The following is a 94,121-nucleotide window of genomic DNA, read 5'->3' as shown; positions in this document are numbered from 1 at the left end:
TGGATTTTGGTCACAGAATCAGCGCTGTTACCTTTAATCCAAAAGGAGCATTTTTTAAATACTCAGCATAGCTTTTGCCATTCTCCCCAGCTTAGCTGGGGGTTTAGCTCTGTAATTATAAATATCGGGTCACTCCACACAGTATAGCTTGATATCGGCTGGAGAAAAAATTTTTAAGCCTCGGAGCGACTACAAAAGTGACAATATTTCCAAATGCGGTCATCATGTTGTCTACGCTTTTGTTCTGTATAATGCATCGACCACATTGCGAACATACTGTTCATCGGAAATTCCGTCAGTGGCTTCTTGGGGAAATTCAACAACGGTTCTGAAATGATATACGATATCACCAAAAAGTTCAATACGCGCAACAGGTTCCAGTTCATCACGCCGCATGATTGCCTGGAGTGCAATGCCGGCCTCCTGGGGAGATACCCGCTGGCGCAACCGTGCTTCCAAATGCGGATACTCACGAAAAGAATTATATTTTCCTTCAAGGAGTTGATCCAGGTCCGGTTTTGACACCGACGGGTTCCAAACCACAATCGTATTGGCAGCAAAATCTCCCAACCTCTGGGCTCTCTGGCTTATCAGACACGCCATTCCACCTACCAGGTAAAAAACCGGCAGGCTGTCCACAAAACGAAGGAGGTTTCGAATCACAACCTGGCTGAATTGAAGACTCAATCCCTGCTCATCCATTACCCTAAGCTTAAGAAGTCGTTTCCCCAATGTCTGCCCCTGCCAGTGCCATTCGGTGACAATACCATACCCGATGGAAACGACGAAATAAGATAGCATACTGGCTGCCATGGCAATATCTCTGCTGATAATACCAATCATTCCCAGAATCACATTTAACATCGAGGAGATCACGGAAATGGCGGCAAGATCGATTGCCCATCCCATAAAACGGGTCACCGGTCCGGCAAGTTGCAGGGAAAACACCACGCCCTCAGGTGTTCTTATGTTTAACGTGTTCGCCTTGTGATGGCTCATAATGTCTTTTCTTTCCTCTTCTCACCTGATTTTGCTAAAAACAGTGCCAACATCAATAGTTCAATTGCCCCGAACCCAATTTTAACCGTATAAGGAATGACCGGCTCGTGATACTGGGAAAAAAAGGCTTCAACGATTCCTGCCCAAACCAGCAGAATGGCTACTCCGAAAATAAGAGTCACCAAATCGTTGGATACTTCTCTTAGACGGTTTCTCAGCGTTAAAGGTTTTCCCCACCCGATAAGCGATCCGGCAAGTACCAGGCCTGCCTGACCGGCAAGAAGAATTGCCGGTATTTCGACTGAGCCATGAGGCAGCAACCAACCGAACAGAAACCAGGTTTCCCCTGCCATGATATAGTCAATTGCAATGGCTCCAAGGATCACTCCATTATAAAACAGCATGATGATCGTGCCTATTCCGTAAGTCATTCCCAGTGCCAGTGTGAAGATTGAAACTTTGGTGTTATGCGTCATAAGAAAGGATGAAAATGATGTTTTTCTTCCTTGAAGCCGGTCATTATCGGCGTTTTCTTCTTTTGCCACTCTCTCGGAAGGGTCGCCCTTAAGGTGGGAAAACCCGATCAGCGCTTCTTTGGCATCCGAATCTATTAAGATGGCAAAACCACCAAGAGTAAGACCAATGAGCATTGCCAACAGAGAAATCCCAAACGCCCGGATGTGTCTGCGAAAAGTCCGTGGAAAAGAAGTAAAAAACCAGTGTAAGGGATTCAGACGATGGGGTTTTTCACGCGTCTCATGTATTTCTCCGTAAGCCCTCCCCACCAGTGATTCAACATACCTGCGCATATTCGGTTCTGAAGAAAAAGTTGCCAGCTTTGCCAGGTCGGCTGATGCTCGTTGATACAGATAATGAAACCGTTTAAGTCTGGCAAGATCCAGCTTGATTCCCGGGCCTTTTTCGACCTCGTTTAAAAAACCCTCGAGTTCATCCCAGTATGGTTTTTCTTCTTTAATAAATTTTCTTAAATCGATTATCATGCGAACTCACAAAATCTGCCTTTTCTTGACGGATAGATATTTGGCTATCAGTTCTGCACACATGGCTTCATCTTCCAGCATGGAAAAATCTGCTCCCAGCCGTCGGAAAACCTTCCCTGTTTGCTGCAGATTTTGCCATAATATGTGCCCGCCGAGTTTTTGGTATAGTTCATCGACGGATTTTATCGGGGAATCAGAAAATAAAGGCTTTGCACCGGCAGGCCTCATCATATTCACTAAAACCAGATGCCTGCGGCTGATAATATCAATGTTTTTGGAAAAACTTTGTGCCAGAACAGGATCGTCCAGATTGGTTAAAAAAAGAAGTAAGGATCGACGCCTGATCCTGGTGCCGATAAAGGTAAAAAGTTCACTGAATTCAGGTGATACACTTTTGGGCTGCAAAGTGTATAACATGTCCCGGCAGGTATTAAAATGCGCTCTGCCGTTTTTCGCTCCGGCGAATCCTCGTACCCTGTCATCAAACAGTAAAATGCCGAATAAATCGCCCTGTCTTTCCGCAGCCAGTCCCAGGACAAGGGCGGCGGTGACGTAACGTTCCAAAATAGTAGTAAAAAACAAACCATCCTCTTGGCCGGATGCGTTTGTATCTCTGGGGGAATATGCCTGTCGTGCACTCAATCGTGATGCATCAATAATTACATACACCATCCGAGTTCGTTCTAGCTGGAAAACCTTGGTAATGGGTTGGCCCCTCTTTGCCGTTGCCTTCCAGTGTATATCTTCATAACTGTCCCCCGGAATGTACTCTCTTAATTGTTCAAAATCCCGTCCTTTTCCCACCTGCCGCTGGGAATGAACCCCGAGTCCTTTGTTGAGAAAAAATGCGCTTAAGTTTTTCCTTTCAACAAGCAGGTTGGGGTAAACGCGAATCTCTGCACTTATGGATGATATTCCGCGAATCGCCCAGAAACCAAAGTTGGACCGTGTTTCCAGATAACACTTGTCCAGATTGTATTTCCCCTGCTTCAAACCTTTGCATGGCCACTGAATGGTTGAATAAAGAGTTTGTTTGGGTAAATGGGTGATAAGTTCCTGGTGCCGGGAGTAAATCTCTGCAGGAAATCCCAGAGACAGTCTTAGGGGTCTGGACTGCATCCTCTCATTTTTAATATGCAGCACAAGCTCTCCTTCTTTCCCGGTGGAAAGCCTCACCAGGTCAGGAAGCTCAACCTGAATGCCCGAAAGATTACCAAAAGACAAAGCGCCATCTGCCGCTGCAATCACCACCAGTATTAAAGCGGCGCCTATGGAAAGAAATATGCTCGAAGGTACCACCGCGGCAAGAATTGAAAACGGCAAAAAGACCGCTGCAATCCAAAAAAGAAGTCTGAATGTTGGAACCATCATCTGGGCACCGCAATATCTTTTAAAATGGCTTCAATCACTTCCCTTACCGTCAGTCCCTCAATTTCATATTCCGGCCTGAGAATCAGGCGATGCTCCAACACCGGCACCGCCATCGATTTAATATCATCGGGAGTTACAAAATCACGCCCTCCAATTGCAGCCAAAGTACGACTGGCCAGGAGCAAAGACTGCGTGGCACGGGGGCCTGCGCCCACCATGACACTCTGGTACTTTCTGGTCTTTCTGATGATATCAACGATATAGGTAATCAGCTCCTCCTTTACCAGAATGCCTTCGAGAGATGACCGCAGTTTCAATAATACTTCCGGGGTTAATATTTGGTTTACCGTTCCACCGGACAGAATTGCTTCAGGAGAATCCTTGCCAAGCATCCGTTTGGCCAGTGTAAGCTCATCTTCCCGCTTTGGATGATTCATGGTAATTTTAAGCATGAATCTGTCCTTTTGTGCCTCCGGCAAGGGGTAGGTTCCCTCGTATTCAATCGGATTTTGAGTGGCAAAAACAGTAAAATTTTCCGGCAGTCGATGGGTCTTTCTGTCAATGGTAACTGTGCGCTCCTGCATGGCCTGAAGCAATGCGGACTGGGTTTTTGCCGGCGCGCGATTTATTTCGTCTGCCAGCAGAAAAGTCGTAAAAACAGGACCCTTGACTAGGGAAAACATATCTTTTTGCAGGTTAAAAACATGGGTGCCGGTAATATCCGTAGGCATCAGATCGGGGGTAAACTGTATTCTGGCAAAATCGCATTTCATCACGTGTGCCAGTGTTCTTACCAGAAGTGTTTTTGCCACGCCGGGAACGCCTTCTATCAGGGCATGTGTGCCGGAAAATATGGCAATCAAGCTCTGGTCCACAATGTCTTCGTAACCGATGATCACTTTGGCGACCTGGGCTTTTATGCCTATCAATGCTTTCTTCAAAACTTCAGTATTTTCCTTCATAATTATTTTCCTTGTGATAGTATCTCGATGATTGTTTTATACCCCTTTACAGGATGTTGATTTTTTTTCGCCCTTTGCTCTCTTGTTTCGACAATCGCTCTGATTCGCTCTAGTTTATCAGAATTAACCATTGCTCCCTGCGATATCGACTTTTCCCATTCCTCAACACAGACCTTTAGAATATTTCTTTTGGGGATATTTTTTCGCAACAGACTCACCAGCCCCTGAGTATAATCTCTATCTGAAGCAAAGCTTTCCTGGTTTTCCTTATTTTTATCCTCAGGCGGTTGCACAAAGCTAACCGAATTTTTCCAAACAAACAAAATGGCCAACAAAACGATTCCGGCTACAAACCAGTGAAACCTGTATTTTCTGACAAAATAAACAACGCCATAACTCTGTTGAATCCCCAAATGGGTCTCATCAAAAACGGCTTTTGAATTTATCCCCATAAAGTAGGCCAGCAGTTCAGGATGCCTCTGGTCACGAAGCGCTTCATTGCTGAAGAAATATGAGTCTGCAGAAAGCACAATGGTTCCTTTGCCGAACTTTCTTTCAATAAGGACAGCATGGTCGCCTGTAGCATAAACCACTTTCCAGGAATCGGAAAGGTCGGTGAAATACTTGATGGTATGCATGACGGCAGGAGTCTGTAAGGCTAAAACATTTGATTCGGCTTTAAAGATCTTGTTATTATTTTTTTCTTCCGCTATATCATATCCGATAGTTACGCCCCAGCGCTCGGCCAGGGAAACAAACTGGTCCTCTGTTGGCCGACACTTATCTTTCTCTTCTGTTAAACTGTCTTTTGGTGTATTTGCTGAAGTATTCTCTTTGCCTAAAGGCTTTAGCGGATTTTTCATGGTGGGGAAAAAGGCAATGACCAGACGCCCACCACTTCTTGCTATACGTTCAAAGGATTTAAGCAGTTCTTGTTGAACCGAATCTGAATCGAATATCTTTGCTCCCAGATAGAAAAAAGTCACCCTCTGGCTTGTTTCCAGCTTTGACACAGGACGGTAATTACGTTCAGCAGTGATATGATTAATATTATTCAGACTCTGGTAAAATGCTTTTGCTCCTAAAGGATCGCTGCGTAAAGAGGAATAAGGAGGATAAACATCACCTGCTTCAAAACGAAGCAGGAAAAGATGAATCACCCCCATTAAGAACATCGCCATTAACAAGACTGAGCATACAAACTGTAATTTCTTATTTTTCCGCAAGGGCCATTATCCTTTCCAACGTTGCCGCAAAGCTGTTTAGATCAGATGTGGTTATATGATACATGCCGTACCAGACCCTGTCAAAAAAGGATACTAGTGTAGAAAATGCCGCCAAAATTTCTTTTTTTTCATAGGCACGTCTTTTAAGCTCTGTTTCATAATCCAAGTTCGATTTATAAATTTCTATGGTGATCATCTCCTTATCGGCCAGATACGAGAGTGCCGCCAGATAAAAAGCGCGCATGGCCAGACGCAGGGACCCTTTAGCGGCAAATTCCCCGGCCAGGTTCAACCACCGGTTTGCCGGAAGATCATCCGCCCTTATGCCTTCATCTTCAAGATCCGGAGTCGGGGCCACAGGTTCTATGACTGATTCAACCACAGGGGAATGATGTTTTTTCAAAATCCTAAAGAATAAATACCCAAGAATCATACCCAAAACAGCAAGGAGAATAATAAGGAATAAGCGTGTGGAGTAAATCCAGTCTTTGGTTGACGGATCTGTGCCGGGCTTCCTGTCCGGCAACAGTTTGGCTAACCAGTCTGCAATTCTCTTTACCAAGCCCTTTACAGCCTTAAACCCTTTTCCGAGCAGGTCACCCACCCATTTAAAAACCACTGATAGAGGGCCCGACCCATCTTCCTCTTTTTCTTTAAGATTTTCATGGGGCATTCTCCAGGAAAATTCCCGTTTGTTCATCACCTCGTCAATGGAACGGTTCAATTCATCCGGGGATAGCGAAATGGAAGCACTCGGATCATCCATATAATGGGGTGGTACCTGTCGGGCTTCGGCAACATTAAAATATGTTGCAAAAATAATGAAGGTCAAGATCGCCACCAGGCCCTTTCCTGGAACTGTAAATTTATTCAATTCAAGGCGAATATCTTCCCCGGTTGTCAAAGACTCACCATAAAAGCATCTGAGCATATAAGCCGCCTTAACAAGCGGATCCATACATAAGTAGGTAATCCCAATTGTTGCCACCAGAAAGGTTGAATTAAAAAAGTTCATCCCACTTAAGGTAAATATGGTCTCAAAACCGACAAATTTTTTTAAAATATACGGAAGAATAAAAATGGTTGCTGCCAGATTTATAAACAGTATTAAAGCAAAGGCTAAAAAAACGAGTAGTAAAATGTGATTTTGCTTTGGCCACAGATTGGCAAGCTTCAAGGATTTTTTGCATATTGTTTTTATATCATTTTCTGGGGAAAATGCCTGTGCGGTGGCATTCTGATAAAACGCAAAACACCAGGCAAAAGGAATTGCCATAATTAAGGCAAGCGGAAGTATTAAAAAGGAGGAAGAATGAATAAATGTCTGGGTTGCTACAAGATTAACCATACGGCCAAGAGACCACGAACCTGATCGTGCACCTAAAATTTGCGCTCGCATTTTTGCTGCAAAAACAGCGTGCCAGCATTTCATCCAGATAAAAAGAAAAGCAAGTCCAAGCGCGGACACGGCACAATACTCCGGGGCAAAAGCGCTGTTGCTCATATCCCCCCAGAAGTAAAGAAAGCCTAAAACAAACGGCATGCTTCCGATGTAATAGCTGGAAAGAAGACCGGCCGGTGAAAGTCTCAGCAGATGGACCGACTCCTCCAAAATCCTGATTGCGCTTTTGCGTTGTTTTCCCGTTGGCCGTTTCATGTTTAACGTTCGCTCAGTTACGCCTAGACTGAAAGATTAAATTTACATTTAATCCCACCACCCGGTTTGCCATATCGTTCCCTCGTGAAAAGAAGACGGAAGTCCAAGAAGGGCCTGGCCAAGGTAATAAAAAAACATCCATATAACCATCCCACCTGCCAGAAACTGTATCATCCTGACCAATCGGTAAAATCTAAACGGCCGGACTAAATCCTGGTGATGTAATTTTGTAAGGCACGAAGCACAAAGCACACGGTCTTCGTGCTCGGTAATACATTCCCTGCAGAAATAACGCCGGCATTGAGGACACCGGGCCACAGCTTCCCGATCCCGGTGATTATTACATCGCTGATGAGCCAGGTTCTCCATCATTGGATTTATCCCCTCCTTGAAATAATCAGGCCTGATAAACCAAGAATTAAAGAGCTGCATATGGAAAATATATAAAAAGCCATCAGCATAAAACTATCTCCGGGTGACATCCGCGACATGGCTTTAATCAGTTCCCACTGACTATGTGACATTTCCGGGTGACGAAAAATAACCACAAAGTAAAAAATATATCCGATAACAATATTTAAGCATAAATAGGAAAATGCTGCCCAGGTGATCATACGCATAGAACTTTTCAGATTGCTTCTGTGCTGTCTGACAAGTGCCATAATCACCATGATACAGGCCGCCATGGCGATGATGGTTTCCATCAGGGTTATGGTGACATGATTATAAAAGAAATCCAAATAAGTCACCAGACCATCTAAAATCAGTATCGCAAATAAGATCCGATGCACCTTCATTCCGATCTGGCGGGTGGAGAGGTCTATGGTGTCATTACCGACTGAAGGTCTAATGGCTGTTGAAGTTTTTAGTTCCTCTTCTCCGATGTCCCCCCTGGCAAGTTTCCCCTGGGACTTTTCAACAACTTGCCTTAACCTGCTCATTATTTTTTTTGCGGTTTTTAGTCGATATAAAGAATGCAGTTTCTCGGTCTGTACGGCTGTTTGCAAATGGGAGACGCAAGTGGGGCCCCTTATCCAGTTAATTACCAGAAAAATGGCCATTAAACCGGCTATACCCCAGTTTAGGACCGGCCAATCCCCTTTTAAGTACAGTGCCAAAAAAGAAAAAAGAATACAGAAAATAGATAAAATCAGGTTCTGAATTATCCCGGTAACTGTTTTTCGTGTAATAACCGCCTGAATATCTTTATAGTAAAATCGCTTATAGTCTTCGATGCCGAACCGGGAAAAAATATACAGCAAATGATCATGCCCCATCCAGAGTTCATAATAACCGATAAGAAAATTTTTTTTCTTTCCTGGTAGCCTTGTGTATTCTTTTGAAGCGTTCGGCATGTGTTTATCCAGTAATAATTACCTTTTGCTTTTATCCATTTACCTAAATTTTACCACGGAGTTTCACGGAGACCCACTGAACTTTGGTTTTTTAGTATCTGTGAAATTTCCGTGAAAATCGGTGGTAAACATTTTCATGAACCACAACATCACAAAACCAGGCTGGCAAAAAAGAAAGTCCAGCCTACTATTTGAAGACCTGCAATGAGAAATGCCGCTATAAAACGAATCTTGGTTTTTCTTACGATGCTGCCGGGAGTTTTCCAATACCGGATTGTAATGAAAAGAGAGATGGGAGCCGTCAATATGGTAAGCCAAAATCCCAGCATGGGGACAACGGCTATCAGGAGCGCAATTTTGTCGTAACAGGTCCTTTGGTCTTCAAGGCTTTTTATTTTGCGTTTTGCCCTTCCTTTTTCCAGGCATGAAGGGCAAAGGTGTTTTTCATTTAGCTCGACATCACACAGATCGCATAAAAATCGCCCGCACAGGGAGCAGACAGTCACCGCTTTTTTTTGAGGATGATAAAAACAACTCGCCTCACTTTTCTCCAGCAGCACATCCCCGGATTTACCGGTGGGTATTGTCCTGAACATGGCAGGGAAAACATCAACACGCAAAAGTGATTTGCATGACGGACAGAGCACCAGTTCGTATCTGTTTAACATTTCCCTGCCCAATGAAGCGTTGCATTGTGTACATGAAATCACAGCCACCCCTTAACGCTATTTTCTTATCACCCGGGTTTCGCAAATCCGGTCATGAAGGGTCCGTTTCTCATCATCAAAAGCAGCCATCAGAAAACCGATTCCCAGAATCATTGAACTGATCCACTTGGCAAAATATCGTCCAAGTGCCCGGGAATAACTCACTTTCCCGCCATCAGGGGTAACTATCTTAATTTTACATGCCATTTTCCCGGGAGTTGCCCCAAACCTTCCCACAAACCAGATGTCGTAGGCCGCACTTATCACAAAAGAAAGAAGGGTTATAATCACCTGGCTAAAAATAAAAAAAGACATATCGGTAGAGTTTCCTGACATTGATGGCACTACTGCTGCAGTTATACCGCCAAATATGCCATAAACAAGCATTTGGACGACCCACAAAATAATTCCATCAATAAATATCGCTCCGAATCGAATCCAGAACCCAGCATAGTCCATAATACCGGCAACACTCATCCCTTCCTTGATCTTTTGAACAAACACCGGCTTGCAGCCCGCACACACTTTTGCGTTCTCAAAACTGATCATCTCATCTTCCGGGAATGTTTTGCCGCACTCAGAGCATACCGCCTGGCCTGCAGTCGCAGTATTCTGCAATGGCTGAGCACTGTTTTCTTTGTGCTTTACAATATTACCCAGCTCATCCCAGTCTTTCATCCCCTGCCGCCAAACCAGAGTTTGCATGTTAATTTTTTTATTTTTATACAACGATTTAAGTTCTTCTTGGCTGATCGGACCCATTTTGCGTTTGCCTTCTGCGTAATACCAATTCATGATACCATCCTTACTTATGAGATTTGATGATCTGGCAAAAAAATTGACTATATTGCATTCAAGTTCCTGCCTAATCCGATTGAGGCAGGCTCATCCACTCTGACAGTTTCTTCATCTAAAATAGAGCATATTTATAGAATATTACTATAAAATATTAAACCATATCTCATTGATATGATAGAAAATATAATTCATCGGCAGTACCGCTAATCAACATCCCATCGCTTTTTATGCAACGATTAATATTAAACCAACGAAGTTGTATGCAGGAGTCTTGAAGGTTTTTATGAAAAACACAGTCCAAAGGCCCCTTTATGCTGTATCGGCCTTTTTACAAAAAACCTAAATCGTTTTAATGAAGTATCTGGCTTAGGAAAAGCTTGGTTCGATCTTGCTGGGGGTTATCAAAAAATTCGTTCGGCGTATTTCCTTCTACGATTTTACCAAAATCCATGAACAGCACCCGGTGGGCAACGCTCTTGGCAAACCCCATTTCGTGAGTCACCACAATCATGGTCATTCCTTCTTGTGCCAGTTCAATCATAACGTCCAGCACTTCAGAAATCATTTCGGGATCAAGAGCAGAAGTCGGTTCATCAAATAACATGACTTTCGGATTCATGCAAAGGCTGCGCGCAATGGCTACGCGTTGCTGCTGACCGCCTGAAAGTTGGCCCGGATATTTCTTTGCCTGTTCGGCAATGTGCACCTTTTCCAGATAATGCATGGCTTCTTCTTCTGCCTCGGCTCTAGGTATTTTTCTAACCCAGATGGGGCCCAGGGTCAGGTTGTCAACGATGGTAAGGTGGGGAAAAAGATTGAAATGCTGAAAAACCATGCCGACTTCTGTTCGTATCTTTTCAATATTTTTTATATTGTTGGTCAGCTCCACGCCATCAACAATAATACGCCCTTTTTGATGCTCCTCTATGCGATTGATACAACGGATCAGAGTCGATTTCCCCGACCCCGACGGCCCGCATATCACGATTCGCTCCCCTTTACCCACGTCTAAATCAATGCCTTGAAGCACATGGAAATCGCCGTACCACTTGTGCATCTTGATGATTTCTATGATTTTTTCATCAAATAATTGGGGTTCTGCAGTTGTTGATAATGTTTCGTTCATGTAATTTTCTCCAGATGTTATCAAACCTTATACGCCAATTTCATGCTCTCTTAGGTGGACAGGTCTCTTTCCAGCTTGCGACTGTAATTTGACATGAAAAAACAACATATAAAATAAATCAGGGCAATAAAAATATAAGCTTCTGAGGAAAATCCCATCCATTCCGGATCAGAGAGGCGGGATTGTGTGGTCTTCAGCAGGTCATACAATCCAATAATGACCACCAGGGATGTGTCCTTGAAAGCGGAGATCAGCTGACTGACCGTAGGCGGGATGACTATTTTCAACGCCTGGGGAAGTATCACCAACCGCATGGTCTGGTAATAATTCAGCCCGATAGACTCTGCAGCCTCGTACTGCCCTTTGCTCATCCCCTGAAGTCCGCCCCGAACCACTTCAGCAATATAAGCCGCGGTAAATAAAATGATGGCCACCTGCGCCCGGACAATCATATTGATTGTCATACCTTCGGGTAAAAACAGCGGGAATACCACCGAGGACATAAACAGCAGGGTTATCAACGGCACTCCACGGATGAGTTCGATATAAACGATACAAATCGTCCTGATGGCAGGCATCTTGGATTGGCGACCCAGGGCAAATAAGACACCTAAAGGATATGCGGCTGTCAGTCCGAAAACAGAAAAAAGAAGTGTGAGCGGCAATCCCCCCCATTGATCGCTTTCTACCGATGTCAGTCCAAACAGCCCACCTTTCATCAACAGTCCCATGATTAAAAGACCGATAATCCACGCGTAAGCCAGGGGTTTTTTCCAGTGGTTTCGGTTCTGGCTGTAATACAGAAGCCCCACCAGTAGAATCATGGCCACTAAAGGGCGCCACTGCAACTCATAGGGAAAGAACCCGAATATAATGAACCGAATGTTTGCAGGGATGATAGACCAGCATGCCCCACTTGCCTCATGACATTCCGCTCCGGTGGTCGTCCATACACTGTCGATAAATGCCCATTGGATAAAAGACGGTACAACTTTCCAGAGAAAATACAGGGTCACAATGGTTAAGATTGAGTTGAACCAGCCATGGAAAAGATTTGCCTTTATCCATCCCAGGACTCCCACGCTGGTGACCGGTGGTTTTAAATCTTCCGTCTCTATATTATTAACTGTTTCTTCCATTGTCTAACCGTGATGCGACTTGCCCCTATCTTTCCACAAGTGCCACTTTTTTATTATACCAGTTCATAAATGCGGAGGTGCTCAGGCTGAAAAAAAGATACACCACCATCATCATTGCAATACCTTCTATGGCCTGGCCGGTCTGGTTGATGGTGGTCCCGGCCACAGAAACAAAATCCGGATACCCGATGGCAACTGCCAGGGAACTGTTTTTAGTGAGATTCAACATCTGACTGGTCAGAGGCGGAATGATCACCCGCAGAGCCTGGGGTAATATGACCAGGTTTAAGATTTGACCGGGTTTAAGGCCCATGGACATGGCGGCTTCCGTTTGCCCGTGACTGACCGATTGTATTCCGGCACGAACCGCTTCCGCTACAAACGCGGCAGTATAAAAAACCAAGCCCAGCAATAGCGCGGTAAATTCCGGGCTGATGTTCACGCCGCCTTTGAAATTAAATCCCGCAAGTACAGGAACATTCATCGCCGTTGGTGCGCCGGCCAGCCACCACACAATCACCGGAAGTCCGATAAGAATTCCTATGGATACACGTAATACAGGAAAAAGCTTCCCGGTTTTTTCCTGCCTTTTGCTTGCCCACCGGCGCAGCAGATAAACCAGGACACAACCGGCTAAAAAAGCCAGCGCTATGTATTTGTAGGCCGGATGCGACTGCGGAACGGCAAAAACCATTCCGCGGTTACTTAGAAAAAGGCCGGTAACCGGGCTCAAAGCCTGCCGCGGGGAGGGAAGGATTTCATAAAAAAATGCATACCAGAAAAAGAGTTGCAACAACACCGGTATATTCTGGAAAACCTCTATGTAAATGATGGCCAGTCTGGATACCAGCCAGTTGGTGGACAGACGGGCCACCCCAATGAACGTACCGAGTATAACGGTGAGAATGATCCCGATAAATGAAACAATTAGGGTGTTTATAAACCCCACGATAAGAGCGCGGGCATAGGTATCTGCCGCCGAATAGGATATTAACGACTCACCGATTTCAAAAGAGGATTCCTTTTCCAGAAAACCCAGGCCGGTTGCAATCGCCTGTCTTTCAAGGTTTGCCATTGTGTTTGATAACAGATAATACCCAATAAACACCAGTATGAACATCATGCTCAACTGAAATACAATGGAACGCTTGGCAGGATCATTGAAAAATGGGACTTTTTCCGGTATGTTGTCTGCTGTGGTGCGGGTATCGATTTCTTGCATCGTTTATCTCTGATTAAAATTGCAATACCGATAAGTCATTTGCGGATTGTAAAACAGATGGTGACATTACTAAGCCGATAAGCTCGAATGTTGGGGAGCTTATCGGCTTTATCAGGTCGATTACTTAAACGGAGGAGAATACATTAAACCACCGTTTGTCCACAGGGCGTTCAGACCACGCTCAATACCCAGCTTTGTTTTTACACCCACATTCCGCTCAAATATCTCACCGTAATTACCCACCTGCTTAATGATATTATAAGCGTATTTTTCATCAAGCCCCAGGGCCTTTCCGTTTCCGGGGGAAACGCCCAAAAAGCGCTGAATCTTCGGGTCTTTGCTTTTGAGCATTTTCTTCACGTTTTTGGATGTAATGCCCATTTCCTCAGCATTGATCATGGCAAGTACAGAGTAGTTGACAATATCTTTCCACTGGTTGTCACCATGGCGAACAGCAGGAGCAAGGGGCTCCTTGGAAATAATCTCAGGCAAAATAATATAGGCTTTGGGGTTGGGGGCCACTGCCCGGGTACCAGCCAATTGAGAAGCATCAGATGTCAGGCAGTCACAACGTCCGGCAAAAAAAGCTTTGGCGAGCTCAGCCGTGTTTTCAATCACCACCGGTTTCATCTTCATTCCGTTTGCACGGAAGTAATCCGCCACATTCAGCTCGGTGGTTGTTCCCGGCAGAACGCATACTGTCGCGCCATCAAGCTCCTTGGCACTTTTTACACCCAGTTTCTTGGGGACAAGAAAGCCCTGACCGTCGTAATAGTTGACCTGGCAAAAATCGAGACCCAACGCAGTATCGCGTCCCAGAGTCTGGGTACAATTACGGGTCAACACGTCAATCTCACCGGACTGCAAAGCGGTAAAACGTGTTTTGGCTGTCAGCGGAGTGTATCTTACCTTATTCGCATCACCAAATACCGCAGCAGCAATGGCACGGGCCGTGTCCACATCAAGACCCCGCCATACTCCTTTTTCATCCGGTTTCCCAAAACCGAACAGATCACCGTTTACTCCGGCCTGGATAAACCCTTTTGCCCGGACATCAGCAAGGGTTCCTGCCATAGCCGTTCCTGCTCCAACAAGAACCAGAGCAACAGCTATCACCACACACAATCTAAACATTTTCATGCTCTCTCCTCCTTTTGCTTAATGTTTTGTTCGTAAAGATTGCACAGTTGCAATCTTCCATTACTCCATCCCCCAATGTAAAACGATTTTTATTAAAACAATCCATAAAAGATAAGGACTCAAGTTTGCAAAAAAGAGTATTTATGACCTGATTCGATAAAAAGGAAACTCCGTCTTTTCGGTTCTGCCTTGTTAATTATTTATAATTTTTTTTCTATTTTTAGCTCTACTCCAATGCCCTCTGTATTTTTCCAGACAACCGCACCTAAACACTTTGAGTTTTTTTCTGTTGAAAACGGAAGGGCCAAATTAAGCCATTGCCCAACAAAAAAATTATCATTGGTTTTTACAAAAACACCCGATATACTGTAATTTTTTACTTCCCCCTCGTAAAGCTGATCTTCAGTGGCATAAAAAATAGGCCCTTCAAAAAGTTTTCTTGGCTCCTTTCTTAATTCTTTTTTTATTTTCACAGCGTTCTCCCTTATTTTCTTTTTTGAAGGTATAGAAATTGAAACTTCATATGGAAAATTTAAGAAAGGTATGTTTGATATTACGATTAGCAAAAATCATCCTTCAGGTCAATAAAAGATATAAATAAAAATCCCAATCTTTTGTTATCATATTTCAGGTGATGTTAAACCGAATATATTGCATAGAGAAAAATCTCTGTTTTCATTCAACAATTGGAAAGCCGAATCACACTCATTTTTAAGGTGAGTCAAAACAATAAGTTTCCCCTGTGCCGAAATTTGAATTTAAAAATGTATTTATCCTGGCCCGTTTATTTGAAGGACTTTCAATTTTTTATTATATATGCTAAATTAATTGTTTATTTAAGCGGATTTATTTTCCCACTCTTTTAGATTTGAACGCCCATGCACTTTGCCTCAATCGCATATGTTCTGGGAACCTTATTGATGGTTACCGGCAGCTCAATGTCTCTGCCGGTAATATGTTCCCTGTATTATAATGATGGCGATCTCTTTTCTATTTTGATTTCCGCAATAATCATCTTTGCAATAGGACTTCCTTTTTGGTGGTTTTTCCGCAAAAATCACGATTTAAATACAAAAGACGGTATTTTCATTGTTGCCTTTGGATGGATTTTGATTTCAGCTGTTTCCGGCCTGCCTTTTATGATCTACGGAGCGATTCCTTCCTTTACCGATGCTTTTTTTGAAATGATGTCCGGGTACACCACCAGCGGCGCAACCATACTCACTGATATAGAAGCGGTCCCCCACGGACTTTTGTTTTGGCGAAGCGAGACCCATTTGCTGGGCGGTATGGGATTTTTAACCTTAACGGTCATATTTCTTCCTCACGGGATGGGGGGACTTCGTATATTTCGTGCAGAATCGAGTCCCGGTCAGGTGATTACCAAGGAAAAATTCATTCCCCGCAACAAAGATACCATGATCTGGCTGTGGGGCATATATCTGGCGTTGAACCTGTTAGAGACACTCTTATTATGTCTGGGCGGAATGTCTCTTTTTGATTCCCTGTGTCATTCTTTCGGAACGGTTTCCACTTCAGGATATTCACCCTATAATGCCAGTGTTGGGTTTTATAACAATGCTTATTTTGACTGGATAATTATTCTATTTATGTTTTTAGGCGGTATGACCTTTGTACTTTTTTATCAAATGTTGAAAGGAGACTGGCACGCATTCAAAATTAACACCGAATTTCGCTGGTATGTCGGTTTTTTGTTGTTTTTTTGCGGCATGGTTTCATGGATTTTATTCAAAGATCAAACTTACAGCAGCTTAGCGGATTCCATCAGATATGGAACATTCCAGGTGATGTCTATTTTAACCACCACCGGATTCACCACTGCCGATTACGAAAAATGGCCCCAGGCCGCGCAGATGTTTCTTTACGCGGTGTGTTTTATCGGAGCCTGCGCCGGTTCAACCACCAGCGGCATCAAGGTCGTCCATTACGTCATCATATGCAAATACATGGTTGCCTCGGTAAAGAAAATATTTTTGCAGCCCATGTCCGTGATGTCCATCCGTCTTAACCGGCGCCCCGTTGATTCTTCAATCGTCGACCTTGCCATCTGTTATTTTATCGTCAACATATTCATGGTGCTGGCTGGGGGTTGTTTTATGGTACTGGTAGATCATATGGACTATCTTACCGGCATGAGTTCCGTCATTGCCACACTGATGAATATCGGGCCGGGATTCGGGGCAGTGGGACCATCGGAAAATTACGCCCACATTTCTGATGTGGGGAAGTGGTTCCTATCCTGGAATATGCTGGTCGGCAGGGTGGAAATGTTTTCCGCGCTGGTAATATTCTACCCCTCATTTTGGAAGAAATAACATCTTAGGCTAAGAATAATTTACGCACGTCTTTTAAATGAAGCGACGTGCAGACAGCAATCACCCGTTCACCCCCATGGATATGGGTATCTCCCACCGCGGTTTGCCATTTGCCATCACGAAAGACACTTCCCACGATAATTTTTCCATAGAATGAAGGCGCCACTTTGGAAAGGGGCTTGCGCGTAATCGGAGAGTGTTGTGCAGCAACAATTTCAACCACTTCCGCATCAAATCCATGCAGGTGGGCCACGGAAAGCATTTCTCCTCTGCGAATGAATTTTAGAATTTCGTTTCCCGCCAGTATTTTTTTGTTCAAAGCGATATCCGATCCGGTAGTGGCGGCCAGTACCAGATAAGCCTCTTTATTAACCAATGAAATTGTTTTCCCCTGCTTTTCCTGCGAATCGGAATTCTGGGTATTCATCAGATGTTTCGCCAGCAGGCAACTCATAATATTGGTTTCATTTTCTCCAGTTGCGGTAATAAAAGTATCCATATCCAAAAGCCCTGCCGCTTCCAAGACACCGGCATCCGACCCATCGCCATGCAGCACCTCTGTGGCTTTTAGCATGAAGGATAATTCTTCGGCACGTTTTTCATCTTTTTCGATCAGTTTCACCTCAACGGTTTTCCCCAACAGCTCAGCCACACGGCTTCCCACCAAACCGCCTCCTAAAATCATCACCCGGTGACGACGGTGCTGTTTGACCCCTGTCATTTCCATTAACCGGGGCAGATCTTCGCTGGCGGCCATAATAAAAACCTGATCTTGAGGCAAAATCTCATGCTCGCCGCCCGGGATAATGGTGGTGATTCCTCGAGCAACGGCAACTAGCCTGAAAGGCAAATCATGATATATCTGAGAAATTTCTTTGAGTTTTTTATAAGCCAAAGGAGATTTTTCCTGAATACGGGTCGCCATGACCTGCATTTGCCCCTCGGCAATATCTATGATTTCATTTCCTGCGGTGCGCTTGATCATCCTCACAATCTCTTGAGCGGCCAACTCTTCCGGATGAATAAGCAAATCAATCTTTAAATCCCGGGCAGTTAAAATAGAATTTTCTTTACCAAACTCCATGGAACGAACCCTGGCAATCTTGCGCTGAATTCCAAAGCGATCGGCAATCATTGAAGATAACATATTCACCGCGTCATTATCCGTAACCGCAATGAGAAAATCCATACTTTCCGCACCGACTTCTTTCCAGCATTGGATGCTCATGGCATTCCCCTGAATCAACCTGGCATCCACATTGCCATCTGCATAGCGAATCAGCTTGCCATCCGACTCTATCACCGTAATCGCGTATCCTTCATGCACCAGTCGTTTGGCCAGATAAAACCCGACTCCGCCCAGTCCTAAAATCAAAATATTTTCAGATGATGTATTTTTTTTCCCAAACATAGATACAAACCAAAAAGTATTTATTACGCCCTTTGAAAAGCAGCCAAAAATAACATTCAAACAGGATTCGCCCTAAAACCGGATGATCAGAACGTAATTTTTCAAAACCTCATAATATTACACTAAAAAAATAATTAAAAAGCAATATTTTTCATAAAAACCGGCGTCCCAACAATCATATCATGGGTCATCTTTAACAAAAATGGTTACACATCCGTTTTTTCTCTAAAAGATTTGATGATATGCCCGGCAAAACAGTCGATAATTTCCGATGACATTTTTTTTGTTTTATGAAGGACAATATTTGAGACCGGCATCACCGGCAGGCCATCCTGTATGCCAACAATTTTCAAATCAGCGGGAACATTGCTGCGGATTAAGGGAGCAATGGCAAACCCCGCCCTAACCGCATCCAGCAATCCCGATATACTGCGGCTGACATATACAATTCTGTAATTTAACCCGGCTTTCTCCAACGCCTCTATTGCCCAGGTTCGAAATATACAATCGTCTTCAAACACGGCTAAGGAAATAATTTTATGCTTTTGCAGAATAAACCCTGGGTCAGCCACCCATACCACCGGATCATGGCAGATAACCATTCCACCATCACTGATCTGAGTGCAAATTCCAATATCAAGATCACCTGTGTCAATGGCTTCCTTAATCTTATCGCTGTTTTCACATCTCATTTCTACCACCACGTCAGGATAGAATGAGGCAAAACTGGCTAACAATCGAGGCAGTACCCCAGTCGTATAATGTTCAGGTGAACCAAACCTGATAAAACCCTCTAAATTGGGTTTTGACAAAGCACGAACCGCCTCATCATGCTCTTTTACAATTCGCATCGCATAGTCGATCAAAATTTTTCCTTTTCCGGTCAATTTGACTGTCTTGCCCATTCTATCAAACAGTTTTTCCCCAACTTCATCTTCAAGCCGCTTGATTTGCATACTTACAGCGGATTGCGAAAGATTGACTTGAGTTCCTGTTTTAGTGAAATTTTTTGCTTCGGCCAATGCAATAAAAGTTCTCAAATAATCGATTTGCAAATTCATGATCATCACAAATATTAATTGTTAATATAAAAATTATTCATTGGACAAATAGATTAAGCGTATATAATTTAACAGTCAAGGGCAAAATACTTCAGGGGCTCGGATTTTAATAATTCCCCAATCTTGCTTGTCCTTCAGTTCGTCTCCTGCGTTCGGGAAAAGGGTACATATTTCAATATGCTCCCTTTATCCTGCCTTGAACACGAGCTGAAAGTAAGCCCCATATTTGTGGAATTATTAAAATCCGAGACTATCATCCAAAAAAGAAGGAGATAAAAAATGACTATTAGAATCTGTATCGCTGGGGCCACGGGTTGGGTGGGTTCCGCTTTAACAAAAGCTGTTCACCAGGCAGAAGATCTGGTACTTTCAGGTGCTGTTTCCAGGTCAAACAAAGGAAAAACAATAGAAAAAGTTCTTAATCTTAAGGGTGCTGATGTCCTAATTTCCGGTTCTGTAAATGAGGCCTTACAAACAGGTTGCGATGTCATGGTGGAGTTTACCAAACCGGATGTTGCAAAACAAAATATATTTTCAGCTCTCGATTCAGGGGTTCATGTTGTGGTGGGAACCTCCGGGATAAGCGATGAAGATTACGCACAAATCCACAAAAAAGCCAAAAAGAAAAAACTGGGTGTACTTGCGGCAGGAAATTTTGCCCTAACCGCAGTGCTCCTGCAGAAGTTTGCCAAGATGGCAGCCGCTTGCATACCCCATTGGGAAATCATTGATTATGCGGGTTCCGGTAAAGTGGATGTACCAAGCGGCACAGCACTGGAACTAGCGAACCATCTCGGAAGCATAAGGGAATCCAGCCTGGATATCCCGACGGATCAACTCCATGGTCCTAAAGAGACCCGAGGCGCAAGATTAAACGGCTCCCAGGTTCATTCCATACGCCTACCCGGCTATGTCCTTTCAGCGGAAACCATCTTCGGAATGGAAGATCAGAAGCTTGTTATACGTCATGAAGCCGGTTCAAGTGCAATGCCTTACGTTGACGGGGCCATTCTTGCCATTAGGAAAGTCAATACATTCACAGGGCTTCAACGTGGTCTGGACACCATCATGGATATCTAAGCTAACCGTATTTTAGGTTTTTTCAAAGATACCAATTTATCGTGTTGATACTCCTAACTTATCAAAGAGATGATTAAGCTTGAAAAGGCCTCGATATATTGAGGTAAAACAGTTCTACAGCATGTTGTAGTATCAGATTGATATATATCATCTACTTACTCAATAAGTTCAAGGCAGTCTACTTGCTTTCATTCAGCCTTAATGATAATTGGTGTTATACATCTGCTTTTTGAAAAGAGAATCATCACCCAAACAAAATATACTGTTACATCGAATCAGGCCAGACAGAGTATTTGAGTAAAAAGAATAATAAGGAAATCATATCCGATGAAAAGGTGCTAAAATGAAAAGCGTTCCAATACTATCTTGCGTTTTAGCTTTGTTCACTATGGCCTGCGTAGGCCCCACAGGCTTTTTAATCGACGAATCTCGAAAAAGCACCCTGAGGGACATCGACAAACTGTTTTTGGTTATTGAATTAGAATCAAGCTATGAATCGATGGCCAGAAAAGCTCACTATAAAAAGTTGGATCTTCCTTTCGTTACGAGTTATGCAAAAAATATTTTGCAGAGAGCCTCCGGTTTAGAAGTGGTGTACACGGATAATAAAAATATTGATAAGGGCTTGGTGTTAATAAAAATAGAATCAACACCCTATTGCGACAGCCATAATTTTGCTGGTTATAGATGTCCAGGTGGTCAGGTTGATGGAAACATCGCACTATATCAAAAAGGAGAAAAAATATTTGATGATTGGTTCTTCCACAAAGAACCTATCAAAGATCGTTACTATGGTTTCCCTCCCAATTCGGGTGAAGAATATGCCCTGCGCAGATCAAAAGGCTTTATAACTATTTTAAATGAAATTGGATCTGAAATAAAAAAATACTCTTTAAAGCAGGAATAGGTTATATAGAGTAATCATCATCCATTTGCGGCAACTGTGATATGAAGTGCTGGGTAAAAAGCTGCCGAATTAACAAATATTTCATTTATTTGTAAGAAAACGAACTTGACTTGACACCTTGATAAAAAAAGGGTGGTCAGATACCTTCAAAATAATCACCACATTATTTATAGGAGGTAACAAAAATGACCACCCAAGACAAGCTCGTAAGACGAAAACTCAGCATACTCGAATTAGCAGAATATCTCAAGAACGTTTCTCAAGCCTGCAAGATTAACGGTGTCTCACGTCAACACTTCTATGACATCAAAAAAGCCTTTGATGAGAATGGCATTGAAGGACTCAAGGAAAAAACCAGAAGGAAGCCCTGTATTAAAAACAGAGTAGCCCCAGAAGTTGAAGATGCTGTTGTCAAAATGGCAGTTGAATATCCAGCCTATGGCCAGGCCCGTGCATCCAATGAATTACGTAAAATCGGTATCCTGGTGTCTGGGGGTGGTGTTCGAAGCATCTGGCTAAGGCATGGCCTTGAAACGTTTAAAAAACGTCTGCTAATACTTGAGGAGAAGGCCGCAAAAGAAGGCATTGTTTTTACAGAAGCTCAACTTGCGGCATTAGAAACGGCTAAAAGATCAAAAGAATCTCACCCGGACGAGATCCAAACAGAGCATCCGGGCTATCTGATCAGCCAAGATACTTTTTATGTGGGATATTTGAAAGGAGTCGGCCGTATATATCAGCAGACAGTGATTGACACTTATTCATCTGTAGCATTTGCAAAGCTGTATACAGGTAAAATACCGGTTACAGCGGCAGATACTCTTAATGATCGGGTTTTGCCCTTTTTTGAAGATCAGAATGTGCCTGTCCTACGTGTATTAACTGACCGTGGAACTGAATTTTGTGGTAGCCTTGATAAACATCCATATGAGTTGTTTTTACAACTAAATGAGATTGAGCATACCAAAACTAAGGTGAAGAGTCCGCAGACAAACGGGATTTTCGAACGTTTTCATCAAACCGTGCTCAATGAATTTTACAGGATATTTTTTCGCAAGAAAATATATTCCGATGTAAAATCTTTACAATCTGACTTAGATTGGTTTATGAACAAGTACAATAATGATCGAACGCACCAGGGCAAGCGTTGTAAGGGAAGAACACCAATGACAACATTTATTGAGGGCAAAAAGCTTTTTAATAAGAAAAATATAACTGTGAAAGTGGCTGCGTAACAGTCATTGACAACCCAGGAGGAATCTGGCCACTGTCAAGTCAAGTATTGTCCAGGACAATTTATTCGATATATCCAGCTGAACGAAAATCATCCATATCCTCATTCCTTCTTGCCATCGCAGTCCGCATCTTAGCGTAACCCAACTTCCCATAGAAGGGCTCTTTTCCGGGCACTGCATATAATATGATTGTTTTTACCGGCAAACGCCGGTGCAGTTCTTCCATGATTTGTCTTCCTATCCCCCTGCCTTGGTATTCCGGCAGAATGACAAGATCATAAATTGCCGCCTGGTATTCCCCGTCTGAAATGGCTCTGCCCATGCCAACGAGTTTATCTTCAACATAGGCGAAACATACCAGAAAACTCTTTTCACATGATCTGCGAAGCTTGTCTGGATCCCGGACCCCCAACGGCGCTTTACTGAATAATTCAGCGGCTTCAGACCAGTTCACCTTGCTTGGCTCATACTTAAAGGATATTTTCATATCTTAAAAGTCATTTTTATGTATTCATCAAAGACGCAATTCAGGGAGCAAAAGTGAGAAAAACTATTCTTCGTACATTGAATCAATGATCTCTTTGAATTTTTCATTGATGTTTTTACGCTTCATTTTAAGCGTCGGGGTAATTTCGCCTGTTTCCACGGTAAAGGCACTTGGCAAGAGTCTGAATTTTTTAATGGTTTCATACTGGGCCAGCGCTTTGGAATGATAGTCAATCCGTTTTTGATAAAACGCAATCACCTCCGGATGTTCCACCAGGTCTTCCATGGAGGTGTAAGGGATCTGCTTTTTTTGGGCCCATGTTTCCAGGGCCTCAAAAGAGGGAACCACCAGGGCGGAAATGTATTTTCGCCGGTCACCGATGGCCAAAAGCTGTTCAATAAAAAAGTCTTTGCCGATCAAAGTTTCAATGTGCTGGGGTGCGATATTTTTACCCCCTGAGGTAATGATCAGGTCCTTTATCCGGTCGGTGATTTTTAAAAAACCGTCTTCGTCAAATTCCCCCACATCTCCGGTTTTAAACCAGCCATTATCCATGACCGCTGCAGTTTTCTCCGGCTGCTGGTAATACCCTTTCATTACCTGGGGACCTTTGACCTGAACTTCTCCGTTGTCTGCAATCCTCACCTCACAGTTGGGTACCGGTTTTCCCACGGTCCCGAATTTAAAGCAGCCCGGGGTATTATAGGAAATCATTGGAGAGGTTTCCGTCAAACCGTATCCCTGGCAGATCAGCAGGCCGCAGGAAAAAAAGAATTCTTCAATGGATTGTTCCAGTGGCGCTCCACCTGCGGAAAAAAAATTCTTGGGGCCGCCCACCACTTCCCTGATCTTGGACAAAATCAGCCTGTCAAAAAACTTATGCTTCAGGCGCAGCCCCAAAGAGGCGGATTTGCCTTCTTTAAGGGTGTTATAATATTGATCGCCAGTTTCCAGGGCCTTTTTAAACATCAACTTTTTCAGCACCGAAGCGGTTTCCAGGCGGTTCATGACCGTGGCATAAATTTTTTCATACAGACGTGGAACCGAAACCATGGCCGTGGGCCTGACCTCGGCCATGGTTTCAATGACCTGTTTGGGATCTTCCAGATAGGTATTGACCGCTCCTTTGAGATAAACATAATAGGACCACATTCGTTCGTACACATGGCTTAAGGGCAGGAAACAAAGCGATGTGTCTTTTTCGGAGACATCAAAGTTCTGTTCAATGGCGTCAAACTGGTGAAAAAGATTGTCATGGATGAGCATCACCCCTTTGGGATTTCCGGTGGTACCGGATGTATATATAATGGTAGAGGTATCGGAGCTTTTAATGTTTTCCAGCCTCGATTGAATTTCCGGCAAAAACCGGTCCACATCTTCGATATCCATAAAAGAGGAAAGGTCACCGGCAAAGGACGGGTCAATATCGCTGACAGTATCATATGTTACCACATCCAGGGGATTTTCCGGTTCCCGGATGGCTGCAATATTCTCATACTGGGTGGCATTACCGGTAAAGATGAGTTTGATCCCGGCATCCTTGATAATAAAACGGGCCTGTTCGCCGGTGTTGGTGGCGTAAATGGGGACACTGACGGCACCTGTAATCAAACAGGCAAAATCGGTCACTGCCCATTCATACCGGTTGGCTGAATAAATGCCGATCCTATCACCAGGCAAAACCCCGGCTTGTATCAGTGCACAGGCAAGTCTTTGTACCTTTTCGCCGAATTCGGCATAAGAAACAGATTCCCAGCCCCGATCCGTTTTATAGCGAAGAGCGGTATGGTCTCCATGTTCTTTTATTTTTTCCAGGATTTGTCGACCCAGATTTTGATTTGCCATACAGTACCTCCAAATAAAATTGTCTGTCCGGTACAAGGTTTTTGCATAAGCGCCGGATGGTTAAGTAAAAAATCTAAACCCGTTGAACATCGAAGGCCCAACATATAGTTCTACATAAGGTCTTTTAACAATCTTTTAAACGCTTGTGCAAGAGAATTTCGCCTTTCAGTTGTTTCTCAAAAAGGCTCTTTAGTCTGTGAGAGCCTTTTGGATACCCTTAGCATCAGAATATTTTCAATATACAGCGGCTGGTTTGTGCTGCCAGGTGTATTCATGATTTCAAGCTGACGTTGCCTGATCTTCACGTCCCGCCCACTGTGGTCTGTAAAAGGTTTAATATATCAGAGAAAGGGTGAATATGGCCATATTGCCAAGCATATGAATGGTGATGGGGACGATCAGGCTGCCTTCTTTTTCATAGGCAATGGCAAACACGACTCCGCCAACAATCTGAGGGAGGGGAATGACGGAAAGGGTGGAATGAGCCAAGACAAAAATAAAACTGCTCAGAATGACGGCTGTCACCACCCCCCATCTTCGAAAAAATCCGTAAAGGATCCCGCGAAAAAGAATCTCTTCGGTGACGGGGCCTATTATTCCGGCAACCAGAAAAAAAAGAACGATTTCCCAGCTTTTTACCGGCAGTCTGGTATGTATCAGCGCCAGAGGATTCATATCGGCAAGTAACAAAACAATAAAGACAAAGCAGGTGATTATCCCAAAACCAGCCGACCAAAAAAGCCCCCTTATAAACCCTTTGGCCATTGTGGATGGAGCCAGCCCGATGGCAGGCAGACCCTGGCCCCAGGCCAGGACAATGATAATAATCAGCCCGGCTTCAATTAGCCGTGCCACGCCGGTGACAACCACGGGTGGTATTTTTATGGCTGAAATCGAAAGGGTTGCTGCGGTTTCAATCAATACAAGGGCGGCGAGAGATAAAAAAAGAATTTTTATTTCAATTTTTTTTGCTTCCATCCAAGGCTCCTCAAAGCTTTGTACGCATACCACTGGCAATACCAGTGATCTGATCTCTCAATCATTTTTAAAATCATTTTAACCGCTCGCTTATCCCCCCTCCGGCCTAAAGCATAAAGGGCCATACAAACCACGTTCGGATGGGGATGTTCAACAAAGGTTAACAGATCAGCATAAGTTTCGGGTTTTCGACTTACGCCCAAAGCCTTTACCAGCCAGTAAATCTCAGGCACATAAGCACTTTTCAGTATGCTCTGATATGCTCTATAATTGCCTATTTCCTTTTTTTGGTTATGTATAATTTTCAGTGCTTCAACCCTTTCCTGCCGGTTCTCCGATTGAAGCGCTTGGGCCACATTCTTAACGGTGACCTCTTTTCCTCCCATTTGGTAAAACGGAATCAACAGGCCGATACCGGTAATAAAGCAAAGGATTGAAGCATATCTCGAGGCGTTCTGAAGACCCGGAATAAAAGAAAATATAAAACAAAACAGAGAAAAAACTAAAACATAAAGAAAGATGGGAAAACCAATTAAAAGGGACAAAAGTGTCACCTTTCTAAAAAAGCCGTGCCTGTCACTTGTGACTGAGAACCGTTTTAAGGTTTTTCCTTTGTCGGACAGGAAATCTTCAAGCGAAGTTTTAAGAATTATTTTCCCTCTAGTTTCCAAAACCAGCAAATCAGCATCAGTTCTGATGTTAAGATCCACTTTTCGATGTGCCCCCACGTCAAGATAGTCATCATTTATCAATGCATCTCTTAAGAGCCCTTCAACGGGTTGCTTTCCGATCTCATCAAGGCTGCAAGTCTTAAGCATCTTTTGCTGTAAACTTTTAAAGGCCTCTGCGGGATACAGGGTATACTTGTAGTAAAAGTCATTGATCCTTCTTCCAAAAGAATTGGACAAAAGCAGGTTGTCTCTGATGTCAACAAACAGGCTGCCTTGCATTTGAAATGTCCATAATGCAGTCAAAAATACCAGGGGAGCAAAATGCAAGATTTCCTTTAACCAAACCCCGTGTTCAGGTGGATCGGTTATCCACTTTTTTGTTGAAAAAAAAATTACCGCCGGAATAACAACAAAATAGGAGGTAACCAACGGGCAAAATCCATGTAGGTTCACACTGACCACACATGCTGCCAGAGGAAGTAAAAACAGTATTAAAACGTATTCATTGCGGGAGACAAGCCGTGTCCAGATCCACATCATCGCGATGCTGTATAGAGAAAGGCCCGTTCCGATACTAAGGGTGAAAAAGATGCCTCCGAAAAAGGCGGAGCCGAAACCGGGCAGAGTATTTAATATGTGTGGGTTGGGAATGGCAAGGTAGCCTGCATCTTTTATGGCGGTTATATTAGTATATAGACTGATATTAGACAGGTAGACCTGTATGCTTGCGATTACCTGGGCAGCCAACATACCAAGAAAAAGCGCCCGGGCGGTAAAGGGAATCCTGTGGGTGATCATATATGTCGCAATTTTTGTAATATTTTTCAGCAAAGGATGATTCCCCAAATTTTCTCTTAAAGTCAGCCGGGTCTCAACTGATAACAAAGACAACACAGTGTTCCATATGCAAACCACATTAACGTACGGGGCCAAGTAAAATCAAGCAGCATTTTAAAATTACCTTTTCGCCTTTTGTTTTTCAACTTTGGCCATAAATAAGTCTTTTTGTATTTTTTTTGATGTGTTAAGGATGATGGCATCGCAAAAAGACTCTAAGACTTAATTGATTGAGGAGAAATTGATATGGCAACAGGCAAATCTTCTTCGTTCGCCTTAACCAGGAACTCGGAAAAACTAATCAAGGTTGCACTCGGCAAGGAACAGGCTGACCTGGCAATTGTTAATGCACGTCTGGTTAATGTATTTACCAGCGAGATTTTAGAAAACTCCACGGTTAGCATAAAAGATAAATGGATCGCCGCTGTCGGCAACGACCTCAAACATTCTATCGGAACAAAGACACAGGTGATCGATGCCGGGGGGAAAACCGTCATTCCCGGTTTGATCGACGGGCATACCCACCTTGCCTGGCAGTATACGGCATACGAGTTCTTAAAATATGCGATGAAAGGCGGCACCACCACCATAATTACCGAAACAATGGAGCCCTTTCCTGTATCCGGTTATGAGGGTGTGGTCGATTTTCTCGACTCTTTGAAAGACCAGCCCATCAAGATATTTTCCACCGCTCCCTTTATGGCCTCCATCAGCGATGCTGCCCGCGGTATTGCAATAGAGACTCTTAATAAATTTTTGTCCCGTGATGACATGGTCGGTCTGGGGGAATCATACTGGCAGTCGGTTCTTCAGCACCCCAATGGATCGCTTCCCATTCTGCATGAAACCCTTCTTTCAGGCAAAAGCCTTGAAGGGCATTCTGCCGGCGCCGGCATAAACAAATTAAACGCCTATATTGCCGCCGGTATTTCCTCCTGCCATGAACCGATAAAAGCGGATGAAGCACTGGAAAGATTAAGGCTGGGACTTTATGTGATGATCAGAGAGGGAAGTATCCGCAGGGATCTGGAAGAAATATCGAAGATAAAGGATTTCGGTATTGACTTTAGAAGGCTGGTTGTTGTTTCAGACGGTATGGAGCCTAAAGATTTGCTGGAAAAGGGCTATATGGAATTTATCGTACAGAAAGCTATCAACTGCGGTTTTGATCCGATCACCGCCATTCAAATGGCCACCTTGAATGTGGCAGAGCATTTTTCACTGGATGGCATAATCGGCGGAATTGCTCCCGGCCGATACGCTGACATGCTGATCATCCCAGATGAAAGAACGATTGAAGCGCAATATGTGATCAGCAATGGTCGGGTTATTGCCCAAAATGGCAATCTATTAACCCAGCCACGCAGTCATACCTTTACCAAACAAAGCATGACCAGTGTTCATTCCACCCGCAAACTTAGCCCGTCTGATTTTGCTCTCATCCTGCCACTGGCTACCGAAAAGGTTGAAGCCAGAATAATCAATATGGTGACCGACCTGGTCACCAGCGAAATAAAAATGACTGTCCCCGTTGTTGACGGTGAAATTAGCCAGGATATTCGCAGTGACATAATAAAAATTGCCGCGGTCGACCGAACACATCATCCCGGAAAAATTTTCACCGGCCTGATCAAAGGTTTTGGTTTAAAGGCAGGTGCTTTTGCATGTAGCGCATCCTGGGACACAACGGATATCATCGTTATCGGAGCCAATGATGCGGATATGGCCCTGGCAGTAAACCGGATTTTCCACCTTCAGGGTGGTGCGGTTGTCAGTGTGAACGAAAAAATCGAGGTGGAACTTCCCCTGCCGGTTTTTGGCATTCTCTCCGAACTACCCATAGAGCAGATCGCTGACTTAAATGAACATATAAAACACATGCTGTCAGAGCTTGGGGTGTCTTTTCCCGATCCTCTGCTTTCCTTAATCGCGCTCACTGGAGCGGCAATTCCTTTTTTCAGAATCTGCGAAGAAGGGCTGGTAAATTTAAAAAATGGTAACACAGTTGGACTCATTTCCAATTGAATTTTTCGAAAAGAGTATTATGTTTGTATCGGTGTGTTGAACCAATGGCAATTTTGCAAACAAGGAGAAACTATTATGGACAAAAACGATTTGCTTGAAGGCAAAAAAATTCTTATCGTTGATGATGAGCCTGATGTACTGGAAACTCTGGGTGAACTTCTTGACATGTGTGATGTCACTGAAGCCTCCAGCTTTGAACAAGCCAAAGAGCTGCTTGAGACTCAACATTTTGATTTGGCTGTTTTGGACATAATGGGGGTATCCGGTTACCAACTTCTTGAAATCGCCACCAAGAAAAATTTAATTGCCGTTATGCTCACCGCCTATGCACTTACCCCTGAGGATGTTGAAAAATCTCACAAGGGAGGGGCTGCGTATTATATTCCCAAGGAGAAAATGGTCAACATCGCAACCTTCTTAAATGATATACTTAAAGCCAAGGCAGAAGGAAAGAATACATGGGAAAACTGGCTTTCGAGAATGGCTTCCTTTTGTGAAAAGAAATTTGGCCAAGACTGGCAAAAAAGTGACCGTGAATTCTGGGAAAGATTTCCCTTTCATTAAGATTCAAATCATACTGTCTAGATATAAAAAGGGCATCCCTTTCTCATACGATGGAATGCCCTTTTTTAATTTATAAATGGTAAACTAAACCACAGTAACATTTACCGCAGCAGGACCTTTTTGTCCCTGTTCTATGTCAAAGGAAACTCGGTCACCCTCATTAAGAGTCTTAAAACCGGTTGCATTAATTCCGGTATGATGAACAAATACATCCGGACCATCTTCTTGCTCAATGAAGCCATAGCCTTTGCCGCTATTAAACCATTTTACAATTCCATTAGCCATAGTGAAACCCTCCTTTATGTAAAATTTCTCATGGTTCCAAACTGCAGGTTGCCACTTTGACAAATGGATCTTTCCTTCAGAACGAAACCGGCCCGCCAATTAAGGTCGGTCCTTTATTGATTGGTTATACTATAGTACCTTTTTTCATAAAAAACAAGCTAAAATCATACCTTAAAACATTATAAGTTCAATTTCTTATGAATCAATCATTTTTGATGGCTTCGTAAAAAGTATCACCGATGGCATCAATACATCATATTGGGTAAAACGAGAATGATCTGCGGAAATGCCACTAAAATAACAATTCCCACAATTATGGCAATTAAAAATGGAATGATTCCCTTAAAGATCGATTCAAGACGAACACCGCCCACCACCCCTTCTGCCACTCCATAAACCACGTAAACGTTAATTCCCACCGGTGGTGTGATCACTCCCATCTGGGTGACCAGCACGATGATAATACCAAACCAGATCGGATCGTATCCAATATTAAGTATCACAGGGTAAAAGATAGGTATGGTAAGCATGATCAAAGCCAGTGCGTCCATCACACAACCGCCGATAAAATATACCAGCACGATCATGGCCAAAATCATGAAAGGGGGCAAATCAAAGCCACCGACCCAGCTGGCAATATTAAAAGGAATTCGGGTTACCGCAAGGAATTTACCGAATACCACGGCACCGGCGATGAGAAACATCACCATGCATGATGTTCTCAGTGTTTCATATAACGATTTAACAAATCCCTGCCAGGTCAGCTGCCGGCGAACCACCGACACCAAAAGCACGCCAAAAACACCCACCGCCGCCGCCTCTGTGGGTGTAAAGATTCCAAAAAAAAGCCCACCCATGACCATTAAAAACACGAACAGGGTATCGCCCATTCCTGACAATGATTTTATCCGTTCCGCCCAGGTAAATTTTTCGCCTCTAGGGCCCTGGTCGGGAGAAATGATGCATCGAATAAATATGCAAATAATAAACAAAATGGTGATAAGAATCGCCGGCAGAATGCCTGAAACGAACAGGGCGCCAATGGATTGTTCCGTTAACACGCCATAAACGATTAATACCACGCTGGGCGGCATGATCATGCCCAACCCTCCTCCCGATGCCACCGCACCGGCGGACAGTTCATCGTTATAGTTATAACGCCTCATTTCAGGTAGTCCCACTGTGGCCATGGTTGCCGCAGTCGCCGGACTTGACCCGCAGACCGCCCCGAAAGCGGTACAGGCACTCACGGTGGCCATTGCCAGACCGCCCCGTATGCTGCCTAAAAATTTATATGCCGTGTCATACAGCCTGCGGCTGATCCCGGCGTTAAATGCAATCTGGCCCATGAGAATAAAAAGAGGGATGGTGGTTAGACCGTAAGAAGAAAAAACCTCATAAATATTTCTCGATAGAAGGTTAAGGCCGCCTTTAATTGAAATCATAAATGCAAAACCCACAAAGCCGACCATAGCCATGACATAGGCAACCGGCATGCGGGTCATGAAAAGGGCCAGCATAATGACAATACCAATGATACCAATTAGTGTCGGATTCATTTTTTTCCTTTTAATACTTTAATATATCGGGTGATGTCTTGGATAATCAGTAAAAAGAACATAAGAAAGCAAAAAGAGGTGACATAGATAATGGCATGTTGGGGCAACTCCAGATTCATGGATACTTCACCCGATTTTTGCATGGTACGGGCATAAACAACCATTCGCCAGGTGATTAAGGCAAACAAGCCCAGGCTTAAAAAACTGGTACAAAGTTCAATAATGGTCTGGGTCTTTTGGGAAAACAACCTGACCAGAATTTCCACCCCGATATGCCCTTTGACCTGGTGCGTGTATGGCAGTGCCAGCGCCACTGAAAGCGTCGCCATAAAAGTGACCAGCTCAACAGAACCGAAAACCGGGTGACCAAAAAAACGCCCCACCACATCCACACAGGTTAAAGCCGTCATTCCTACCAGACAGGTGGCGCCCAGAATCTTTAATTTATCCAGAACCCATTCAAAAATTTCCCAAATCTTTTTCATGGTAAATTTATCCTATTTTTTTCTAACTTACCCATTTGGGGAGAAGACAAAAATAATTTTGCCCCCTCCCCGTCTAAAAAGCTATTGCAGACTGTTTAGGGTCTTGATGGTAAAATCAACGACCTTTTGAGCCGGAAGGCCCTTTGCTTCTGTCTTTTTCACATAATCACCAATAATGGGAGCCACCGCCTTTTCCCATTTTTGGGCTTCTCTTTTATCAAGGCCGATCATCTGTCCGCCCTGATTTAAAAAGAATTTAATCCCTTTCATATCACTGCTGTCCCAGGCTTCGCCATGTTTTATAATCCATTCTTCGTTGATCTGCTCGATAATTTTCTGATCTTTTTTGGCTATTTTGTTCCATTTATCCTTATTCATTACTACGAAAAATGATGTGGTATAGGCTGCAGAAAATGCACAGGTCACATAATCGGTCACTTCTCCCAGTTTCCATCCCTTATTGGCTTCAAGGGGATATACTGACCCACTAACCACACCTTTCTGAATGGACTGATAAGTCTCAGGCATTGGCATGGGAACAGGTGTTCCTCCAAGTGCCTTTACCACCAGTGCACTGGTTCCGTGTCCCCTCAGCTTGAGACCCTTCATATCCTTGAGCGTTCTCACCGCCTTGCCTTTGGTGTGAACCAGTCCCGGACCATGGGCATGCAGATACATCACCTTTACATCGGAAAGTTCCTTGGGTTTGAATTTCTTATACACCCGGTTGATGACTTCGGTGGCCACTTTCCCGCTGGTATATCCCAAAGGCAAATCAACCGCCGACATCAGAGGAAATCGGCCGCGGGTATATGCCAGAACGGAAAAACCCAAATCAGAAATCCCCTCTACGGTCCCGTCATAACACTGTTTGGCCTTGGTCAGGGTCTGTCCGGCATAATATTCGACTTTAATTCTACCATCGGTCCGTTTTCCAACTTCCTTGGACCATGATTCGGCTAATTTACTCTGGATGTGGGTGGGTGGGAAAAAACAACTGTAGGTAAGTTTTAAGGTTTTGGCTTCAGCCGTGGTGACCCCGGTGACGATAAAGGCCAATCCGATGAATGCAACCGCCAAGAATAAAAAGATTTTTCTTTTCATTTTGCTCCCCTCCTTAATAAAAAAGATAAGAATGAACTATAAACGTTATCCTATGCTTAAATTTTTTGCACCTCCTTTCCCTCGCTTAAGTTTTTTTATTGTTGATAAAGAAGCTTTATTTTGGCTACATTACAGCTACAACGTATTCAAGTCAAGGCAAAAAATTGAACATTGACGATGGTGGATTGAAGATTTATATAAGACGCTATACTCAGGTGGATAGACTGAAGGTTGAAGATTGTTAGGAAAAAGCTCATTATTAAGCCATGTTTGTTGTGAGAATCACATTCCGCCAAAACACGGCAATCTTGCTCTTATGGCCCCTTCAGCCTTCAATCTAAACAGCTTCAGCCTGACTACGTGAATAGTTACACCTTTTATTTCTTTAAATCTTAAATCTCAAATCGTCAATAAAATATGGAGTTATATTATGGACCAGGCGGTTAAACAGTGTATTTTGAAAGCAGTAAAAAAGGAGCCTTATGCCCAGGCGTTGAACATGGAGTTGGTTGAATTGGAGAAAGGATTTTCTGCGGTGGAAATGATTTATAACCCGGAAATCATGAACAACATCTACCAAAGGGCACACGGGGGGGCCATATACTCCCTTATTGATGAGGCCTTTGAAACTGCAGGGCAAACAGACGGAACCATAGCCGTGGCATTAAACATAAATGTGACTTATGTATCGAGCCCGAAAACAGGAGTACGCCTGCGGGCCGAAGCACAGAAAGTCAGCCAGACCAAAAAAACCGCTGTCTATGATATCAAGGTTAAAGATGCGGATGGCCAGTTAATTGCTATTTGCCAGGCCCTGGCATTTTGTACCGGCAAGCCGATTCCTTTTCTGGAAAAATAAATAATAAACAAGGTTCTTCTCCAATTTGGTTGGAAAAGAGGGGTCAAGGATTCAAGGGTTTGTTTTCTAAAGACTTTATCAGTGCTTTTAACACTCTTTCGATTTCCGCTATGTTTTTGTTCAGGGTACTCAACTCATCTTTTTAAATTAAATCTAAATCCCCTGCTAATAATATCTGTGTCTCCAATTCGCACACAGAGCCATAAGATATGTAAAGCATTCTAATATAATCCAAGGTTGTCTTTCTTCCATATCCTTCTGCTATATTTGAAGGAATAGAAACAACCGATCTTCTGATCTGTGAAGTCAGACCGTATCTTTCTTCTTTTGGGAATTTTGCCGTTATTCTATATATCTCTAAACGGAGTTGGTATGACTTTTGCCAGACTTTCAACTCTTTATAATTCTATAGCATATTCCCCTGTTCTATGAAAAATCACTCGAATCCTGGAATCCCTGACCCCTTGAATCCTTTGGAACAACCCATTTGTTTTGCCTTAATTAACTACAACTAATCGGAAGACAATTCATAAACAATCATGAAAGTAGGAACCAATATTTAACCCCGGGTTCGACGTAAACCATTTGACAAACCGGTCTTAAATACCCTTTTCCAGGATCTTTTTATCGCTTAAAAGTCGTTTCTGAATCCCCTTGCTGATCATATAGGTACGGCTGAAATCAGACCAGAAGTCCTTATCTTTTTCTTTCCAGTCCGGTCCGAACCTTTCATTAAAATAATCACCCAGTTTGTCGAATAGCAGTTTCCAGGTGGGATTCCCTTTTTCATGAGCGCCAAGGATATCGCTTAAAAGCACATCCAATTCGGAAAGAGTCTCTTTGGGAAGATATGAGATCGCTCCCTTGCGAATCGATTCCATCAAGGTTTCAGGATTTATGGCATGGGCAGTAAGCATCACCGCTGGAATTTCCCGGTCAACAGCTTCTTCCAGCAACTTGAGTCCATCAACACCCATGATGTCCAAGATAACCAGATCATACCGGTTGTCTTTAATTTTTTTAGACGCATTTTTATAGTCACCTGCAAACTCAACATTTGCCTCATCTAAAATGTCTTCAATGGTTTCCAGGATATCTTCTTCATCATCCACCGCCAGGATATTTTTACCTTTGAGAATTGATTCGGATTGTGTCATTTCAGCTCCTCCTTTATATATTGTATCACTCCTGTGAATTCGTAACCCTATTTAAAGCCGTCCTCTTTCCTCATCGTCGTTTTTAAAGGAAACCGGAAGAAGCAGCCTGAAGTTGGCCCCTTTTCCCTTTTTACTTTTTAGTTCTATATCCCCTCCAAGGCACCTTGCCATAATGAGCGCTCCTGCCAGACCCAGCCCGTGCCCCCCCCGCGGAGATGCGGAAGATTCCTTCACCTGTTTATAACGTTGAAAGATTACCTGGTGATGCTCAGGATCAATGCCGGGGCCATCGTCTATAACATCAACAATCAGATGATCTTTTTTGATATCCACTTTTATTTCAATCCGCTCTTTACGGTAATGAAGCGCATTTTTTATCAGATTTCCCACAATCTGCCTGAATTTTGTTTCATCCTGATACATCTTAATATCCGTCACCTGAGGAGCAATATCAAGAAAAATCCCGTGACGCGATAATAATTCAACAGCTTCTCTTTCTTCGCTGCATGTCCTGAACTGCTCACAAATATTCCCCCCAATGGTCCCCAAAGCATCCATCAATATAACGTAGGCAGTCTTTTCCGGCTGAAAATGACAACAGTAAAAACTGCCTGCTTCAGATCTTCCGATCTCCAGTAAGCTATTCAACATGGCACGGGCTTTATTGGAGTTTCGCAAAATACGTTTCAGGGTCTTTTCCTGGCGGGATGACAGTGTGCCAAATTTATCTCTTTTCTCCAGGAGAGTGCGAACACCTGTCTCAATAATTGAAACAGGGTCTTTTAACTCATGGATCAAAAACTCGACTTCTATTTCACGAAAGAAGTGCTGCGGGGAATCGGGTTTAGCATTTTTTTGTTTGTTATTTATTTGTTTCATTGTTTAATCCACTATTATCACTTAAAGACCCCTGTTCGACAGGTGGAAACTTTATGGTCATTGTTGTTCCCCCTGAATTTAAACAGTCTTTTTGGCTTTTTATATGCTCACAATCATTCACATTGCCAACACAAAAATCTTCTTGTTGGGGAATAAAACCACACCGGGTGGAAACCATCTCTAGTTTGAAATTGTACCTTTCGGAAAATATCTTTATGCGAAGCAAATCAAACCCTTTGCCGCCAGCCATAAAATCATAAGGTTTCCGGGATGAATAGTTCATGATTTCGTAAGTGGTAAAATAATTATCAAAAATAAGCCGCTGGTTTTCATCGGTGATCCCAACACCGAAGTCTTTTACGGTAAATTCTGGTCCTGTATTTCCCTGACTTACCGTCACTTCAATTCTCCCTGAATCCGGTGTATTTTCCACCGCGTTCCGAATCAAACCCGCTACGATCTTCCCCAGGACATCCGGAGGAATGGATATCAGTTGAACCGGTTCCACTTTTGTTATCAGTTGACACCTACGGTGGGCAAACATTGGTCGCAGCTTCTCAATCTTATCACTGATAAAGTCATTCAGCCTTATTTGTTGGGGAATAGATTCTCGGGGTCCAAACAGTTCCTCAATGCGCCGTCGTATCTTTTTAACCGCATCCTCTTTGCCCAGTTCCTCAGATATCAACACCTCCAGTTCATCAGTACATGCGTCAAGGAGGGTGGAAAGCATATGGTATGTTTTGTAATTTCTTTCTCGCAGGATATCTTCTATCACGCATTGCATGTCAAGAATACGATTGATGTTTCTTTTCGCTCTAGTGAAAATATTTTCCCAGCTCCGATCCTTAAGCGCCGAAAGCCTTTTTTGCAAAAGACCCATAGAGGCGGACATAACGGAAATCGGTGTTTTTAGTTCATGGGAAAGATGATGAATGACCCGATCTTTTGCTCGGTTTAAGCTCTTTACCTCCTCGTAAGAACGTTTGAGTTCCTGGTTAATCCTGGCATTTTCAATGGGAAGGGCGGCAGTATTTGCAATGGTACTCATCAAATCAACATCCGTCTGATCAAATTCCCCTTCTTTTTTATTAACGGCGCACAACACACCGATCATCCGGTCCTGAATCTTTATGGGGACGTCAACCATGTTTCTGGTCTGATAATCTGATTTTTCATCCACCCCATGGAAAAAATACCGACTTTTAGATGTATCCGAGACAATCAACGGTTTCCCTGTCCTGTAGACCTGTCCTGCCACTCCTTTATCTACCGGAAACCGGATCTCTTTAAACTTTTTTCCTGCTACCTTGTCATCATAAGTGGCTGCAAAAAAATAAAACTCTTTTTTCTCTTCATCAAGCAGAATAACGGACGATCCTTCCACAGCGATCAGATTTTGAGTTTCTTTGGTAATGAAAGCCAACAGTCCATCCAGACCCCGGTAGTGATGGAGCGCCTTTGCAATTCGAAACAGGGTTTGATTGCTCAAAGCAATCCGCTTTTCCTGTGTCACATCCCTGAGGGTGATCACCTGGCCGGCCGGTTTTTTATTTTCATCCAAAAAAACGGCACCGTCAATGATGATATCAAGCAATCGCCCGTCTTTGGTCAATCTTTTCGTTTCAAAGTTGTTAACGACCTTTTCTTCAAGCAGATTCTGAATTCCCTGACGTGTCTCTTCCTTTAAAAAATAGGGGACAAAGGGAATCTGCTTGCCTTTCAGTTCCTTAAGGTTCCACCCAAAAACTTTCTCAAAAGCAGGGTTCAAATAAACCACCGTGCTGTCCAGGTTGAAAACAAAAACCGGATCAGGCAAAAATTTAAGGAACGCGCGGTAGCGATTTTCAGCACGGCGACTTGCCTCATACTGTTTCTGGGCAAGTTGTTCAGACTCGATGGCACGCTTTTGGGCCAGGTGCTTTTCGGTCACATCGCGGGCAATGCCCCTAAACCCGGTTTTTTCGCCATTTTTATCAATAATCAGGTTAGAAGAAATCTCCAAGATACAGATCTGTCCGTTTTTTCTATTAATCTCCCATATAATGTCCGTCACACCTTTGCCGCTGCTATAGAGCTTGTTAAAGCTCTCATAGGCAACTTGCGCATTTTTTTCATCCATGAATTCCCGAAAATTACGGTCTTTGATCTCTTCTCGCGAAAACCCGAAAATACGGCACATGGCATCGTTAAAAAAAATAAAATTCCCCCGAAGGTTGGTTTCGAAAAAGCCATCCGCCACATCTTCGATAAATACCCGATAACGATCCCGCTCGATTTCAAGTTCTTCGTTTCTGACAGGATGGTTTGATAGAGGTTCGTTCATTTGCATTAGTCCAGAATTTCGCTTTCTGGATTTCAAATTTGAATCTGGTTTTTTCTTCATGGTTTATCACAATCTAAATCAGAATAAATCAGTGGCAGATATTTTTTCGCAAGGCAAATGATCGTTATCATCTGGTTTGAATTGGAAGGTATGCCTATTATTGTAACCGATCACGGTTTACAGTTAGCGGTTCACCGTTGAAATAAACGAAAGGCATCACAAATTCATTGAAAAACTGAGAACTGTAAACCGACAACTGTTAATGGCTACATTATTTTTTAAAAGGCAAGGAAGATAAATTGTCTTTTCAATCTTTATAGAATTCCAAAGGCTTTGGCATCAAGCAGCTTTATTCCGCCGGCCTGAAGAACCTCGATGGCTTTGTCGTTATCACTGAAACGAAAAATCATTACCGCCTTTTCGGATGAAAAACCTATAAACGCATACATGAAAACCACGTTTATATTGACCTCTCCGAGCGGTTCAAGCAACTTGGCCAGGCTTCCCGGTTTATCTTCAATTTCAGCCGCAATGACCTCATTTACAAATGCAGGAATTTGCATTTCCATCAAAATTCGCCTGGCGGAAACTATATCGGAAACCAGAAGCCGAAGCTGGCCAAAGGCACCGGTATCTACCAGATTCAACGCCCTTAAATTAATTCCGGCTTCACCAAGAGTTCTCGTAACTTCTAAAAGGCGTCCGGGTGAATTTTCAATAGATATTACTATTTGCTTTAGCTTCATGAAAACCTCCGCAATAAATGTTTTTCATGATTAGTTTATTTTTTATTCCAAGAAACCCATAACCTTTGGTAGCCATAAAACCGCATCAGGCATGTATGTCATAAAAAGCAATACGGCAATTTGTATAGCGATAAACGGCATGACAGCCTTGGACACATAGACAATATCCCTGTTGGCAATAGCTCCTGTAATGTATAAACTGACTCCCATGGGAGGTGTACAATACCCGATACCAAGGTTTACCGTCATAATCAAACCAAAATGCATCCAGCTTATATTAAATGCATCCAGCATGGGCAAAAATACAGGACCCAGGATCATTGTTGCAGAAATGATATCCATGAACATACCTATAAAAATAAGCAGAACATTCATAGCTAAAAGGAAAACAACAGGTGAGCTGATTGCTGCAAGCACGGCTTCGGTGATCTTTCCTGGGATATCTTCGAGAGTGAGGAGCCGTCCAAAGCAGGTAGCCCCTGCCACGATGATCAAAAGAGTTGCAGATGTCACGGCAGAATTGACTGTAATCTTTTTTGCCTGGCTCAGTTTCATGGATTTGTGTATAAAAATCTCCACAATAAAGGCATAGACACAGGCCACAACAGCGGCTTCATTGGCAGTGAAAGCACCGGAAAAAATCCCGCCAAAGATAATAATTGGCAACATGAGTGACCAGAATCCTTCTTTTAATACAGCCAGAACTTCCCTGTTACTTGGTACCGGCATACGAACGATTTCTTTCTTTTTTCTAAAAAAGAAATAAGAATAAAAACATGTGCCCAGAATGATCAAAATCCCGGGGAGAAAGCCGGTCAAAAACAGCCCTTCCAAAGATACATTGCTGATCATGCTGTAAAGAATCATCCCGATACTCGGAGGAATAATCACACCCAGATTAGGAGATGTGGTCATAAGACCAAGAGTGTATTTTTCCGGGTATCCGTTATCGAGGAGAGCCGGAATCATAAATCCGCCCAGGGCCACCACAGTTGCTACTGTTGAGCCTGAGATGGCACCGAACAGCCCGCATGCTAAAACACCGGCCATGCCAAGACCGCCGGGAAGCCAGCTCACAAGTGAATTTGCAACTTTGATAAGCTTTTCCACAATAGTGCCGGCTGTCATAATATTGCCGCATAATATAAAGAAGAGAACAACAACAAGGGCGAACTTGTCCATACTCCTGAAGAGGCTTTGGGCAAGAAGGAGAGGCGGCAGGTCGGTAAAAAAAATAAATCCCAGTACCGCTGTAAAGAAAAGGCACATGAACACAGGAATATAGGTTGCCATGCATCCTAAAAGAATCAGCAGGATAATAAGGTGACTGAATTCCATAAACTGGATCTCCTTTAAGTGAACAAACTCGAAACTATCTTTTTTATTATTCCGGTGATTTCTTGGCCCGTTGTTCGGTAAAGTCCTGATGGATAACCTGGATGGTGCGAATCAGCATCATTATCCCCATAAGCGGCAGTATTGCGTAAAGATATGCCAGTGGGATCTGCATGATAATGGTCTTTTGATGTGTACGCACCTGAAGCGCTACCATGAGCCAGCCATAATAAATCATCATGCCTGAAAAGATTATGGTTACAAAATTACTGAAATAAGTCAGCGACATTTTCAGCTTGGGTAAAAGCTGAACAGAAGCATCAATTTTGATCATGGAACGATTTTTTACAGCAGCGCTGCAGCCGATAAAAGTGGTGTAAATAATCACCTCTCTGACCAGTTCCTCCGACCAGGCCAGGGAATAATTAAACCCGTATCTTAAAACCACGTTAAAAAAGAGTGCAATCAACGCTACCATTACAGTAATAAAAAGCGTCCACTCCTCAAAAAAGGTCAATATCTTGTCTAAAAAGTCCAGAATCTTTCCTAACATAGGATAATCCTTTAACGCACTTTGTAAATAATTACCCCATCAAAAAAGACAGGGTATTTAAAAAGCAATAAAGGGGCTTTTATTAGCCCCCTTTATTTATTTCAAAAAATTATGGCTAATAGCCCATATATTTCTGAACTTCTTTCAGGTAATTTTTAGGTCGGTATTTGTCCCCTTTGTAAAGCTTGTTGATTTCAGGAGCAAATTTTTTGTGAACCGAATTTGACTTTTTGGCCAAGCTCCTCATTTCTTTATCAGACAATTTAAAGAATTTTACACCATATTTCTCCGTTGCCGCTTTAATCTGATCCGCTTCCTGTTGTATATCCGCCTTACGGGCCTTTGCGCATACATCATGCACGGTCTCTTTGAATATTTTTTGAAGGTCCTTGGGAAGTTTGTTATACCATGCCTTATTAAAGATCCAAATGAAAAGGCCCTGGGCATAATTAAGCTGTGTATAATACTTAGCCACCTCAAATTTCTTGGTAACACTGCACACTGTAAGTGTATGATCAAGACCTGTAATAACCCCCTGCTTAAGTGCTACAGGTACATCAGGCCATGGCATAACCACAGGATTGAATCCCCATGCCTTGTAAGACAGCTTGTTAACCGCTGCCTCAGCAATACGAAATTTAACCTTTTTAGCGTCTGCAATAGTTTTAACCGGTATGGTCGTTGCCCAGCCATAATTACCATAACTACTGATATCAATACCTATGATACCCTGATGATCCATGGCCATCATGAAATGATCAAAAAGCTTTCCGCTTTTGACAAATTTGTCCAATTTATCAAAAGAATTAATCAGAAAGGGCAGGTTTACCAGACCGAATCTGGGACCCAGATTTGTCGATGCCACAGAACTACAGCCCATACCCTGGATGGCGCCCATCTGCAATTGGTTTAAAACCTCCACCTCTCCGCCAAGCATGGAAAATGGCTTGTAATCGACATAAATCTGGCCGTTCGTCCTTTTCCACAGTTCGTCCCGAATGGCAAACCCGGCGTAAGTCCCCTTAAGCACCGGATGGGACACATTGGAAACTATGCATTTGTATTTTGCAGTTGAAGGATCAAATTTAGCTTTCCATGCATCCAGAGATGGTTTCTTTTTTGCCATTGCCGGACCAACCAGCAAACCAAAGCTAACCATACATACCAAAATAACAATTACCAATCTTTTTAATGCCATCTACGCCTCCTTTTGAAATTAGTTGTTACAACAATTTACTAAACTTCATTCATTTGCCAAAGATGATTAAAAGCTATATTGCAGCTACATCCTATTTTGTCAAGAGAAAAGTAGCTCCGATCCAGGTCTACTTTTTCTTTGTTCTAATGCTGATGGCGTCATTTAAAACCCCATCTAAGGCATTGTGACGATTTTTTATGATTCCTTTGATACGGTCATTGATATGTGATTGAAATTTTTTGACAGATGCTTTATGAATCGTTATTTTCATAAAGGGAAAAATTCAACAAAAAAAAGGAGAATGAAATGGTAATCACCAACCCCGGGAAAGTGACCGATAGAATTCTGCTGCTGGGTGTTAACGAATCATCTGTTTATATTCTAAAAGGGAAAGATGAATACGCCGTTTTGGGCGGCGGCATGGTCCATATGGTTCCGGAAATGATTGAGCAGCTTAAGCAATTTCAAATTGAAGAAGAGAGGATAAAGCGAATCTTTATTTTGCATTCCCATTTTGATCACTGCGGGGTGGTTCCTTTTTTAAAAAAACACTGGCCGTGGGCCAAGATCACAGCATCTCAAAGGGCAAAAGAACTGTTGGCTGCCCCTAAGGTGATAGAAGCCATTCAATTTATGAATCAGGCACTTTTAAAGGAAAAGGAAAGGGAGGATCAGGCCAAAGACCTGGGACTCGGGTTCTCAGGAATCCAGGTGGAAGAGGTGGTTAAAGAAGGGGATAAAATTCCATGCGGTGACCTGACCATTGAAATAATAGAGGTCCCCGGCCACTCTTCTTGTTCCATCGCCGCCTACGTGGCAGAAGAAAAAGCCATGTTTGGGTCCGATGCTGGAGGAATTCCTTTTGGAGACCAGATTTTCACCTGTGCAAATTCCAATTTTGACAAATACCAGGAAAGCCTGGAAAAGATGGCAGGATATGAAATCGACGTTTATCTTGCCGAACATTATGGCGCCAGAACCGGCAAAGACGCCAGCAGTTTCCTGAACAGATCAATCGATTTCGCCAAAAATGCCAGAGCTGTTCTTGAAGCATCTTATGCCCGAACCAAAGATATAAACCAGAGCACGGAAGAAATGACAGACATGCTGATGGAAAATGCGCCAGATGATTTTCTGCATAGAGATATTATTGCTCTGGTAACCGGACAGATGCTAAGATATATTTCCAAACAACAATGACGTTCTGGTAAAAAGTTTTTTATTATAACTGAGTTCACAGAGAACGTAGAGAATATTTTGTATAGCTATCTCAGAGATTTACGAATTAAATTCGACTGGTTACAAACCAATCAACAATAACTTTTAAAAAACTAAGTTTATGCAAAATCAAAGCAACAAAGAACTTATCGAGCAAATTAAGCTGAACGATGAGACGACCCGAAAGTTTTTTGAAATTGAAAAGCGAATTCTTTCAATTTTAAATTATAAAGATCTTTTTGAAACCCTGTTGGATGAAATCAAAAAGAAATTCAGTATGCCTTATGTCTGGATTTCCCTTATTGATAAAAGCGAAGTCATGCGTTTCATAGAACATCTTGAAAGTTCCGAGATCTTAAAACAAAACATGAATGTGGTTGATAAAAATACTTTTTTAAAATTGATCGGCACCAACACAACCCCCATCCTTATTAATGATAACTTGAAAGCTTTCGCTGAGCTTATTCCCCGGCAGGACAGATATACCATCCGCTCTATTGCCATATCGCCCATTTCTTTTGACGGAGAGATAATCGGAAGTTTAAATCAGGCGCACATTTTACCCGGACATTTCAAACCGGGACTGGATACAAGTTCCCTTGAGCAACTGGCAGTAAAAGTCTCTGTTTGTTTGTCTAATGTGACCGCTCATGAGAAGTTGAAGTTTCTCGCCTACACCGACCCGTTAACAGGCTTGCTTAACCGCAGGGCGATGGAAAGTGCACTCAAAAGGGAGTTCAACCGTGAAAAGCGCTATAAGAGAACACTTTCGGTCGTTTTTATAGACCTTGACGATTTCAAAAGCGTGAACGATATGTATGGACATGATCGGGGCGATGAACTGCTAAAGTACGTGGCGAATCAATTGTTCAATATAAGCAGGGACACGGATGTGGTGGCAAGATTTGCCGGAGACGAGTTCATTTTTATCCTTCCGGAGACTTCGGCTACAAGCACAAAAACTCTGATGTATCGTCTCCAGGATTATTTCATGCGCCACCCTTTGAGTACAGCAGAAACCACAATCCCCGTCTCCATCAGTTTCGGTGTTGCATCCACTGAAGACAAGTCAATTAAAAACCCGGACATGCTTTTAAAAAAAGCAGACGAAATGTTGTATGTAGCAAAAGCTGCCAGGAAAAAGACTGCTATGAAAAAATAACCGCTATTTCTTCTTAGTAATTGCTGGATATTATCGCGTTGGGATGGTCAACATAAAAATGCCCCGCTTGTTATTAACCGCAGGGCATTGGATATGTCTTTTTTTAAGGTCTCTGTTTCATCAACATCAGGCTATTTTTTTTCTTTGGTATCCTTGGGTTTAGCCTTTTTCTTTTCAGTTTTAGCTTCTTTTTCTACCGCCTTGGCTTTCTTTTCAGCAGACGGTTTCTTTTCAGCCTTTTTTTCTTTGCTTGCATCGGTTTTCTTGGAAGCTGGCTTTTTCTTCTTTTGCTCAGCTTTGGTTTCTTTTTTGTCGGCTACCTGTTTCTTCGCAACAGATTTTTTTTCTTTTACCGGTTTATCGGCTGCTTTTTTCGCTACGGCAGGTTTTTTCTCTTTTGCAGGTTTATCCTCTTTTTTATCCGCTTTGACTTTCTTGGCCTCCGACTTTTTCTTCGTTTTTTCAGGTTTGCTTTCTGTTTTTCCAGCTGCCGCCTTTTTTACTGCCGGTTTTTTGCGCTTTTTTTCAGGTTGCTCATCTTTTTTCTTAACCGCTTCTTTCTTTACCGCGGTCTTTTTCTCTGTCTCTTTTGTCTTTTCTTCTTTTTCTTCAACCGCAGCCTTCTCTTCTGTAATTTTTTTCTTTCCTGCAGCCACCTTGCCTTTTTTCTTTGTCACTTTTTTCTTTTTCGGCTTTTCAACTGCCACAAGTTCTATCAGAGAAACAGGAGCCGCATCACCAGGACGCCGTCCGATTTTAACAATTCTGGTATAGCCCCCGGATACTTTACCATACTTTTCGTCAGCCTCTTTAAATAGTTTATAAACAACAGTCTTCTCTCTTATAATCGAAAGTGCCTGCCGTCTTGCATGTAAATCACCCCGTTTGGCAAGGGTGATCAAATGATCTGCCCATCTTCTTAACTCCTTGGCCTTCGCCCCGGTCGTTCGGATTCGTTCATACTTAAATAAAGATGTCACCATGTTTCTCAGCATGGCATTCCTGTGGGAGGTTGTTCTATTTAATTTGATGCCGGCTTTTCTATGTCTCATTTATTGATGCCCTTATAAAAAGTCATATTGCACAATGTATGTCTCTATTCGCCTTCTTCCTCTGTATCCTCTTCAGGCGCAATAAATCCTTCGAGTTTCATTCCAAGAGAAAGACCCATTTCACTTAAAACTTCTTTAATTTCGTTCAATGATTTTCTACCAAAATTTTTTGTCTTGAGCATTTCACCTTCTGTCTTATTTACTAGCTGGTAAATTTTCAAAATATTTGCATTTTTCAGACAATTGGCACTTCTTACCGAAAGCTCCAGCTCTTCAACACTTCGATAAAGATTTTCATTAAATTTTGGTTTTTGCGTTTCACCCGATTTCTTTTCAGGCTCCGGTTCAAGTTGTTCATCAAAATTAATAAAAATTGCCATTTGTTCTTTTAATATTTTAGCCGCATAGGCAACCGCATCCTCTGGTTTCACGCTCCCGTCTGTCCAGACCTCCATGGTCAGCTTATCATAGTCTGTTTTTTGACCCACACGGGCATTGCCGACCACATAGCTGACACGTTTAATCGGTGAAAATACTGAATCTATCGGAATCGTTCCTACAGGTGCGTCTTGATCCTTATTTGATTCAGCCAGAGAATACCCCTTCCCGATCTTGGCAATCATATCCATTTTTAAATCAGCCTTATCCGAAAGTGTGGCAATATGCAACGCGGGGTTAAGCACTTCACATTTTCCGTCATCACTGATTATATCAGCGGCGGTAACCTCCTTAGGTCCCTGGGCATCAATTCGTAATGCCTTTGGCTCATTATCGGCAAGACTTAAACGAACTTCCTTTAAATTAAGTATAATTTCGGATACATCCTCGAAAACGCCCTCAATGACGCTGAATTCATGCATGACATCGTCAAACTTTACAGAGATTATGGCAGCTCCGTAAAGAGAAGAAAGAATGATTCTTCTTAAAGCATTTCCAATTGTCAGACCAAATCCTCTTTCAAGAGGTTCGCAAACAAACTTTCCATATGATGGCCTACTGCTTACCTGAACCTTTTCCGGCTTTATCATCTCTTGCCAGTTAATGTACATCAGTTCACTTGATGGCATTTATTATCTCCAGTTTTTAACGGTTTGGCTGATATATTATTTATTATCTCAGTTTTGTAATCGTTCACAGGTGCTGCATATGTGCGTGGTCAGGGCAGCCAGCTATAGTCTACTATGCTGGCTGCCCTGAGCGCGTGCAGATGCGGTGCCTGTGGACGATTACGTTATTTGGAGTACAGCTCAACTATAAGCTGCTCCTGCATTGGCATTGTAATATCTTCCCGTTCAGGAAAACTATTGACTATTCCTTTCATGTTATCCTTTTCCAGTTCGAGCCATTGTGGAATTCCTCTTCGTACAACAGCATCAAGGGCGTCATTAATGGCCTGCATTTTCCGGCTTTTCTCCCGTATTTCTATCACATCACCTTCTTTGACAAGATATGACGGAATATTAACTTTTTTACCATTAATCTGGAAATGATTGTGCTTTACAAAATGTCGCCCCTGGGTACGTGAATTAACGAAACCCAAACGATATACGACATTATCAAATCTCCTTTCGAGCATGGTAAGAAGATTTGATCCGGTGATACCTTTTTTGCGATCCGCTCTTTCAAAAAACAGGTGAAACTGTTTTTCCGACAAACCGTAAATACGTTTTACCTTCTGCTTTTCTCTAAGCTGAATACCATAATCAGATATCTTCCTTCCGCGACGCTGGCCATGTTGTCCCGGTGGATATCCCCGTCGATCAAACGCACACTTGTCAGAATAACAGCGATCTCCCTTAAGATACATTTTAATATTTTCTCGCCTGCATAAGCGGCATACCGAACCTGTATATCTTGCCAAGTCTTCCTCCTTTTTTATCTAAAACAGCTAAACAGTTAATCGGTTAATTGGTATACTTCTTTTTTTAACTACTCAACCGTTTAACCACATCGTCAGTTAACCAATTCCCAAAGAGTTCTCATACCCTCCGCCTTTTGGGTGGCCTGCAACCATTATGCGGAATAGGGGTTACGTCTTTAATAACCAAGACCTTGAATCCGGTGGCCTGCAACGACCGAAGTGCTGATTCTCTTCCCGGCCCGGGCCCTTTCACATAGACTTCAACATTTCGCATCCCATGTTCCATTGCTTTTTTTGCGGCGTCTTCGGCTGCCAGCTGGGCGGCAAAAGGTGTACTTTTACGTGACCCTTTAAAACCCTGAATTCCGGAGCTTGACCATGCCACCACATTTCCGCCTGGATCCGTTATGGTAACGATTGTATTATTAAAAGTAGCCTGTATGTGCACCACCCCACTGGCTATATTCTTTTTTTCCTTTTTTTTGGTACGGATTTTTCTAGCCATGTATAAAGTTCCTATATTTTATCTGGTAATGAATGTACTGTTTAATCTGCCCGGCAATAAAAATTATAAGACTGTGATAAAACTAGACTTTTATTTATTTTGCCTCATTATTTTTTCTTGATCCCGCCTCTCTTCTTTACAGCCGATCTTTTGGGTCCCTTACGCGTCCGTGCGTTTGTACTTGTCCTCTGGCCTCGAACCGGGAGTGATTTTCTATGACGAAGCCCGCGGTATGATCCAAGATCCATCAGTCTTTTAATATTCATGGATACTTCCGTACGGAGTTCACCTTCCACTTTATATTCACTGTCGATTACTTTGCGGATACTGTTAATCTCCGACTCTGACAGTTTATCGGTATTTGTATCCGGGTCAATTTTAAGTTGTTTCAGTATTACATTTGATCTGGACCTGCCAATCCCATAAATATATGTCAAACCGATCTCAATTCGTTTGCGCTTGGGTAAATCTACACCCGCAATTCTTGCCAAAGCTTATCCTCCTTTTATCCTTGCCTTTGTTTATGCCTTTTATTTTCGCAGATTACCATTACAACCCCTTTTCTGCGAACTATCTTACATTTTCTGCACATTTTTTTAACCGACGCTCTGACTTTCATCTAAAACTCCTTTTTTCCTGATCCGATGGAGCGAACCGAAAACCGGCAGACCTTATTTTGCCCGGTAAGTAATCCTGCCCCTGCTGAGATCATAGGGTGAAAGCTCAACAGAAACTTTGTCTCCAGGTAATATTTTGATAAAATGCATCCGCATCTTCCCGGAAATGTGTGCAAGAACCTGGTGCTTATTTTCCAGCTCCACTTTGAACATTGCATTGGGCAAAGTTTCAAGGACAGTTCCTTCTGTTTTTATCAATTCCTCTTTAGCCATCATTTACTCCCGTTTCGCGCACTTAAAATAGCTGGGCCCTCATTGGTAATTGCTATGGTATGTTCAAAATGGGCGGACAGTCCCCCATCTTTGGTTACCGCTGTCCATCCATCTTCAAGTATCTCAACCTCATAGCCTTTTTCATTGACCATGGGTTCAATGGCTATGGTCATCCCCGGTTTTAATAGTATTCCCATGCCCGGTTTCCCGAAATTAGGTATCTGGGGATCTTCATGAAGGTTGCTGCCAATACCGTGGCCTACGAATATGCGAACAACGGAAAACCCGGCATCTTCCACGTGCTTTTGAACCGCATTGGAAATATCTGACAGCCGACCATTTACAACTGCCTTTTCAATTCCTTTATACAGTGACTGCTCGGTAATATCCATAAGCCGTCGGGCAGTTTTTGATATGTTCCCCACACCCACGGTCAAGGCAGAGTCTCCATAATAACCGCCAAAAAGAACTCCGAAATCCATGCTTAAAATGTCGCCCTCTTTGAGCGGCCTTTTAGAGGGAAATCCATGAACCACTGCTTCATTAACCGAAGCGCAAAGTGAATATGGGAAACCCCTGTAACCTTTAAATGCCGGCTTTGCTTCGTTCTTCCTGGTCAATTCTTCTGCCAGGTTGTTTAAATAAAGCGTGTTAACTCCCGGTTTGACCTCTGATTCAAGTACAGAAAGAATTTTGGCAACAATTTGATTGCTTGCGTGTATCTTTTCAACCTCTTTGGGTGATTTTAAAACCACCATATCAAAAACGCCCCTTCATTTTCGCCCCACCTTTTTTCAAAAAGCCCTCGTAATGGCGGCTTAACATGTGCGATTCCATCTGCGCAATGGTATCAATTGCCACGCCTACCACAATCAAAAGTGCCGTCCCGCCAAAATAAAAAGGAACATTAAATTTTGTGATCAGGATGGATGGCAAAACGCATACTGCTGAAACATATACAGCCCCGCCAAGAGTAATACGGGTTAATACCTTGTCGATATAATCTGCGGTACGTTTACCCGGTCGAATACCCGGAATATAACCGCCCTGTTTTTTCATATTATCCGCCACGTCAACCGGATTAAAGGTAACGGCTGTATAAAAATAACAGAAAAAGAATATCATCCCCACATAACACAGTTCATATACTAAATTACCCGGTGTGATCGAAGAAACAATATTCTGCATCCAGGCAATCGTTATAAAGCTGGCCACAGTTGCCGGAAACATCATAATGGACGAAGCAAAAATCGGTGGAATAACTCCCGAAGTATTAATCTTAAGGGGCAGATGCGTACTCTGTCCGCCATACATTTTTCTGCCGATAATCCTTTTGGCATATTGTACCGGTATTCTGCGCTGAGCCTGTTCGACGAATATAATCACAGCCACCACCAGAACCATTAAAATAGTCAAAATCAGTACAGGAAATATACCCATCGCTCCGGTGGAAACAAGGCGAAATACATTGGCGATGGCTGTCGGCATCCTGGCCACGATTCCTGCAAAGATAATCAGCGAAATACCGTTGCCGATACCACGCTCGGTAATCTGTTCTCCCAGCCACATAATAAATGCGGTTCCTGCGGTCAGCGTGATCACTGTCATGAGCCTAAAACTCCACCCCGGGGTAATAACCGCACCCATTCTTTCAAGACCGACACTGATACCGAATCCCTGGATAATACTCAGTATCACGGTACCGTAACGGGTATACTGGGTAATCTTTTTACGCCCCTGCTCCCCTTCCTTTTTCAAGCGTTCAAGATGTGGCACAACCACTGTCATCAGCTGTAAAATAATCGATGCGCTGATATATGGCATAATCCCTAAAGCAAAAACAGATAATCGCTCCAACGCACCTCCGGAAAACATATTAAAAATCCCCAGTATGGTCCCTTTTGCCCTGGCAAAAATTTCAGCAAGAGCGGCAGCGTCTATACCGGGAACCGGAACGTGCACTCCCACACGATATATAATCAGAAATGCGAGCGTGAAAAAAATTCTTTTTTTCAACTCGGGGATTTTGAATATATTGCCAAACCCGCCGCCAATCATCTATACAACCTCTACGCTTCCGCCGGCCGATACGATCTTTTCTCCGGCACTTTTACTCACCCTGTTTAACTTGATTTTAAGCGGGATACTTATCTCACCCTTACCAAGGAGTTTTATTGCGTCTCTTTTCCCTTTAACAAGTCCCATACGTATGAGTGCAGCTTCATCGACCGTGCTGCCGCTTTCGAATCTCGCCAGATCACGAATATTTATTTCTATTATTTTTTTTCGGAAAATATTTGTGAAGCCGCGTTTTGGCAACCGGCGATGGATCGGCATCTGGCCGCCCTCAAAACCAGGCCTCACGCCTCCACCGGAACGGCTGTTATGTCCTTTGGTTCCTCTACCTGCTGTTTTTCCTTTCCCGGATCCAACACCCCGTCCCAGCCGTTTTTTATTTTTATGTGACCCGCTTGCCGGCGACAATTCATTTAACTTCATCGGCTTTCTCCTCAACTTTCACCAAATGCGTAACAGCATTGATCATCCCTCGTATGGGTGGCGTATCCTGAAGTTCTACACTCCTGTTCACCTTTCGTAATCCCATACCACGTAACACCTTTCTATGCTTTTCAGGTCTTCCTATCATGCTCTTGACAAGCGTTATTTTCAATGTTCCTGCCATGTATCATTCCTTTTGGCTGTCTGTACCGACTGATTCTATAGCGTGCTTTCCCAAAGTAAAAAAATGACTCATTTTAATCGACAATCTATCATTTAAAGGTCTTCGATGTTTATACCGCGCCTGGCGGCAACCTGCTCTTTACTCTGAAGTTGTTTAAGACCGGTAAAAGTCGCTTTAACCACATTATGCGGGTTGTGAGATCCCATGCATTTTGTAAGAATGTTTTGAATACCGGCAACCTCGAGAACCGCTCTTACAGCACCTCCGGCGATAACGCCTGTTCCCTGGGATGCGGGTTTAAGCAGAACTCTTCCCGCCCCAAACCTGCCTATTGTTTCGTAAGGGATTGTTCCACCGACCAGGGGCACATTAACCATGCTTTTCTTGGCTTTTTCCATACCTTTTCGAATGGCTTCCGGTACTTCTCCTGCCTTACCCAACCCAAAACCCACAGACCCTTCACCATCACCCACCACAACGATTGCGCTAAAGCTGAACCTGCGACCGCCTTTTACCACTTTTGCAACCCGGTTAATATGAACGACTTTGTCCATTAACTGGTTATCATCTGCATTTTGTTTAAACAAGTATCTGCCTCCTTCGGATTCACTTAAATTTTAATTCGGCTAAAATTTAAGCCCTGCTTCCCGTGCACCCACAGAAACGGCCTTAACACGCCCGTGGTATAAAAAACCGTTTCGGTCAAATACGACTTTTTTAATACCTTTTTCCATGCTGCGTTCAGCAACAATTTTACCGATGTATTTAGCTATTGCAGCCTTATTGCCTTTTTCTACATGTTGTTTTGCGTCTTTTTCCATACTCGACGCCGAAACAAGAGTACAACCCGCAGTATCATCAATCACCTGTGCATATATATGCCTTGCACTTCGAAACACACATAGCCTTGGCTTCTCCTGGCTGCCGAACACCTTTTTCCTTATTCTCTTTTTTCTCTTTAGCCGTGCCTGCTTTTTTAAATCTAAAGACCCCATCTTTTAATATCCCTGTTATGCCTATTTCACTCCGGTTTTACCGGCTTTTCTTTGTATCCGTTCCCCTGCGTATTTAATTCCTTTTCCCTTATAAGGCTCCGGCGGCCTTAGTTGTCTTATCGCTGCAGCTGCCAGCCCCAGCTTCTCCTTATCGATTCCGGAAAGCTTAATAATATTGTTTCGGTCAACTGCTGCTGATATTCCTTCAGGAAGTTCAAAGTGAACAGGATTTGAATATCCAAGATTTAATACAATTGTTTTTCCCTTTAATTCAGCTCGATAACCGATCCCGCTAATTTCCAGCGCCCGTTCAAATCCTTGGTTCACGCCGATTATCATATTTGCCACCAGACTCCGTGTAAGACCTTGCAAAGATCGACCCACTCGGTCTTCTTTCATCATCGTTACATTAATAATACCCTCATTGATCTCCAGGTCGATCATGGGATTAATTGATCGGGTCAATACGCCTTTTTCACCCTGTACGGTAATTATCCTGTCCTTATAAGTTATCTTTGTCTTTTCAGGTATCGTTATCGGTTTTTTTCCTACTCGAGACATTTGTTGCTCCCTTTTGAATCTACCAGATGTTGCAGAGAATCTCCCCTCCCACATTCTGCTTCCTTGCGGTTTTATCTGTCATTATTCCTTTAGATGTCGATAAAATCGCTATTCCCATACCATTGAACACAGGCTTTATATCTTTACTCTTGGTATAAACCCGCCTGCTCGGTTTGCTGATACGTTTGAGCTCATATATTGCATTGACCTGGTCTTTACTGTATTTAAGATAAATACGTAAAATTCCCTGCTTTCCATCCTTGATAAATTTATAATTACGGATAAAGCCCTCATTTTTTAATACTTTTGCCAATTCGCTATTTAGCTTTGAACCTGAAATATCAACACTGTTAAACTTGGCCTTTGCTGCATTTCTTATACGTGTTAACATATCGGCCACTGGGTCACTCATTGCCATTTTTTTTCTCCGATTAAAATTTAAACATGCCCGGACAAAGCTGAATAAAATTTGTTCTGCCCCAAAGACAAGAAAATAATTATGTTAAAATCACCTCGTTATTGTTTCTCAATGTCCTGGTGTATGAGTGGTAACATAAAGGTTCCTAATTAAAAAATATTACCAACTCGATTTTGTTACGCCTGGAAGCTTACCGTGTGAAGCAAAATACCGGAAACAAATACGGCAAATCCCAAATTTTCTAATAAATCCTCTCGATCTGCCACAAATCGGGCATCTGTTATATGCCCTCACTTTAAACTTCGGTTCCTTCGCCGCCTTCATTCTTAGCGCTTTTTTCGCCAAATTATCCTCCTCCAGACATGGTAAATCAGTTGAGTAGAAAATGCTTTTCCCGCCAAATATCCACTAAGCCGTTTGTCCGAATGAATGAACAACTGGAGAACTTTTAACGGGGTATTTCTTTATCAAATTAGAACGACTAATTCTTAAACGGCATTCCAAGCAGTTTAAGCAGTTCTTTTCCTTCTTCATCGGTTTTGGCACTGGTAACGATGGTTATGTTTAGCCCTTTAATCCTGTCGATTTTATCATAATCGATCTCCGGGAAAATAATATGTTCCTTTATACCCATAGAGTAATTCCCTTTGCGATCAAGGGCTTTTCCCGAAACGCCTCGGAAATCCCGGACACGTGGAAGAGCGATATTAACCAGCCGGTTAAAGAAGTCATACATGCGAATACGCCGTAAAGTCACCATGCAGCCGATGGGCATTCCTGCCCTCAGCTTGAAGGCTGCAATAGACTTTTTTGCCCGGGTAATGACCGGTTTTTGTCCTGAAATGATGGTAAGCTCTTCCACTGCTGAATCTAATAATTTGATATTATGAATGGCTTCCCCAAGTCCCATGTTTAAGATTATTTTTTCCAGTTTAGGAACCTGCATGGCGTTTTTATATCCAAAGGTCTCAATCAGCTTTGATACAACCTCTTTTTCATAGTACTGTTTTAGCTGGGACATATATGCTCCTTTAGCACATAATCGTGTTTATTTTCCTATTTGTCTAAGGCTTCGTTACACTTGGCGCAAACACGTATCTTTTTACCATCCTCAAGGCGTTGTGTTTTTATGCGGGCAGGTTTAATACACTTGTTACACACCAACATGACATTGGACCGCTGGATCGCTGCTTCCCCTTCAATAATACCGCCCTGCTTGCTTTTTGCGCTCGGTTTTGAATGCCGTTTAACCATATTTATATTTTCGACAAGAATTTTGTTTTTCTTTTTTATTACTTGTAAGACCTTACCGATCTTTCCCTTATCTTTACCGGTAATCACCTTCACCTTGTCGTCTTTTTTAATCAGACATCTATTTCTCATGATCAGTCATTTCTCCGCATTTCAATCGGTCTGTCCATATCTTCAATCACCAACTTAATCATAACACCTCCGGTGCCAGTGAAATGATTTTCATAAATCTCTTGGCCCTTAACTCTCTTGCTACAGGGCCAAATATACGGGTCCCCACAGGTTCTTTGTTTCCGCTAATTAACACTGCTGAATTATCATCAAATCTTATAAATGAACCGTCAGGCCTTTTGATTTCTTTTTTGGTCCGAACGACAACAGCCTTTAGCACATCTCCCTTTTTGACCTTGGCATTGGGAATGGCTTCTTTTACGGACACAACAATAATATCTCCTATGCTTGCGTACCGCCTTCGGGAACCGCCAAGAACCTTTATACAATACAAAACTTTGGCCCCCGAATTATCTGCCACGGTTAATCTCGTCTCTGCCTGAATCATCTTCTTTTATTTCCTTTAATATTGATCGGTTCGCAAAAAGTAAAAATTTTATTTTACGAAGCGCTTTTTTCCGCCCGGACGGGGCTGATAAATTCAACTGTTACCGGTTCAACAATATTAGACAGCTTTTTGAACGACACGGGATAAACGCCATTTTTTGGTTTTACTTAACGGTCTCGATTCGGTGATTAGAACCTTGTCTCCGACCCGGCAGGTGTTATCTTTGTCATGGGCTTTAAATTTAGTCTGTCTCTTTATATATTTTTGATAAAGTCGATGTTTAACAAGGGTTTCAACCAGCACAACAATGGTTTTGTCCATACGGTCACTTACAACCGTCCCAATCATCTGTCTTTTTTTTCCCTGTTTTTTCATGATAGTTACTATTTTTCACCTGCTTTGTTTTTTTCGGCCTCTTCATTGATTATGGTTTTTAGCCTGGCAATCTCGCGTTTGGTCTGTTTCATTTTCTGTGGATTTTCCAGCTGTCCAATTTCGTGCTGAAAACGCAGATTAAATAATTCTTCCGCAAGCTCGACAACTTTTTGTTTTCTTTCTTCTATGTTCAAATCTCTTGCCTCACTCGCTTTCATTGCATATCGCTCCTCTCGACAAATTTTGTTTTAACCGATAGCTTATGAGAAGCCAGTCTGAAAGCTTCCTTTGCTATATCCTTTGGAACTCCCTGCATTTCATAAATGATTCTACCAGGACGAACGACTGCAACCCATCCTTCAGGTGCTCCTTTTCCCTTTCCCATCCTGACTTCAGCAGGTTTCTTGGTAATAGGCTTATCAGGAAAAATTCTAATCCACATCTTGCCGCCTCTTTTTACGTGCCTGGTCATTGCGATACGGGCGGCTTCAATCTGTCTTGAACTTATCGTACCGCATTCTTCTGCCTGCAATCCAAATTCACCGAAATTCAGATTACATCCACGCCTGGCCGTGCCCCTCATTCGGCCTCTTTGTTGCTTGCGATATTTCACTTTCTTGGGACTCAGCATTTTTTTATATCTCCGCTTTGCCTGTTATATTTTTCTTTCCATGCACGCCCGTTCGGCATAAAAAGGTTGAACCATCTATGTCCTGTAGGGGCTCTCTATTTTTCTAATCCGTGCCCAGGTTCAAGCTCATCTTTTTTTAATATCTCACCTTTGAAAACAAATACCTTAACCCCGATTATCCCGTAAGTCGTACGTGCTTCAATAAAACCATAGTCGATGTCTGCTCTCAATGTATGTAAGGGTATCCTGCCCTCCTTATACCATTCGGTCCTTGCCATTTCAGCTCCGCCCAGACGCCCTGAACATCTAATTTTTACACCCATGGCGCCAAATCTCATAGCAGATGAAACACCGCGTTTCATGGCCCTCCTGAAGGCAACCCTTCTTTCAATTTGAAGTGCAACATTCTCTGCAACAAGCTGCGCATCAATCTCCGGCTTTCTAACTTCCTGAATATCTATCATGACTTCATGAGATACTTTATCCTCAATCTCTTTTTTCAGCTTAGAAATTTCCGCTCCTTTTTTTCCAATTACAATTCCCGGACGTGAGGTAAAAACTCTGAGCCTGATATGCTTGGACGATCTTTCGATTTCAACCTTGGAAATGCCTGCGTGATGAAGTTTGCTTTTTACAAATTTCCTTATCTTATAATCTTCAAGAATATAGTCAGCATAATTTTTTCCTGCATACCAACGTGATTCCCACGTTTTGATTATTCCTAACCTTAACCCTATAGGATTTACTTTCTGGCCCAAGCTTTTACCTCCTTCATTTATATCTATTCTTCAGCTAAAATAACCGTAATATGACACGTTCTTTTTAATATACGGGTGCCCCTGCCCCGAGCTCTTGCTCTAAAACGTTTTAGAGTGGGCCCCTGATCTGCGATAATATTCTTAATTACCAACGAATCTATATCAACACCTTCTTTTTGTTCAGCGTTTGCCAAGGCACTTTTAACCACTTTCTCAACAATAGCTGCAGCTTTCAATGGCATAAATTTTAACATATTCAAACCGGCTTCGACCGGCTGCCCCTTCACAGCATCAATAAGTTTGCGAACTTTCTGGGAAGAAATTCGCACATGCTTTAACACAGCTTTAAACTCCATTGATAAACGTTTCCTTTATTCCATAATTTTAAGTTTTAGGTGTTGGGTGTTAATTAATGACGTCAAATCATCTCGTTGAAACCATTCACTTAAAACTTAAAGCCGGTTATATTTTATGGCTTTAATTTCGATTTCCTATCCCCGGAATGACCGTAGAAAGTCCTTGTGGGGGAAAATTCACCCAGTTTGTGGCCCACCATGTTTTCTGAAATAAAAACCGGAATAAGTTTTCTTCCGTTATGAACAGCAATGGTGATACCAACCATCTCGGGAACGATCGTCGATCGCCTTGACCATGTGGTAATCACCCTGTTGCTTCGGCTTTCCTGGGCGATCATCACCTTTCTTAACAGTTTTGGTTCAATATATGGACCCTTCTTTAACGATCGTGGCATAGTCTCTCCTTGAAGGTTTATGACCCACCCGCCAATAAATGATCAGCGGTTAATGTGAGCCATAACCTGACTTGTTCTATCTCTTCGTTCGCCTTTTGACAATCAGGCGATCACTTTTTCTATTCTTCCTGGTCTTGTACCCTTTAGCCAGCACACCCCATGGGCTACATGGATGCCTCCCTCCGGAAGACCTCCCTTCACCGCCTCCCATCGGATGGTCCACCGGATTCATAGCAACTCCCCGTACTTTTGGTCTTCGACCCAGCCAGCGTTTTCGACCTGCTTTGCCAAGAGAAATATTTTCATGAACCACATTCCCTATCTGCCCAATGGTGGCTTTGCAATTTAACAGGACCATGCGAACTTCGTTGGATGGAAGTTTTATCAGCGCATACCGGTCTTCTTTTGCCATTAACTGTGCAAAAGTTCCCGCACTTCTGACAATCTGCCCTCCTTTGCCTGCGCTCAGTTCAATATTATGGATGTGTGTTCCCAGTGGAATATTACTTAACGGAAGCGTATTTCCCGGTTTAATATCCGCATCCGGACCGGATTCAACCTTGTCATTTACTTTAAGGTCCACAGGGGCCAGAATGTACCGTTTTTCGCCATCCGCGTAATGCAAAAGTGCGATTCTCGCACTGCGATTCGGGTCATATTCTATTGAGGCAACCTTAGCGGGGATTCCCGTCTTATCCCGTTTAAAATCGATCATTCGATAATGCCTTTTCCGCCCGCCTCCACGATGCCTGCAGGTAACTCTCCCATGGGCATTACGTCCACCTGTTTTTTTTATAGGTTTCAGCAAACTCTTTTCTGGAGTTGAACTTGTAATTTCATCAAATGTTGAATATACCTGAAATCGTCTTCCAGGCGAGGTTGGTTTTACTTTTTTTACAGCCATATTTAAACACCCTCAAAAAATTCTATCCGTTCACCGGGCAGCAATGTGATAATTGCTTTTTTCCAGTCCCTGCGTTTCCCGATAATCCGGCCTCTTTGTTTGGTTTTACCCTTGACCTGCATGGTACGGACATGAGCGACATTCACCTTAAATATTTTTTCGATGGCCCTTTTAATTTCGATCCTGTTGGCTTTGCGATCCACTTCGAACGTAATCTGGTTTGACTGTTCTTTTTGAATGCTTGTCTTTTCCGTGACCAAAGGCCGTCGTATAATACCATAGTCAATCATTTCAGAAGCCTCCTTTCAATTTCATCTATGGAAGACTCCAGTAAAACTAAATATTTATATTTTAAAATGTCATAAACATTGATTCCCTCGGCTCTCATCACCTTTATGTGGGGAACATTCCTGGAGGATAGATCTAGTTTATCATTCTTTTTTTCTGTTACGATTAAGGCATTGTTCACATCCAAACTGTCCATCACTTCTATAAACGCCTTGGTTTTGATATTTTCCAGTTCAAACTGATCAAGCACAATAATTTCATGATGTTTTAATTTATTGCTTAAAGCCATTTTAAGGGCTAATTTTTTTTTCTTTTTGGGAACTTTGTATGCATACGATCTGTCATCCGGACCAAAAACAACGCCACCCCCTCTGAGCAAAGGCGATTTTATATCACCACGACGCGCTCTTCCTGTTCCTTTTTGCCTGAAAAGCTTCCTGCCGCTGCCCCTGATATCGCTGCGATGCTTTACAGTGCCATATCCAGAACGCCTGCATGACAACTGCATGGTCACAACTTCATGAAGAACACTTGGCTTTATTGGGACATCAAAAAGTGAACCGTCAAGCTCTCTTTGAGACACTTTCTCCCCTTTGCAGTTCAAAACATCTACTACGCTCATAATCTCTCCGCTTAATATTGATACAGAATATTAGTATCATGCATCCTGCAGCATCTTTATTTTTTATTGAATTTCACTTTATGAATAAACACTAACCCCGATTTTTCACCAGGCAAACCGCCCTTTAACAGGAGCAGGTTCTCCTTCGGTCTGATATCTACAATTTTCAGGTTGCGGGTCGTCATCTGGCTGTTTCCGTAACTGCCGGGCATTTTTTTCCCTTTAATAACTTTAGCAGGCCATGCGCTGCAACCTATGGAACCGGGGATCCTGTGGCTTCTACTTCCATGGGATTTTCGCCCACCGCGGAATCCGTGCCTTTTCATTACGCCTGAAAAACCTCGCCCTTTGGTGGTTCCTACCACATCAACTTTCTCACCGATTTCAAACAAATCTAAATTTAACGTTTGACCCAGTGTGTAATCCTGCGGATTATCTGTGGGAAATTCTTTAAGAAATGCAAAACAGGTCTCTCCACTTTTTTTCATATGACCTTGTTTCGGTTTGTTCACACGTGATCTTTTCTTCTCCTCAAATCCCAACTGAAGTGCATCATACCCATCCGTGTTGACCGTCTTTATCTGGGTAACCACACAGGGACCGACTTCGACGACCGTTACCGGTATATAGCTGCCTTCAGGAGTAAACAGCCCCGTCATTCCTAATTTTTTTCCTATTAATCCTTTACACATAATCTGAATATTTATTCCTTTAAATCAATTTGTATTGCAACGATCAACACTCGATAAATTATCAAACACCCGCATAGACGCTGTTAAAACTCTAACCATAAACCTTTCCGGCTATAGTTTTATCTCAACATCAACTCCCGGTGAAAGATCAAGTTTCATCAACGCATCAACTGTTTGTTGGGTTGGCTCCAAAATATCCAAAATCCTTTTATGGGTCCTCATTTCAAACTGCTCTCGTGATTTTTTATCGACGTGAGGAGATCTAAGAACACAGTATTTATTAATCCGTGTCGGCAAAGGTATTGGCCCAACTACCTTTGCTCCCGTTTTATTTGCCGTATCAACAATATCCGATGCAGACTGATCCAGAAGCTTATGATCATATGCCTTAAGCCTGATCCTGATCTTTGTGTTTGTTATCATTAGTTTATTCTTTCTCTTTATTCAATTATTTCGCTTACAACGCCTGCGCCGACTGTCCGGCCACCTTCCCTTATCGCAAACCGCAACTCTTTTTCCATCGCTATCGGAGTGATAAGCTCTGCGGATATCTTTACATTATCTCCAGGCATCACCATCTCTACTCCCTCTGGTAAATTCAATATGCCCGTTACATCCGTTGTCCGAAAATAAAACTGCGGCCGATACCCGCTGAAAAACGGCGTGTGACGACCTCCCTCTTCCTTGCTCAATATATATACCTCTGCCTCAAACTTGGTGTAAGGCTTGATCGATCCAGGCACTGCCACCACCTGACCGCGCTCAACCTCTTCCCGCTTGGTTCCGCGTATCAATACGCCGATGTTGTCACCCGCTCGACCTTCGTCCAACAGCTTCCTGAACATCTCTACACCGGTGCACACCGTCTTTAAGGTCTCCCGTATGCCTACAATCTCTACATTATCACCAACTTTGATGATTCCCCGCTCTACTCGACCCGTCACCACCGTACCACGACCCGATATGCTGAACACATCCTCGATGGGCATTAAAAACGGCTTGTCTATATCCCGCTTCGGCTCAGGAATATAATCATCAATGGCATCCATTAACTCAAATACGCATTTTGCTTCATCACTGTCGGGATTATCGCTCTCCAATGCCTTTAATGCACTGCCCCGTATAATCGGCGTGTCATCCCCGGGAAACTCATACTTGTCCAAAAGCTCCCGAAGCTCCAACTCAACCAGCTCGATAAGCTCCTCATCATCCACCATGTCGCACTTGTTTAAAAATACCGCTATCCTGGGAACACCGACCTGACGCGCCAGCAATATATGCTCACGTGTCTGGGGCATGGGCCCGTCATCCGCACCAACTACCAAAATCGCACCGTCCATCTGGGCCGCTCCGGTGATCATGTTCTTGATGTAATCGGCATGCCCGGGACAGTCCACATGGGCATAATGACGCTTCGCCGTCTCATACTCCACATGTGCGGTCGCTATCGTGATCCCCCGCTCCTTCTCCTCAGGCGCCTTGTCAATCTGATCAAACGGAACAAAATCCGCTAAACCCTTTAACCCCATATGCTTGGTTATGGCTGCCGTTAATGTCGTCTTGCCATGATCTATATGACCAATCGTCCCTACATTAACATGCGGTTTCGTTCGCTCAAATTTCTCCTTCGCCATCTTTCCGTCCTCCCATTTAATCGGAATTCATTAACCCTGTTTGTTACCATCGAAAATGGGCAAATGCTTTATTTGCTTCGGCCATCTTGTGGGTGTCTTCTCTTTTCTTAATGGAAGCCCCTCTATTATTGGAAGCATCCATAATTTCCGCCGCAAGTTTATTCGCCATCCCTTTCTCAGGCCGTTTATGTGAAAACCCTATAATCCATCTAATTCCTAAGGCCATCCGTCTGGATGGACGAACTTCCGTTGGAACCTGATATGTCGATCCACCGACACGCCTCGATTTTACTTCAATCTTTGGCTTTATATTTTCGATCGCCTGCTCAAATATTTTGATGGGTTCTTCATTGGTTTTTTCTTTTATGACATCAAATGCATCATAAAGTATCGATTCAGCCAGACTTTTTTTACCGTCACGCATAATCGATTTAATAAATTTTGCCACCAGCTTGTTGTCATACTTTGGGTCACCCGCCAACTGTCGTTTAGGTACTTCTCTTCTTCTTGGCATATTTTATACCATCCGTCTAGTTATCATTATTAGGCATTTGTAAAAGCTAACAAGGAACTTTAAATGGTAAATTTCTTTAACTGCAGTTCCTTGATCGATTCCGCCGGGGCGGAATTCAATTCAACCTGAAACATTTTTTTCTTTTATTTAGGTTTTTTGGCACCGTATTTCGATCTGCCCTTTCTTCGATCATCCACACCTAGTGTGTCAAGGGTACCCCTTACCACATGATACCTTACACCGGGCAAATCCTTCACACGACCTCCCCGGACTAAAACCACCGAATGCTCCTGGAGGTTATGCCCTATTCCAGGGATATAAGCGGTAACCTCAATCCCTGTGGTTAGTCTGACCCTTGCAACCTTACGCAAAGCAGAATTAGGCTTCTTGGGTGTAGATGTATATACGCGTGTACACACACCTCTTTTTTGTGGGGCTCCTTTAAGCGCAGGTGTATTGGTTTTTTTCTTTATTCGCTTTCTGCCCTTTCTTACTAACTGGTTAATTGTCGGCATATTCTTTCCTTATATCACTTGTCAGGTTATGAGGTGTTTCGTTATCAATCTGTTTTCATTCTTTGTGCCGGAAGTGACAAATTATTCAAACATGACATTAAAATAATCACACACCCAAACGCAAAATGGTCAATCTATATAGACAAAAATAGCGATATGTATCCTTCAAGTCTTATATTGTCAAGCTTTTTTATAATATTTAATGTTTTTGTTGGATCCAATTTTACTAAATCCATTTCCCCTAATGAAACCGCAAGTTAACTTCCATCAACGGCAACGTCGCTGTATAGCGGAAACCCTGTTCCGGCCGGAATAAGCCTGCCCATAATAACGTTTTCCTTAAGCCCCCTCAGATGATCCACAGCTCCGGCAATAGAGGCATTGGTCAATATTTTAGTCGTCTCTTGAAAAGAAGCTGCGGAGATAAAACTTTCCGTACTTAAAGATGCCTTGGTAATCCCAAGAATAAGGGGCTCGGCAACCGCCGGCTTGCCTCCTTTTTCGATAACAGCCTTGTTGGCCTCTTCAAATAATACCCGATCGACCTGCTCTTCATCCACAAAGTCAGTGTCGCCCACATTAAGCACTTTAACCCGTCGCATCATCTGTCGTACGATCACTTCTATGTGTTTATCGTTTATGCGAACACCTTGCAGGCGGTAAACTTCCTGAACCTCATCGACGAGATAGCGTGCCAAAGCTATTTCCCCTTTAATATTCAATATATCCTGAGGAATAGCCGCCCCGCCTATAAGGGGCTCGCCGGCCCTGATGTAGTCTCCCTCATAAACGTTGATATGTTTGCCGCGAGGAATGAGATATTCTTTTTTGTCACCCACATCTGCAGGTGTAATAGTCACTTTCTGCTTTCCTTTTTTGGTCCCCTTTGAAATCGAAACAAAACCATCAATTTCGCTTAACACCGTAATCTCTTTTGGTTTTCGTACCTCAAAAAGCTCAGCCACTCTTGGAAGACCACCTGTAATGTCCTTGGTCTTGGTGGTTGCTCGCGGCAGTTTGGCAATAGTATCACCCGCCTTAACCGTGTCACTTTCTTCCACCAGTAAGATTGCGTCTATGGGCAGAATATAGCGCGCCACCGAAGATGATCCCGGTAATTTAGCTGTTTTATTGTCCTTATCCTTTATTGAAATCCTGGGACGATCATCGGCACTTTTAGACTCAATGATCATGCGGCTGGACTTCCCGGTGACAGGGTCAACTTTTTCCTGCATGGTTTTTCCCTGAACGATATCACCGAACTTGACCGTACCATCCACCTCGGTAAGAATCGGAGTGGTAAAAGGGTCCCACCATGCAAGCAAATCACCGGCTTTTACTTTTTTCCCGTTTCCAGCTGTAATATGAGCACCATAAATAACTGGAAAACTTTCAAGTTCTCGCCCGGTTTCACTGACGATGGTTAATTTTCCACCTCTGCGGTTCATTACCACCACTTCATTTTCACTATTCCTGGCTATATTCAGTCCAATAAATTTTATGGTACCGTCCACCCTGGCCTTGATATCTGCCTGTTCAACCCTTCGACTGGCAGTTCCTCCAATATGAAAGGTACGCATGGTTAACTGGGTGCCCGGCTCACCAATAGATTGTGCCGCCATAATTCCCACCGCCTGCCCTATTTCGACCGTTTGGCCATGAGCAAGATCCCTGCCATAGCATTTTCTGCAGACGCCATGAGCAGATTTACATGTCAGCACAGATTTTATCGTCACCTTGGTTATTCCTGCATCTTCAATCTTTTGGACAGCATCCTCATCAAGGTTCGTATCGGCACTGATAAGCACCTCGTCCGTAAACGGATCCAGAATATCCTCTGCGGCAAAACGCCCCAGAATACGTTCCCCAAGACGCTGTATCACTTCTCCTCCCTCAACCAGAGATCCAACCTCAACCCCCACCATGGATCCGCAATCCTCTTCGCTAACAATGCAGTCCTGGGCAACATCCGCCAGCCGCCTGGTCAGATACCCCGAGTTCGCTGTTTTAAGCGCTGTGTCTGCAAGACCTTTCCGCGCACCATGGGTGGATATAAAATATTGCAACACGGTAAGCCCTTCCCTGAAATTTGCCGTGATCGGGGTTTCTATAATTTCACCTGAAGGTTTTGCCATCAGACCTCGCATCCCTGCGAGCTGGCGCATCTGATCTTTACTTCCCCTTGCTCCTGAATCAGCCATCATGTATATGGGATTGAAGCTCTCCGTGGTAAGCGGTTTGCCCTTCTTGTTTAAAACAGGTTTGCCTTCCTGGTCTGTCACAGGCGCAATTTTCATTGCACTCATCATCTCATTGGCCACATCATCAGTGGCCTTGGCCCATATATCGACCACTTTATTATATTTTTCACCCTGCGTAATAAGACCTTCAATATATTGTCTGCCGATTTCTCCAACCTGATTTTCCGCCTTCTTGATCAGATCCCACTTCACAGCAGGTGTAATCATGGCATCAATTGAAATGGAAAGCCCGCCCTGGGTCGAATACTGGTAGCCAATATTTTTCAACCTGTCGGACAGGATGACCGTGGCCTTTGGCCCGGAATGTCTGTAAACATAATCGACAAGTTCGCGAAGGGCTTTTTTATCCATGACATGGTTCACCGCCTCAAAAGATATCGCGGCTTTCTTTTCAATCATTTTAAAAATATGATGGGCCTGATCGGCAAAAATGATTGGGCTAACCTCTCCTTTTTCGAGGGAAAAAATATTGTCGGCATCTTCCTCTCTTGTTTTAAACACATCGAGAAATTCATCTTTTTTGAGCAACCCCACCATACCTTCATTGTCTTTGTCCGGACTTAGTGAAAAGCGTTTCACCAGATCAGTGAATGGCTCGCCATCATTTAATCTGTTAAGTATATCTTTGGCTTCATCTTCATCAGCAACCATGATATGGAGCATATTTGCAATAAAATCTTCAGGAATGATTTCCCATAAGAGAATACGCCCCACCGTGGTTTCCACCATTTCTCCGTTTATCCGAACCGATATCTGAGCATGGAGATCAACACTAGCGGAATCGTATGCAGACCTGACTTCATCAGCACTGGCAAACAGTTTGCCTTCACCCTTGGAGCCGATAAGCCCTCTTGTCATGTAATACAGACCCAGAACAATGTCCTGACTCGGAACGATAATCGGGTTCCCGCTTGCAGGCGAAAGTATGTTGTTACTGGAAAGCATCAAAACGCGTGCTTCTATCTGCGCCTCCACGGAAAGTGGGACGTGAACGGCCATCTGGTCTCCGTCAAAATCCGCGTTAAATGCCGTACAAACAAGCGGGTGGAGCTGCATGGCTTTACCTTCAATTAGAATCGGTTCAAAAGCCTGAACTCCAAGTCGGTGCAATGTGGGTGCCCGATTTAAAAGAACGGGGTACTCTTTAACCACTTCATCCAGCATATCCCATACTTCAGGAACTTCTCTTTCCACCATCTTTTTGGCACTCTTAACGGTGGACACCAAACCTTTTTGTTCCAGCCGGTAATAAACAAATGGCTTGAACAGTTCCAGAGCCATCTTTTTCGGCAGACCACATTGGTGCAATCTTAAATTCGGCCCCACCGTAATAACCGTACGACCCGAATAGTCGACCCTTTTCCCCAACAGGTTCTGACGAAAACGGCCTTGTTTCCCTTTTAAGGTATCACTTAAAGATTTCAGCGGTCGTTTATTCGTTCCGGTAATGACTCTTCCGTGTCGACCGTTATCAAACAAAACATCCACCGACTCCTGAAGCATTCTTTTTTCATTACGAATGATAATATCCGGGGCTTTCAAATCAATCAGACGTTTTAGCCGGTTATTTCGATTAATGACGCGGCGATAAAGATCATTAAGGTCGGATGTTGCAAACCGGCCACCTTCAAGCGGGACCAGAGGCCGGAGATCAGGCGGAAGAACGGGTATGACATCCATAATCATACAAACCGGATCTATACCGCTTCGTCTGAAAGCATCGATGACTTTAAGGCGTTTTGCCAACTTCTGCCGCTTTGCCACCGATCCGGTACTGCGGATATCAGCTCTGATTTCATTATATATTTCATCAAGATTAATATCTTCCAGTATTTCCCTTACCGCTTCTGCACCGATTCCCGCTTTAAATTCTGATCCGTATAATTCAAGCGCCTCTCTGTATTTATCATCCGACAAGAGCTGACAACGGGTCAGCCCGGTATCTTTTGGATCGATTACGATATAATTATCAAAATAAAGAACTTTCTCCAAATTTTTAAGCGTCATATCCAAAAGATTTCCCAGTTTACTGGGAAGGCTTTTTAAAAACCATATATGTGAAACAGGAGTGGCCAGTTCTATATGAGCCATGCGTTCTCTTCGTACCTTGGATTGAATGACTTCTACGCCGCACTTTTCGCAAATCACCCCTCTGTGTTTCATCCGTTTGTATTTGCCGCAATTGCATTCGTAGTCTTTGGTCGGACCGAAAATCTTGGCACAAAAAAGGCCATCCCGTTCCGGTTTGAAGGTACGATAGTTTATTGTCTCCGGCTTTTTTATCTCTCCATAGGACCATTCCCGAATCTGTTCGGAAGAAGCCAGTGAAACCTTGACAGATGAATAACGTTTTGGATTGGTGGGTTTTGCGAAGAAGTCGTATAAATTTTCCATATTTTGTCCTCTTAAGCACTAATGGCCACATCTTCTGAGCATTGGCCTGGAATATGCATAATATTTCAAATTAATATAATTGTTTTTTATTGTTACTCTTCCAGAAGCTCTATATTCAAACCCAAGCTTTTCAATTCCTTTGTCATAACCCTGAAAGACTCCGGTATACCCGGTTCAAGTACATTCTGACCTTTTACAATCTTTTCATACATACGCGTCCTTCCAGCCATGTCATCCGACTTAACGGTGAGAAATTCCTGCAAGGCATAAGCAGCGCCATAAGCCTCCATCGCCCAGACTTCCATTTCACCCAGCCTCTGACCACCAAACTGCGCTTTTCCGCCAAGAGGCTGCTGGGTAACGAGTGAGTAAGGGCCAATAGACCGTGCATGTATTTTATCATCCACCAGGTGATGCAGTTTCATCACATACATTGAGCCCACCGTAATTTTTTTATCAAAGCGCTCCCCTGTGCGGCCGTCATACAAGGTTGCCTGGCCACTGATATCAAAACCCGCTTCATCAAGAAGTGATTTGATTTCATCTTCCTTGGCGCCATCAAAAACCGGAGTGGCCATGTGAACCCCATTTTTATAATTATCGGCAAAATCACAAATCCCGGTTTCGTCCATGCCATTGATCATTTTTTTTGTTTCTTTATCAGAAAATACTTTTCTTAATTTATCCCTAAGCTCTTTTGTCTTATATTCTTCAAGCAGTTTATTCAGCTGATTACCAAGACCTTTGGCGGCAAGTCCTAAATGGATCTCAAGAATCTGCCCGACATTCATACGAGACGGCACCCCCAGAGGATTAAGAACCATATCCACAGGAGTTCCATCGGCAAAATAGGGCAGATCTTCCTGAGGAAGAATTCTTGACACCACACCTTTGTTACCGTGGCGACCAGCCATCTTGTCTCCCACGGAAAGCTTCCGCTTCATGGCCACATAAACCTTGACCATCTTAATGACGCCCGGCGGAAGGTCATCCCCTTTTTCGTACCTGCTAATCTGCTGTTCATAGACCATCCTGCAAAGCTCGCGCTGGTCTCGGTAACGTTCAAGAATTTCATGTACCTTTTCCGTAGTTGAAGGATCTTTCAAAACAATCCCCTCAACCTGGGCCACAGGAATCCCGGCAAGTATTTTAGAGTCTATGGTGGTGCCTTTTGGAATAAGAACCTTCTTACCTTTTTTCAAAGAAGCGTAACATTTTTGTCCGCAAAGCAACTGCTCGATCTCATCGCGAACCACCTCCTCGATGACAGCAAGTTCATCCTTTTGATCTTTTTTAAGTGCGGTGATCTCCTCGTCTTCTATCATGCTGGTACGATCATCTTTTTCCACGCCACGCCTTGAAAAAACTTTGGCATCAATAACAATCCCTTTTGCACCTGGGGGAACTCGCAGAGAGGTATCTTTCACATCCCCTGCTTTTTCACCAAATATGGCTCGCAACAGCTTTTCTTCCGGAGAAAGCTGGGTCTCTCCCTTAGGCGTAATTTTCCCAACCAGAACATCGCCGGCATCGACTTCAGCCCCCAGTCTAATAATACCGCTCTCATCAAGGTTTTTTAAAGCCTCATCTCCGGCATTCGGTATATCCCGGGTGATTTCTTCCTTTCCCAGTTTGGTATCCCTTGCCACTATCTCAAATTCGACAATATGAACCGATGTGAAGATGCCTTCTCTTACAAGTCTTTCACCAATTAAGATAGAATCCTCATAATTGTATCCACCCCATGGCATGAAGGCGACAGTGACATTTTTTCCAAGAGCCAGCTCTCCCCTCTCCGTTGCCGGTCCGTCAGCAATGATCTCTCCTTTTTTAACCCGCTGACCCTGTCTAACAATCGGACGATGGTTGAAACATGTATTTTGATTGCTTCGAATAAATTTTGAAAGGTTATAGATGGTGACATCCTTTTCTGAAGAAACCCCCGATGGATCATGTTTCAAGACAATTCGGGAAGCATCCACATCCACCACCACTGCATCTCTTTTTGCCACGATCGAGCCCCCCGAATCTCTGGCTACTATGGCCTCAATACCGGTACCGACCAGCGGCGATTCGCATGTCAGCAAGGGAACTGCCTGTCGCTGCATGTTTGATCCCATCAACGCCCTGTTGGCATCATCATTTTCCAGGAAAGGAATAAGCGAGGCTGAGATGCTCACCAGCTGATTGGGAGATATATCCATAAGCTCTATATCATCACGCTTAACCATCATGAACTCACCGGCAACACGTGAGGTAACAAGTGGATTCACATACTCACCCTTTTCATTTACCGGTGCATTCGCCTGGGCAATGGGATGTTCTCTTTCTTCAAATGCATCAAAGAACTTCACTTCTTTTGAAATGGTTGCGTTTTCGACCACCCGGTACGGTGTTTCGATAAACCCGTAATTATTAACCCTTGCATAAGTGCTCAAGGATACGATAAGCCCGATGTTCGGTCCTTCAGGCGTCTCAATGGGGCAAATCCGGCCGTAATGGGAAGGATGTACATCTCTTACTTCAAACCCGGCACGTTCACGGGTAAGCCCACCCGGCCCCAGAGCGCTGAGCCGCCTTTTATGGGTCGTTTCTGAAAGTGGATTTGTCTGATCCATGAACTGTGACAGCTGGCTGGTCCCAAAAAACTCTTTTACTACAGCGGAAACCGGTTTTGGATTAATGAGGTCGTGGGGCATAAGTGCATCGACCTCCTGAAGGCTCATCCGTTCTTTAATAGCCCGTTCCATACGAACCAGTCCGATACGATACTGGTTTTCAAGAAGCTCCCCCACAGCTCTGACACGCCGGTTGCCCAAATGATCGATATCATCAACGGTCCCCTGGGTATCTTTCAGTGCGATAAGGGCTTTGGCGGTAAGCAGTATGTCTTCTTTCCTGAGAGTTCTCAGGTTAATCGAACTTTCAATGCCAAGGCGCTGCTTGATTTTCAGCCGGCCAACGTCTGAAAGGTCATAATAGGTTGTCTTGAAAAACAAGTTGTCCACAAAAGCCTGGGCCACTTCCGGTGTTGCAGGGTTTCCCGGTCTGAGTCTTCTATATATCTCGATAATGGCTTCCTCTTTGGTCTCGACCTTATCGAGCACCAGGGTCTTGCAAATAGAGTCGCTGGTGGTCACCATGTCAATAAACAGCACTTCAAATTCTGTAATACCGACATCTTTTAATTTCATAAGTATTTCTTCATCAATACTTTCATTGGCTTTGAGAATAGGTGCTCCGGTTTCAGGATCGATAATGGCGTGGGCAACCACTTTATCCATAATATCCGATTCCGCTATGCGGATCATCTTGGCCTTGGTGGTCTTAAGTCTTTTAATTGCCTTCTGGGTAATGATCCTACCTTTCTTAACTAGAATATTACCGGTTTCAGGGTCTTTGATATCCTTGCCGATACGCTGTCCCTTAACAAGATCGGCATCAAACTGTTTAAAAATGCTCTTACCGCGAAGAATTATTTTATCCGTTTTATAAAAAAAGCTAAGGATATCTTCAACGCTATAGCCAAACGCTTTAAATAAAATCGTAACCGGAAACTTACGTCTTCTGTCGATCCTGATATGCACAATATCTTTTGGATCTATTTCCATGTCAATCCAGGAACCACGAACAGGGATGATTCTGGAGCTGTAAATAATTTTACCGCTTGAATGGGACTTTCCTTTGTCATGATCAAAGAAAACACCGGATGAGCGGTGCAGCTGGCTGACGACGACCCTTTCTGTTCCGTTTATGATAAATGTACCTTTTTCGGTCATTAACGGAAGTGTGCCGAAATAAATCTCCTGCTCTTTAATGTCGCGAATATTTGAAACCCCGGTTTCGCTGTCTATATCATAAACGACCAGCCGGACGGTAATGCGCAGAGGAATTTCATAGCTCATCCCCCGATGAACGCATTCTTCCACACTGTGCTTCACCTCAGAAAATCTGTATGAAACAAATTCAAGGGAAGCGCTTCCGGTAAAATCCTTGATGGGAAATACTGAATTATAAACAGCCTGCAAACCGATATTCTCACGTTTTTCCGGTGGAACATCCATTTGTAAAAACCGCCTAAAAGACTCCCGTTGCATTCCGATAAGATCAGGAATTTCAATGATTTTTTTTATTCTACCAAAGTTTTTTCTTATACGCTTAATTGCCAGAGACCTTTTGGACATGGCTACTCCCAGAAATTACGGGTTCGCATAAAATAAGTTCGCCATTTCCCATGCGGAAGCGCCCGGCTGACAAAACACGAAAAACATGAATATCGAGCATATTCATAGTTCTCAGCACGCAGTCGGGCGAGATGCATTGGTGTGATGTGATACAAAATTATTTTTGTGCAAGCCCTAAGGTTATTCTTGTTGTTCTATTTTACCTCAACCTGAGCTCCCGCCTCTTCAAGCTGGCTCTTGATTTTTTCTGCCTCATCCTTTGGAACACCTTCCTTAACCGGCTTTGGAGCTTCATCTACAAGGGTTTTGGCATCCTTTAGCCCGAGACCGGTAATCGCTCTGACTTCCTTAATCACCTGAATCTTCTTATCACCAAATGAGGTCAAAATAACATCAAACTCTGTTTTTTCCTCCGCTGCTGCGCCTCCAGCATCACCTGCGGGGCCTGCGGCCATCATGGCAACCGGAGCAGCAGCCGACACTCCGAATTTCTCTTCCATTTCCTTAACAAGCTCAGACAGATCTAGTACTGACATATTCGCAATAAAATCTATTACATCATCTTTGGTAATTTTTGCCATTTTATTTTTCCTCCGAAATCACTCAATGAATTTAATTAATTAAATTCATCAATTTTTATGTTTTTAAAATTTTAGGCAGCCTCTTTTTGTTCTTTAATTGCCATCAACACATTAAGCAGCCGTCGTTGCCCGTCAACCAGAGCTCTCACAAAGCTGGTCGGTACACCATTCATTGTGGAAAGCAACTGCCCGATGAGTACTTCACGGGAAGGCAGATCCGATAAAGCCTTAATTGCGCTTATATCAAGCACCTTTCCGTTCATGACCCCTGCTTTAATTTCAAGTTTTTCATTTTCCCCTGCAAATTTGGTCAAAACCTTTGCAGGTGAGACCGGGTCTTCAAAGCTCAATGCCACTGCACTTGGCCCCTTGAACCTGTCTTTTATCAATTCAACATCAGTATCTTCGGAAGCCCTGATTAAAAGTGAATTTTTAACCACCTGATACTGAACCTGTGATTCTTTCAGCTTTCTCCGCAAATCATTGATAGAATCGACGTCAAGGCCTTTATAATCGGTCAGGATTACAACTTCTGATTTTGAAAACTTTTCATGGAGTTCTTCAACGATTCTTTTCTTCTCATCTATTTTCACGTCTTGATCACACCCCCTTTCCCGACCTGTAAAAACCAAAGGTGATTTGCGTCTTCTGACTTTGATTGATTCCAAACACATGGGTGTGGTTTCAATCATAAATAACAAATCATAACTGTCTATGCAGGCATGGAGTACCAATTAAACGCTATGCAACAAAGTCAGTTCAAGCGCACCTGCGGTCTTTGACAGGAATTGTTAAATTAATTTATGTATACCTGTTCACCTTTTTCCGTAATATTAAGATGATATATTCATTAGAAACAAACATACGTTTTTCCATTTTAGCCCGGTTCGACCGGGGAATGGCCTATGGGCCCAGTCGGGCATAAAAATCTATGCGAAAAGAATAATATCTTTCCGGTAAACAATTACGGTCGGTACAGATGTGCGCAATTATGGCGATCCGCTAGGGCCTGAGATCACTGGAAAATAGCAATTATTATTCCGGGTGCCCTGGTCACGCGCAGATGCGGCTCCTGTAAACGTTAATTTTATTTCACTAAATCTTTAACACTGGAAATGTCTATTTTGATTCCAGGCCCCATTGTAGTTGATATTGAGATACCTTTCAGGTAGGTTCCTTTACTTGAAGACGGTTTGAGACGAATTACCGTTTCTAAAAATGCAGCGACATTTTCAACGATCTTCTCTGCTCCGAATGAGACCTTGCCCATAGGTGCATGAATAATACCTGCTTTCTCAACCCTGAAATCTATCTTCCCGGCTTTAAGTTCTTTAACTGCTCTTGCAATATCAAAGGTAACCGTTCCGGTCTTTGCATTGGGCATGAGTCCCCGTGGACCTAAAATTCTCCCTATTTTTCCAACAGTCCCCATTATATCGGGCGTGGCTATCGCTTTATCAAAGCCGAACCATCCTTCTTTAATCTTGTCAATTAAATCTTCATTTCCCACAAAATCGGCCCCTGCATCTGTGGCCTCTTTTTCTTTTTCTCCTTTGGCAAATACCAGCACTTTGACCTCTTTGCCAAGACCATTAGGCAGCACAACCGTCCCGCGAACCATTTGGTCGGCATGGCGCGGATCAACACCAAGTCGCACAGCCACATCAATGGTCTCATCAAATTTTGCAAAAGATGAATCTACGATCAGCTTGATGGCCTCATTAAAATCATTTTTATTATTTACCGCTGTCTTCTTTCTTGACTCAATATATTTCTTACCCCGTTTAGGCATCTTTTTTATTCACTCCTTATTTTTCGACATCAATCCCCATACTCCTGGCCGTACCTTCCACTATCCTGCAGGCTGCTTCCAAATCACAGGCATTTAAATCAACCATTTTCAGGTTGGCGATCTCTTCCACCTGTTTGCGAGTCACCTGACCCACTCTGTCACGCTTTGGATCACCGGCTCCTTTTGCTATTTTTGCCGCTTTTTTTAACAGAATTGATGCAGGTGGTGTTTTTGTAATAAAAGTAAATGACCTATCCTGAAATACGGTGATAACCACAGGTATGATCATCCCCTCATCATTTGCAGTCCTGGCATTAAACGCCTTGCAAAAATCCATTATATTTACGCCATGCTGCCCCAAAGCAGGGCCAATCGGAGGCGACGGATTGGCCTTACCTGCCTCAACCTGCAGTTTTATCATCACCATCACTTTTTTTGCCATTTTTTTCTTTTTACTCCCGTTTGTATTTAATCGCGTGTTGACTTTCTCAGCTGTATCTCTGTTTCCTATATCTTTACGACCTGAACAAATTCTAACTCGACCGGTGTTGAACGACCGAAAATACTGACTAAAACCTTAATCTTTCCCTTTTCAGGGTTGACTTCTTCCACCGTACCATTGAAGTTGGTAAAGGGCCCGTCAACCACACGAATTTCGTCCCCTGATTCGAAAAAATATTTGGGCTGGGGTTTGAGTTTTCCGGCTTCCATCCGGTTTAAAATCACTTCTGCTTCCTCATCTGAAATCGGTGTCGGCTTCTCCCTGCCACCTAAAAATCCGGTAACCTTAGCTGTGCTATTTACAATATGCCATGTTTCATCATCCAGTTCCATCCTGACAAGTATGTATCCGGGATAGAATTTTCGAGAAGACGTCTTCTTTTTTCCTTTGGCAAGTTCAACAATTTCTTCCGTGGGCACAAGAACCTTGCCAAATTTTTCCGGATAAAGCGAAGAGGCTATCTTTTCTTCCAGAGCGGACTTGACCTTGCTTTCAAAACCCGAATAGACATGAACGATGTACCATTTAAGCGCCACCCGATTCTCTCCTTATCCTATTGAAGAACCAACTTTACCAGACTCGATAGACCTATATCTACAGCCCCAAGAAAAAATGCGATTATGGTAACCAGAATAATCACCACGACTGTAGATCCCATTGTTTGCTTGCGTGTCGGCCATGTTACTTTTTTAAGCTCAAACTTAACTTCTCTAAGAAACTGAATGCTACTGGTAATAAAATTACTTTTGGGTTTGGTTGCTGCGGTTTTGGTAATTGCTTTGGTTACCTGTTTCTTTTTCTTTTCCTTAGTAAAACCATCAGCCTGTTTTATAGAAGCATCTTTGACGGCCGGCAATGGGCGCTGTGCCTTTGCTTTCTTTTTCTTTACGTTTGATGCTTTTTTTCTTTGTAAGCGTCCCACTTTCTCTCCTAAAACGGTCAAAAGCTCAAAGTTAAAGCGACCATGGAGCTCAATCAATCCATGCCACAGCCTTTGAGCTTTGCCATCAAGAATTGGCAGGCCAGGAGGGATTCGAACCCCCAACACCCGGATTTGGAGTCCGACGCTCTACCGTTAGAGCTACTGGCCTGCAAAATCGTTTGTTAAAGCAACTTTTTTTTACTTTACGACTCTTAATTTTGATGAACTGGTTAAAAATCAAAGAGGTCTTTATTTGGTCTCTTTATGCAAAGTATGCTTTCTGCAGAATCTACAGTATTTATTAAACTCCAGTTTATCAGGCGTTGTCCGTTTATTTTTTGTTGTCGTGTAATTTCTTCTTTTGCATTCACTACACGCAAGTGTCACAATTATTCTCACCAGCAAAACTCCTTTGCTTTATTCAATTATTTCGCTTACAACGCCTGCGCCGACTGTCCGGCCACCTTCCCTTATCGCAAACCGCAACTCTTTTTCCATCGCTATCGGAGTGATAAGCTCTGCGGATATCTTTACATTATCTCCAGGCATCACCATCTCTACTCCCTCTGGTAAATTCAATATGCCCGTTACATCCGTTGTCCGAAAATAAAACTGCGGCCGATACCCGCTGAAAAACGGCGTGTGACGACCTCCCTCTTCCTTGCTCAATATATATACCTCTGCCTCAAACTTGGTGTAAGGCTTGATCGATCCAGGCACTGCCACCACCTGACCGCGCTCAACCTCTTCCCGCTTGGTTCCGCGTATCAATACGCCGATGTTGTCACCCGCTCGACCTTCGTCCAACAGCTTCCTGAACATCTCTACACCGGTGCACACCGTCTTTAAGGTCTCCCGTATGCCTACAATCTCTACATTATCACCAACTTTGATGATTCCCCGCTCTACTCGACCCGTCACCACCGTACCACGACCCGATATGCTGAACACATCCTCGATGGGCATTAAAAACGGCTTGTCTATATCCCGCTTCGGCTCAGGAATATAATCATCAATGGCATCCATTAACTCAAATACGCATTTTGCTTCATCACTGTCGGGATTATCGCTCTCCAATGCCTTTAATGCACTGCCCCGTATAATCGGCGTGTCATCCCCGGGAAACTCATACTTGTCCAAAAGCTCCCGAAGCTCCAACTCAACCAGCTCGATAAGCTCCTCATCATCCACCATGTCGCACTTGTTTAAAAATACCGCTATCCTGGGAACACCGACCTGACGCGCCAGCAATATATGCTCACGTGTCTGGGGCATGGGCCCGTCATCCGCACCAACTACCAAAATCGCACCGTCCATCTGGGCCGCTCCGGTGATCATGTTCTTGATGTAATCGGCATGCCCGGGACAGTCCACATGGGCATAATGACGCTTCGCCGTCTCATACTCCACATGTGCGGTCGCTATCGTGATCCCCCGCTCCTTCTCCTCAGGCGCCTTGTCAATCTGATCAAACGGAACAAAATCCGCTAAACCCTTTAACCCCATATGCTTGGTTATGGCTGCCGTTAATGTCGTCTTCCCATGATCTATATGACCAATCGTCCCTACATTAACATGCGGTTTCGTTCGCTCAAATTTCTCCTTCGCCATCTTTCCGTCCTCCCATTATTTTTTTGGTATTTTTATCTTGCTTGACAAATTAAAACGTTCTTTTTTATGGAGCCCACGACCGGAATCGAACCGGTGAACCTCTTCCTTACCAAGGAAGCGCTCTACCGACTGAGCTACGTGGGCATCGTTTTTTCATGTACAGGTAGATCATTTTCCGGTTTTAAATCATTTTGATTCTGGAGCGGGAGACGAGATTCGAACTCGCGACATCCAGCTTGGAAGGCTGAAGCTCTACCAACTGAGCTACTCCCGCTCATGATGTTTCATATTGAAACCCTAGGAATCATCCAATCAATCAATAAAATACAAAACCTTTCCTTAAAAAATTGCAGTAAGATTCATGAAGGAAGCCATGTAGTTTTTACTGTCGATCCCGATAACCGTTACGAAATCTCCTACATACAACTTTTATTGAGGTTGGTGGTGGGGGGAGGATTTGAACCTCCGAAGGCTTCGCCGACAGATTTACAGTCTGTTCCCTTTGACCACTCGGGAACCCCACCTCAATAGCAAATGGAGCCAGCGGAGGGACTCGAACCCCCGACCCACTGATTACAAATCAGTAGCTCTACCAGCTGAGCTACGCTGGCGCGCATATTTGCATAATTGTAATTATATAAAAGAGTTACTTCTAACAAAGCAAATCACTCAGAAAAAAAAAGAACTTATCTATCTAACTGTCTATTTTCTAAATATCAACCATGATATATCCCTTTTATCATCCATATTAAGCAATTTTTGTTGATTAATAAGTTAATTAATATTATTATCGCCTATTTACTATCAATATTAAACTTTTACTGTTTTTTTCGTTCTTATTAAACTGCAACCCGTTGGAACGATAGAGAAAGATCCACCAAAAGCGGAAGAAATACCAACCCCTGGCATAAAACACAAAACCCATGATCCTACCTCGTAACGTTTACTAGCGAACAAAGCTTGACAGGAATGCAATTATATGTATATGGGGACATCATTTTAAAATGACTAAAGATTTTCAGTTGTAACCTGAAACCAATAGTATGAGACTTCGTTTAAAAAAAATTCTGCCCTTTACACTGTTTTTTACTCTGTTATTCCTTTTGTGTGGATGCCTCCAGCCTTTTATCAAAAAAGATATCTCCCCAGACCCCCCTCTGGAAAAAACCGAAACAAATACTCTGAAATCAAGCCCACCAGAGGAAACTGCCACCGACATTCATCAGGAAAACAAAAAGGTTGATTCTCCGGAAGACAAACAGATCGATCCTCAGGGAGACAAGCGGTCTGATTCTGCGCAAGACCAGCGAGCTGACTCAAAACAAGAAAACCATCCTCCAATACAAAAAAAAGAAAAAGAACCTTTTTCCCCCTATAAAAAATTCCAGCCGGTTTTAGACGATGCCCTCGAATTTTGTCAGGCAGCTCAGGAATTCTGGCAAAAAGGCGAACTGGAAAATGCACTGGAAGCCCTTGACAGAGCTTATGCTTTGATCCTCGATATTGACACCTACGACAAGCCAAAACTCATCCAGCAGAAGGAAGATCTCCGATTCTTAATTTCAAAGCGCATTCTTGAAATTTATGCATCCCGTAATATTGTGGTAAACGGAAACCATAAAGCCATTCCCCTGGTAATGAACAAATACATCCAAAATGAAATTGATCTGTTTACCAAAGGAAAAGAAAAGAACTACTTTACCGAATCATACCAGCGCTCGGGTATGTTTCGACCCCGCATTGTCCCGGAGCTTATCGCTGCAGGCCTTCCCGTTGAGTTATCATGGCTTCCCCTTATTGAAAGCGGATTTAAAGTGCGTGCTCTCTCCCGGGCAAGAGCCCTCGGGCTGTGGCAGTTTATTCCATCAACAGGATATAAATTCGGTTTGAACCGGAACAAGTTTATCGATGAACGTTTGGACCCTGTCAAATCCACCAAAGCGGCTATTGAATATCTGAAGGAACTCCATCATATATTTGGCGACTGGTCTACCGTTCTGGCTGCATACAACTGCGGAGAGGGTAAGGTCCTGCAAGTCATACGGAAACAGAATGTAAACTATCTCGATAATTTCTGGGATCTTTACGAACGTCTTCCTTTTGAAACCGCACGGTACGTTCCCAGATTTTTTGCCACCCTTCATATAATAAAGGACCCGAAAAAATACGGACTCGATTTAAACCAACCAGACCCGCCATTAGAGTATGAGACAGTTGATGTATCCAAACAGGTGCATATTAAAAACGTGGCCAAACATATCGATGTATCACCAAAAATCCTGGAGCTCCTTAACCCGGAACTTCGCTATAAGATACTCCCCCCGGAGAAATATTCTTTGAGGCTTCCTCCCGGGTCAACGGAAACACTGCTTTCCAAACTTGATAAAATACCTGTTTCATCTCCTCCGGCAAGAAAGTTTGTTTATCACCGAATAAGGCGGGGAGAAACACTGTCGGTCATCGCCAGACGATATAAAACATCCGTCCGACGTATTAAGCGGGCAAACAACCTTCGCAGATCCAACTATATTATTGCCGGCAGATTGCTGAAGATACCGCAAAGAGGATACAGATATCCGACAAGAAAGACGGTAAAAAGGAAATACAAAAAAAGTTATGTCTATAAGGTGACAAGTGGCGATTCGCTCTGGATTATTGCCAAACGCTATGGCACCACCGCTAAGGAAATCCAGAAACTCAACAACCTGCCCGGTACCGATCTTCATATCGGCCAGGTAATAAAACTGCCGAGGAGAAATAATAAAGTCAGGTTAAAAAATGGTTTAAAGGCCTATGAAGTCAGAAACGGAGACACCCCCTTTACCATTGCAAAACAAAATAATATGTCTTTGGATCGTCTGCTTAAAATAAACAAATTAACCGCCGGAAGCAAAATTTACCCAGGGCAGCAGTTGTATGTGGAATGAGGTTATCTCGGCAAGCTAACCTATTAGCTTTAGTTAGCAGCAGGTTATTTTCATGTCATGCGATATAGTTGCGGGTTGCGAGTTTCGTGTTATTAATAAAAACATTCATCCGGATTTTAAACGCGCAACTCGCAACCCGCAACACCTGGTTAACAGGCAAACAAACAAGTTGAAAAAGCCGTATCAGGCTTAACGATGAATATCGCTGCAGGATTATAGCCTCCAGTAAACCATACTCCCTTTTTCCACATCCTTTGGGCTGAACCCGCTTTTTACATCCATAATAATAGGAATGTTTCCCGAGCACAATCCGACAATTTTCTCAAGCCCCATCTCTCTGTACGCCCGGTGCATCACCGCAACGATCACGGCATCCACACCTTCAAGGTCGTCCATCTTTTTCAATTCAAGATTATAGTAATTTTCTGCTTCTTTGGCATCTGCCAGGGGATCGTGGGCCAGCACCTCAATGCCGTATTCGGTCAGCTCGCTGATAATACCCACCACCTTTGTATTCCTTAAATCAGGGACATCCTCTTTGAAGGTAATTCCCATCACGGCAACCTTGGCACCGTGAACCTGTTTGTCAGCGCCTATCAGAAGCTTTACGGCCTTTTCGGCAATATATTTCCCCATGCCGTCGTTTATCCGCCGGCCTGCCAGTATCATTTCCGGATGATACCCAAGGGATTCAGCCTTTACCGTTAAATAGTAAGGATCAACCCCGATACAGTGCCCTCCCACCAGGCCGGGCCTGAAAGGCAAAAAATTCCATTTGGTTCCCGCCGCCTCAAGCACTTCAGTGGTATCAATACCGGCCTTATCAAAAATCATGGCCAGTTCATTCATCAAAGCGATGTTCAGGTCTCTTTGCGTATTTTCTATCACTTTGGCGGCTTCAGCCACCTTTATTGAAGATGCCTGATGGATTCCGGCCTTGACCACCTTGCCGTAAACTTCAGCCAAAAGCAGGCGAGTCTGATCGTCGGAGCCGGAAACGATCTTCATAATCTTGTCAATGGTATGCACCTTATCCCCCGGGTTTATTCTTTCCGGTGAATAGCCAAGGGTAAAATCGATACCCAGGGTGAACCCCGACTCTTTTTCTAAAATGGGAGCACAGACCTCTTCGGTGGCTCCGGGATAGACCGTTGACTCAAATACGACACAGGATCCTTTAACCATTTGTTTCCCAACAATTTTAGCGGCCCCGCGCAGCGGGCTCAAATCCGGGATGCGGTATTCATCGATGGGCGTCGGTACGGCAACAATGATGAGCTTGCATGCGGAAAGTTCTTTGGGTTCACTGGTAAAGAATATTTCCGCTTTTCCGAGCCGCTGTTCGGACACTTCCAATGTCCGGTCAAGGCCGGATTTCAGCTCTTTAATCCGCTCATCTTTAAGATCATACCCTTTAACATCAAAATGTTCCGACAAATGCACGGCCAGGGGAAGACCCACATAACCAAGCCCCACTACGGCTATTTTTTCTTTTCCTTCAGCCAGCGATTCAAATGTAACCATCTTTTTTCTCCATTATCGTTTTTCTTTCATGTTGTCCTGATTTGTTGATTACTCTTCTATGCCGTTCCGATAAAAAAGGCCCTGAAAGATGTTTCATCTTTTTGCAACGATACGTCTATCTCATTGATCAGCCGTTTTTTTTCATCCGGAAGCCGCCCTTCCAGGTTAATATAATTGGTGTAGTGATCGCTGGCCACATAGGAAGCGATCCGAATGTTTTGTAAAAGGAGTCGGGTTTCCTGCAGCACCCCGTGAGGACCGAGCATTTGAAAAGTGCCGTTTTGAACATCATCCAACAGGGGGGTGTTTATCTTGGGAACAAAGGTGCGCAGTCTGATAAAATCAGGAGCTATTTGATTCAAAACCCTTGCCGTCTCCTTGGCGTGAAATTGTGTACGCGTAACCCCCCCGATTCCTAAAATGACGTACAAACTCAGTTCGATACCGGCATCCATCACCCAGCGTCCGGCTTCGATCTGCTCAAGGCTGTTCGTCCCCTTTTTAATCTGTGTTAAAACCACATCGTCTCCCGATTCGAGTCCGACATGTATCCGGGAAAGACCCGCATCGGCCAGACGCTTCAACCCGTTTAAGCCTTTTTTATGAATAAACTGGGCACTGCCGTAAACAGTGATGCGCTCTAAATCCGGAAAAACCTTTCTGGAAAAAAGACAGATCTCGCACAAATCGTCCGTCTTCATGGCAATGGTATTTCCGTCCGGTAAAAAAAGGGTACGCACATGAGATCCATAACAGTCACGCGCCGTTAAGATGTCCTCCTTGATCTCATTGATATCCCGGACTTTAAATCCAGGCCTATTCTTGTAGATCATACAAAAGGTGCACCGGTTGTGAGGACAGCCGATGGTTGCCTGTATTAATAGTGAATCCGCCTCACTCGGCGGACGGTAAATGGGACCTTCGTAGCGCATAAGTAAAAAAACAACAGCTAAAATACACCCACTGATGAATGTTTTTAGCTGGGTCTGTTTTAAATTTTTTCTATTATCGCATTACTTTGATCATCTTTGCCTGGTCGTCGACCTTCGGCGATAATCCAAATATTTTGTTACGATTTTCAATAAGTTTTTCATAAGCCTCCCCTGGTGAAATGTTATATAGCTGGGCCATTTTTTCCAAAACCTCATCTAAGCGTTTTTCCGATTCAGCAACTCTTTCTTCCGGGGTCAATTTCAAGAACGCTTCAATCATTTCAAACCGTTTTTTCTCCATCAACAGCGACATACCAACCTCTTTTTACAAACAATCTTTTTTAATCTAAGAATATGAATGAAACAAGGCGGTGTGTCAAGACGGAAACGCTTTTATGGACAAGTAAACGCTAAAAAAAATAACGCCGCCAGCACTTGCACTTTTTCATGTTTTATACTGTTTCTCATGGTCATGGATTGGGATGAACCGAAAGACTCCACTTCACCTGAATGCCGGTAAGCACCTAATAAAAGTATTGATTTATTTCAATAAATCATATATATAGACATATATTAAACATAAAAGGAGGAGATACATGAGATTAAAAAGGTGGGTGATCATATTTTCTTTCCTGTTTTTTCTTTTTTTTACCTGCACCGGATCTTGGGCTGTGGTGGTTGGGCCGGATATTCTGGGGACTGATTTCCGCTTCAACAATCCCGGGGCAAGGGCCAATGCCATGGGAGGTGCTTTTATCGGTTTGGCCGACGATGCCACGGCGGCTTACACCAACCCTGCCGGCTTGACCATACTGACCGAACCTGAATTTTCCGTTGAATATAAGGTGGTTGAAATCACCACCCATTTCCAGGATCAGGTCAGCAACAAAGAGTTTGACGATACCGTCAGCGGTCTTTCCTTTTTAAGTTATGTCTATCCTGCTGAAAACGCCACCTTCGCATTGTTCAGGCATCAGCTTTTAAATACGGAAACCAATTTTACCTGGGAGGATTCCGCTGCCGAACCCCAGAAATTAAATGTCAGTTTGGATGCAGTTACCCTTGGAATCGGTGCGGGTTTTAAACTGACCGACACCTTTTCTCTGGGGCTGTCCATTGGCATGGCCCAGCTCGATTATGATGTGAACAGCAAAAGATACGATTCGACCCAACCCCCATACCCGGATGCAAGGGAATGGGAAAGTATATCCGAGACCGATAATGCCGAGCATTATACCGTCTCTTTGCTGTGGAGCCCTTTGGAAGCGCTGAATATCGGTCTGGTTTATCGTATGGGACCCGAATTCGAAACCGTCAAACAGCGGTACAGTTATGTTGCTGGTGGATATTATGGCCTGGGATGGGAGCATGAGCATATTTTAAAGATTCCCGACGTTTACGGCCTGGGATTTTCCTTTCGTTTTCTTTCCAACCTGACGGCGACTCTGGATGTAAATTACATTGAATACTCCGATCTGGCGGACGATTTTATCAATGACCAGGGAGTCAAGGATCGAAACTGGGAGGTAGATGATGAATTTGAAGTGCGTGTGGGCCTGGAATACATCATTGATATCAATGAAACCCCGGTTGCCTTAAGAGGCGGTTATTATTATCGGCCGGACCACCGGTTATACTACGACGGAACGGATGATGCGGATTTGCTCCGGCTCTTTGGTGAGCCCGGAGATGATGATGACCATATTTTCTCCCTGGGATTCGGAGTTGTTTTAACGGAAAAGTTCCAGTTGGACCTGGCCGCAGGCGCAGGTCAATATATAAAAGAGGGCAGCCTGTCGATGGTTTACCGATTTTAACTAAAGAAATATTCCTTTTGCACCGATATATTTTTTATCGGTCAATTCCAAAAGGGAGACAGCTAAAATGAAAACCTTAATCCATAAAACCGCTTTTATACTTTGGGGGGGGTTGTTCCTTTTCCTGCTCCAAACGACAGCATTTCAATCACATGCATACGCCCTTGAATCTTATAAGAAATCCTATCTTAAAGGACTGGAGTACAAGGAAAACGGCCGCTATGAAGAGGCGGTTAAAGCCTTTGCCAGCGCCATCCGCAAAAAGAGCCAGGAAAAAAAGAAAATCCGTTTCTACGGGATGCGCTACGGTGAGTATATGCCCCACCGGGAAAAGGGAATCTGCCATTATATGCTGAAGCAGTACCGGCAGGCGGCCATGGAGCTTGACATATCCCTTTCCAGGGTCCCCACCGATGAGGCCAAAAAATATTTCGGCCTGGCAAGAATGGAGCTGAAAAAATTAAAGCCCGAAGATGTGGTTGAGGTTGTAAAAACACCCGAAGAGCTGAAAGAGTTTAAACCGGCCAGATCGGTCAATCGACATGCGGTGGCCGTGATTATCGGCAACCGGGATTATCAGAACACAGACATCCCCCCGGTCAATTTTGCCGTTTCCGACGCCACTCGGGTCAAACAATGCCTGATTCGGACTTTCGGCTACAGAAAGGGCAATATCATATTCAGGACCAATGCCACCAAAGGAATTTTGGAAAACACCTTCGGCTCCGTCCGAAATTACAAGGGCATGCTTTTTGATTACATCACCCCGGGAAAATCCGACGTGTTCGTGTATTATTCCGGTCACGGGGCTCCCAGCCTGGAATCGAAAAAAGGATACATCCTGCCGGTGGACGGCAATCCCAACAATGTCAGCATCAGCGGCTATCCTCTTGAGCTGCTTTACGGCAATCTGGCCAAACTTAACGCCAAATCGATCACGGTGGTCACCGACGCCTGTTTTTCCGGAGCAACCCTGTTTAAAAAGGCAAGCCCTGTGGGCATTATTGTTAAAAACCCCCTGGTTGCGCTGAAAAATACATCCATTATTAACTCATCGGCAGGAACCGAGCTTTCCAGCTGGTACCCGGAAAAGGGACACGGCCTTTTTACCTACTATTTCCTCCTGGGTCTCACCGGAAAGGCGGACGCCAACAGGGATAAAAGCATTACCTTAAGCGAAATCTCATCCTTTGTTACCGACCACGTTCCCTATATGGCCAGGACCCTTCATTCGGGACGGAAGCAGACCCCCGCATTCAAGACCCATAACAATAGACAGGTTCTGGTGAGATATAAATGATAACACAGCTGCCGTGGAAAGTGTGTTTTATTTTTCTTCTTGTTTTCACCCTGTTGGGGAACGTTTTGGCCTCGGATGGCAAGGTGGTGACCTCCACCGGTGTGGCTGCCATGGCCAACCTGACCCCTGAAGAAGCGCAGGCCCTGGCATTGAAACGGGCACGCCAAAATGCCATCGAAGAAGTCTGCGGTGTGTCGGTCCAGGCGGAAACCTTAATTCACAACAACATGCTGGCTGCGGACTTTATTCACTCCGTTTCTTACGGGCGGATTATTGACGAAGAGATACTGAGCTGGGATGCGGATGTGACCCGTGAGTCCAAAAGACGCCCGCCCTCGGTGGCATACCGGGTAAAAATAAGGGCTCGGGTCAAACCTGAAAAAGGCAAACCCGATCCCTACTACCAGGTCAGCGTGGGGCTTAATAAAAAGGTCTATCGTTCCGGAGATGAGATGATTATCCGGGTAAAGGCCACCAAACCGAGCTACATATCGGTGTTAAACTTTGCCGCTGACGGCAGCGTGATCCTTCTTTATCCCAATCGGCTTCGCAAAAGCAACTATATCAAAGCCCTCAAGCAGTACCAGATTCCTTCTGAAACGGATCGCAATGACGTTTTAAAACTCCAGGTCTCCACCCTTCCGGGTCACCGAAAAGATACGGAATTTATCAAGGTGATTGCCACCCGCCAGCCGATTCATCTGTTGGATGGACTTCTTACCCAGGGCCGGTACGGAGTGATGGATACAGTGAACCTGGCGGCAGTCGAAATCGCCCGCCTGATTTCCGCAATCCCTTTAAAAGACAGGGCCGAGCACACTGTGTTCTATGAAATCGTAAGTTCGGAATAAATCTTTTATGTCAAAGCGTTTTTAACAGACCCTGTTTTTCCTTTTCTCCCAAATGGCGCCATGAACCCTGGGAGAGTCTCCCCAGCTTGATGTTTGCAATCCTTATCCTTTTTAACCCGGTGACCCTGCTGCCGACTTTTCTCACCATACGCCGTATCTGCCTGTTTTTTCCCTCTTTGAGTACTATACGAAAACGGTTGGAAGACAGCCTCTTTATTCTTGCCGGCCTGGTTTTGGTTCCCATCATCGGTATTCCTTTCTCCAGACTTCTGAGGGCGCCATCGCTGATGTAACCGGTTACCGTCACTTCATACTCTTTTTCATGGTTAAAAGACGGATGTGAAAGACGGTGATGCAGTCTTCCGTCGTTGGTTAACAGCAAAAGTCCGGTGGAATCCTTGTCGAGTCGCCCCACCGGATAAATGCGCTGAGGGATATCAACCAGGTCGAGTACGATTTTTTCACCGGGATGGTCACAGCTGGTGACGTATTCTCTCGGTTTGTTCAAAGCGATATAAACCCTGTTTTGATCTGCTTGAATAGGCGTTTGATTCACTTCTATGCGATCGTTTTCCGGGTCCACCTTGGTGCCCAGCTCCGTCACCACTGCCCCGTTCACCTTGACAATGCCGGCTTTGATATATCCCTCACCTTTTCGCCTCGAGCAAAACCCGGCGCTGGACAAATATTTTTGCAGTCTCATTACAGACATATTAAAAATTGGAATAAAGACCTATCGCAGAAACCTTTCAATAAACGCTGGATGGCGTCGTAAAAAGTCTCATATACAAGGCGTAGCAAATTTTCAGGAATGAGACTATACGTATTAGTATGTCGAATTTCTGAAAATTTGCTACAACACAGTAGATGAGACTCTTTACGACGCCATCAGCTTCTGTAGTCCGCATTGATCTTAACATAATCAACTGAAAAATCGCAAGTTAGGACAGAGGCCGACCCTTGGCCCATATTCAAATCTACAGAAATGGTAAACTCGTTGTTTTGGAGAATTTTTGCAGCCTCTGCCTCGGACTTATCTCCGCACCACATACCGTTTTTGGCGATCATCACCTCATCGAAAAAGATGTCGGTTTTGCTCGGGTTCATCTGAACCCCTGCCCTGCCTGCAGCGGCCAGTATTCTTCCCCAGTTGGCATCCTCTCCGAAAAGGGCTGTCTTGACCAGGCTGGAGTTGGAGATTGTTTCCGCTATTTTAGTTGCGTCTTTATCCGTCAGCGCACCCCTGACAATAATTTCCACCAGCTTTGTCGCCCCTTCTCCATCCTTAACCACCATTTTGGCGAGCTCTGTCAGGACTTCATCCATCACAACTTGAAAAGACTCCCGATGAACCGAATTTTTAACCGTTGCACCGGACACACCATTGGCCAGAACAAGTATGGTATCGTTGGTACTGGTATCGCCGTCAACAGTAATTCTATTAAAAGATCTTTCTGTTGCCGCCACTAGCGTTTCCGCCAATAAATGTTGAGATACCTTTATATCGCTGACCACAAAGCACAGCATGGTGGCCATGTCCGGACAGATCATCCCGGAGCCTTTGGCCACACCGGCTACTGTATAAGGCTTTCCTTCCAACTCCCCCGATCGGCCCACCATTTTCGGTACGCTATCGGTGGTCATTATGGCTGTTGCAAGGTCAGCCACCCCATCCGGTTTCAAAGCTGTGACCAGCTGCGGCATGGCGGCTTCGATTTTCCTAGTATCCAAGGGCTGGCCGATCACACCGGTTGATGCTGCCATTACCAGCTGTTCGGATATTTTCAGCCCGGATGCCGCCAAGCGAGTCATTGCAATTGCATCACTCATTCCCTGATTGCCGGTGCAGCAATTGGCATTGCCGCTGTTGACGACAACCGCCTGGCAGTTCCCCGATTTCAGTCGTTCCCGGTCAAGCAAAACCGGTGCGGCTTGAACCCTGTTTTTGGTAAACACGCCTGCAACCGTTGCCGGAACTTCAGAATATATCAATCCAAGATCCTTTTCGCCGTTTTTCTTAAGTCCAGATGCAACCCCTGCTGCCTTGAAGCCTTTACAAGTTACATTTTCCATATTTCTACCTATATACCTGTGAACTCAGTTATCCCCATGGTCACAAACTTTGTATTGATTTCATATTTATATCTATAATATCCTTAAACAAAAAGCAAAATATTTAAAGTAACTAAAGTATGTTAAAAAATTTTAAAATAATAATCGAATACGACGGTACTTCCTATCATGGCTGGCAGCGGCAGAAGAATGAGCCTACCGTTCAGGAAGAAATCGAAAAGGCCCTGTTAACCATGACAGGTGAAAAGACAGTTCTGACCGGTTCCGGCAGGACGGACGCAGGCGTGCATGCGCTCGGACAGGTGGCAAATTTTCACTGTGATACCGACCTTTCTCCCCAGGCCTTCCAAAACGGACTCAACAGTCTCACCGGAGATGATATGGTTATTATTTCATGCGAAATCGTTGATGAACGTTTTCATTCACGTTTTGATGTTAAAAGTAAAACCTATGCTTACCGGATATTAAATCGCAACCTCCCCGCAGCCATAAACCGGCAATATACATGGTTTATACGGAAAACCCTTGATCTTGCTTCCATGTGCCGTGCAACCCGTCACATCATCGGCACGCACGACTTCAAGGCGTTTGAGGGAACCGGCAGTCCCAGGTCTCATACAACAAGATGTGTTTTTAACGTAAAGATTTCTGAATCGGACAATGAACTCATTGTTATTGAAATAGAGGCGGATGGCTTTTTAAGATTCATGGTTCGCAACATTGTCGGAACTCTGGTGGATGTTGGGCTGGGGAAAATGACTGATGATGATTTTAAGGAGATCCTCCTTGCCAGGGATCGGTCCCGGGCCGGTGCAACTGCCCCTCCCCAGGGTTTATTTCTAGTGAAGGTGACATATTAACCTTACAACGACATTTATCGCTAACCATAATGGTTTTTTTTTATTTGTTTGGTTATCACCTCAGTGTTCCGTGTGATGAGTTGCGGGTCTAAAATTCAGATAAGCCTTCCGATTAGCAACACGAAACACGCAACCCGTAACACGTAACACGTAACCCGAAACACGCAACCCGAAACCCGCAACAGTATCGCATTGCACAAAAACAAGCTGCTTCTATTTAAAACTGGTGAGTGGCTCCGCCGGGTTAATCACTTCTCATCTTCATTTTCCGCACTTGCTCGTTGTAAAATGAAATCACCTCTCTTCTTCTCAGCATGCCAAGGAGAATACCATGATCGTCGTCCTGAACCACCGGCAGGCTGTCAATGTTTTTTTCGGTAAATTTTTTAAGCACGGAATTCAGATCGTCGGAAGGCGTGGTAACAATCATATCGGAAGTTCCGATGTCCTTCATCATGACCAGGCTTTCTATTTCATTGGAAAAAAGAACTTCCCGAACGTCGTTAATGGAAAATATGCTGACCAGTCTTTTGGCTTTATCCATCACCGGAAAATAGTGCTGCTTGGTTTGGGAAAAATAATTTTTAAAATCTGAAAACATCATATCTTCCGGAATAAGGTTTACCTTTTTGATATTTTTCGTCAGGTCTTTTACTTTTATGGTCTGCAGTATATCCACAAAAAAATCGCCCGCATGCGCCGGAGAATCTATCTTGCTTTTAACCTGCTTTTCGTAAATAGTCCATTTCTGTGCAGCCAGGTAAGATACTGAACATACCAGAAGGCTGGGAAGAAGCAGGTGATATGAATTGGTCATTTCACTGACAAAAATAATGGTTGAAATCGGGGTATTGGAAACCGCAGTAAAAAAACCGGCCATGCCCACAATAACAAAAGCCCCCGGTTCAGTGACTACCCCCGGCATGATCTGGTGAAACGCTTTCCCCACCGCACCACCCATTGCCCCGCCGATTACAACCGACGGACCGAATACGCCGCCGCTTCCTCCTGACCCGATGGAAAAGGAAGTGGTGAGAACTTTGCCCACTGCCAGAGAAAGTAAAAAGGGAATGGTCAGTTCATTATTAATCGCCATCTGGGCAAACCCGTATCCGAAAGCCAGGCAGTGGCTCCAGTAAAAGCCGATCAGACCGGTGCAAAGCCCGCCGATGGCCGGTTTGATATGGTTGGGAATTTTAATGGCTTTAAAAAGCCGGGTGACTCCATAAAAAGACTTGATGTAGAAAAAACCGATACCCACCAGAACGATCGCCAGCACGACATAGGGGCCCAATTCCAGCGGATTGTGAAATTTAAATGCCGGGGAGTCAAATAACGATCCCCATCCAAACACCAGACAGAACAGACAGTAAGCCACCACTGAAGATATTCCGGCAGGTATAATCACTTCCGATTCGAACTCGGGATCTCGGTAAAGCACTTCCGCCGCAAAAAGAGCGCCGGCCAAAGGGGCCCGGAAAATACTGCCGACCCCTGCGCCTATGCCGGCAGCCATCATTATCCTGCGCTCTCTGTCAGATAACTTCAGCCTGGTGGCCAGAAATGAACCGAAACCGGCCCCGATCTGGGCGATGGGCCCTTCCCTTCCTCCTGAGCCACCGGTTGTCAGGGTAATTGCAGAGGCAATGGTTTTGATAATGGGGACTCTGCCCCGAATATACCCTCCGGTTCTGTGATAGGCATTAATGGCTGCATCGGTTCCGTGTCCCTCGGCTTCAGGGGCAAAGGTATATACCAGCCACCCGCTCAGGATACCACCGCCTGCCGGAAGAAAAAGAAGAATCCATCGATTAAAGGTGGTGCCGGTAGGAGTAAGTAAATGATGCTCGCCTGCAGGGGCAGGTGGCCGGTACCCTGCCATAAAATCCATAAAATAATGACTGCCAAGCTGGCACAGATAATGAAACGCCACCGATCCAAGACCGGCGATGATACCGATGATGATAAAGTAAAGAGTCCACTTGCCGGCCCTGGCAATATTTGCTGAATGGTCCTTGCCGACAAGGGCTTTAATACTATTTTTTAATCGATCCAGCATAATAAATTTTCATCCCGACAGGTCATTGACTCCCTGCAGGATAATATCGAACAGCTCTTGAATATCACTTTCCTCCACGCAGGAAAAAGCAACCCTCAAATTCACCTCGTCAATGGAAATAAGCCCCACTCCATACTTATCAAGCAGGTGAACTCTCAACCGTTCGGCATTCACCGTCTTCAACCTGAGGCACATAAAATAGCCTGAGTTAAAGGGATAAACATCCCATGCATCCTTGTACTTTGCATCTGCCAAGACTTGTTTTACCCGCTGGGCCCTTTTCTTGAGTATCATAAACTTTTCATCTTTTTCAGCCGGGTATTCATCACTGAGCATAGATTTGAGTATGATGGACTGGCTAAGGTGAGACGCATTGGATATATTGCCTCTGACACATCCCGCCGTCTTTTTTTCCAGGGCCTCATACACAGGCACGGGATTACCTTCAATTTTATATCCGTAGGTAATAAAACCCACCCTTAATCCCCATACAAAATTTTCCTTGGTACATCCGTCAAGCTTAACTGCAAGAAGTCGGGAATTTTTTCCACAAAACCTGGCAAAAAGAGATTCTTTTATGGATTCCTCTTCATAAAAAAGTCCAAAATAGGAGTCATCCGTCACCGCAAGAATGTGGGTACCGGCTTCAGCCTGGTTTAAAAGTATGTCAACCATCCGGTTACCTTCTTGTTCCGTGACCGTATAACCGCTTGGGTTATGTGGAAAATTTAAAATCACGATCAGCTTGTCATGCGTTTGGGCTTCCTCTTTAACTTTATCCTCAAACGCTTTGAGATTAAACTTGCCGTTTTCGCTAAAAACCGGATACTGGCTTATTTTTGCACCTTTCCGCACACTTAAAATCATATTGTAGTTTCCCCACATCATGTCAGGCAAAATGACCACATCCCCGGGGTTGACCCACACGTCGGCAAAAATACTAATCCCGTGGGTAATGCCGCAAGTCACCACCGGAAGTGAGATTTCCTTGCCGGAAAGGGAAGGATTCTTCTCAAATATCGCTTCCCGCCATTTCCGGCGCAATGCAGGAATCCCAAAAGACGGTGCATAGGTTAATGATTCTGCCGGGCGAATATCGTGAATGGCTGTCATAACCGAATCAAACCGCATTGTCCGGCCATTTTCCTTTGCTATCCCTATGGTTGCGTTTATCCGGTGGGCTTTTTCCTTAGCTTCCGCGCCCTGGCTCAATATTCCTTTGGGGAAAAAAAGTTGCCTTCCTATATCGGACATCATCTCCAATAAAATAGGATTATCCTTTTCAATATCTTGGTTGAGTTTGGTGGCAATAGGATTCATGGATAAAAACCTCCCTTTAAGAATGTGGTGCAATTTACATTGGAAGTTAGTTTCTTATAGTTTGCAGATAATAGATGTCAAGGGAAAAGAAGTTGAAAAATCAATAAGATAAAAATGGGTTGGGTGTATTGCAGAAAAAACCCCGTTTGGCAGCCAAACGGGGTTTACCTTAGGATCGAAAGGAGCATTACCTGTTTCCTCTCTTGGACGCCTTAAGCGGATTGATTTTTGCTTTTGAGCCGTTCGATTGCGAAGCAACATGGGTTGCCATGTTGCATTTTCCCGCCTTCCACTTTAACTCAGGATCAGGACATGCGGTGCAGAACCAGCCGGAAGAAAACTCCAAACTGCGATTGCAGCCATTACACTCCTCCACGATCTCGTGGCAAATCCCGCCGTTGTAAGAACACCCATTGGCTGTCATGAAAGGGCATTCCATACCTTCTCTAATTGTTGTACAAACCAAGGTAACCACCCCCTTTGCAAATAATAAAAATCTAAAAAAAAGGCCGGAAACGAATCTTCCCGACCTGAATATAAAACAGGATATTGGAAAAACCTACGAAACATAATCAGACAATCGAAGCTTGTCAATAAAATTTTTTTATTTCTTTATCGCTGATAAATAGTCATGACCTCCGGCCCAGCCGGAGGCTTGCATAAAGCCCTATAAGGGCATCGATACTGATAACCCCTTAAGGGGTATTATTGTGTTAAAATTACTGTTCTGCGACCAAATCCATTTT

97 protein-coding genes, 5 tRNA genes and 1 pseudogene are annotated in these 94,121 nt (G+C 43.7%); 14 read left to right on the top strand and 89 right to left on the bottom strand.

Features of this window, described 5'->3' with window-relative positions; genetic code table 11:
- Window positions 1-231 precede the first annotated feature (231 nt).
- The 15 genes from SWH54_10660 to SWH54_10590 form a co-directional block, all read right to left on the bottom strand.
- A complete protein-coding gene (locus SWH54_10660; GenBank protein ID MDY6791715.1) occupies window positions 232-999 on the bottom strand; it encodes an RDD family protein in 768 nt (255 codons plus the stop codon).
- Window positions 996-2,000 (bottom strand): stage II sporulation protein M, encoded by a 1,005-nt coding sequence (locus SWH54_10655; GenBank protein ID MDY6791714.1) that lies wholly within the window; start codon window positions 1,998-2,000, stop codon window positions 996-998. Before SWH54_10655 ends, SWH54_10660 begins: the two co-directional genes overlap by 4 nt.
- 6 nt (window positions 2,001-2,006) lie before the next feature.
- Window positions 2,007-3,371 carry a DUF58 domain-containing protein gene (locus tag SWH54_10650; protein MDY6791713.1) on the bottom strand — a complete coding sequence of 455 codons (1,365 nt, stop codon included), beginning with the start codon at window positions 3,369-3,371 and terminating at the stop codon, window positions 2,007-2,009.
- The gene (locus SWH54_10645; protein MDY6791712.1) at window positions 3,368-4,333 is read right to left on the bottom strand and encodes a MoxR family ATPase; all 966 of its coding nucleotides are present in this window, start codon (window positions 4,331-4,333) and stop codon (window positions 3,368-3,370) included. The genes SWH54_10650 and SWH54_10645 overlap by 4 nt, the downstream gene beginning before the upstream one ends.
- 2 nt (window positions 4,334-4,335) lie before the next feature.
- Window positions 4,336-5,514 carry a DUF4350 domain-containing protein gene (locus SWH54_10640; GenBank protein MDY6791711.1) on the bottom strand — a complete coding sequence of 393 codons (1,179 nt, stop codon included), beginning with the start codon at window positions 5,512-5,514 and terminating at the stop codon, window positions 4,336-4,338.
- A gap of 31 nt (window positions 5,515-5,545) precedes the next feature.
- Window positions 5,546-7,216, bottom strand: coding sequence for a hypothetical protein (locus tag SWH54_10635; protein MDY6791710.1), 1,671 nt, complete (start codon window positions 7,214-7,216; stop codon window positions 5,546-5,548).
- 48 nt (window positions 7,217-7,264) lie between these two features.
- On the bottom strand, window positions 7,265-7,588 hold the full coding sequence (locus tag SWH54_10630; GenBank protein MDY6791709.1) for a rhomboid family protein: 324 nt from the start codon (window positions 7,586-7,588) through the stop codon (window positions 7,265-7,267).
- A 5-nt stretch (window positions 7,589-7,593) separates the two neighbouring features.
- Window positions 7,594-8,571 carry a hypothetical protein gene (locus tag SWH54_10625; GenBank protein ID MDY6791708.1) on the bottom strand — a complete coding sequence of 326 codons (978 nt, stop codon included), beginning with the start codon at window positions 8,569-8,571 and terminating at the stop codon, window positions 7,594-7,596.
- Window positions 8,572-8,720: 149 nt separating this feature from the next.
- Complete coding sequence (locus SWH54_10620; protein ID MDY6791707.1) at window positions 8,721-9,281, bottom strand: hypothetical protein; 561 nt, start codon at window positions 9,279-9,281, stop codon at window positions 8,721-8,723.
- A 15-nt stretch (window positions 9,282-9,296) separates the two neighbouring features.
- A complete protein-coding gene (locus SWH54_10615; protein ID MDY6791706.1) occupies window positions 9,297-10,073 on the bottom strand; it encodes an RDD family protein in 777 nt (258 codons plus the stop codon).
- 352 nt (window positions 10,074-10,425) lie between these two features.
- A complete protein-coding gene (locus SWH54_10610; GenBank protein MDY6791705.1) occupies window positions 10,426-11,202 on the bottom strand; it encodes an amino acid ABC transporter ATP-binding protein in 777 nt (258 codons plus the stop codon).
- A gap of 50 nt (window positions 11,203-11,252) precedes the next feature.
- Window positions 11,253-12,341 carry an amino acid ABC transporter permease gene (locus SWH54_10605; GenBank protein MDY6791704.1) on the bottom strand — a complete coding sequence of 363 codons (1,089 nt, stop codon included), beginning with the start codon at window positions 12,339-12,341 and terminating at the stop codon, window positions 11,253-11,255.
- A 25-nt stretch (window positions 12,342-12,366) separates the two neighbouring features.
- Window positions 12,367-13,563, bottom strand: a complete 1,197-nt coding sequence (locus SWH54_10600; protein ID MDY6791703.1) for an amino acid ABC transporter permease — start codon at window positions 13,561-13,563, stop codon at window positions 12,367-12,369.
- Between the two features lie 120 nt (window positions 13,564-13,683).
- Window positions 13,684-14,703, bottom strand: a complete 1,020-nt coding sequence (locus tag SWH54_10595; protein MDY6791702.1) for an amino acid ABC transporter substrate-binding protein — start codon at window positions 14,701-14,703, stop codon at window positions 13,684-13,686.
- Window positions 14,704-14,903: 200 nt separating this feature from the next.
- Complete coding sequence (locus tag SWH54_10590) at window positions 14,904-15,269, bottom strand: PilZ domain-containing protein (protein MDY6791701.1); 366 nt, start codon at window positions 15,267-15,269, stop codon at window positions 14,904-14,906.
- 312 nt (window positions 15,270-15,581) lie between these two features.
- On the opposite strand from SWH54_10590, the gene SWH54_10585 reads away from it, so the two are divergent.
- Entirely contained in the window at window positions 15,582-17,039 is a 1,458-nt protein-coding gene (locus SWH54_10585) for a potassium transporter TrkG (protein ID MDY6791700.1), read from the top strand.
- A gap of 4 nt (window positions 17,040-17,043) precedes the next feature.
- Here SWH54_10585 and trkA read toward each other — a convergent pair whose 3' ends face one another.
- The gene (trkA, locus tag SWH54_10580) at window positions 17,044-18,450 is read right to left on the bottom strand and encodes a Trk system potassium transporter TrkA (GenBank protein ID MDY6791699.1); all 1,407 of its coding nucleotides are present in this window, start codon (window positions 18,448-18,450) and stop codon (window positions 17,044-17,046) included.
- Between the two features lie 206 nt (window positions 18,451-18,656).
- A complete protein-coding gene (locus tag SWH54_10575; GenBank protein ID MDY6791698.1) occupies window positions 18,657-19,511 on the bottom strand; it encodes a LysR substrate-binding domain-containing protein in 855 nt (284 codons plus the stop codon).
- A gap of 279 nt (window positions 19,512-19,790) precedes the next feature.
- Between SWH54_10575 and dapB the strand changes: the two genes are divergently transcribed.
- From dapB to SWH54_10560, 3 genes are all read left to right on the top strand, one after another.
- Entirely contained in the window at window positions 19,791-20,591 is an 801-nt protein-coding gene (gene dapB / locus SWH54_10570; protein MDY6791697.1) for a 4-hydroxy-tetrahydrodipicolinate reductase, read from the top strand.
- Between the two features lie 343 nt (window positions 20,592-20,934).
- Window positions 20,935-21,498 (top strand): hypothetical protein, encoded by a 564-nt coding sequence (locus SWH54_10565; GenBank protein ID MDY6791696.1) that lies wholly within the window; start codon window positions 20,935-20,937, stop codon window positions 21,496-21,498.
- A 185-nt stretch (window positions 21,499-21,683) separates the two neighbouring features.
- Window positions 21,684-22,733, top strand: coding sequence for an IS481 family transposase (locus tag SWH54_10560; GenBank protein MDY6791695.1), 1,050 nt, complete (start codon window positions 21,684-21,686; stop codon window positions 22,731-22,733).
- Between the two features lie 61 nt (window positions 22,734-22,794).
- On the opposite strand, the gene SWH54_10555 is transcribed toward SWH54_10560, so the two are convergent.
- From SWH54_10555 to SWH54_10540, 4 genes are all read right to left on the bottom strand, one after another.
- Window positions 22,795-23,220, bottom strand: coding sequence for a GNAT family N-acetyltransferase (locus tag SWH54_10555; GenBank protein MDY6791694.1), 426 nt, complete (start codon window positions 23,218-23,220; stop codon window positions 22,795-22,797).
- A 63-nt stretch (window positions 23,221-23,283) separates the two neighbouring features.
- Window positions 23,284-25,065: a long-chain fatty acid--CoA ligase gene (locus SWH54_10550; GenBank protein ID MDY6791693.1), complete on the bottom strand. Its 1,782-nt coding sequence runs from the start codon at window positions 25,063-25,065 to the stop codon at window positions 23,284-23,286.
- Window positions 25,066-25,398: 333 nt separating this feature from the next.
- Entirely contained in the window at window positions 25,399-26,043 is a 645-nt protein-coding gene (locus SWH54_10545; GenBank protein ID MDY6791692.1) for a type II CAAX endopeptidase family protein, read from the bottom strand.
- Window positions 26,019-27,605, bottom strand: a complete 1,587-nt coding sequence (locus SWH54_10540) for a HEAT repeat domain-containing protein (GenBank protein ID MDY6791691.1) — start codon at window positions 27,603-27,605, stop codon at window positions 26,019-26,021. Before SWH54_10540 ends, SWH54_10545 begins: the two co-directional genes overlap by 25 nt.
- 192 nt (window positions 27,606-27,797) lie before the next feature.
- Between SWH54_10540 and SWH54_10535 the strand changes: the two genes are divergently transcribed.
- Together SWH54_10535 and SWH54_10530 are read left to right on the top strand one after the other, a co-directional pair.
- Window positions 27,798-29,576, top strand: coding sequence for an adenine deaminase C-terminal domain-containing protein (locus SWH54_10535; protein MDY6791690.1), 1,779 nt, complete (start codon window positions 27,798-27,800; stop codon window positions 29,574-29,576).
- A gap of 75 nt (window positions 29,577-29,651) precedes the next feature.
- Window positions 29,652-30,140 (top strand): response regulator, encoded by a 489-nt coding sequence (locus SWH54_10530; GenBank protein MDY6791689.1) that lies wholly within the window; start codon window positions 29,652-29,654, stop codon window positions 30,138-30,140.
- A gap of 84 nt (window positions 30,141-30,224) precedes the next feature.
- Here SWH54_10530 and SWH54_10525 read toward each other — a convergent pair whose 3' ends face one another.
- The 4 genes from SWH54_10525 to SWH54_10510 form a co-directional block, all read right to left on the bottom strand.
- A complete protein-coding gene (locus SWH54_10525) occupies window positions 30,225-30,425 on the bottom strand; it encodes a cold-shock protein (GenBank protein ID MDY6791688.1) in 201 nt (66 codons plus the stop codon).
- 245 nt (window positions 30,426-30,670) lie between these two features.
- Entirely contained in the window at window positions 30,671-31,984 is a 1,314-nt protein-coding gene (locus SWH54_10520) for a TRAP transporter large permease (GenBank protein MDY6791687.1), read from the bottom strand.
- Window positions 31,981-32,469: a TRAP transporter small permease gene (locus SWH54_10515; GenBank protein ID MDY6791686.1), complete on the bottom strand. Its 489-nt coding sequence runs from the start codon at window positions 32,467-32,469 to the stop codon at window positions 31,981-31,983. Before SWH54_10515 ends, SWH54_10520 begins: the two co-directional genes overlap by 4 nt.
- Before the next feature lie 81 nt (window positions 32,470-32,550).
- Window positions 32,551-33,573 (bottom strand): TRAP transporter substrate-binding protein, encoded by a 1,023-nt coding sequence (locus SWH54_10510; GenBank protein MDY6791685.1) that lies wholly within the window; start codon window positions 33,571-33,573, stop codon window positions 32,551-32,553.
- Window positions 33,574-34,003: 430 nt separating this feature from the next.
- Between SWH54_10510 and SWH54_10505 the strand changes: the two genes are divergently transcribed.
- A complete protein-coding gene (locus SWH54_10505) occupies window positions 34,004-34,432 on the top strand; it encodes a PaaI family thioesterase (protein ID MDY6791684.1) in 429 nt (142 codons plus the stop codon).
- Window positions 34,433-34,574: 142 nt separating this feature from the next.
- On the opposite strand, the gene SWH54_10500 is transcribed toward SWH54_10505, so the two are convergent.
- The 8 genes from SWH54_10500 to SWH54_10465 all read right to left on the bottom strand — a co-directional run bounded on the left by SWH54_10500 (window position 34,575) and on the right by SWH54_10465 (window position 42,626).
- On the bottom strand, window positions 34,575-34,826 hold the full coding sequence (locus SWH54_10500) for a four helix bundle protein (protein MDY6791683.1): 252 nt from the start codon (window positions 34,824-34,826) through the stop codon (window positions 34,575-34,577).
- Window positions 34,827-35,031: 205 nt separating this feature from the next.
- A complete protein-coding gene (locus SWH54_10495; GenBank protein MDY6791682.1) occupies window positions 35,032-35,589 on the bottom strand; it encodes a response regulator in 558 nt (185 codons plus the stop codon).
- A 51-nt stretch (window positions 35,590-35,640) separates the two neighbouring features.
- Window positions 35,641-36,468 (bottom strand): HAMP domain-containing sensor histidine kinase, encoded by an 828-nt coding sequence (locus tag SWH54_10490; GenBank protein MDY6791681.1) that lies wholly within the window; start codon window positions 36,466-36,468, stop codon window positions 35,641-35,643.
- Window positions 36,452-38,794, bottom strand: coding sequence for a PAS domain S-box protein (locus SWH54_10485; GenBank protein ID MDY6791680.1), 2,343 nt, complete (start codon window positions 38,792-38,794; stop codon window positions 36,452-36,454). Before SWH54_10485 ends, SWH54_10490 begins: the two co-directional genes overlap by 17 nt.
- A gap of 314 nt (window positions 38,795-39,108) precedes the next feature.
- Complete coding sequence (locus SWH54_10480) at window positions 39,109-39,540, bottom strand: amino acid-binding protein (protein ID MDY6791679.1); 432 nt, start codon at window positions 39,538-39,540, stop codon at window positions 39,109-39,111.
- A 42-nt stretch (window positions 39,541-39,582) separates the two neighbouring features.
- Window positions 39,583-40,878 (bottom strand): TRAP transporter large permease, encoded by a 1,296-nt coding sequence (locus SWH54_10475; GenBank protein ID MDY6791678.1) that lies wholly within the window; start codon window positions 40,876-40,878, stop codon window positions 39,583-39,585.
- Between the two features lie 46 nt (window positions 40,879-40,924).
- A complete protein-coding gene (locus SWH54_10470) occupies window positions 40,925-41,428 on the bottom strand; it encodes a TRAP transporter small permease (protein MDY6791677.1) in 504 nt (167 codons plus the stop codon).
- A gap of 115 nt (window positions 41,429-41,543) precedes the next feature.
- On the bottom strand, window positions 41,544-42,626 hold the full coding sequence (locus SWH54_10465; GenBank protein ID MDY6791676.1) for a TRAP transporter substrate-binding protein: 1,083 nt from the start codon (window positions 42,624-42,626) through the stop codon (window positions 41,544-41,546).
- A gap of 306 nt (window positions 42,627-42,932) precedes the next feature.
- Between SWH54_10465 and SWH54_10460 the strand changes: the two genes are divergently transcribed.
- Both SWH54_10460 and SWH54_10455 read left to right on the top strand, forming a co-directional pair.
- Complete coding sequence (locus tag SWH54_10460; protein MDY6791675.1) at window positions 42,933-43,826, top strand: MBL fold metallo-hydrolase; 894 nt, start codon at window positions 42,933-42,935, stop codon at window positions 43,824-43,826.
- A gap of 139 nt (window positions 43,827-43,965) precedes the next feature.
- On the top strand, window positions 43,966-45,006 hold the full coding sequence (locus SWH54_10455; protein MDY6791674.1) for a DUF484 family protein: 1,041 nt from the start codon (window positions 43,966-43,968) through the stop codon (window positions 45,004-45,006).
- A 662-nt stretch (window positions 45,007-45,668) separates the two neighbouring features.
- Here SWH54_10455 and rplQ read toward each other — a convergent pair.
- From rplQ to SWH54_10215, 48 genes and pseudogenes are all read right to left on the bottom strand, one after another.
- A pseudogene (gene rplQ / locus SWH54_10450) lies at window positions 45,669-46,058 on the bottom strand (50S ribosomal protein L17).
- 44 nt (window positions 46,059-46,102) lie between these two features.
- Window positions 46,103-47,107, bottom strand: a complete 1,005-nt coding sequence (locus SWH54_10445; protein ID MDY6791673.1) for a DNA-directed RNA polymerase subunit alpha — start codon at window positions 47,105-47,107, stop codon at window positions 46,103-46,105.
- 182 nt (window positions 47,108-47,289) lie between these two features.
- Complete coding sequence (gene rpsD, locus SWH54_10440) at window positions 47,290-47,919, bottom strand: 30S ribosomal protein S4 (protein ID MDY6791672.1); 630 nt, start codon at window positions 47,917-47,919, stop codon at window positions 47,290-47,292.
- Between the two features lie 118 nt (window positions 47,920-48,037).
- On the bottom strand, window positions 48,038-48,424 hold the full coding sequence (gene rpsK, locus SWH54_10435) for a 30S ribosomal protein S11 (protein ID MDY6791671.1): 387 nt from the start codon (window positions 48,422-48,424) through the stop codon (window positions 48,038-48,040).
- Window positions 48,425-48,531: 107 nt separating this feature from the next.
- Window positions 48,532-48,915, bottom strand: coding sequence for a 30S ribosomal protein S13 (rpsM, locus tag SWH54_10430; GenBank protein ID MDY6791670.1), 384 nt, complete (start codon window positions 48,913-48,915; stop codon window positions 48,532-48,534).
- Between the two features lie 14 nt (window positions 48,916-48,929).
- Window positions 48,930-49,043: a 50S ribosomal protein L36 gene (gene rpmJ / locus SWH54_10425; GenBank protein MDY6791669.1), complete on the bottom strand. Its 114-nt coding sequence runs from the start codon at window positions 49,041-49,043 to the stop codon at window positions 48,930-48,932.
- 52 nt (window positions 49,044-49,095) lie between these two features.
- Window positions 49,096-49,314 carry a translation initiation factor IF-1 gene (infA, locus tag SWH54_10420; GenBank protein ID MDY6791668.1) on the bottom strand — a complete coding sequence of 73 codons (219 nt, stop codon included), beginning with the start codon at window positions 49,312-49,314 and terminating at the stop codon, window positions 49,096-49,098.
- A complete protein-coding gene (map, locus tag SWH54_10415) occupies window positions 49,314-50,072 on the bottom strand; it encodes a type I methionyl aminopeptidase (protein ID MDY6791667.1) in 759 nt (252 codons plus the stop codon). The genes infA and map overlap by 1 nt, the downstream gene beginning before the upstream one ends.
- A 1-nt stretch (window position 50,073) precedes the next feature.
- Window positions 50,074-51,372 (bottom strand): preprotein translocase subunit SecY, encoded by a 1,299-nt coding sequence (secY, locus tag SWH54_10410; GenBank protein ID MDY6791666.1) that lies wholly within the window; start codon window positions 51,370-51,372, stop codon window positions 50,074-50,076.
- Window positions 51,373-51,813, bottom strand: coding sequence for a 50S ribosomal protein L15 (gene rplO, locus SWH54_10405; protein ID MDY6791665.1), 441 nt, complete (start codon window positions 51,811-51,813; stop codon window positions 51,373-51,375).
- Window positions 51,800-51,997: a 50S ribosomal protein L30 gene (gene rpmD, locus SWH54_10400; protein ID MDY6791664.1), complete on the bottom strand. Its 198-nt coding sequence runs from the start codon at window positions 51,995-51,997 to the stop codon at window positions 51,800-51,802. The genes rplO and rpmD overlap by 14 nt, the downstream gene beginning before the upstream one ends.
- Before the next feature lie 92 nt (window positions 51,998-52,089).
- Complete coding sequence (gene rpsE, locus SWH54_10395; GenBank protein ID MDY6791663.1) at window positions 52,090-52,584, bottom strand: 30S ribosomal protein S5; 495 nt, start codon at window positions 52,582-52,584, stop codon at window positions 52,090-52,092.
- 39 nt (window positions 52,585-52,623) lie between these two features.
- Window positions 52,624-52,992, bottom strand: coding sequence for a 50S ribosomal protein L18 (gene rplR, locus SWH54_10390; protein MDY6791662.1), 369 nt, complete (start codon window positions 52,990-52,992; stop codon window positions 52,624-52,626).
- Between the two features lie 21 nt (window positions 52,993-53,013).
- Window positions 53,014-53,553, bottom strand: a complete 540-nt coding sequence (gene rplF, locus SWH54_10385) for a 50S ribosomal protein L6 (GenBank protein MDY6791661.1) — start codon at window positions 53,551-53,553, stop codon at window positions 53,014-53,016.
- 19 nt (window positions 53,554-53,572) lie between these two features.
- Window positions 53,573-53,971 (bottom strand): 30S ribosomal protein S8, encoded by a 399-nt coding sequence (gene rpsH / locus SWH54_10380; protein MDY6791660.1) that lies wholly within the window; start codon window positions 53,969-53,971, stop codon window positions 53,573-53,575.
- Between the two features lie 159 nt (window positions 53,972-54,130).
- Complete coding sequence (locus SWH54_10375; GenBank protein MDY6791659.1) at window positions 54,131-54,316, bottom strand: type Z 30S ribosomal protein S14; 186 nt, start codon at window positions 54,314-54,316, stop codon at window positions 54,131-54,133.
- Between the two features lie 136 nt (window positions 54,317-54,452).
- On the bottom strand, window positions 54,453-54,992 hold the full coding sequence (gene rplE, locus SWH54_10370) for a 50S ribosomal protein L5 (protein ID MDY6791658.1): 540 nt from the start codon (window positions 54,990-54,992) through the stop codon (window positions 54,453-54,455).
- A gap of 35 nt (window positions 54,993-55,027) precedes the next feature.
- Window positions 55,028-55,354, bottom strand: a complete 327-nt coding sequence (gene rplX / locus SWH54_10365) for a 50S ribosomal protein L24 (protein ID MDY6791657.1) — start codon at window positions 55,352-55,354, stop codon at window positions 55,028-55,030.
- Between the two features lie 58 nt (window positions 55,355-55,412).
- Entirely contained in the window at window positions 55,413-55,781 is a 369-nt protein-coding gene (rplN, locus tag SWH54_10360; GenBank protein ID MDY6791656.1) for a 50S ribosomal protein L14, read from the bottom strand.
- Window positions 55,782-55,898: 117 nt separating this feature from the next.
- Window positions 55,899-56,156, bottom strand: a complete 258-nt coding sequence (rpsQ, locus tag SWH54_10355; protein ID MDY6791655.1) for a 30S ribosomal protein S17 — start codon at window positions 56,154-56,156, stop codon at window positions 55,899-55,901.
- A gap of 8 nt (window positions 56,157-56,164) precedes the next feature.
- Window positions 56,165-56,374: a 50S ribosomal protein L29 gene (rpmC, locus tag SWH54_10350; GenBank protein MDY6791654.1), complete on the bottom strand. Its 210-nt coding sequence runs from the start codon at window positions 56,372-56,374 to the stop codon at window positions 56,165-56,167.
- Window positions 56,371-56,787, bottom strand: a complete 417-nt coding sequence (gene rplP / locus SWH54_10345) for a 50S ribosomal protein L16 (protein ID MDY6791653.1) — start codon at window positions 56,785-56,787, stop codon at window positions 56,371-56,373. The genes rpmC and rplP overlap by 4 nt, the downstream gene beginning before the upstream one ends.
- 95 nt (window positions 56,788-56,882) lie before the next feature.
- Complete coding sequence (gene rpsC, locus SWH54_10340; protein ID MDY6791652.1) at window positions 56,883-57,545, bottom strand: 30S ribosomal protein S3; 663 nt, start codon at window positions 57,543-57,545, stop codon at window positions 56,883-56,885.
- 23 nt (window positions 57,546-57,568) lie between these two features.
- Window positions 57,569-57,901 carry a 50S ribosomal protein L22 gene (gene rplV, locus SWH54_10335; protein MDY6791651.1) on the bottom strand — a complete coding sequence of 111 codons (333 nt, stop codon included), beginning with the start codon at window positions 57,899-57,901 and terminating at the stop codon, window positions 57,569-57,571.
- A gap of 113 nt (window positions 57,902-58,014) precedes the next feature.
- Window positions 58,015-58,296, bottom strand: a complete 282-nt coding sequence (rpsS, locus tag SWH54_10330) for a 30S ribosomal protein S19 (protein ID MDY6791650.1) — start codon at window positions 58,294-58,296, stop codon at window positions 58,015-58,017.
- A 76-nt stretch (window positions 58,297-58,372) separates the two neighbouring features.
- Window positions 58,373-59,200: a 50S ribosomal protein L2 gene (rplB, locus tag SWH54_10325; GenBank protein ID MDY6791649.1), complete on the bottom strand. Its 828-nt coding sequence runs from the start codon at window positions 59,198-59,200 to the stop codon at window positions 58,373-58,375.
- Between the two features lie 2 nt (window positions 59,201-59,202).
- Window positions 59,203-59,490, bottom strand: a complete 288-nt coding sequence (rplW, locus tag SWH54_10320) for a 50S ribosomal protein L23 (protein MDY6791648.1) — start codon at window positions 59,488-59,490, stop codon at window positions 59,203-59,205.
- Window positions 59,487-60,110, bottom strand: coding sequence for a 50S ribosomal protein L4 (gene rplD / locus SWH54_10315; GenBank protein ID MDY6791647.1), 624 nt, complete (start codon window positions 60,108-60,110; stop codon window positions 59,487-59,489). The genes rplW and rplD overlap by 4 nt, the downstream gene beginning before the upstream one ends.
- 56 nt (window positions 60,111-60,166) lie before the next feature.
- Entirely contained in the window at window positions 60,167-60,802 is a 636-nt protein-coding gene (gene rplC / locus SWH54_10310) for a 50S ribosomal protein L3 (protein ID MDY6791646.1), read from the bottom strand.
- 111 nt (window positions 60,803-60,913) lie between these two features.
- Complete coding sequence (gene rpsJ, locus SWH54_10305) at window positions 60,914-61,222, bottom strand: 30S ribosomal protein S10 (GenBank protein ID MDY6791645.1); 309 nt, start codon at window positions 61,220-61,222, stop codon at window positions 60,914-60,916.
- A 20-nt stretch (window positions 61,223-61,242) separates the two neighbouring features.
- Window positions 61,243-62,436 (bottom strand): elongation factor Tu, encoded by a 1,194-nt coding sequence (gene tuf, locus SWH54_10300; GenBank protein MDY6791644.1) that lies wholly within the window; start codon window positions 62,434-62,436, stop codon window positions 61,243-61,245.
- A gap of 43 nt (window positions 62,437-62,479) precedes the next feature.
- Window positions 62,480-62,950, bottom strand: a complete 471-nt coding sequence (rpsG, locus tag SWH54_10295) for a 30S ribosomal protein S7 (GenBank protein ID MDY6791643.1) — start codon at window positions 62,948-62,950, stop codon at window positions 62,480-62,482.
- A gap of 143 nt (window positions 62,951-63,093) precedes the next feature.
- Window positions 63,094-63,465, bottom strand: a complete 372-nt coding sequence (gene rpsL / locus SWH54_10290) for a 30S ribosomal protein S12 (protein ID MDY6791642.1) — start codon at window positions 63,463-63,465, stop codon at window positions 63,094-63,096.
- A 257-nt stretch (window positions 63,466-63,722) separates the two neighbouring features.
- Window positions 63,723-68,120, bottom strand: a complete 4,398-nt coding sequence (rpoC, locus tag SWH54_10285; protein ID MDY6791641.1) for a DNA-directed RNA polymerase subunit beta' — start codon at window positions 68,118-68,120, stop codon at window positions 63,723-63,725.
- Between the two features lie 92 nt (window positions 68,121-68,212).
- Window positions 68,213-72,304, bottom strand: coding sequence for a DNA-directed RNA polymerase subunit beta (gene rpoB / locus SWH54_10280; protein ID MDY6791640.1), 4,092 nt, complete (start codon window positions 72,302-72,304; stop codon window positions 68,213-68,215).
- A 194-nt stretch (window positions 72,305-72,498) separates the two neighbouring features.
- Window positions 72,499-72,885: a 50S ribosomal protein L7/L12 gene (gene rplL / locus SWH54_10275; protein ID MDY6791639.1), complete on the bottom strand. Its 387-nt coding sequence runs from the start codon at window positions 72,883-72,885 to the stop codon at window positions 72,499-72,501.
- A gap of 71 nt (window positions 72,886-72,956) precedes the next feature.
- Window positions 72,957-73,577: a 50S ribosomal protein L10 gene (gene rplJ / locus SWH54_10270; GenBank protein MDY6791638.1), complete on the bottom strand. Its 621-nt coding sequence runs from the start codon at window positions 73,575-73,577 to the stop codon at window positions 72,957-72,959.
- 395 nt (window positions 73,578-73,972) lie between these two features.
- A complete protein-coding gene (rplA, locus tag SWH54_10265) occupies window positions 73,973-74,677 on the bottom strand; it encodes a 50S ribosomal protein L1 (GenBank protein ID MDY6791637.1) in 705 nt (234 codons plus the stop codon).
- 16 nt (window positions 74,678-74,693) lie between these two features.
- On the bottom strand, window positions 74,694-75,119 hold the full coding sequence (rplK, locus tag SWH54_10260) for a 50S ribosomal protein L11 (GenBank protein MDY6791636.1): 426 nt from the start codon (window positions 75,117-75,119) through the stop codon (window positions 74,694-74,696).
- Window positions 75,120-75,184: 65 nt separating this feature from the next.
- On the bottom strand, window positions 75,185-75,715 hold the full coding sequence (gene nusG / locus SWH54_10255) for a transcription termination/antitermination protein NusG (GenBank protein MDY6791635.1): 531 nt from the start codon (window positions 75,713-75,715) through the stop codon (window positions 75,185-75,187).
- Window positions 75,716-75,732: 17 nt separating this feature from the next.
- Window positions 75,733-76,101, bottom strand: coding sequence for a preprotein translocase subunit SecE (gene secE / locus SWH54_10250; GenBank protein ID MDY6791634.1), 369 nt, complete (start codon window positions 76,099-76,101; stop codon window positions 75,733-75,735).
- A gap of 93 nt (window positions 76,102-76,194) precedes the next feature.
- Window positions 76,195-76,270: transfer RNA gene (locus SWH54_10245), tRNA-Trp, on the bottom strand.
- A gap of 80 nt (window positions 76,271-76,350) precedes the next feature.
- Entirely contained in the window at window positions 76,351-76,503 is a 153-nt protein-coding gene (gene rpmG / locus SWH54_10240) for a 50S ribosomal protein L33 (protein MDY6791633.1), read from the bottom strand.
- A gap of 15 nt (window positions 76,504-76,518) precedes the next feature.
- A complete protein-coding gene (gene tuf, locus SWH54_10235) occupies window positions 76,519-77,712 on the bottom strand; it encodes an elongation factor Tu (protein ID MDY6791632.1) in 1,194 nt (397 codons plus the stop codon).
- A 67-nt stretch (window positions 77,713-77,779) separates the two neighbouring features.
- Window positions 77,780-77,856 (bottom strand) — tRNA-Thr (locus SWH54_10230).
- 54 nt (window positions 77,857-77,910) lie between these two features.
- A tRNA-Gly gene (locus tag SWH54_10225) sits at window positions 77,911-77,986 on the bottom strand.
- 165 nt (window positions 77,987-78,151) lie between these two features.
- Window positions 78,152-78,236, bottom strand: a tRNA-Tyr gene (locus tag SWH54_10220).
- Between the two features lie 11 nt (window positions 78,237-78,247).
- A tRNA-Thr gene (locus SWH54_10215) sits at window positions 78,248-78,323 on the bottom strand.
- 432 nt (window positions 78,324-78,755) lie between these two features.
- Between SWH54_10215 and SWH54_10210 the strand changes: the two genes are divergently transcribed.
- Entirely contained in the window at window positions 78,756-80,639 is a 1,884-nt protein-coding gene (locus tag SWH54_10210; GenBank protein ID MDY6791631.1) for a LysM peptidoglycan-binding domain-containing protein, read from the top strand.
- A gap of 213 nt (window positions 80,640-80,852) precedes the next feature.
- Here SWH54_10210 and SWH54_10205 read toward each other — a convergent pair whose 3' ends face one another.
- From SWH54_10205 to SWH54_10195, 3 genes are all read right to left on the bottom strand, one after another.
- Window positions 80,853-82,163, bottom strand: a complete 1,311-nt coding sequence (locus tag SWH54_10205; GenBank protein ID MDY6791630.1) for a nucleotide sugar dehydrogenase — start codon at window positions 82,161-82,163, stop codon at window positions 80,853-80,855.
- Window positions 82,164-82,219: 56 nt separating this feature from the next.
- Window positions 82,220-83,095 carry a radical SAM protein gene (locus tag SWH54_10200; protein MDY6791629.1) on the bottom strand — a complete coding sequence of 292 codons (876 nt, stop codon included), beginning with the start codon at window positions 83,093-83,095 and terminating at the stop codon, window positions 82,220-82,222.
- Between the two features lie 73 nt (window positions 83,096-83,168).
- Window positions 83,169-83,408 (bottom strand): hypothetical protein, encoded by a 240-nt coding sequence (locus SWH54_10195; protein MDY6791628.1) that lies wholly within the window; start codon window positions 83,406-83,408, stop codon window positions 83,169-83,171.
- Between the two features lie 283 nt (window positions 83,409-83,691).
- Between SWH54_10195 and SWH54_10190 the strand changes: the two genes are divergently transcribed.
- The 3 genes from SWH54_10190 (at window position 83,692) to SWH54_10180 (ending at window position 87,063) form a co-directional block, all read left to right on the top strand.
- A complete protein-coding gene (locus SWH54_10190) occupies window positions 83,692-84,912 on the top strand; it encodes an outer membrane protein transport protein (GenBank protein ID MDY6791627.1) in 1,221 nt (406 codons plus the stop codon).
- 67 nt (window positions 84,913-84,979) lie between these two features.
- Window positions 84,980-86,212 carry a caspase family protein gene (locus SWH54_10185; GenBank protein MDY6791626.1) on the top strand — a complete coding sequence of 411 codons (1,233 nt, stop codon included), beginning with the start codon at window positions 84,980-84,982 and terminating at the stop codon, window positions 86,210-86,212.
- Window positions 86,209-87,063 carry a DUF4384 domain-containing protein gene (locus SWH54_10180; GenBank protein MDY6791625.1) on the top strand — a complete coding sequence of 285 codons (855 nt, stop codon included), beginning with the start codon at window positions 86,209-86,211 and terminating at the stop codon, window positions 87,061-87,063. The genes SWH54_10185 and SWH54_10180 overlap by 4 nt, the downstream gene beginning before the upstream one ends.
- Window positions 87,064-87,073: 10 nt before the next feature.
- On the opposite strand, the gene SWH54_10175 is transcribed toward SWH54_10180, so the two are convergent.
- A complete protein-coding gene (locus SWH54_10175; protein MDY6791624.1) occupies window positions 87,074-87,766 on the bottom strand; it encodes a pseudouridine synthase in 693 nt (230 codons plus the stop codon).
- A 185-nt stretch (window positions 87,767-87,951) separates the two neighbouring features.
- Window positions 87,952-89,136 carry a bifunctional glutamate N-acetyltransferase/amino-acid acetyltransferase ArgJ gene (argJ, locus tag SWH54_10170; GenBank protein MDY6791623.1) on the bottom strand — a complete coding sequence of 395 codons (1,185 nt, stop codon included), beginning with the start codon at window positions 89,134-89,136 and terminating at the stop codon, window positions 87,952-87,954.
- A 119-nt stretch (window positions 89,137-89,255) separates the two neighbouring features.
- Here argJ and truA point away from each other — a divergent pair, with 119 nt between their 5' ends.
- On the top strand, window positions 89,256-89,996 hold the full coding sequence (truA, locus tag SWH54_10165; protein MDY6791622.1) for a tRNA pseudouridine(38-40) synthase TruA: 741 nt from the start codon (window positions 89,256-89,258) through the stop codon (window positions 89,994-89,996).
- A gap of 244 nt (window positions 89,997-90,240) precedes the next feature.
- Here truA and SWH54_10160 read toward each other — a convergent pair whose 3' ends face one another.
- The 3 genes from SWH54_10160 to SWH54_10150 form a co-directional block, all read right to left on the bottom strand.
- Window positions 90,241-92,055, bottom strand: coding sequence for a chloride channel protein (locus SWH54_10160; GenBank protein ID MDY6791621.1), 1,815 nt, complete (start codon window positions 92,053-92,055; stop codon window positions 90,241-90,243).
- A 9-nt stretch (window positions 92,056-92,064) separates the two neighbouring features.
- Complete coding sequence (locus tag SWH54_10155) at window positions 92,065-93,375, bottom strand: aminotransferase class I/II-fold pyridoxal phosphate-dependent enzyme (GenBank protein MDY6791620.1); 1,311 nt, start codon at window positions 93,373-93,375, stop codon at window positions 92,065-92,067.
- A 187-nt stretch (window positions 93,376-93,562) separates the two neighbouring features.
- Window positions 93,563-93,850 carry a PxxKW family cysteine-rich protein gene (locus SWH54_10150; GenBank protein ID MDY6791619.1) on the bottom strand — a complete coding sequence of 96 codons (288 nt, stop codon included), beginning with the start codon at window positions 93,848-93,850 and terminating at the stop codon, window positions 93,563-93,565.
- Window positions 93,851-94,121 lie beyond the last annotated feature (271 nt).

This window comes from Thermodesulfobacteriota bacterium (assembly GCA_034189135.1).
Taxonomy (GTDB): Bacteria; Desulfobacterota; Desulfobacteria; order Desulfobacterales; family JAUWMJ01; genus JAUWMJ01.
This window is presented reverse-complemented; position numbering and strand designations above follow the sequence as displayed.

Coding starts and splice junctions, on each gene's coding strand:
- SWH54_10660 (MDY6791715.1), bottom strand. CDS start 999: ATGAGCCATCACAAGGCGAACACGTTAAACATAAGAACACCTGAGGGC.
- SWH54_10655 (MDY6791714.1), bottom strand. CDS start 2,000: ATGATAATCGATTTAAGAAAATTTATTAAAGAAGAAAAACCATACTGG.
- SWH54_10650 (MDY6791713.1), bottom strand. CDS start 3,371: ATGATGGTTCCAACATTCAGACTTCTTTTTTGGATTGCAGCGGTCTTT.
- SWH54_10645 (MDY6791712.1), bottom strand. CDS start 4,333: ATGAAGGAAAATACTGAAGTTTTGAAGAAAGCATTGATAGGCATAAAA.
- SWH54_10640 (MDY6791711.1), bottom strand. CDS start 5,514: ATGGCGATGTTCTTAATGGGGGTGATTCATCTTTTCCTGCTTCGTTTT.
- SWH54_10635 (MDY6791710.1), bottom strand. CDS start 7,216: ATGAAACGGCCAACGGGAAAACAACGCAAAAGCGCAATCAGGATTTTG.
- SWH54_10630 (MDY6791709.1), bottom strand. CDS start 7,588: ATGATGGAGAACCTGGCTCATCAGCGATGTAATAATCACCGGGATCGG.
- SWH54_10625 (MDY6791708.1), bottom strand. CDS start 8,571: ATGCCGAACGCTTCAAAAGAATACACAAGGCTACCAGGAAAGAAAAAA.
- SWH54_10615 (MDY6791706.1), bottom strand. CDS start 10,073: ATGAATTGGTATTACGCAGAAGGCAAACGCAAAATGGGTCCGATCAGC.
- SWH54_10610 (MDY6791705.1), bottom strand. CDS start 11,202: ATGAACGAAACATTATCAACAACTGCAGAACCCCAATTATTTGATGAA.
- SWH54_10605 (MDY6791704.1), bottom strand. CDS start 12,341: ATGGAAGAAACAGTTAATAATATAGAGACGGAAGATTTAAAACCACCG.
- SWH54_10600 (MDY6791703.1), bottom strand. CDS start 13,563: ATGCAAGAAATCGATACCCGCACCACAGCAGACAACATACCGGAAAAA.
- SWH54_10595 (MDY6791702.1), bottom strand. CDS start 14,703: ATGAAAATGTTTAGATTGTGTGTGGTGATAGCTGTTGCTCTGGTTCTT.
- SWH54_10585 (MDY6791700.1), top strand. CDS start 15,582: ATGCACTTTGCCTCAATCGCATATGTTCTGGGAACCTTATTGATGGTT.
- trkA (MDY6791699.1), bottom strand. CDS start 18,450: ATGTTTGGGAAAAAAAATACATCATCTGAAAATATTTTGATTTTAGGA.
- SWH54_10575 (MDY6791698.1), bottom strand. CDS start 19,511: ATGAATTTGCAAATCGATTATTTGAGAACTTTTATTGCATTGGCCGAA.
- dapB (MDY6791697.1), top strand. CDS start 19,791: ATGACTATTAGAATCTGTATCGCTGGGGCCACGGGTTGGGTGGGTTCC.
- SWH54_10565 (MDY6791696.1), top strand. CDS start 20,935: ATGAAAAGCGTTCCAATACTATCTTGCGTTTTAGCTTTGTTCACTATG.
- SWH54_10560 (MDY6791695.1), top strand. CDS start 21,684: ATGACCACCCAAGACAAGCTCGTAAGACGAAAACTCAGCATACTCGAA.
- SWH54_10555 (MDY6791694.1), bottom strand. CDS start 23,220: ATGAAAATATCCTTTAAGTATGAGCCAAGCAAGGTGAACTGGTCTGAA.
- SWH54_10550 (MDY6791693.1), bottom strand. CDS start 25,065: ATGGCAAATCAAAATCTGGGTCGACAAATCCTGGAAAAAATAAAAGAA.
- SWH54_10545 (MDY6791692.1), bottom strand. CDS start 26,043: ATGGAAGCAAAAAAAATTGAAATAAAAATTCTTTTTTTATCTCTCGCC.
- SWH54_10535 (MDY6791690.1), top strand. CDS start 27,798: ATGGCAACAGGCAAATCTTCTTCGTTCGCCTTAACCAGGAACTCGGAA.
- SWH54_10530 (MDY6791689.1), top strand. CDS start 29,652: ATGGACAAAAACGATTTGCTTGAAGGCAAAAAAATTCTTATCGTTGAT.
- SWH54_10525 (MDY6791688.1), bottom strand. CDS start 30,425: ATGGCTAATGGAATTGTAAAATGGTTTAATAGCGGCAAAGGCTATGGC.
- SWH54_10520 (MDY6791687.1), bottom strand. CDS start 31,984: ATGAATCCGACACTAATTGGTATCATTGGTATTGTCATTATGCTGGCC.
- SWH54_10515 (MDY6791686.1), bottom strand. CDS start 32,469: ATGAAAAAGATTTGGGAAATTTTTGAATGGGTTCTGGATAAATTAAAG.
- SWH54_10510 (MDY6791685.1), bottom strand. CDS start 33,573: ATGAAAAGAAAAATCTTTTTATTCTTGGCGGTTGCATTCATCGGATTG.
- SWH54_10505 (MDY6791684.1), top strand. CDS start 34,004: ATGGACCAGGCGGTTAAACAGTGTATTTTGAAAGCAGTAAAAAAGGAG.
- SWH54_10495 (MDY6791682.1), bottom strand. CDS start 35,589: ATGACACAATCCGAATCAATTCTCAAAGGTAAAAATATCCTGGCGGTG.
- SWH54_10490 (MDY6791681.1), bottom strand. CDS start 36,468: ATGAAACAAATAAATAACAAACAAAAAAATGCTAAACCCGATTCCCCG.
- SWH54_10485 (MDY6791680.1), bottom strand. CDS start 38,794: ATGAACGAACCTCTATCAAACCATCCTGTCAGAAACGAAGAACTTGAA.
- SWH54_10480 (MDY6791679.1), bottom strand. CDS start 39,540: ATGAAGCTAAAGCAAATAGTAATATCTATTGAAAATTCACCCGGACGC.
- SWH54_10475 (MDY6791678.1), bottom strand. CDS start 40,878: ATGGAATTCAGTCACCTTATTATCCTGCTGATTCTTTTAGGATGCATG.
- SWH54_10470 (MDY6791677.1), bottom strand. CDS start 41,428: ATGTTAGGAAAGATTCTGGACTTTTTAGACAAGATATTGACCTTTTTT.
- SWH54_10465 (MDY6791676.1), bottom strand. CDS start 42,626: ATGGCATTAAAAAGATTGGTAATTGTTATTTTGGTATGTATGGTTAGC.
- SWH54_10460 (MDY6791675.1), top strand. CDS start 42,933: ATGGTAATCACCAACCCCGGGAAAGTGACCGATAGAATTCTGCTGCTG.
- SWH54_10455 (MDY6791674.1), top strand. CDS start 43,966: ATGCAAAATCAAAGCAACAAAGAACTTATCGAGCAAATTAAGCTGAAC.
- SWH54_10445 (MDY6791673.1), bottom strand. CDS start 47,107: ATGTACATTAACTGGCAAGAGATGATAAAGCCGGAAAAGGTTCAGGTA.
- rpsK (MDY6791671.1), bottom strand. CDS start 48,424: ATGGCTAGAAAAATCCGTACCAAAAAAAAGGAAAAAAAGAATATAGCC.
- rpmJ (MDY6791669.1), bottom strand. CDS start 49,043: ATGAAAGTCAGAGCGTCGGTTAAAAAAATGTGCAGAAAATGTAAGATA.
- infA (MDY6791668.1), bottom strand. CDS start 49,314: ATGGCTAAAGAGGAATTGATAAAAACAGAAGGAACTGTCCTTGAAACT.
- map (MDY6791667.1), bottom strand. CDS start 50,072: ATGGTGGTTTTAAAATCACCCAAAGAGGTTGAAAAGATACACGCAAGC.
- secY (MDY6791666.1), bottom strand. CDS start 51,372: ATGATTGGCGGCGGGTTTGGCAATATATTCAAAATCCCCGAGTTGAAA.
- rplO (MDY6791665.1), bottom strand. CDS start 51,813: ATGAAGTTAAATGAATTGTCGCCGGCAAGCGGGTCACATAAAAATAAA.
- rpmD (MDY6791664.1), bottom strand. CDS start 51,997: ATGGCAGGAACATTGAAAATAACGCTTGTCAAGAGCATGATAGGAAGA.
- rplR (MDY6791662.1), bottom strand. CDS start 52,992: ATGGGGTCTTTAGATTTAAAAAAGCAGGCACGGCTAAAGAGAAAAAAG.
- rplF (MDY6791661.1), bottom strand. CDS start 53,553: ATGTCTCGAGTAGGAAAAAAACCGATAACGATACCTGAAAAGACAAAG.
- rpsH (MDY6791660.1), bottom strand. CDS start 53,971: ATGGCAATGAGTGACCCAGTGGCCGATATGTTAACACGTATAAGAAAT.
- rplE (MDY6791658.1), bottom strand. CDS start 54,992: ATGTCCCAGCTAAAACAGTACTATGAAAAAGAGGTTGTATCAAAGCTG.
- rplX (MDY6791657.1), bottom strand. CDS start 55,354: ATGAGAAATAGATGTCTGATTAAAAAAGACGACAAGGTGAAGGTGATT.
- rplN (MDY6791656.1), bottom strand. CDS start 55,781: ATGATTCAGGCAGAGACGAGATTAACCGTGGCAGATAATTCGGGGGCC.
- rpsQ (MDY6791655.1), bottom strand. CDS start 56,156: ATGAAAAAACAGGGAAAAAAAAGACAGATGATTGGGACGGTTGTAAGT.
- rpmC (MDY6791654.1), bottom strand. CDS start 56,374: ATGAAAGCGAGTGAGGCAAGAGATTTGAACATAGAAGAAAGAAAACAA.
- rplP (MDY6791653.1), bottom strand. CDS start 56,787: ATGCTGAGTCCCAAGAAAGTGAAATATCGCAAGCAACAAAGAGGCCGA.
- rplV (MDY6791651.1), bottom strand. CDS start 57,901: ATGGAGTTTAAAGCTGTGTTAAAGCATGTGCGAATTTCTTCCCAGAAA.
- rpsS (MDY6791650.1), bottom strand. CDS start 58,296: ATGCCACGATCGTTAAAGAAGGGTCCATATATTGAACCAAAACTGTTA.
- rplB (MDY6791649.1), bottom strand. CDS start 59,200: ATGGCTGTAAAAAAAGTAAAACCAACCTCGCCTGGAAGACGATTTCAG.
- rplW (MDY6791648.1), bottom strand. CDS start 59,490: ATGATTGACTATGGTATTATACGACGGCCTTTGGTCACGGAAAAGACA.
- rplD (MDY6791647.1), bottom strand. CDS start 60,110: ATGAGCGTAGTAGATGTTTTGAACTGCAAAGGGGAGAAAGTGTCTCAA.
- rplC (MDY6791646.1), bottom strand. CDS start 60,802: ATGTGTAAAGGATTAATAGGAAAAAAATTAGGAATGACGGGGCTGTTT.
- tuf (MDY6791644.1), bottom strand. CDS start 62,436: ATGGCGAAGGAGAAATTTGAGCGAACGAAACCGCATGTTAATGTAGGG.
- rpsG (MDY6791643.1), bottom strand. CDS start 62,950: ATGCCAAGAAGAAGAGAAGTACCTAAACGACAGTTGGCGGGTGACCCA.
- rpsL (MDY6791642.1), bottom strand. CDS start 63,465: ATGCCGACAATTAACCAGTTAGTAAGAAAGGGCAGAAAGCGAATAAAG.
- rpoC (MDY6791641.1), bottom strand. CDS start 68,120: ATGGAAAATTTATACGACTTCTTCGCAAAACCCACCAATCCAAAACGT.
- rpoB (MDY6791640.1), bottom strand. CDS start 72,304: ATGTCCAAAAGGTCTCTGGCAATTAAGCGTATAAGAAAAAACTTTGGT.
- rplL (MDY6791639.1), bottom strand. CDS start 72,885: ATGGCAAAAATTACCAAAGATGATGTAATAGATTTTATTGCGAATATG.
- rplJ (MDY6791638.1), bottom strand. CDS start 73,577: ATGATTGAAACCACACCCATGTGTTTGGAATCAATCAAAGTCAGAAGA.
- rplA (MDY6791637.1), bottom strand. CDS start 74,677: ATGCCTAAACGGGGTAAGAAATATATTGAGTCAAGAAAGAAGACAGCG.
- rplK (MDY6791636.1), bottom strand. CDS start 75,119: ATGGCAAAAAAAGTGATGGTGATGATAAAACTGCAGGTTGAGGCAGGT.
- tuf (MDY6791632.1), bottom strand. CDS start 77,712: ATGGCGAAGGAGAAATTTGAGCGAACGAAACCGCATGTTAATGTAGGG.
- SWH54_10210 (MDY6791631.1), top strand. CDS start 78,756: ATGAGACTTCGTTTAAAAAAAATTCTGCCCTTTACACTGTTTTTTACT.
- SWH54_10205 (MDY6791630.1), bottom strand. CDS start 82,163: ATGGTTACATTTGAATCGCTGGCTGAAGGAAAAGAAAAAATAGCCGTA.
- SWH54_10200 (MDY6791629.1), bottom strand. CDS start 83,095: ATGCGCTACGAAGGTCCCATTTACCGTCCGCCGAGTGAGGCGGATTCA.
- SWH54_10195 (MDY6791628.1), bottom strand. CDS start 83,408: ATGTCGCTGTTGATGGAGAAAAAACGGTTTGAAATGATTGAAGCGTTC.
- SWH54_10190 (MDY6791627.1), top strand. CDS start 83,692: ATGAGATTAAAAAGGTGGGTGATCATATTTTCTTTCCTGTTTTTTCTT.
- SWH54_10185 (MDY6791626.1), top strand. CDS start 84,980: ATGAAAACCTTAATCCATAAAACCGCTTTTATACTTTGGGGGGGGTTG.
- SWH54_10180 (MDY6791625.1), top strand. CDS start 86,209: ATGATAACACAGCTGCCGTGGAAAGTGTGTTTTATTTTTCTTCTTGTT.
- SWH54_10175 (MDY6791624.1), bottom strand. CDS start 87,766: ATGAGACTGCAAAAATATTTGTCCAGCGCCGGGTTTTGCTCGAGGCGA.
- argJ (MDY6791623.1), bottom strand. CDS start 89,136: ATGGAAAATGTAACTTGTAAAGGCTTCAAGGCAGCAGGGGTTGCATCT.
- truA (MDY6791622.1), top strand. CDS start 89,256: ATGTTAAAAAATTTTAAAATAATAATCGAATACGACGGTACTTCCTAT.
- SWH54_10160 (MDY6791621.1), bottom strand. CDS start 92,055: ATGCTGGATCGATTAAAAAATAGTATTAAAGCCCTTGTCGGCAAGGAC.
- SWH54_10155 (MDY6791620.1), bottom strand. CDS start 93,375: ATGAATCCTATTGCCACCAAACTCAACCAAGATATTGAAAAGGATAAT.